An 81,046-nucleotide genomic window follows, 5' to 3' on the forward strand; every position below is an offset into this window, starting at 1 on the left:
AGCGGTGGCGGGACGGAGGTGGCTCATCAGACGGCGGCGGACAGCGCCCGGGAGGTGGCCATCGCCGAGGCGAAGGCGGCGACCAGGGTGGGGTGGTGGACGAGGTCGAAGATCTCCGCCGGGTCGCCGTCCGGCATGCCGCGCTGGATGGGCATCGCGCCCGACGCGGACTGGGCGGCGGCGTAGCGCTCCCACAGCTCCGCGTCGAGGGTGGGGCGCGGCAGGCAGGCGTCGACGACGAGGAGTTCGCCCAGCAGGTCCCAGTGTTCGAGGTCGGCCCAGTCCTCCAGCCACGCGGGCAGGTACAGCGCCAGGTAGTCGGCGATCTCCGGCGGGATACGGTCGGGCGCCGCGCCCCAGTTGGTCAGGTGGAAGACGGTGTGCGTGATGTCGTAGGCGATGTGCAACTGCACCGTCCACGGTTCCGGCAGCCGGCCCAGCCAGGTCCGGTCCAGGGCCTGCCCGAAGTCGGCGCTGGGCGTCCAGCCCAGTTTCCGTTCGGCGTTGAGGACGCCGAGCCGCCGGTTGGGCACCATCTCCAGCGCCGTCCAGGTGGTGGTGCGGCGGCAGACCTCCAGGGCCGCTTCCAGACCGGGGTGGCGGTGGCCCACTTCGTGGAACGTCGCGTAGATCTCCAGGGGCACCGGCGACAGCGGTTCGTCGTGCTGGAGCCCGGCCAGCACGTTGCCGCCGTCGAGCAGCTCCCGCCACGCGAAGTCCAGCAGCGCCGTGGCGCGCGAATGCTGCCGGGAGCCCGCCACGCCCTCCCGGAAGAGCACCCGCATGTTCAGGGCCAACTCCCCGACGGGCTTGAGCCGTTCGATGACACCGGCGCCGGTCGCGCGGTCCTCAGGAGTCAGCCGGAAATGCTCGCGTTGGTCGTTGAGCCAGGTCAGGGCACGGTCTCCGACGCCGTGCAGCAGCGCGGGGGGTGCGGCGGTCACGGTCACGGGCTCGTCTCGCTTTCGCAGGGGGCCGGCCCCACCGCCGCACCGGCGGCCTCGTCCGAGGCGATCCGGGCGAGGGTACCGGCGAAGGCGGTCACTAAAGTGGAGTGGTAGCAGGCCAGGAAGACCTCACCACGGTCGTCCGTACGGGGCGCGGCGCCCTGCTCGGGCACCGAGCCGTCGGCGGCCTGTGCGCCGGCCAGCCGCTGCCAGGCCACCGGGTCGTAGGGAGCCGCGGGCAGAGCGGCGGTCACGGCCAGCAACTCGCCCGCCAGATCCCACAGTTCCTCGTCCAGCCAGTTCTCCAGCCAGGCGGGCAGCCAGAGCCGCAGGTAGTCGGCGAGTGCGCCGGGAAGCCGGTCGCGATCCCGGCCCCAGTCGGTGAGGTGGAAGACGTCATGGGTCAGGCCGTACGCCGCCTTGCGGTCCAGCGCCCACGGCTCCGGCAGGAGCCCCAGACCGGTCCTCGCAAGGACGGCGTCGAAGTCGGCGTGCGGCGGCAGCCCGATCCGCCGCTCGGCGTTGAGGACACCGAGCGTACGGGTGTGGTCCTCGCGCGCCACCCGCCAGCCGCGCAGCCCCGTCGTCGCGGGCAGCAGCGCCTCCGTGGCGGCGTTGCGCAGACCGGCCCGCGCGAAAATGCCGTAGAGCTCGACGGGGTAGGTGGCGTGCGGCTCGCCGCGGATCAGCTCTGCGAACACCTCACCGTCACGGGTCTCGTTCCAGGCGAACGCGAAGAGGCCGGCGGCGCGTGCGCGGAGGTCCTCGCGCGGGTGCGTGCCGGCGATCAGGTGGGCCAGTTCGGCGAGTTCGCCGAGCGGCTTGAGGGTGAGGTTGGGGTCGGCGTCCGTCGTCACGTTCGCGGGCAGCCGGAAGTGCGGGCGCGCGGCGTCCAGCCACCCGAGGCTGCCGGCGACCATCCGGTCCAAGAGTTCCGGGTCGCCCCGGCCGCCGGTCACCGACCCCGTCCGTAAAACCGCTGCGCGGCCGTCACATGCAGGGTCACGCGGGGGTCGCCGCCGCTCATCTGCCGTACGAACGCGAGCCCGTTGTCGAGCCCGAGCGTGGGCGGCGCCTGCGGCAGCCGGGCCAGCCAGCGGCCCAGGCCCGCCGCCTGCAGCCAGTCCCGGCGGCGGACCGCCCGGACGAAACCGCGGGCCAGGTCATCGGTGCGCGGTGCCAGCCGGTCGGCGAGCCCGGGCGCGAGTCCGGGCAGGGCCAGCGCCGCCAGTTGCGAAGCCCGGTGGGAGAGTCTGGGCCATGGATCGGTGGCGACCCAGCCCTCGCCCGCCTGGGGTGCCGGCGGCCAGTGGTGGGCGTCACCGGGGAGGAAGGCGTGCGATGCCTCGATCAGGCCCCGGTAACTCCACACCGACACGTCCGAGGCGTCCGCTCCCGGTGGATAGGCCGCGAGTGCCTCGCGGATGACCGTCTTGTCGTCCTCACCGCCGGGCACCGCCCGGGGATTCAGCGCGTACGGTGCGAGCGCGTCGGCGCCCAGCACCCGGATCGCGGCCAACGCCAGCGCGTCGCCCTGCCGCAGCACGCGCGACAGGGCATAAGGGTCGCCCTCCCCCCGGAGGGCGAGGGCGACCCCAGACGCGGCATCGGCGATCACAGCGCTCAGCGGGACTGCTCCCTGCGCCTGTTCAGCCAACGCACTGCCCCTTAGCGGTCCGTCTTCGGCCGGGGAGTGGGGGGCGAGATCAGGAGCAGGCCGAGGAGCACCAGGCCGCCTCCGCACTCGCGGGTGTCGCGGAAGACACCGTCGGGCTCGGCGGGCTCCAGCAGTCCTTCGACCTGGGCGGCCAGGCCGGCCGTTTCGACGGTTGCTGCGCGATCGGTAACCATGAGAAACCTCCTTCTGTGGCGGACGAGTCCAGCGTTACATCGACCACATTTCGCCGCAAACGGGAAAACCTGGACTATCGGTCGTACGGGTGGGCCTGTTGTGTGTGAAGGGTTGCCGGAGCCCTCAACGACCCGTAAGAACCGGCCAGTTGTGGTGATCGGGTGAGGGCGGACCGTCCGTCAGGCCGCCGGGCGCACGGACGCGGGCCGCTCAACAGGGTGAAACCGGGGTGTCGTTCCCCGGACTCAGGCGGTGGCCAGCGCGATCTCGGTCGACTTCACCAGCGCGGTGACCGGGGAGCCGGTGGCCAGGCCCAGGTCCTGGACCGCGTCCTTGGTGACCGCGGCGGTCAGCTCGCCGCCGTGGACGGTGACCTTGACCCCGGCCATTACGCCGCCCGTGGCGATGCCGCTGACCGTGCCGGAGATCCGGTTGCGGATGCTCAGGCCGTCCACCGTGCCGGTGGCGAGGGAGACCTCGGTGGACTTGATGAGGACGCGCACCGCGGACCCGGCGGCCAGCCCCAGCTCGTTCACCGCCTCCCGGGTGATGACGGACGTGAGCTCCTGGCCGCCGTCCAGGCGGACGCGTACGGCCGCCATGACCTCGCCGTGCGATACCGCGGTCACCGTGCCGGGGAGCTGATTGCGCGTGCTCAGGCTCATGGGGGCCTCACCTGCGGGGAGTGGGGGAGCGGAGGCTGCATCGGAGACAGGGTGGATTGTTCCGTTATGTCCCGTGTTTCCGCACTCTAGCCACGCGGGCCGGTTCGGTGCTTCCTCCGGCCAGGGTGGTGTCTGCTAGGCATAAGCGACCAATAGGTTGTAGATGCGAGCCGCCCGCGCCTATCGTGGCGCATATGCAGTCCTACACGATTGGCCAGGCGGCGCGTCTGCTGGGCGTCAGCCCCGACACGGCGCGCCGCTGGGCGGACGCCGGAAGGGTCGCGACCCACCGCGACGACAGCGGCCGCCGCCTGATCGACGGCCGCGACCTGGCGGCCTTCTCCGTCGAGGTCGCGGCGGGCGGCGGCGGTGAGGAAGACGCCTCCTACACCTCCGCGCGCAACGCCTTCCCCGGCATCGTCACCGGCGTGAAGCTCGGCGACGTGGCGGCGCAGGTCGAGATCCAGGCCGGGCCGCACCGCCTGGTCTCCCTGCTCACCCGGGAAGCGGTCGAGGAACTGGGCCTGGAAGTCGGCATGCGGGCCACGGCACGGGTGAAATCCACCAGCGTGCACATCGACCGCGGCTGACGGCCACCGCGCCACGGCCACGGCCCAGGCAGCACCCCACCGCACCCCCGTCCCCACCCAGCGGCGTCGCCGTCCCCGGCGCGGCTTTCCCTTCCGCACGGCGGCACCCGCCGCCCCGCGCACCAAGGAGTCCGCTCCCATGCCCCCTGCCCTCACCCGCCGCCGCGCCGCCGCCGCGCTCGTGACCGCCGCCCTCCTCCTGCCGCTCGCCGCCTGCGGCGACGACGGGGAAGCCGACGGCCGGAAGGACGGCGCCGCCGACAAGTCCGGCGGCGCGACCCGGACGCGGATCACCGTGCTGGCCGCCATGTCCCTGACGGACGTGTTCAAGACCGCCGGCGCCGCCTACGAGAAGGAGCACCCGGGCACCGAGCTGCGGTTCTCCTTCGCCGGCTCCCAGGAACTCGCCGCCCAGGTCGAGCAGGGCGCCCCCGCCGACGCCCTGGTCACCGCCGACACCAAGACGATGGACGGACTCCGTGCCGACACCGGCACGCCGACCGTCATCGCCAAGAACCGGCTGGTCATCGCCACCGGCGAGGGCAACCCGAAGAAGATCCGCAGCCTTACGGACCTCGCCCGCGGCGACGTGAAGGTCGTTCTCGCCGCCCCCGAGGTGCCGGTCGGCCGCTACGGCAAGAAGATCCTGGACGCCCGGGACCTCCACGTGAAGCCCGTCTCGCAGGAGCCGAACGTCCGCGCCGTGCTCAGCAAGGTGGCCCTCGGCGAGGCCGACGCGGGACTCGTCTACAAGACGGACGCGGAAACCGCGCCCGGCAAGGTCGACGCCGTCGCCATCCCCGACAAGCAGAACGCCGTCGCGTCCTACCCGGCCGCGACGCTGAAGACGTCGGAGCACCCGGATGCCGCGGCCGCGTTCGTGAAGTGGCTGAGCACGCCCAAGGCACAGAAGATCCTGCGCGAGGCCGGCTTCCAGCAGCCGTAGGCGCCGCGTGGACGCCCGGGACTGTCCGGCTCGGGGGAGCGGACAGCCCCGGGCGGCCCCTTCGCGCCGCCCGGCGGCCCGCAACCGCACTGCCGACCCGCTCCGATCCCGGGAAACCCGATGAGACGCCCCCTTGCACTCCGCCGGCCCTCGGCGGCCCGGCGCCCGGTGCCCGGCCCCCGCACCCCGGTGGCCCTGGCCGTGCCCGCGCTGCTCGCGGTCGCGTTCTTGCTGATGCCGCTGATCGGCATCCTCGCCCGCACCACCTGGAGCGATCTGGGCACCCACCTGACCAGCCCGGGCGTCACCGAGGCGCTTCGCCTCTCGCTGGTCGTCTCCTGCTGGGCGCTGGGGCTTTCCCTCCTGCTCGGGGTGCCGCTCGCCTGGCTGCTGGCCCGGGTCTCCTTCCCCGGAAAGGCCCTGGTCCGCTCGCTGGTGCTGCTGCCGATGGTGCTGCCGCCGACCGTCGGCGGCGTGGCGCTGCTCCTCGGCTTCGGCCGGCGCGGACTGCTCGGCCCCTGGCTGGAGGACACCTTCGGCCTCACCCTGCCCTTCCACACCTCCGGCGCCGTCGTGGCGGCCACCTTCGTGGCGATGCCGTTCCTCGTCATCAGCCTGGAAGGCGCCCTGGCCGGACTGCGGCCGAGCTACGAGGAGACCGCCGCCTCCCTCGGCGCGTCACCCGTCCGGGTCTTTCGGACCGTCACCCTCCCCATGGTCGCGCCCGGCCTGGCCGCCGGCGCCGCGCTCACCTGGGCCCGGGCGCTCGGCGAGTTCGGCGCCACCATCACCTTCGCCGGCAACCTGCCCGGCACCACCCAGACCCTGCCGCTCCAGGTCTACCTGCTGCTCCAGGGCTCCCCGGAAGCCGCCACCTCCGTCTCCCTGCTGCTGCTCGCCATCGCCATGGCCGTCCTGGTGGCGCTGCGCGGCCGCTGGACCGGCGCCGGCGCCGGCCGCCCGGGCCGCCCGGCCGCCACGCCAGCCCCCGACGACGCGCCTCCGCCGTCGGCCGTGGACGCCGGGCCGGCCGATGCCACACGGCGCGCCCCCCAGGAGCGCTGGCGGCTGCACGCCGACGTCACCGGCTTCACCCAGCTCACTCTGGACGCCGAGCCCGGCACCACCCTCGCCGTCGTCGGCCCCAACGGCGCCGGCAAGACCACGCTGCTGCGCGCCCTCCTCGGTCTGACCCCGCGCGCCCGCGCCACGCTCCGGCTCGGCGAACACGATGTCTCCGCTCTGCCCCCGCACCGCCGCGGCGTCGCCTGGGTCCCCCAGGACGGCGCGCTCTTCCCGCATCTGGCCGCCCTGGCCAACACCGCCTACGGGCTGCGTGCCCACGGCGTGCCGCGCGGCGAGGCCCGGGCACGGGCGCAGCGGTGGCTCGACCGGCTGGGCGTCGGGCACCTCGCGCACCGCAAACCCGCCCAGCTCTCCGGCGGGCAGGCCCAACGCGTCGCGCTGGCACGGGCGTTGGCGGCCAGCCCGCGGCTGCTGCTGCTCGACGAGCCGCTCGCCGCCCTCGACCAGACGACGCGCGCGCACGTCCGCCACACCCTGCGCGGCCACCTCGCGGGCTTCGGCGGGGTCTGCCTGATCGTCACCCACGATCCGGTCGAAGCGGTCTCGCTCGCCGACCGGGTCCTCGTCCTCGATGACGGCCGTACGCTCCAGGACGCGCCGCCCGCGGAGGTCACCCGCCACCCGCGCTCGCCCTGGGTGGCCCGGATGCTGGGCCGCAACGCCTGGCCGGGCACCGCCACCGACGACGGCCTCACCCTCGCCGGCGGCGGCCGTCTCGTCGTCGCCGACCGCCTGCCCGACGGCACGCAGGCGCTGGCGATCATCGCGCCGGAGGCGGTGTCCGTCCACGTCGGCAAGCCCGGCGGCAGTCCCCGCAACGTCTGGCCCGGTACCGTCCGCGAACTGACCTCGGCCGGCAGCAGGCTCCGCGTCCTGATCACCTCTGAGGAGGCCCCCGACCTGGTCGCCGAGATCACTCCGCAGGCCGCCGCCGAACTCGGCCTGGCCGACGGCGTTCCCGTCTGGACCAGCGTCAAGGCCACCGAGGTCTCTTTGGTGCCGCTCTGAGGCAGCGGTGGCCCCCGGCCGGTCAGTGCGGGGTGGCCGCCGGCTCCAGGACGAAGACGGGGATCTCCCGGTCGGTCTTCTTCTGGTAGTCGTCGTAGTCGGGATACGCCTCGACCGCCCGGCCCCACCACAGGGCCTTCTCCTCGCCCGTCACCTCACGGGCCGTCATATCCCTGAGCACCGGGCCGTCCTGAAGCTCGACCCGCGGATCCGCCACCACGTTGTGGTACCAGACCGGGTGTTTGGGCGCCCCGCCCAAGGACGCCACGGCGGCGTAGTCGCCCTCGTGCTCCACCCGCATCAGCGGGGTCTTGCGCAGTTGGCCGCTCTTGGCGCCCCGGGTCGTGAGGATGACCACGGGCAGACCGCGCATCGTCGTGCCCTCGGTGCCCCCGGAACTCTCGTACAACGCGACCTGATCGCGCACCCACTGTTCCGGGCTGGGCTCGTACTCGCCGTGAAGAGGCATAACCGTCCGTCCTCGTCGTCGAAATCCCATGTCATGTCGGCCACGGCCGGGCGGGGACGGCGTACCGCCCCCGCCGGCCGTGATCTTCATGGAACAACCGGAGGACGCACAATCATTCCGATACCCGGTCCCGAGTCCTCGATGCCGGTCCCGGTCCTTCAGGAGACGAGTTCCGCCGACTTCCGGTCGCGCCGGTGCTGCTCCTCCCAGTTCGTCAGGGCGGCCGCGCAGGCGTGGTCGAGATGCCGCAGGCCGCTGAGGACGAGGACGACGTCCCGGTCGGCGGGCAGCGCCGCCAACTGGTCCAGGAGCTTGGGCAGCCGCAGGAAGGTGGCGTTGCCCAGGGCCCGCACCCGGACCGGCTCCGCCTCGTCCTCCGGAATATCGACCTCCAGATGGACGTGCGAGGTCTCCCACGCCGTTTTGACGATGGCCATCACGAGCCCGATGAGGACGCCCTCGAACATGTTGACCGTGACGATGGCGAGTGCGGTGACGAACAGCACGACCGCCTCGCCCCGGTGGTCGCGCCACAACGGCCGCAGGTCCCGCAGCGGGATGAGCTTGAAGCCCGCGTGCACCAGTACGCCGGCCAGCGCGGCGACGGGCACCACGCCCAGCGCCGCCGGGAACGCCGCCGCGAACACCAGCAGCCACACGCCGTGCAGCACCCGGGACGCCTTCGTCCTGGCACCCGCCTGGACGTTGGCGGCGCTGCGGACGATGACGGCGGTCATCGGCAGCGCGCCGAGGAGGCCGCAGACGGCGTTGCCGGCGCCCTGCGCCATCAGCTCCTTGTCGTAGTCGGTGCGCGGCCCGTCGTGCAGCCGGTCGACCGCCGCCGCGCTGAAGAGCGATTCGGCGGACGCGATCAGCGTGAAGGCCAGGACGGTGCCCAGCACGCCTATCTCGGTGAGCCGGCCGATGTCGGCCAGACCCGGCGGCTGGATCGCGTCGAGCAGACCGCTCACCCGGACGCGGGCGACCGGCAGATCCCACGCCCATACGGCAACGGTGACGAGGGCGACGGCGGCCAGCGGAGCGGGCAGTACCCGCGCCGCACGCCGCCAGCGGGGCCACAGCACCAGGACGGCGATGGTGGTGACACCGATGGCCGGCGCGGCCAGCGCGCCGCCGGACCGGGCCGTGGTGGCGACCAGGTCCGGCAGGCCCCCGAGGTTGGCGAGCCCGCCGCCCGGCGCCTTGGCGTCCGCGAGGGCGTAGAGCTGCCCGGCGATCAGCACCAGGCCGATACCCGCCAGCATGCCCTGGACGACGGCCACCGAAATGGCCCGGAACCAGCGCCCCAGCTTGAGGGCGCCCATGGCCAGTTGCAAGGCGCCGGCGGCGAGCACCAGCGCGCCGAGCGCGCCGAGGCCGTACTCTCTGACCGCTTCGAAGACGAGCACGGTCAGGCCGGCGGCCGGGCCGCTGACCTGGAGGCTGCTGCCCGGCAGCAACCCGGTGAGCAGGCCGCCGACGATGCCGGTGACGAGCCCGAGTTCGGCCGGGACGCCGGAGGCCACGGCCACGCCGACGCACAGCGGGACGGCGACGAGGAAGACCACGAGGGAGGCGGTGAAATCCGCCCGGAACGGGGCGAGTCGCTTCATGACGCGCATGCCGGCCCTCACAGCGGGAGGAAGGTGTCGGTGCCCGGCCGAAGCGCGGACACGGTGCCGGTGTGCACCTCGTAGAACCAGCCGTGCAAGGTCACTTCACCGGCGGCCAGCCGCTCACGCACGCAAGGGTGGCCGCGCAGCCGGTCCAACTGCTCGCACACATGCTGCTGGACGGCCGCCCGGACCGTCGGCTCCGCGTCGCGCGGCAGCTCGTCGGACAGTTGCTGGGCGAGCCAGTCCCGTACGGCGGGCACGCCGGCCAGGTCCTCGTCGCGGATCTTCGCGCCGACCGCGCCGCAGTGCGAGTGACCGCAGACCACGATGTCGGCGACGCCCAGCACGCGCATCGCGTACTCGATGGTGGCGGCTTCCGCGCTCGCCGTGCCTTCCTGGTAGGCGGGCACGGCGTTGCCGGCCGTGCGCAGTTCGAACAGTTCGCCGGGCTCCGCGCCGGTGATCAGCGACGGAACGACCCGGGAGTCGGAGCAGGTGATGAACAGGGCGAGAGGGGACTGGCCGTCGGCCAGGCGGCCGTAGCGTTCGCGTTCCTCGCGCCGGTCGGCGATACGGGCCGTGAGGCCCCGGGCATGCTGAACGAAGGTCTCCATCTGGAGGTCTCCTGCTGATGAGTGAGCCACGCGGGGTGGCGGAAAACATGCGACATACCGGATGCGTGGTGGATGGCGGTGCCACCACGGTCGCGCTCAGCAGCGGAAGACGCAGTGCAGGACGGGGAGGGACAGCGGTCTCGACGCGGCGGTGGCGAAGCCGGCCGCCGCGGGAGGGGCGGCCCCGGCGACGGCGCCGCCCACCGCATCGCTGCGGCACGGCGGCATCAACCGGCCGGTGTGCTGCGGAATTCCGACGCGGGCCCGCGCGACCCGGCGCGGTTGTCCGCGTTCGGCGTCGTCCTCGGCGCTGTCCGCGTCGGTGTCGTGGGCGGCGTCGACGGCCGGCGGGACGCCCGCGGGTTTGAGGGCGGCGGTGGCCGGGAGCGCGGGCGTCGCCGTGCCGGGCGTCATCGTCGCATTGCCCAGCAGGAACGTCAGGATCAGCGCGAGTGCGGTCAGCGGCAGGTGGCACAGACGGCTGAGCGGAATGCCGGGCGTGCCCTGGGCCCTCCGCATCATCGCCCTCCGCATCGGCCTGCTGACGGGGCGTCCGGCTGCCTCGGCGTCCTGCCCGGCCGGCCCGTCATGGTGGATGGTCCACACGGTTAAAGCTGCTCCAACATTGCAACATCGGTGTTTCCCACGGGATAACGAGAAATGACGCCAACTTTTCGTGGTTTTCGCCGCCGGTGGCGGGGGAGTGTCCGGTGGCCGTGCGGCCGGCTGCCCGGTGTCCGGTAGCTGTTACGTCAACCCGCGTCACCCGCGCCTGCCGGACCGGGCCGCCCACGCGACCACGGGCACGCTCGCCAGCGCCAGAGCCCCGCCGGCGAGCGCCAGCGTCGGGAAGCCGCCGCCGGCCACGACCAGACCCGAGGACAGGCCGCCGGCCGCGCCGGCGAGCGCGATGCCCACGTCCACCAGTCCCTGCGTCGCGGCCCGCCGATCGGGCGGCAGCGCGTCGGTGACCAGCGCGGTGCCGCTGACCAGACCGAAGTTCCAGCCGAGGCCGAGCAGGACCAGGGCGGCGGCCAGGGCGGGCACGGACTGGGGCGGGGCCAGGGCGGCGAGGACGCCGGCGGCGAGCAGCGTCAGGCCGGACGCCGCGGCCATCCTGTGCCGCCCGACCCGGTCGACGAGCAGGCCGCTGAGCGGGGAGGGCAGGAACATCGCGCCCACATGGAGGGCGATGACCAGCCCGGCCGCCTGTGTGCCGTGTCCGTGCGCGCGCATGTGCACGGGCGTCATCGTCATGACCGCGATCATCGTGAGCTGGCTGAGCACCATGACCGTGGTGCCGGTGACCAGGCCGGAGCGCGGTGGGTGTGCGGGGGAGCCGGCGGGCGCGGCGGCCGGGCCGGGCGGCGGGGCGGTGGCGGTCTCGGTGCGGGCGGGGGCGTCGGACGCGGCGGTGTCCCCGGCCGGCTCGCGGGCCGGCCGCAGCGGGTCGGGGCGCAGCAGGGCGGCCAGGACGACGGCGGCCGCCGCGAACGCGACGGTGGCCAGCAGGAAGGGGCCGGCGAGCCGGGGAATGCCCCATGTATGTGCCACGTCGCCCGTGACGGTCACCAGGTTCGGACCGGCGACCGCGCCGAGCGTGGTGGCCACGAGCACCGTGCTCACGGCGCGGCCCCGGCGCTCGGGCGCGGCCCGGTCAGCCCCGGCGTACCGGGCCATCAGGTTGGTGGCGGTACCGGCGCCGTAGACGAGCAGCGATACGAACAGGGCCGCGACGCTGTTCAGGGCGGCGGCGGCCACCACCCCGGCGCTGCCGAGCGCGCCGGCGGCGTAGCCGAGCGCGAGGCCGGGGCGCCGGCCCCAGCGCCGCGACACCTGGCCGATGCCGGCGGCACCGAGCGCCGCCCCGGCGGTGAACAGGGCGCTGGGCACGCCCGCGAGGCCGGTCGAGCCCAGCATCTCCTCGGCGAGCAGCGCGCCGACGGTGATCCCGGCTGCCAGGCCCGCGCCGCTCAGGAGCTGCGAGACGACCAGGACCGCCAGAATCCTCCGCTGCTCCGGCGCGTCGCGCGTCGGGGCCGGTGTGCCCGGCGTGGGTGTTTCGGCGGCTCCGGCCGCGTCGGTGACGGTCACGTCTCTACGCCGCCGCCGGTTCGAGCGCGGCGATCTCCCGCAGCGACATTCCCATGCGCTGGTGCAGGAAGCGGACGATCGTCCAGTGCGGCAGCGCGTCCTCGTCGAACGCGCCGAACTCCCGGCAGTACAGCGGAATCCAGCGCAGCGCCTCTTCGAGGGCCCGCTCGCGGCCCGGCTCGCTCTGGTAGGTCTCGTAGGCGATGCTGCGGTGCTCGATGAAGAAGCGGCCCGGCAGACGTTCCTCGCACAGCGCGCGGTACTCGCGGGTCTGGAGAATGAGGTAGTGCCAGATCTCGTCGATGTCCTGCTCGACCGGCAGGAAAAGACCGCTGAGCCGGTCCCGGTGGCGGGACACCAGGTAGAGATACCGCAGGCATTCGGTGACCTGGCGCTCCACGAACTCCCGCGGCGCCTCGCTCTTCTCGGCGAAGTGCGTCACCACCTCGGTGTGCAGTGCGTCGCCGAGCAGGGCTTTGAGGTCGTCGGCGGATATCTGCGGCTGACTGGTCATGGATCTCCTACTCCGGTGTCGGTCGGTTCACACGCTGGGGGCGTCGTGGGCGAGCCAGGCGTACTTTCCCGACGGGCCGATGGGCAGATGCGCCCGGTGCTCGGCCCGGCAGCGGCGGCCGGTCAGTTCGCCGACGCCGCTCTCCAGCGCCTCGGCCTCGGCCGCCTCGACCGGGGCGCCGTGGAAGGTCGTGTACGCCAGCACGACCTCGTCGTCCCCGGTCACCCGCAACTGGTGGAGGAAGACGTGCGGGGAGACGTCTCCGACGCACAGGTCGAGGTCGCCCTGCGCGACGGGCCCCCGCGGCGTGTCGAGCAATTCCTTTTCCCGGCCGCAGAACTGGGAGATCTTGGCGGGGTCGGGCGTCCCGTCCGTGGTGCGCACGCAGTCGCCGGAGCGGTACCTGACCAGCGGCATGTAGGGGTTGCGCACACTGGTGACGATGAGTTGGTGAATCGTGCTGTCCGGGGCGACCGGGAGGAGTTCGACGCTCATCTTGTCCAGATGCGGCCGGTAGCGGCCCCGGCGGTCGCTGAAGAAGAGATAGCCCAGTTCCGTGCTGCCGAACAGATCGATGATCGGGCAGGCGAAATGCTGTCGCAGATACCGCCGGACGTTGACCGGCGTGTATTCGTACGCGTGGATGATGCTGGCCGGCGGCGGAAAGTCGTCCCACAGCCCCCATTCACTCACCTTCCGCACCAGATGCGCCAGATGGGAGCCGGAGCAGTCGAGGTGATACCAGCCGCGGGGGTGCTCGCGCACCGCCGTCCGGATCTCCGCGAGCATCCGCTCGACGTCGGCGCGCTCCCACAGTGCGGGGTCGAGTCGCAGATTGAGGTAGCAGGTTCGCGCGTCGAGCCACCGGTCCGCCGGAGAGGGGACCGGCTCCGGCTCCTGGCCGCGCTTCTTGGCGTTCACGCGGGCGACGTGTTCCGTGGCCAGCACCGTGGTGAGGGAGAGCCGGCGGCAGTCCGCCTCCCAGGTCCCGGCGATGTCCGGGTGCTCGCTCCACAGTTGGTAGTAGGACCGCAGCAGGAAATACGGGGGCCGGATGAGCTGCATACGGGCATGGTTGGTGCCCGTGGAGAGCACGAACTCCGCCTCGCCGGTCTCCAGCGCGGCCGCCAGCCGGGGCGTCATCCAGTTGTCGGGGAACCCCCGCGCGATCTCCGGCTTGTCGAGTACGGGGAAGTGGCCCTGTGCCAGTGACCGGCGGTAGATCGGGATGTCGCGTATCTGCTCGATGACCTCGGCAGTCGGCTGACCGTCCATGGAATTCCTCATCTGCGCTCGAAAACGGCCCTGCTGGCGGGTGTGGGGGCGCCGCACCAGGGAGCGGCCCGACGGCGGGGGAAATCGCCGTCGGACCGCTCCCGGCCGGTCAGCGGACGGTCAGGAGATGCAGCCGGTCTTGGCGACGCTGATGCAGCCGGACTTGGGGGCGGCGCTGATGCAGCCGTCCTTGGCCGACTGCGCCGAGTTGGCGGCGAGCCAGCTCCGCCAGACGTCGTCCTGGGCCATCTTCTTGATGAGCTGCTCCATGGGAACCTCCGGAAAGAGTGGGGATATGCGGCGTTGACCTGCATAGATGCCGCACCCCCCGAAGGTAAAGGGAATGCCAAGTCAATGTCAACGCAGGGCAATGCCGTCGGGCCCGCGATCGCACTCGGCGCGCCAACTTTGGCCAGATCCCAGCAAGATGATCTCGTCGGGGAACTACTTGACGAGCCGTCAGCTCGGCTGCCTGTCGACTCGCTGCCCGCCTCCGCCGCCGCTCACGCCACCAGGGCTTCGCCCCGCCCCAGCAACAGCGCGACATCCACCGCCGCCACCACGATCGCCCCGGCGAACGGCGCCTTCGGCCGGGTACGGCCCAGCAGCGCCCCGCCGGCCGCCACCGCCACGGACACCGCGACCGCAAGGAGCCCGGCGGTGCCGACCGGCCCGGGCCGGCCCCAGACCAGCACCGCCGTGGCCGCGACGAGCGGCACGGGCAGCAGCACCGCCGACAGCCGCGGCCCCAGCCGCTGCGGCCAGCCCCGCACACCCGTGGCCAGATCGCCGGCGATGTCCGGCAGGACGTTCCCCAGGTGCGCGCCGATCCCCAGAAGCGCGGCGGCGGTGACGACCCACCAGGCGGGCCACGGCCGGCCGGGCAGGCCCAGGGTGACGAAGGCCGGCAGCGACGCGAACCCCACGGCGTACGGCACCCACGACAGCGCGGTCGCCTTCAGCCCCAGGTTGTACGCCCAGCCCGCGGCGACCCCCAGGAGATGGACCGCCCCCGCGAGCGGTCCATAGAGGAAGGACAGCGGCAGACAGAGCGCCAGGGCGGCCGACGCGGCGGCGCCCACGGAACCGGCGGGCACGGCGCCGGCCACCACCGCCTTCGTACGCCGGCCGGTGGCGGCGTCGCGCGCGGCGTCGAGGGCGTCGTTGCTCCAGCCGACCGACAACTGGCCCGCCAGAACGGCCGTGGCCGCCAGCAGCGCGCCGGCCGCGCTCTGCCCGGCGGCCACCGCCAGGGCGCCCACCAGCAGCGTCACCACGGCGGTCGGCCCCGGATGACAGGCCCTCAGCAACCCGCCGACCGCCCGCCACGGCCGCGCCCCGGAGCCCGCGGCCTCGTTCCGGTCCATGACGTCCACGCGCGCATGCTGGCACGCGTCCCGCCGCCCCCGGGCGCGCCATGCCGCCCGACCGCCCGCCCTCGACCGGGCCGGGCGCCGTCTGCCGCCGGACGGGCGACTTCTGCCGCGCCCCGGTGTCACGCCGTACCGGCCGGGGGCATCCCTTGGAGGGTCACGCGTCACCGTCTCCCCCCTCGGACCGCAGATGACCCGCATCGCAGCCGTCCATGGAGTGCTCGCTCCGCACCGGCATCCGCAACGAGAGATCACCGACATGGTGGCCCGCACCTGCCTGCCCGGTGGGAGCGACCGGCGGGTCCTGGACCGGCTGCACCACAGCGCGCGGGTGGACACCCGCCACACGGCGCTGCCCCTGGACCGCTACCCGGCCTTCCGTGACTTCGGCGAGGTCAACGACGCGTTCATCGCCGGCGCGGTGAGCCTGGGAGAGCGGTCCGTCGGCGCCGCGCTGGAGGCCGCCGGACTCTCGCCGCGCGATGTCGACCTGCTGATGTTCACCTCCGTGACCGGCATCGCGACCCCGTCCGTCGACGCGCGCCTGGCCACCCGGCTGGGGATGCGCCCGGACGTCAAACGGCTGCCTGTCTTCGGACTGGGCTGCGTGGCGGGCGCCGCCGGGATCGCCCGGCTGCACGACTACCTGCTGGGCCGGCCCGACGACGTGGCCGTCCTGCTGGCCGTCGAACTGTGCACCCTCACCTTCCAGCGGGACGACGCCTCGACGGCCAACCTCATCGCCACCGCCCTGTTCGGCGACGGGGCCGCCGCCCTGGTCGCCTGCGGTGCGCGCCGGACGGCCGAGGGCGGTCCGAAGGCGGCCGGCCCCACGGTGGTCGCGACCCGCAGTCACCTCTATCCGGACACCGAGCGGGTGATGGGCTGGGACGTCACCGCCGCCGGCTTCCGGGTGGTGCTCGACGCCGCGGTGCCCGACGTCGTCCGCAAGAACCTCGCCGGCGACGTCGACGGTTTCCTCGCCGACCACGGCCTGCGCCGCGAGGACATCACCGCCTGGGTGTCCCACCCGGGCGGCCCCAAGGTGCTCGAAGCGGTGGCGGAGGCCCTCGACCTGCCCGACGGCGCGCTGGACGTCACCTGGCGCTCGCTGGCGGCGGTGGGCAACCTCTCCTCGGCCTCCGTGCTGCACGTCCTGCGCGACACCCTGGCCGAACGACGGCCGCCCGCGGGCACTCCGGGACTGCTGCTCGCCATGGGCCCCGGATTCTGCTCCGAACTGGTCCTGCTGCGCTGGTAAGGGGGATATCGATGTTCTGGTACGCGGTGCTGGTGCTGGCCGTCGGTGTGGAGCGCCTCGCCGAACTCCGCGTCGCGCGCCGCAACGCACGCTGGAGCGCGGCCCGCGGCGCCGTCGAAGCGGGACGCCGGCACTATCCGGCCATGGTCGCGCTCCATTCCGGACTGCTGGCCGGGTGCCTGGCCGAAGCCTGGGCCGCCGGACGGCCGTTCGACCCCGTCCTGGGGTGGACGATGACCGCCGTCGTCGGAGCCGCGCAGGCCCTGCGCTGGTGGTGCGTGCGCACCCTGGGCCCCCGCTGGAACACCCGCGTCCTCGTCATCCCCGGCCTCCCCCTGGTCCGCGAGGGCCCCTACCGCCGGCTGAGCCATCCCAACTACGTCGCCGTGGTGGCGGAAGGGCTCGCCCTGCCCCTCGTCCGCGGCGCCTGGCTGACCGCGGTCGTCTTCGGCGTGCTCAACGCCGCGCTGCTCACCGTGCGGATCCGCTGCGAGAACCGGGCACTGGCCGGCCGGGACGCCCCGGACCGCCCCACCGGCTCCCTCACCGGCACCACGGGCGCCGCGCGGTGATCGACCTGCTCGTGGCGGGCGGCGGACCCGCCGGACTGGCCACCGCCATCCACGCGGCACTCGCCGGCCTGGAGGCGGTGGTCGTCGAACCGCGCACCACACCCGTGGACAAGGCGTGCGGCGAGGGCGTCATGCCCGGTGGCGTCCGCGCCCTGCGCGCGCTCGGCGTCGACCTCACCGAGGGCCGGGCGCTGCGCGGTATCCGCTACACCGACGGGCGCCACCGCGCCGAGGCGCCCTTCCGGGGCGGCCGGGGCCTGGGCGTGCGGCGCACCGTGCTGCACGGCGCGCTGGCCTGGCGGGCCGCCGAACTCGGCGTCAAGACCGTGACGGCCAGGGTCGGTGAGGTCCGCCAGAGCGACGACGGGGTGTCCGCGGCGGGGTTGCGGGCCCGCTGGCTGGTCGCCGCGGACGGTCTGCACTCGCCCCTGCGCCGCGCACTCGGCCTGGAGCTGCCCGTCCGCCGCCCCCGGCGCTACGGTCTGCGCCGTCACTACCGGGTGCCGCCGTGGACGGATTTCGTCGAGGTGCACTGGCCGGTTCGGCCCGGGGAGGGGGAGGCGTATGTGACGCCGGTCGGCGAGGAGTTGGTGGGCGTGGCGGTGCTCAGCGCCGTACGGCGTGATTTCGACGCGCATCTGGCCGAATTTCCCCACCTGGCCCCACTGTTGGCCGGGCCCGTGGCCGGCGTTGTACGGGGTGCCGGTCCGCTCCGGCAGCGAGCCCGCCGCCGGAGCGCGGGCCGGGTGCTGCTCGTCGGGGACGCGGCCGGCTATGTCGACGCGCTCACCGGTGAGGGCATCGCGCTGGCGCTGGCCTCGGCGGAAGCGGCGGTCCGCTGTCTGCGGGCCGGGCGGCCGCAGGCGTACGAGGGGGAGTGGCGGCGGCTGTCGCGGCGGCACCGCCTGCTGACGGAGGGTCTGGTGCGGCTCAGTGGCCGCCCGGCCGCCGCCCGCCTGATCGTGCCGGCGGCGGCCAGGATGCCGTCCGTGTTCCGTGCCGGGGTCCACGCCCTGCGATGACGCCCGTGACCCGCCCGTCGGCGGTCGGCGTGCCGTGGGAGGGGGAGCGGCGCAGCAGTGAGGGATACCCGGCGTCGAGCGCGGACGGGTCTCACGGGGGCCGGTGGAGCGCGGCCCGCGGAGGCTTACGGCGTGGGCAGGTACTTGTAGCCGATACCGAAGACGGTCCTGATGGACTCCCGACGGCCCGGCCCCAGACGGCGGCGCAGCCGGGCGATGTGGACGTCGACGGTGCGTGCGCTGGACTCACAGGAGGGCCACACGGCGGCCATGAGCTGCTCGCGGGTGAAGGCGCGCTGGGGGTGCAGCACGAGGTGGGCGAGCAGGTCGAACTCCAGGCGCGGAAGGTTGACTTGGCGCCCGTCGATGGCCACGGTCCTGGCCTCGGTGTCGATCTGCACCGGGTCGCGGCGCGGCGGAGCGGTGGCGGAGGCCGCGGGGTGGGCGGGCTCGTCACGGGGTGGCGCGAGGATGATGTGGACCTCGTCGGAGGGCAGGCGGTGGACCGAGACGGGTTCGAGGTCGTGCAAGGTGAGCTGCCACTTCCCGTCAGGGAGCCGGTCGACCGCCACAGGTGGCCCTTCGCCGGACCCGGCGTCTGCCGGCCGGAAGTCGGCCTCCGGTCGCGAGGCGAGGGTCGTCGAGGATTTCAAGAACATGATCTGGGCCCATTCCTCTTGCAAAGCAGGCGTGTACGGACAGACATGGCGGTGCTCGACGTTCGGTGTACGGATGTCTTACGGGACGAGCGCAACGCGTCCGGTGGTGAGGCGGTCGGCGAACCGGCACGCGGGCTGCGGGTGGGCCCGGCGGGGCCGGTCGCTCCGTTTGTGCCGGAAGAACGCTCGCGTCCACGCCCGTACGTCAGCCATGACGTAGTGCGAAGTCACGGCTCCGGTCCCGACGAACGCTACATGTGATCACGCGCTTCCGGAAAGTAGCTACCGCTAATTACGCGTCCTCTTGAGCCGCTCCACAGCGCGGCCGACGCCCCGATCCCCGCCTGGGCGCAACGAAATCCGCACCGGCCGCCAGGCCGTACGGACCACCCCGCCCGGCTGCCGCCGCCCGCACCGGGTCCCCCGTCCGGCATGGCGGGAAAGCGTCGCCGAACTGGCCGATACCCGTGATTGGTTGCCTTCGGACACCGGTCTCGGGGACTCTCGGGCGTGCACATCTGTGGAGGCGGGGTGAAGAGGGGCATATGTCAAATGAATGTCTGACGGAGCGGAAAAAGGCGTGGTCCACCGCGCCCGGAGGGGCGGTAGAGGGGTGTCCGGGGGCATCTGACTCCGTCTCAAATCCGTCCGCGATGAAATCGTGCGGAACCAGATATTCCCGGCGACTGTTTTCGTCTTGTGATGATGATGAGTAGGGTGTGGCCCGCTGCCGCTCGGATCTGGGGAGGGATCCGGCTGAATTCGGCGTGACGGAATGTGAACGTGGGGATGATGGCGCCTTCAGGACCGGGAGGGGATCATGGCGGCTGGCTCATTCGAGGGGCAGTACGTGTGGAGTCCGGCAGCCAATGACCGGCAGTTGGCGCGCGCGTGTATGGACGTGCGGGCCGGCCGGTACTTCAGCGCCCACGAGGTACTCAAGGAGACCCGCGGGGATTTCGAGGTACGCGCCCACCGGTCGCTCGTGCTGGCCTCCGAGGCGGCCGACTCCGATCTGGCGGAGCGCTGGATTGCCGAAGAGCCCGGCCCCGAGGCGGCATTGCTGTGGGCGCGGGTCGCGATGCTCCGCGCCCTGCGCATGGCGGACGCCGGCGACCGCCGCCAGGGCGCCCTGGTGCGGATAGCGCGGGCGGCCTGCGAGCGCGCCGCGCGGCTCCTGCCCGACGACCCCACACCGTGGGCGGCGCAGTTGGCCCTGGCGCGGCTGGAGCGGCCCCAGGACCCCGCCCCCCAGGGCCTGTTGACCGCGCCCACCGGCCCCTGGTACCTCTTCGCCCACATCCTCCGCCTCGACCCCTGGCACCGCGAGGCCCACCACCGCTTCCTGTCCTTCTTCTTCACCCGCTACGGCGGGTCCTCCAGCGCGAGCTGGGACGTCGCCGCGTTCCTGAGCCAGCGCGCACCGGCCACCTCCCCGCTCCGGCTGCTGCCGCTGGTGGCCCTCGTCGAGGACTACAACCCCTCCGCGCTCCTGGCGGACCACACCTGGGAGCAGCCGCAGTGGGTCACCGCCGCCACCAGCATTCACCGCAACTGGTTTCCCCTGGTGGCCGATTACCGTTTCACGCCGGTCCTGGACCTGGCGTATCTGGCCCACGCGCTGTTCATGGCGAAACGTGAATTCGAGGCACGCGAAGTCTTCACCGCCATGGGGCCCTATGCCTCACGCATGCCCTGGAGTGCGTTCGGGGACCCGGAGGAGCAATTGACCAAAGCCAGACGCTCCTGCGGACTTCCCGTCCCGCACGCCGCCTGACCCGCGGCGTGCGAACTCCCGTCCCGTACCCCGTAACGCTCTTGCAGAAAGGTTTCGGTTGTGTCCGAGCGCACGGCTGTCCCACGCTCGAAAACCCCCCACGACGCAGACCCCGTCACCCTTGACGACGACGCGACCCTGCATGCGATGGGCTATCCGCGGAAACTCACCCGGCGATTCCGCGCATTCGACAATTTCGCCATCTCCTTCACCATCATCAACATCATTTCCGGGATCTTCTCCTCCTTCGGCTTCGGCATGAACGCCGGCGGCCCGCGCGTCCTCGTCTTCGGCTGGATCGGCGTCTCGGTCATGGTGCTGTTCGTCGGCGCCGCGATGGGCGAGATCGCCTCCGCCTACCCGACCAGCGGCGCGCTCTACTTCTCCGCGGGCAAGCTCGCCAAGCGGCACCGCGGCGCCTGGTCCTGGTACACAGGCTGGCTGAACTTCGTCGGCCAGGTCGGCGGCACGGCCGCCACCAACTTCGCCGCCGCCACCTTCATCCAGGCGTTCATCGCCATGCAGTGGCCCTCCTACGAGGCGACGGCGCAGCAGACCGTCGGCATCACCGCCGTCATCCTCCTCCTCCAGGCGCTCGCCAACACCTACACGGTGCGACTGGTGGCCGTGGTGAACCGGATATCCGTGTGGTGGCTGCTGATCGGCATGGTGGTGATCGTCGTGGCACTCACCGTGATACCGACGAGCCATCAGTCGCCTTCGTTCCTCACCCACTTCGCCAACAACACCGGCTTCACCAATGGCATTTACGGCGGAATGCTGGGACTGCTCGTCACGAGTTGGACGTTCACCGGCTTCGACGGCAGTTTCCACATGTCCGAAGAGACGGTGAAGGCCACCGTCAACGCGCCCAAGGGCATCATGCGGGCGATCGCCTACTCCGCGATCACCGGACTGCTCCTCATGCTCGCGCTGATCTACGCGATCCGCGACTACGGCCACGCCGCGAGCGCCTCGGCGCCGCCGGTGCAGATTCTCATCGACGCGCTCGGCGTAAGCACCGCCAAGCTGCTCCTGTTGATCGTTATCGGCGCCATGCTCTTCTGCGGTCTCGCCAACATGACCAGCAATACGCGCCAGATCTTCGCCTTCTCCCGCGACGGCGCGATGCCGGGCTCGCGGTGGTGGCATTCGGTGTCCGCCCGCACCCGCACCCCCGTCAAGGCGGTATGGCTCGCCGCGGCCTGCCCGCTGGTGCTGGTCCTGCCGGGCTGGTGGTCCCACACCGCCTTCACCGCCGTCGTCAGCGTCAATGTCGTCGGACTGTTCCTCGCCTACGGCGTGCCGATCTTCCTCCGGCTGCGGCTGGACGACTTCCAGGTCGGACCGTGGAACCTGGGCCGCTACGGAAAGCCCGTCGCGGCGGTCGCCGTGACCTGGATCCTCGTCAGCAACGTCCTCTTCATGCTGCCGCAGGCGTCCCCGATCACCCCCACGACGTTCAACTACGCGCCCATCGCCCTCGCGGTGGTGCTGATCATCGCCACGGTCTGGTGGTTCGCCACCGCCCGCCACCGCTTCCAGGGACCGGTCAGCTACGGCCGCCCGGACGAGGTGGCGGCCATGGACCTGATCTGACCGCGGACCGGCCACCGGCGGCGGCCCCGGCGCAGGACCCGCCGCCGGGGCCGCCGCTCCCGCCGTAGCGCGCCGCCCGCCGACCCACCGGCGCACTCACCCTCACCCCGGCCCCGGCGATGGGCTTGGATGGCAGGTGGAAAGCCCGAGGTGACAGGGCAGCCGCGAACGCAGGGAGACGCCCGATGGCCGACACCGACACCCCCCGTGCGGCGTCCGCACGGGTGGGACCGCCGCCGCCGTTCGACCCCGAACTGGCGGCGGCCCTGGAGGAGTTCGGTGAACTGCCGCCGCCCCCGCTGCTGCCCGGGATGATCTCCGGGATGCGCGAGGCCGCGGCGCTCCACCGGCCCGGCGACGACGCGCTGCGCCGCGGCGGCGCCTTCGACGTCGAGGACCGTACCGTCCCCGGGCCGCCCGGCGCGCCGGACCTCTCGCTGCTCGTCTGCCGGCCGACCGGAACCCACCCGCCGCTGCCCGTCCTCTACGTCCTCCACGGCGGCGGCATGGTCCTGGGCGACAACCGCTCCGGCATCGAGGACTTCCTCGACCTGGCGCGGGACCTGCCGGCCGTCGTGGTGTCCGCCGACTACCGCCTCGCCCCCGAACATCCGCACCCCGCGCCCGTGGAGGACTGCTACGCCGGGCTGGTCTGGACTGCTGCCCACGCCGCCGGACTCGGTGCCGACCCCGCCCGGATCGTGGCCGCCGGGATCAGCGCCGGAGGCGGCCTGGCCGCCGCCGTCGCGCTGCTGGCCCGCGACCGCGGCGGCCCGGCCCTGGCCGGCCAACTCCTGCTGTGCCCCATGCTCGACGACCGCAACGACACCCCCTCCAGCCACCAGATGGCCGGCCGGGCCCCCTGGGACCGCACGGCCAACCACACGGGCTGGACCGCCCTGCTGGGCGAGCGGCGCGGCGGCCCGGACGTGTCGCCGTACGCCGCCCCGGCCCGCGCCCGGGACCTGTCCGGACTGCCACCCGCGTATGTCTCCGTCGGCTCCGTCGAGACCTTCCGCGACGAGGACGTCGACTACGCCACCCGCCTGTGGCAGGCCGGCGGCCGGGCGGAACTGCACGTCTGGCCGGGCGGCTTCCACGGCTTCGAATCCCTGGCCCCGCACGCCGCCCTCTCCCGCGACGCCCGCGCCGCCCCGCTGCGCTGGCTGCGCCGCCTGCTGCGCGACTGACCCGCTCCCCGGGCCGTCCGGCTCCCGGCGCCGTCCCGCTCAGGCGCCGACGGTGCCGTCGATGCCCTCGCGCAGGAAGTCGGCGTGGCCGTTGTGACGGGCGTACTCGTGGATGAGGTGCAGCATCACCAGGCGGAGCGAGACGTCCTCGCCCCACCTGGGCTGGTAGGCGGTCACGTCGAGCGATTCGGCCGCCCGCTCGATCCGGCGGGAGTGCTCGACCTCGGCCTGCCAGGCGGCGAACGCCTCCGCCCCGGTGGCGCCCGTCGGGTCGTACGCCGCCTGGAAGTCGCCCTTGTCCGACCACACCAGCGGCAGGTCCTCGCCGTTGATGACGCGGCGGAACCAGGTGCGTTCCACCTCCGCCATGTGCCGCACCAGTCCCAGCAGGGAGAGCGTGGACGGCGGCATGGACCGGCGCCGCAGGTCCTCGTCGTCCAGGCCCTCGGTCTTCATCGCGAGCGTGGCGCGGTGGAAGTCGAGATAGGCGCGCAGCGTCTCCCGTTCTCCGGCGGCCGAGGGCGGGGCGATGCGTTCGGTGGTCACTGCGGGGTCCCTTTCCCGGGCGGCCCCTCGGACCCGCGCAGGGGTAACCGCTGCGGCGGACGGGGCCGGTGGGAGGCCAGGGTACGCAGGGCTGCTCCGCCGTGTGGGTGAATTCGCGTGCGGGCGCGGGCAGACGTGCGGGCGCCCGGCCGGCTCACGGCCGTGGCAGCGGCATGGCAGTGGCGCCGGTCCCGGGGACGTCCCGTGGTGCGGACGTCCCGGGGCCGGCGCCCCTGGGGGACGTCAGGGCAGATACCGCTCGATGGCGGCGGGCCCCTCCTCATCGATCAGACGCTTGGCCCAGGCGAGGGTCGCGGGGGTGGGCTCGCGCCCGGATGCCCTCACCAGGTCCTCCGGGTCGAAGGGACGCTCGCTACCGGTGTAAAGCTGCGTCGGCCGTCGTTCGGCCGAACTCTCCCTGCCGTTGGTCGTCACAGGTCCTCCTCTGTCCGGGCGCCCCCGAGCCGCAGCGACGGGAGCTTGGTTCCATCATGAGGCTGCCTCCGAACACCCGCACGGCATGCGCCGCGGCGGCCGGGCCGCGCGGGCGGGACGCCGGTCAGCCGACCGGCCGCGGCGCCCCCGGATAATCCGGCGGAAACGCCTGCTCCGTCCAGATCGTCTTGCCGCGCGGCGTGTAGCGCGTGCCCCAGCGCTGGACGAGCTGGGCGACGATGAACAGCCCGCGCCCGCCCTCGTCGTCGCTCGCGCTGTGCCGCAGGTGGGGCGAGGTGTGGCCGGTGTCCGACACCTCCGTGAGCAGCGTCCGGTCGCGCAGCAGACGCAGGTGCAGCGGCCCCGACGCGTGCCGCACCGCGTTCGTGACCAGCTCGCTGACCAGGAGCTCGGTCGCGTACGACAGCTCTTCCAGGCCCCACGCCGACAACTGCCCGATGGCCAGCTCCCGGGCCCTGGCCGCCGTCGCCGGCTCGGCGGGCAGCTCCCAGCCCGCGACCTGTCCGCTCTCCAGCTCCCGGGTACGCACCAGCAGCAGCGCCGTGTCATCGGTGGCCGTCCCGCCGGGCAGCAGCTCGCCCAGGACGCGGTCGCACAGCTCCTCCAGCGGCTTGCGGTGGTCGGTGAGTACCCGGGCCAGGGTCGCCAGCCCCACGTCGATGTCCTGCTCCCGCTTCTCGACGAGCCCGTCGGTGAACAGGGCCAGCAGGCTGCCCGTCGGCAGTTCGATCTCCATCGACTCGAACGGCAGGCCGCCCAGCCCCAGCGGCGGCCCCGCCGGCAGGTCGGGGAAGTGCACCTCGCCGTCCGGAAGGACGATCGCCGGTGGCAGATGCCCGGCCCGGGCCATGGTGCACAGCCGCGAGACGGGGTCGTACACGGCGTACAGACAGGTCACGCCGGTGGCCACGTCCTCGGCGGAGCCCTCGTCCGGGGCCGGGCCCGCCGAGCGGTCCTCGGGCCGCTCCACCAGGTCGTCCAGCCGGCTCAGCAGCTCGTCGGGGGCCAGGTCCAACCTGGCCAGGGCCCGCACGGTCGTCCGCAGCCGCCCCATCGTCGCCGCGGCCTGGAGGCCGTGGCCCACCACGTCCCCGACGACCAGCCCGACCCGGGTGCCGGACAGCGCGATGACGTCGTACCAGTCACCGCCGACCCCGGCCCGGTCGTCGGAGGGCAGATAGCGGTAGGCCAGCTCGACCGCCGACTGGCCGGGGACCTGCTGCGGCAGCAGATTGCGCTGGAGGGTGAGGGCGGCGGTCCGCTCCCGCGTGAAGCGGCGGGCGTTGTCGAGGGACACCGCCGTACGGGTGACCAGCTCGTCGGCGAGGACGACCTCACCGCTGTCGAAGACGGACGGATGCGCGCCCCGGGTGAAGGTGACCAGCCCCAGCGGGTTGCCGCCCACCCGCAACGGCACGACCATGCTGCGGTCCTGGCGCACCATGCCGCCCGAGGACAGGCTGCGGTACTGCGGCGAGCCCGGCGGATACGCCACGCGGTAGGCGGCGTGCGGGGTCTCCCGCGCGGCCTCGCCGTCCGGGCCGGCGGAGCGGGAGGCGACCCGCATCAAAGGGGGCACCGACCCGTCGCCCGGGGCGGGCTCCGCGCCCTCCAGTACCTCCGCCGCCAGATCGACGGTGACCGTGGCGGCGAACTCCGGGACGGCCACCGCGGTGATCTCCCGGGCCGTGACGGTCATGTCCAGCGTGGTGCCGATCCGGCGCCCGGCCTCCACCAGGAGGTTGAGCCGGCGCTGCGCCTGGTAGCGGTCCGTGATGTCGAACGAGTCCTCACACACCCCCAGCACCCGGCCGAGCGGGTCCTCCAGCCGGTAATAGGCGCACGACCAGACGTGCTCGGTCCCCGGATCGGCGGGCGGCTCGCCGACGAAGTGGAGATCGAGGATCGACTCACCCGTGCTCAGCACATACCGCATCACCGCGTCGAGATCGCGGGGATAGCCCTCGGTGACGAACTCGCCGTTGGGGTACACCTCGTCGGCGTGCCGGCCCAGGAATTCCTGGAGCGGCAGCCCCACCTCCCGGCCGTACGCGGCGTTGAACCAGGTCAGGCGCAGATCCGCGTCGTAGGTGGCCAGACCGACGGGGGAGCGGGTGGCCAGCCCGTGCAGCATGGCCTGCTGGGACTCCCACACCCGCATGCCGTCCAGTTCGGTCACCACCAGGATCCGCGCGGGCGCCGCCGTGGCGTCCGCGCCGGTCATCGGGCACGTCGTGGTCGCCACGCGCAGCAGGCGGCCGTCCCGGTGCCGCGCCGTACGGCCCTCGCTGCCGTTCAGCAGGGCGGTGGGCGGCCGCTCGGCGGCGAGCGGGGCGGGGTCCGCGTCGTCGGGCAGGACCGTCTCCACGGGCCGTCCGATGATCTCGCGCGGCGCGTACCCGAGGAGCCGCTCGGCCGCCGCGCTCCACCCGATCACCAGGCCGCGGGCATCGACCACCGCGGTGGCCGCCCTGGCGACGTCGAGGGGACCACGGAAGTCGGCGTTCTGCGCCGCGTTCCACGCTTTCATGGCATCAACCCAGCCCGGTTCGGTATCTCCAGCATCGAGTGTGCCCAGGACCGGCACAACCCGCGCCGGCCGGAACCGCCGGCCGCCACGGGCCGGCGCGGCGCCCAACTCCCGTGGTGGCGGCCGCGCGCCCGCCGGCCGCCTTACGGGGGCGCGTCGCTCCCCCGGGCGGGTCACGGGTCCGCCACCCGCCCCGGCGTCGCTCTCCGTCACCGGGCGCCCGTGCCGTGCCGCGGTCCGTCCGCCGTCCGTCCGCCCTCCTCCCGCCGTCCGCCCTCCGTGCGGCTTCCACGCGGCGCTGGCACAGTGGGAAGGAGCGCCGAGCACAGGAGGCAGATGTCGATGTCGGCCGAACGCCCCACCGTTCCCTCCCGCGGCGCTCCGTGCTGGGTCAGCCTGATGGCCCGGGATCTGAAGGCCGCGCAGGGGTTCTACGGAGCGGTGCTCGGCTGGACCTTCCGGCCCGCGAGTCTGGGGGCCGAATTCTGTGTGGCGCTGGCCGACGACCAGCCGGTCGCCGGTATCGGCGCGCTCGCGCCCAGCTTCCAGGTACCGGTGGCCTGGACCTCGTACTTCGCCGTCGAGGACGCCGACGCCACGGCGGCCCGCATCCGCGAACGCGGCGCGACGGTCGCCGTCGGCCCCCTCAAGGTCGGCCCCGGCCGCGCCGCGCTCGCCGCCGACCGCGACGGTGCGACGTTCGGCATCTGGGAGGGCCGCACCCGCGCCTGGTCGGTCGGACACGGCCGCGCGCCGGTCTATCTGGAACTGCGCACCCGCGACGCCTTCGCCGCCGCCATCTTCTACGCCGAGGTCTTCGGCTGGGCCTCCGGCGAGCCGGGCGGCTGCGACGTGACCTACGAACACGACCAGGTCATCGTCCGGGACGGCGGCCACATGGTGGCCGCGCTGCGCGGCGGCGGCGTCGAGGCCGACCCCGATCCGCGCGTCCGCCCACGCTGGCACGTCCACTTCCCCGTGAGCGACGTCCAAGCGGTGATGGCGGCCGCCGAGGCCGCCGGCGGCACCGCCACCTCCGTCACCGCCTCCTGGGGCGGGACGGGACGCCAGGCCGTCATCCGCGACCCCGACGGCGGCCTCTTCACCGTCTCCGGCCCCTGACGGCCGGAGAGCCCGAACAGCCGCCGACGCCGGAACTCCCGCTCCCGCAGCCCGCGCAGCAGTATGTGGTCCCTCCAGGCGGCCTCCGGTGCCGGGGCCGCCGCCGGCGAGTGGTGAGTCGTAGCAGATGATCAGGGCGGGTGTCAGGCCCTCGCCGCGGCGAGTCCGGGAAGCCTTTCGCGCCACCGGCCGCGGGGGTCGGTCCGGTGGCGCGAAAGGCTGGAACGGGGGGTGGTTCCCGGTCAGTTCATCGCGTCCGGAGCGCCGTCGCCGTCGCCGACGGCGCCCGGGTCTTCGGCACCGGCGCCGGGGTCTTCGGTGCCCGTGCCCGGGTCCTCCGTGCCCGGTTCCTGGGTGCCCACGCCCGCGTCCGCACCGCCCGCGTCCGCACCGCCCGCGTCCGCACCGCCCGCGTCCGCGCCGCCCGCGTCCGCACCGCCGTCGCCGCCGCCCGCGCCGATCTGCGCGCCCGTGGCCTCCAGGGCGTCGGTGACCGGCTGGAAGAAGGTCTCGCCGCCCTGGGTGCAGTCGCCGCTGCCGCCCGACGTCAGCCCGACGGCCGCGTCCCCGGCGAACATCGCGCCGCCGCTGTCGCCGGGCTCCGCGCAGACGTCGGTCTGTATCAGCCCGTTGACGATGTCGCCGTTGCCGTAGTTGACGGTGGCGTCGAGGCCCGTGACGGTGCCGTCGGTGACGCCCGTGGTGCTGCCCGAGCGCTGGACCTTCATGCCCACCGCGGCCTCCGCCGCCTTGGTGATGTCCTGGGTGGAGCCGTCCTGGAGCAGGACCGCGCTCTGCGGTTGCGCGCCCGGGTCGTCGTAGGTGACCAGCGCGAAGTCGGTCTTGGGGAACTGCGAGTCGGTGACCGTGCCCAGCGGCTGGGTGCCCGCCTGGTCGGCCGACCAGCTCTTGGCCTCATTGCCGCAGTGACCGGCGGTCAGGAACGCGGGCGCGCCCTGCACCGTGACGTTGAAGCCCAGCGAACACCGGGCGCTGCCGCCGAAGATGGCGCTGCCGCCCACCGGCGCCGCGGCCGCACCACCACCGGCGTCACCGCCGCCCTGTCCGCCGTCCCCCGCGGACCCGCCGACCTGTCCGGCACCGCCGGCCCCACCGGCGTTGCCCGCACCGCCCGCACCGCCTGCCCCGTTGGCCCCTCCGGCCCCCTCTCCGCCGTCGTACCGCTTGAACTCCCCGCGGGACCGCTTGACGGTCACCAGATCGCCCATCCCGGCGGTCGCCTTCGAGAGCGTGGCCATCTTCTGCCCGGTCACCGTCCGGTCGGCGAGGACGACGACCTTGTTCGTGCGCGGGTCGATCGACCACGCGGTGCCGGGCACCGAGGCCGTGTCGCTCAGCGTCCGGGTGCCGGCCTTGAGGGCGGCCAAGCTGTGGCGTACGACCCTGGCGACCGCGCCCTTGGCCGTGACGCTTCCGGCGTCCTCCTCCGCCAGCACGTTCATCACCAAGTGGCCCGTCTTGCCATCCAGATACCAGCCGGCCGCCTGGTCCCCGAGGTCGGCCTTCAAGGACTCCGCGAGCTGCGCGGCCGATCCGGCGGTCCGGGCGGTGAAGGTCTGCGGAGCCCGCTGGTCCGTACTGGCGTTGGCGTCGGGAAGCAGGATCGCCGCTGCCGCGATGGCGGCCGCGGCCGCGCCTGCGATGGCGCCGGTCCGCTTGTTGACATGTCGGTGGCTCACTTCACTGACCTCCAGCTTTGACACACGAGAAGCGCACGGTTCCGCGAGGGGCGTTGGCCTCAAGGACCCGTGCACGCTTGCCACCCAGTCCTACGGAGGCGGACCCACCCCGGTCTCACGCCCACTCAAGGTGTGATGAATTCCGGCGGGCGCCGCCGCGGTCCCTTACACTCCCGGCGCGCCCGGCCCCGGTGGGGCGTAAAGGGGAGCTGTGACCGCGCTTAAGAAAACCTCGATGGACCCCGAGGCCGCGGTAGGGAAGATTTCCTGGCTGGGGCCGGGCGGCCGCATACGCGGCCCCGGGCAGGTCACAGCACTCTTTACGTACGGGAGCCGTTGCGTTGAAGGCACTGGTCAAGCAGAAGGCGGAGCCGGGACTGTGGCTCACGGACGTCCCGGAGCCGGAGACCGGCCACGGCGATGTGCTCATCAAGGTGCTCCGCACCGGTATCTGCGGCACCGATCTGCACATCCGGGCCTGGGACGGCTGGGCGCGGCAGACGATCCGTACGCCGCTGACCCTCGGGCACGAGTTCGTCGGAGAGGTCGTCGCGACCGGCCGCGAGGTCACCGACATCAAGATCGGTGACCGGGTGAGCGGCGAGGGCCACCTGGTCTGCGGCACCTGCCGCAACTGCCGGGCCGGGCGCCGCCATCTGTGCCGGGCCACCGTCGGACTGGGCGTCGGCCGGGCCGGGGCGTTCGCGGAGTACGTCGCGCTGCCCGCCGCCAACGTGTGGGTGCACCGGGTGCCCGTCGACCTCGACGTCGCGGCGATCTTCGACCCGTTCGGCAACGCCGTGCACACCGCCCTGTCCTTCCCGCTCGTCGGCGAGGACGTGCTGATCACCGGCGCCGGGCCGATCGGACTGATGGCCGCGGCCGTCGCCCGGCACGCCGGCGCCCGCAACGTCGTCATCACCGACGTCAGCGAGGAGCGCCTGGAACTGGCCCGCAAGATCGGCGTCAGCCTCGCCCTCGACGTCGGCGAGCGGTCCATCGCCGACGGCCAGCGGGAGCTGGGCCTGCGCGAGGGCTTCGACATCGGCCTGGAGATGTCCGGACGGCCCGAGGCGGTGCGCGACATGCTCGCCAACATGACCCACGGCGGCAAGATCGCCATGCTCGGCCTGCCGTCCGAGGAGTTCGCCGTCGACTGGGCGCGGATCGTCACCTCCATGATCACGATCAAGGGCATCTACGGCCGCGAGATGTTCGAGACCTGGTACGCGATGTCCGTCCTCCTCGAAGGCGGCCTCGACCTCGCCCCCGTGATCACCGGCCGCTACAGCCACCGCGACTTCGAAGCCGCCTTCGACGACGCCGCCGGCGGCCGCGGCGGCAAGGTCATCCTCGACTGGACCACCTGACCGGCCCCGGGCCCTCGACCGGCTCCGCCCCGCCCGACCAGCCCTTTCCCTGGAGAATCCTGATGTTCGACTCCGTACGCGACGATCTGCGCGGCACCCTCGACGAGATCCGCGCCGCCGGCCTGCACAAGCCCGAGCGCGTCATCGGCACCCCCCAGTCCGCCACGGTCGCCGTCACCGCCGGCGGCCGCCCCGGCGAGGTCCTCAACTTCTGCGCCAACAACTACCTCGGCCTCGCCGACCACCCCGAGGTCGTCTCGGCCGCCCACGAGGCGCTCGACCGCTGGGGCTACGGCCTGGCCTCGGTCCGCTTCATCTGCGGCACCCAGGAGGTCCACAAGGAACTGGAGCGGCGGATCTCCGGCTTCCTCGGCCAGGAGGACACGATCTTGTACTCCTCCTGCTTCGACGCCAACGGCGGCGTCTTCGAGACGCTGCTCGGCCCGGACGACGCGGTCATCTCCGACGCCCTCAACCACGCCTCCATCATCGACGGCATCCGCCTGTCCAAGGCCCGCCGCCTGCGGTACGCCAACCGCGACATGGCGGACCTGGAACGGCTGTTGAAGGAGGCGTCGGGCGCGGGCCGCAAGCTGATCGTCACCGACGGCGTGTTCTCCATGGACGGCTATGTGGCGCCGCTGCGCGAGATCTGCGACCTCGCCGACCGCCACGGCGCGATGGTGATGGTCGACGACTCGCACGCGGTCGGCTTCGTCGGCCCCGGCGGCCGCGGCACGCCCGAACTGCACGGCGTGATGGACCGCGTCGACATCATCACCGGCACCCTCGGCAAGGCACTGGGCGGCGCCTCCGGCGGCTACGTCGCGGCCCGCGCCGAGATCGTCGCGCTGCTGCGCCAGCGCTCGCGCCCGTACCTGTTCTCCAACTCCCTCGCCCCGGTGATCGCGGCCGCCTCCCTGAAGGTGCTCGACCTGCTGGAGACCGCCACCGACCTGCGGACGCGGCTGCACGCCAACACCGCGCTGTTCCGCTCCCGGATGACCGAAGCGGGCTTCGACGTCCTGCCCGGCGACCACGCCATCGCCCCGGTGATGATCGGCGACGCCGCGCGTGCGGCCCGGATGGCCGAGCTGCTGCTGGAGCGCGGCGTGTACGTCATCGGCTTCTCCTACCCGGTCGTCCCGCAGGGCCAGGCCCGCATCCGCGTCCAGCTCTCGGCCGCGCACTCCACCGACGACGTCAACCGCGCGGTGGACGCCTTCGTCGCCGCCCGGTCCGCCCTGGAGGCCGAGGAGTCCGCCCTGGAAAGCTGAGGCGCGCCGGCGCCTGGGAGACTGGAGGCATGATCGAAGCACGGCGGCTGCACATCCTCCGCGCGGTGGCCGACCACCGCACGGTCACCGCCGCGGCCGCCGCGCTCTACCTCACGCCCTCCGCGGTCTCCCAGCAGCTCGCCGCCCTGGAGCAGGAGACCGGCCACCGCCTGGTGGAGCGCAGCGCCCGCGGCGTCCGTCTGACGACCGCGGGCGAGATCCTGCTCACCCACGCCAACGCCGTACTGGCCCAGCTCGAACGCGCCGAGTCGGAGCTGGCCGCGTACGGCTCGGGCGAGGCGGGCACGGTGACCGTCGCGGCCTTCGCCACCGGCATCGGACTGGTCGTCGCGCCCGCGATCACCGAACTCGCCGCCCGCGCGCCCGGCATCCGGGTGCGGGTCCAGGACGCCGAGGGCGACGCCAGCCTGGGCATGGTCCTGGACCGGCGGGTCGATGTGGCGGTGGCCGTCGAGTACCGGGGCGCGCCCCGCGAGGACGACCCGCGGCTGACCCGGGTGCCGCTGTACGCCGAACCGTTCGACGCGGTGCTGCCGGTCGGCCACCGCCTGGCGGAGTCACCGCGGGTGGCGGTCGCCGACCTCGCCCAGGACCCGTGGATCGGCCCCTACACCGGCAATCCCTGCCATGACGTGGTCGTGCTGGCCTGCGAATACGCCGGATTCCAGCCCCGCCTGGAGCATTCCTCGGACGACTTCCGCGCGGTGGTCTCCCTCGCCTCGGCCGCGGCGGGGGTCGCCCTCGTCCCGCGTTCGGCACTGCGCGGCATGGACCTCGCCGGGGTGGTGGTCCGCCCGGTCGACGGTGTGGCGCCCACCCGCCGCGTCTTCGCGGCGGTCCGCCGCGGCGCCGAGGACCATCCGCTGCTCCGGCCGGTGCTGGCGGCCCTGGAGGCGGCGGCCGTTCCCCAAGGCTGAGCCGGCGCACGCGGGGGCCGTCGGCCGCGCAGTGGAGGGACGGGCGGGCAGGCCCGTGCGCGGGGGCGTCAGGCGGGTGAGGGACCGAAGTCGGGTGCCCGGCGGCGGGCGAGGCCGGTGAAGGCGCGGGCCGCGGCACTCTCGTACGCGGCCTCCCTGCGCAGCAGCGTCACGGTGCGCGCCGGGAACGCGGGGTCCACAGGGACCGGGTGCAGGCGGTCGTGGCCGCGGGTGACGGCGTCGGGCAGCACCGTGGCGAGCGTGCCGCGCCGCACCAGTTCGGTGAGCGTGGTGAGGGAGTTGGCCTCGACCGCGATCTCCGGCTGGAGGTGGCAGGCGGCGAAGTGCGCGTCGATGTGGCCGCGGGTGGCGAAGTCCGCGCTCAGCAGGGCCAGGCGCAGGTCGCCGAGGGCGTCGACCGGGAGTGGCCCGGTGCGGCCCGCGCAGGGATGGCCGGTGCCGACGACGAGCCCGAGGGTCTCGGTGAACAGCTCCGTATGGCTGATCGCCGGGAGCCGGGCCGGGCCGAACGCGATGCCGAGGTCCAACTCGTCGGCCAGCAGCGCCGCTTCGATACGCGCCTGCGTCATCTCCCTGAGGTCCAGGGCGATCCCGGGGTGGCGGCCGTGGAACTCGGCGGCGAGCGGGCCGGTGAGATAGGCGGTGAACGTCGGGGTCGTGGCCAGGCGCAGGGTGCCGCGCGAGAGGTCCCGCACGTCGTGCACCGCGCGCTCCGCCGCCGCCAGATCCTGGAGGGCCCGGCGGGCGTACCGCGCGTAGCTCTCGCCGGCGTCGGTCAGCCGGATGGAGCGGCCGGAGCGGTCCAGCAGCGGCGCCCGCACGGACCGCTCAAGCTGCTTGATCTGCTGGGAGAGGGTGGGCTGCGAGACGTGCAGGGCCTCGGCGGCCCGGGTGAAGCTCGCGTGCTCGGCCACGGCGAGCAGGTAGCGGAGGTGACGCAGTTCCACGGACATGAATCAACTATAGATGTGACCAATAGCAGTCATGGGTTTTGCGACTTGGACGCTATAGGTGCAGGTCGCGCACAGTTGAGGACGTCGGCGCACACCGGCATCCACGAAGGCCACGAAAAGGAGTGACCATGCGCGATCTCGCCGAGGGAGTCCGCCGCTTCCAGCGGGAGGTGTTCCCCGGCCAGGCGGAGCTCTTCGCCCGGCTCGCCACGGACCACCGGCCGAGCGCCCTGTTCATCGGCTGCTCGGACGCCCGGGTCGTACCGGAACTGCTCACCCAGCGCGCGCCCGGCGAGCTGTTCGTCATCCGCACCGCCGGCAACCTCGTCCCCGCCCACGCGCCCGGCGCCGACGGCGTGGCGGCGAGCATCGAATACGCCGTCGGTGTCCTCGGCGTCACCGACGTGATCGTCTGCGGGCACTCCGGGTGCGGCGCGATGACCGCGCTGGCCCACCGCCAGGACCTGTCCGGGCTGCCCGCCGTAGCCGACTGGCTGCGGCACGCCGGACCCGCCGGGCCCCGCGCCGCCGACGGCCGCCCGACGGAGGGCGACGAGGTCGCGGCCCTGGTGCGCGCCAACGTCACGCGCCAGCTCGCGCACCTCGCGACCCATCCCGCCGTCGCCCGCGCCGTCGCCCGGCACGCGCTCACGCTGCACGGCTGGGTCTACGACATCGCCACCGGCCTGGTCGAAGAACTCGACGCGGCGAGCGGCCACTTCACCGCACTCGCCGCCTGACGCCCCCATCTCCCCGTTCCCCGGAAGGAATCCCATGCTCCACGCACAGACCGACCCCCAGGCCCGCCGGCAGCTCGCCCGCGACATCGTCGAGGCCAAGACCCGCGCGGACCTCAGTTGGCAGGAACTCGCCGACACCACCGGCCTGTCGGTGGCGTTCGTGACGGCCGCCCTGCTCGGCCAGCACGCCCTGCCCGCCGACGCCGCCCGCGCCGTCAGCGAGCGCCTCGGCCTCGGTCCGGACGCCGCCTCGCTCCTTCAGACCATCCCGCTGCGCGGCACCGCTCCCGGTGCCGTGCCCACCGACCCGACGATCTACCGCTTCCACGAGATGCTCCAGGTCTACGGCACGACCCTCAAGGCCCTGGTGCATGAGCAGTTCGGCGACGGCATCATCAGCGCCATCAACTTCCGGCTCGACGTACGGAAGGTCGAGGACCCCGACGGCGGCAGCCGCGCGGTGATCACCCTGGACGGGAAGTACCTGCCCACCAAGCCCTTCTGATCCCTCGGCCCGGCGGCGTCACCGGCCCCGGCCCCGGCCTCGCGCCAGGGGCCGGGGCCGGTGACGTTGCCGGGCGGGGCACCCTCCTCACAGCTCGGTGTTCGATGCGCAGGATCGTCATCGCCCTTCCCCTCTCCTCTTTCCTCACCGTCGCGGTGTTCTGCCCGTTCCCGTCCAGGTCGTCAGCCCGCGGGCGGTCCAGGTGTTGACGACCCGCTCGGCGGGCACCCCGCATTCCTCGGCGCGGGCGCAGCCGAAGATCTGCCAGTCCAGTTGGCCCGGGGCGTGGGCGTCGCTGTCGATGGCGAACAGGGTGCCCGTCTCCAGGGCCTGGCGGAGCAGCCGGCGCGGCGGGTCCAGCCGGTCGGGGCGGCAGTTGATCTCCACCGCGGTGTGGTGCTCCGCGCAGGCCGCGAACACCTCCTCGGCGTCGAACCGCGACTCCGGCCGCGACCGGCCGGTGATCTGCCGGCCGGTGCAGTGGCCCAGGACGTCCGTGAGCGGGTTGCGGACCGCCGCCAGCAGCCGCTTCGTCATCGGCCCCGCCTCCATCCGCAGTTTGGAGTGCACCGAGGCGACCACCAGATCGAGCCGCGCCAGCAACTCCGGTTCCTGGTCGAGCTCGCCGTCGTCGAGGATGTCGCATTCGATGCCGGTCAGCAGGCGGAACGGTGCGAGCCGTTCGTTCACCGCCGCCACCAGCGCCAGTTGCGCGCGCAGCCGCTCGGGACTGAGGCCGCGGGCGATGGTGAGCCGGGGGGAGTGGTCGGTCAGCACACACCACTCGTGGCCGAGGTCGCGGGCGGCGCGGGCCATCGCCTCGACCGGGCTGCCCCCGTCCGACCAGTCCGAATGCAGATGGCAGTCGCCGCGCAGGGCCCGGCGCAGGCGCAGCCCCCGGTCTCCGTCGACCAGCGGCGCGGCCGCCTCTTCCGTCAGCCGTTCCAGATAGGCCGGTACCCGCCCCGCGAGCGCCTCTTCGATGACCCGGCCGGTTTTGGGCCCCACCCCTTTGACGCGGGTGAGGGAGCCGTCCGCGGCCCGCTGCCGCAGTTCGCCGCCGGGAAGTTCCGCGATCACCGTCGCCGCCGTACGGAACGCCTGCACGCGGTAGGTGGCCGCGCCCTGCCTCTCCAGCAGGAACGCGATCCGCTCCAGCGCTTCGACCGGGTCCACGCGCCGCTCCTTCCCGGCGTGCCGGGCAGCCCTCCTCCCACCGTGCCCCACTCCCGCACCCGCTGCCACCGGCGGCCGCGGGGCCGGCGCCGGGGGACATCCGTCCCGGTAGCGGACGCGAGCGGGCATCACGGCCGCTACCGGACCCAGCGGGGAAAGCACCCATTCCCGCCGCGTCCGGCGTCGCGCTGTTATGCGGTTATGTCCGTTCTCCGCAGGGCCAATCCCTTTCCGTCTGAATAGCGCTTACCGGTTGCCGTTCATTTCCGACATTACCGCCAGTAATCGTGTACGCGAGGTGTCCCTGCAATGTGTGCGCAATGCGCGGGTCGGTCTGCTGGAAACACGCACCGCACTTCGCCGGGCGCGCAGCGCGGATCTGCCGGAAATGTTGGCGGGCGGTTGGCGTTCTTCAGTGAATCTCCACATCGAATACGCAGACGGCCCACCGTTCCGGTCTCCCCATCGAGGCTCTGACCTGGGCATCAGCGAATTGGTGCGGGAATGTCCAGTTCACCGCCGAGAGCTGATGGATCTTCGCCTCTTCAAACCGGAGATCGTGTGAAGAAGCTGCCACCAAGCCATGGACGCGCGTCCACTTCAGGTAATTCGAGGGAGCTTTGGCATCCGGATCGGTAGCTGTCCGATTAGCGGCCAAACCCGCCAGCGTGCTTTGATCCATCCCACTGCGGGAGTCACCCCCCGGGTTCCCGGTTCGGGTGCCCGACGACCGCTGCCTGCGGCTCGGCCGCCCTGCCGGACGGCTCGGTCGCAGCTATTTCGAGATATTCATCCGAAGGGAATCACCATGAACTCCACCCCCCAGGTCCAGACCCAGGAAATCGCCGACAGCGAGCTGGACAACGTGGCCGGTGGCCTCGTCGGCGCCGTGCTCGGCACCGCCACCTCCACCGTTGACTCCATCGCCCCGGTCTCCGGCGCGCTGGGCACCGCCACCGGCCTGGTGGAGTCCACCACCGGCGTCAACACCGGTGCCGTGACGGGCCTGGTCTCCGGTCTCTGAGACCGCCGTGTGCCGCCCCGCGGCACAGCTTTGAGCGGTACTGACGGTTCGCCGGCGCGTTACCCGGCCGGCGAACCGTGCCGTGTGCCCCGGACCCGCCCGGCTCGCCGCCGGTCCTCCGGGGCACGCGTCCGCCGTGTCCCGGCCCCGCCACGCCAGACAGATCGCAGTTGAGGGAAGAGTGTCGTGCAGTTCCGTCAACAGGCGCTTTCCAAGCTGCAGTCGGCCGAAGAGATCGACCTGCCGGTGCGTTTCGCCCGGCCCCAGGGCCTGCTCGTCCTGATCGTCACCGTCGCGGTGATGATCGGCGCGTCCGTCTGGGCGGTGACGGGCACCGTCTCCTCCACGCTCAACGCGCCCGGCATCCTCACGCACGGCCAGGGCAGTTACGTCCTCCAGAGCCCCGTCGCCGGCCAGGTGACCGCCGTACTCGCCAAGGAGGGCACCAGGGTGCCCGCCAACACGCCCGTCCTGAAGGTCCGTACCGCCCGGGGCACCACCGTCGTCCGTACGCTCGCCGCGGGCCGGCTGACCACCATGGTCGCCACCATCGGCTCGGTCGTCACCACCGGCGCGGACGTGGCCGCCGTGGAGCGCGTCGCGGGCGCCCGCGATCCCCTGCTGGCGACGCTGTACGTCCCGGCTGACAGCGGCGCGACGGTGCCCGTCGGCGCGACGGTGGATCTCACCGTCCAGTCCGTGCCGACCCAGCGCTACGGCGTCCTGCGCGGCCGCGTCGAGGCCGTCGGCCGGACCGCGCAGACCCGCCAGCGCATCACCGGCTTCCTCGGCAACGCCCAGCTCGGCGAAGAGTTCTCCCGAAAGGGCCAGCCCGTCGCCGTCCTCGTGCGGCTCGACCGGTCGCCGGACACCCGCTCCGGCTACGCCTGGTCGACCCCCGACGGCCCGCCCTACGCCGTCGACTCCATGACCCTGGCCACCGGCGCCATCCACCTGGCCGCGCAGCATCCCGTCGATTGGCTGCTCCCGTGACCGCACCGCACCCCTCCGCGACCCCACCGCAGCAGCACCTGCCGCCCGCCCGGGGACGGCACCGCCCCGAGTCGGCACCCGGCCGCCGCCGCGCCCGCCGCGACACGCCCGCGCCAAAGCCGAAGAAGCGCAAGGCCGTCCGCACCCCCACCATCCTCCAGATGGAGGCACTGGAGTGCGGCGCCGCCTCCCTGGCCATGGTCCTCGCGCACTACGGACGCCATGTGCCGCTGGAGGAACTGCGGATCGCCTGCGGCGTCTCCCGCGACGGCTCACGCGCCAGCAACCTGCTCAAGGCCGCCCGCGGCTACGGCCTCCAGGCCAAGGGCATGCAGATGGAACCCGCCGCCCTCGCCGAGGTCCAGGCGCCGGCCATCCTCTTCTGGGAGTTCAACCACTACGTCGTCTACGACGGCATGGGACGCCGGCTCGGCCGCCGCGGAGTCCACATCAACGACCCCGACAAGGGCCGCCGTTTCGTGGCGATGGAGGACTTCGACACCAGCTTCACCGGTGTCGCCCTGGTCCTCGAACCCTCCGACTCCTTCCGCCGCGGCGGCCGCAGACCGGGCGTCCTGGGCGCGGTCCCGGCCCGGCTGAAGGGCACCACCGGCACCCTGCTCGCCGCCCTGCTCGCCAGCCTCCTGCTGGTCGCGGTCGGCGCGGCGGTGCCCGCGCTCAGCCGCACGTACATCGACATGTTCCTGATCGGCAACCAGACCTCGCTGCTGGGACCGCTCTTCGCGTCGATGGCCGCGATGGTGGCGCTCACCGCCGTACTGACCGGCCTGCAACAGGCCAACCTGCTGCGCGGCCGCATCATCTCCTCCACCCTCAGCAGCGCCCGGTTCCTGCGCCATCTGCTCAGACTGCCGGTCACCTTCTTCGCCCAGCGCAGTCCGGCCGACCTGGTCCAGCGCCTCCAGTCCAACGACGCGGTCGCCGAAACCCTCGCCCGGGACCTCGCCGCCGCGGGCGTCGACGGCGTCGTCGTGATCCTCTACGCCGTCCTGCTGTGGACCTACGACCCGCAACTGACCGTCATCGGCGTCCTGATCGCGCTGCTCAACGTCGTCGCCATGCGCATCGTCGTCCGGCTGCGGGCCACCCACACCCAGAAACTGCGCGCGGACAGCGCGCGGCTGACCAACACCTCCTACACCGGCCTCCAGCTCATCGAGACGATGAAGGCCACCGGCGGCGAGAGCGGATACTTCCGCCGCTGGGCCGGCCAGCACGCCACCACCCTGGAAGAACAGCAGCGACTGGGCGTGCCCAGCGCCGTGCTGGCCGTCGTCGCACCCACCCTCGCCACCCTCAACAGCGCCCTGATCCTGTGGATCGGCGGGCTGCGGGCCGTCGAAGGGCATATCTCCATCGGCCTGCTCGTCGCCTTCCAGGCCCTGGTGACACGCTTCACCGCGCCGATCACCCGCCTCAACGGCGTCGCCGGCCGCATCCAGGACTTCGCCGCCGACGTGGCCCGCCTCAAGGACGTCGAGAGCTTCCCCGTCGACACCCTTTACTCGCGCCGCGAACCGGACGCCAGCACCCGCCGGCTCAAGGGCCACGTGACGCTGGAGAACATCACCTTCGGCTACAGCCCGCTGGACAAGCCGCTCCTGGACGGCTTCTCGCTCGCGGTCGGCCCCGGCCGGCAGGTCGCGCTCGTCGGCGGATCGGGCAGCGGCAAGTCCACCGTCTCCCGGCTGATCTCCGGCCTCTACAGCCCGTGGGAGGGGACCATCCGCATCGACGGGCAGCGACTGGAGGACATCTCCCGCAGCGCGCTGGCCGCCTCGGTGTCCTTCGTCGACCAGGACATCTTCCTCTTCGAAGGCACCGTCCGCGACAACGTGGCCCTCTGGGACCCCTCCATACCGGACGACGCGGTGATCACCGCCCTGAAGGACGCCGCCCTCTACGACGACGTGATCGCCCGGCGCCCCGACGGCATCCACAGCCGCGTCGAACAGGACGGCCGCAACTTCTCCGGCGGGCAGCGGCAGCGGCTGGAGATCGCCCGCGCGCTCGTACGCCGGCCCAGCGTCCTGGTCCTGGACGAGGTCACCAGCGCCCTCGACGCCCGCACCGAACAGACCATCATCGACAACCTGCGCCGCCGCGGCTGCGCCTGCGTGGTGATCGCCCACCGCCTCAGCACCGTCCGCGACAGCGACGAGATCGTCGTCCTCGACCACGGCGTGGTCGTCGAACGCGGCCGCCACGAGGAACTCGTCGCCGCCCAGGGCCCCTACGCCGAGCTGGTCAAGGAGCACTGACGTGTCATCCGTACACCCCGCACCCGGCGCGGCCCCCGCACAACCCGTCCCGACCGACGCGGTCACCCACGCCCTGGGCGGCCTCGGCGCACCCGTCGACACCACCGGGCTGCGCAGCGTGCCGCTGGAGGGCCCGCACGTCCTGTGGCTCGTCACCGGCGGCGCCCTGGACCTCTTCGCCGTCGACACCGCCCAGCAAGGCCACTGGCACTTCCTCGGCCGCCTCGAAACGGGCACCCTGCTGCTCGGCCCCGTCGAGGGCCCGCAGCACACCCTGCTCGGCCGGCCCTCCCAGGACTGCCGGCTGCGCCGCATCCCGCTGCGGGAGCTGCTCCGCCCCGAATACGACGAGTACGGCGGCGCCTACGCCGCACCGGGAAGCGGCTACGGCACCGTCCACCAGGCCCAGGCCGAGCAGCCCACCGCGCTGGAACACGCCTTCGCGCTCGGCACCGCCCGCGGCCTGGGCGTCCTGTTCGAGGCCCCGCTGGACGGCCGTCCCCTCGACGAAGCCGTCGCCGACGACGACGTCCTGTGGATGCCGGTGCCCCCCGGCAGCGTCGGGTACGGCGCCTACTACAGCGCGGACGCCGCCGCCGACCTGCTGATCGACGGCGCGCTGTGGCAGCGGATGGTCAACCAGCAATACCGGCTGCTGTCCGCCGTCGACCGCTGGATCGAACAACTGGAGCGCGCCCACGAGGACCGGGCGGCGGCCGGCATCAAGGCGGGCGAAGCCGTCCGTGCCCGGGCCGACCAGGCCCTGCTGGCGTCCATCGGCGGAGCCGACCGCGACGGGCGGCTGGCCGGCGACGCCGACCCGGCCGCCGACGACACGACCTTCGCGGTGTGCCGCCACGTCGCCCGGGCCGCCGGCATCACGCTCACCGAACCCGCCAAGGGCGCCGCCGTCAACGACCGCCTCAGCCCCGTCGAGCGGATCGCGGTCAGCTCCCGGATCCGCACCCGCGCGGTCCGGCTGGAGGGACGCTGGTGGCGGACCGACACCGGCCCGCTGGTCGGCCACCGCGCCAAGTCCGGCGCGCCCGTCGCGCTGCTGTGGCGCCGGGGCCGCTACGAGGCCGTGAACCCGGCGTCCGGACTGCGGATGCGCATCGGCAAGGACAACGCCGACGCGTTCGAACCGCGCGCCGTGATGTTCTACCGCCCGCTGCCCGAACGCCCCATGACGATGTGGCGGCTGCTGCGCTTCAGCCTCCGCGACACCCGCATGGACCTGCGCAACCTGGCGCTCAGCGGCCTGGTGACGGTCGGGCTCGGCGCGCTGGTGCCGATCGCGACGGGCCAGGTGCTCGGCGTCTTCGTGCCGACCGCGCAGAAGAGCCTCATCGTGCAGGTCGCCCTCGCCATCATGATCACCAGTGTGGTGTCGGCCGCCTTCATGCTGCTCCAGAACCTCACCGTCCTGCGCATGGAAGGACGCATCGAGAGCGCGCTCCAGCCGGCCGTGTGGGACCGGCTGCTGCGCCTGCCGACGAAGTTCTTCACCGAACGCTCCACCGGCGAGCTGGCCAGCGCGGCGATGGGCATCAGCGCCATCCGGCGGGTGCTGTCCGGTATCGGCCCGGTGACCGTGCAGGCGACCACGGTCGGCGCGATGAACCTCGTCCTGCTGCTCTGCTACAGCGTGCCGCTGGCGCTCGCGGCGATCGGCATGCTCGTCGTCATCGGCGCCGTCTTCCTCGCCATGGGCCTGTGGCAACTGCGCTGGCAGCGCCGCCTGATCGAACTCGGCAACAAGCTCAACAACCAGGCCTTCCAGACCCTGCGGGGCCTGCCGAAGCTGCGGGTCGCGGCGGCGGAGAGCTTCGCGTACGCGGCGTGGGCCCGGGAGTTCGCCCGCTCCCGGGAGATGCAGCAGCGGGCCGGCCGGATCAAGAACCTCACCACCGTCCTGGACGCCGTCTACCTGCCGCTGTGTTCGCTCACCATGTTCATGCTGCTCGCCGGGCCGGCCCGCGGCAGCATGTCGGCCGGCGCGTTCCTGACCTTCAACACCTCCGTCACCATGCTGCTGACGTCCGTCACCCAGATCTCCGGGGCGCTCGTCTCGGCCGCCGCGGCGCTGCCCATGTTCGAGCAGGTCAAGCCCATCCTGGACGAGGTGCCCGAGGTGCGCGGCGGCAGCGCGCAGCCCGGTGTCCTGGCCGGCGGCATCGAGGCCCGCAAGCTCTCCTTCCGCTACTCCGACGACGGCCCGCTGGTCCTGGACGACGTCTCCTTCCAGATGCGGCCCGGCGAGTTCGTCGCGGTCGTCGGCCCCAGCGGCTGCGGCAAGTCGACCCTGCTGCGCCTGCTCATCGGATTCGACAAGCCGGTCTCGGGCAGCGTCCTCTACGACGGCCAGGACCTCGCCGCCCTCGACCAGGCGGCAGTCCGCCGCCAGTGCGGCGTCGTCCTGCAAAACGCCCAGCCGCTGACCGGATCGATCCTGGACTGCATCTGCGGCGCCGAGACCTTCACCCAGGAAGAGGCGTGGGCGGCCGCGGAGATGGCCGGTCTGGCCGAGGACATCAAGCGCATGCCGATGGGCCTGCACACCATGATCGCCGGGGGTGGCGCGATCTCCGGCGGCCAGCGCCAGCGCCTGATGATCGCCCAGGCCCTGGTCCGCCGCCCGCGCGTCCTCTTCTTCGACGAGGCCACCAGCGCCCTGGACAACGAGACCCAGCGCATCGTGATCGACAGCACCCGCCAACTGAACGCCAGCCGCCTGGTGATCGCCCACCGGCTGTCCACCGTCATGGACGCCGACCGGGTCCTGGTCATGGCGGACGGCCGGATCGTCGAACAGGGCCCGCCCGCCACCCTCCTCGCCGACCCCACCGGCCGGCTCCACGAACTCGTCCGCCGCCAGCTCACCTGAGCCGTGCCCCGGGCACCGGGCGTCCTGGAGGCGGCGCGGGGGCGCGGCGGTCCCGGCGGGCGGCGCGAGGCGCGCGGACCGGTGCCCGCCCGCGAGATGGGGCCGGACGGCCCTGTCCGCCACGGCCCAGGGAGACCAGGCTGGAGACAGGTAGGACGCGTACGCGCCGGCGGCGGATCGAGGAGGCGTCCCATGCGGCACGGCCCGCGCATCGTGAGCGACGTGATGACCCAGACCGTGGTGGCCGTCGGGCGGGAGGCACGGTTCAAGGAGATCGTCGAGACCATGGACCAGTGGCGGGTCAGCGCCCTGCCGGTGCTGGCCGGCGAGGGCCGGGTGATCGGCGTCGTCTCCGAGGCGGACCTGCTGCTCAAGGAGGAGTTCCGGGACGCCCGGCCGAGCCCTTCGGAGCAACTGCGCCGCGTCGACGACCTGCGCAAGGCCGGCGCGGTGACGGCCGCCGAACTCATGACCTCGCCCGCCCTCACCGTCCACGCCGACGCCACCCTGGCCCAGGCCGCCAGGACGATGGCGCACGCCGGCGTCAAACGGCTCCCGGTGGTCGACGACGCGGGCATGCTCCAGGGGATCGTCAGCCGCTCCGATCTGCTGAAGGTCTTCCTGCGCTCCGACGAAGAGCTCGCCGAGGAGATCCGCCGGGACATCGTCGGCCACCTCTTCGCCGTCTCCCGAGGCGACATCGACGTCAGCGTCACCGACGGGGTGGCCGCCATCAGGGGTCAGGTCCGCGACACCTCACTCATCCCGGTGGCCGCGCGGCTGGTACGCGCCGTCGAAGGAGTCGTGGACGTGACGTTCGACGTCACCGGCCCCTCGCCCGCCACCCGGATGGACCGCGACCTCCCCGTCCGGTAGCCCGTCCTGGGGCGCCCGCCTGCCCGGCACCGCGTCCAGCACCTCGAAACCGCCGTCCAGGCCCAGCGCGCGCAGCAGCCACCGCTGGAGCGGATCGGTGACGACCAGGGAGATCCGACCACCGCGTTCACGGACGCGCCGGCGCGCACGGCACAGGACGCCCACGCCGGCGCAGTCGAGGAACGTCAGCCGCGACAGGTCCACCACCAGCCGTGGGCGCCGTCCGGATGTCGCCGCGTCGAGGTAGGCGTGGGTGGCGGGCGCGCTCACGTAGTCGAGTTCGCCCTCCAGCCGTACGACGGTGGGCGCGGCCGGGAGCCGCCCCCGCGCGCTGTCCGTCGGCTCCCGCAGCATCGTCCTCACCGGCATCCTCCGTGTGCTCCTCCGGCCTCCGTCGGCCTGTCCCTATCGAAGGGGCGGGCAGCGGTCCTGGGGAGTGCCGGCAGGCCCCGGGGCCATGGGCCCTTCGGCCCTTTTTCCGGGTCGGGCCCGGGCCAACTCCCCTTCCACCGGGGCCGTTCGGTCCCCGCCCCGGTCCCGGACGGCCCTGTGAGCCGCCGCCGCGCCGTCCGATCGTTTAAGCACCCGGACCCGTGGGGCGCGGGCCGGCCCGCGGGACGTGCCGCGATCCGAGCGGACGCGTGAGAGGACGCGTGAGATGAAGCACCGCAAGGTCGGCAGCGTGATGACCGGCGATGTCCTCCCCGGCCGGAGCACCACGCCGCGCGACGACATCGAGCGATGGTTCGCCGAGTACGACATCGGCGGCCTGCCGGTGGTGGACGCCGACGACAAGGTCCTCGGGGTGGTCGCCGCCTCCGACCTGCGCCGCCCCGGGCGGCGGGCCGGCGCGGACGGACCGCCGACCGCGGCCGATCTGATGACCGCGCCGCCCGTGACGGTCCGCGCCGACGACTCCGTCGTCCGCGCCGCGCGCCTCATGGCCGACCACCGCGTGGGCCGGCTGCCCGTGGTGGACGAGGAGGCCCGGCTGATCGGCATCGTCACCCGGCGGGACCTGCTGCGGATCTTCCTGCGCCCCGACGCCGAGATCCGTGACGAGGTGATCGACGAGATCATGGTCCGCACCCTGTGGCTGAGCCCCCAGCAGGTCAGCGTCTCCGTGCGCGGGGGAGTGGTGACGCTCAGCGGCTGCCTGGAGGACGACCGGGAGGTGGCCGCCGCCCTACGGATGACGCGCCAGGTCGACGGCGTGACCGCGGTCGCCAGCCACCTCACCCACCGCGCCGGCGTGGCCCGCCACCGGCCGTCCGCGCCCGGCGCCCGCCCGGTCCCCGCGCACGGAACGCCGCTCGCCACACCCGACCGCGGCGGGTGGGGACGGTGAACACCGGGCGCCGGGTGCTGGTGGTCTACGCGAGCCGGAGCGGCTCCACCGCGGAGATCGGCGCCTGGATCGCCGAGGCGCTGCGCGAGCGGCGGACCGCCGCCGACGCGCTGCCCGCCGCCGAGGCGCCCGACGACCTCGGCGGGTACGACGCCGTGGTGCTGGGCGCCGGGCCCTACCTGGGCCGTTGGGACCGGGCCGCCCGGCGCTTCGCGCGGCGGCACCACCGCGCCCTGAGCCGGCTGACTGGAGCAGGAGCCGCCACGGCACTGACGGGGGCGACGCCCCGGCGCGGGGCCGCTGGGACCCCTATGGGTCACCGCGACCGGCGGGCACGCCGAGCGGCGCATATCGTGCACAGAAGGTGAGACGGCCCGTGCGGGGGACGCCCGGCGGTCCGCCACGGGCCGCCCGCGCGGCCCGGTCGACCGACGACGGAGGCGAGATGACCGTAGCGAGGAACCTGCTCGACGCACTCCCGCCGGAGGGGCGCGAGCGGCTGGTGGGAATCGCCCGGGACGTCTCCCTGGCCCAGGGCACGCGGCTCTTCGAGGAGGGGCGGCGCGCGGACCGCTTCTGGATCATCCGCAGCGGGCAGGTGGCGCTGGACCAGCACGTTCCCGGACGCCGGGCCGTGGTGGTCGACACGCTGGGCCACGACGACCTGGTGGGCTGGTCCTGGCTGTTCCCGCCCTACGTGTGGCATCTGGGCGGGGAGGCCGCCCACGCGGTGACGGCCGTCGAGTTCGACGCGGCGGCGGTCCGCGCGCTGTGCGAGGAGGACCCCGTGCTCGGCCGGGCCGTCTACGGCTATGTCGCGCGGACGGTGGCCGACCGCCTGCACCGCACCCGCACCCGCATGCTGGACCTCTACGGCCCCCAGGGCAGCGGCGTCGAGGAATGAGCCGCCGCGGGGCGCGTGTACGGCCCGCTCACGCCTTGCGCTGCCCCCACTGCGGACCGGCCCGCTCCCATTCGCGTTCCCACTGCGCGTAGCGCCGCCGGTCCAGCAGGGCGCTGCCGACCCGTTCGGCGCCCAGGAGCAGCAGCGCGGTGCCGCCGCCGGCGACCGTGCCCAGCACCACGCTCTCGACCTTCGCCTCGGTGGGCGTGAGCGGATCGCGTATCAGGGTGCCGTGCCGGTCGACCCAGGTGGTGGTGCGGTCGCCGGAGCTCAGGCCCGGCGCGACCGTGGTCTCACCGGTGCGGGGCGTGCCGTCGGGCGCCGTCCACCGCACCGTCGCGTGCACCCGCCCCCCGACGCCGCCCGCCGCGTCCACCCCGATGCGGGCCGGCGGGTCCTTCGTCAGCACCGCCGTGACGCTGTGCCGGCCGACGCTCTCCTGCCGGGTCGCGGTGTCCATGGCGTCCGCCGTCACGACGCCGGCGAGGGGGGCGGCGACGGCGATCAGCGCCCCGGTGGCCAGCACCAGCCAGGACTCCGCCACATCCGAGCCGCGCCGGAGCGGGTTGTGCCGCCGGCGCCAGAGGATCTCCTTGGTGAGCACGACGCACCCCCTTTCGCCTGTTCCCCGACGGTGCCACGCCGCCGGGCCCGGCAAGAGGGGCCGAACGGCCCTGCGTGCGGCCCGGTGGGCCGGTGCGGACCCGTTCGGCCCTGGCGGCCCTCCGGCGGCCGGGCCACGATGGCGGGACGAGCCGTAGACGACACGGAGGGCACGATGAGCGAAGCGGGCGGGTTCTCACCGCAGCGGCCGATCCGGGTGTTCCTGCTCGACGATCACGAAGTGGTCCGGCGCGGTGTGCAGGACCTGCTGGACGCGGAGCCGGACATCGAGGTCGTCGGGGACGCCGGCACCGCCGACCACGCGCTCGCCCGCGGACCGGCGCTGCGGCCCGATGTCGCCGTCCTCGACGTACGGCTGCCGGACGGTGACGGCATCAGCGTCTGCCGGGAACTGCGCTCCCGGATGCCGGAGCTGGCCTGCCTGATGCTCACCTCCTTCGACGACGACGACGCGCTGCTCGACGCGATCATGGCCGGCGCGGCGGGCTATGTGCTGAAGGAGATCAAGGGCGCCGACCTGGTCGCCGCGGTACGCACCATCGCCTCGGGACGTTCGATGCTGGACCCGGCGACCACGGCGCGGCTGATGAACAGCCTGCGGGGCGAGGAGAGCGAACTGGAGACCCGGGCGGACGCGCTGTCCGGTCTCTCGCCGCGGGAGCGGGAGATCCTCGGGCTGATCGGCGAAGGGCTGACGAACCGTCAGATCGGTAAGCGGCTCTACCTGTCCGAGAAGACCGTCAAGAACCACATCTCCCGCCTGCTGGCCAAGCTCGGCGTCGAACGCCGCATCCAGGCTGCGGTCCTGGCCACCCAGGCACCCCCACCGCCCGGGGCCGGCCCCGGCCACCGCCGCGGCTGACCCACCCGCCGGGGGACCGACGCCCGACGCGCCCGGCGGCCCGCCTCACGCCGAGGGCAGCGGTACCCGCCACACCACCCGCGTGCCGCCCTCGGCCGGCGCCTCGGTGCGCAGCTCCCCGCCCGCGCTCTCCGCCCGTCGGGCGAGATTGGCCAGCCCGCTGCGGCGGCCGCCGGGCGCGAGGCCCCGGCCGTTGTCGGTGACGGTCAGGGTCAGCGCGCCGCCGCGCACGGTCAGCGCCACATCGACCGCCGTCGCGTGCGCGTGGCGCGCGGCGTTGCTCAGCACCTCGCCGAGCACCGCGACGACGTGCTCGGCGATCTCGGCCGGCACGTCGGTGTCGATGAGCCCCGCCATGTGGAGCGAGGGCGTGAACCCCAGGGCCCGCGCGCCCTGCTCGACCGCGGTGACCACCCGGACCCGCAGCCCCTGACGCCCCGGGCCGCTCTCGCGGGCCCGCAGCCCGAAGATGGTCGACCGGATGATTTTGATCGTCGCGTCCAGATCGTCGACGGCGCGCAGCAGCCGCTCGCTGGCCTCCGGATGATCGACGAAGCGCACCGCGCTCTGCAGCGTCATCCCGGTCGCGAAGAGCCGTTGAATGGCCAGATCGTGCAGATCGCGGGCGATCCGGTCGCGGTCCCGCAGCAGCGCCAACTGGTCGGCGGCCTGCCGCTGTTCGGCCAGCTCCAGCGCCAGGCCCGCCTGACCGGCGAAGGTCAGCAGCGGCGTGGTCTCCGGTGCGGTGAACGGCGCGCGGCCCCGCAGCCGGGCCAGCAGCAGCACTCCCCGCACCCGCTCACCAGTGATCATCGGGACGGCGACGGCCGGCCCCAGCCCCCGCCAGCGCGGCGGACCCACCGTGATCCGCGGATCGTGCTCGACATCGACGCTGATGAGCGGCTTGGCCGCGGCGAGCGCCGCCCCGACGAAGGAGCCCTCGTCCGGCAGCACCAGCCCGCGGTGCTCCTCGGCGTCCACGCCGGACGCCAGCACCACCCGCAGACCGCCGGTCTCCAGGGGCAGCGCCAGCACCCCGAGGTCGGCGGCGAGAATACGCACCGCGTGGTCGACGATCATGCCCAGCACGTGCATCTCGTCCGCGCCGGGCAGGAGACTGGCGACGATCTCGCCGTTGGCCTCCAGCCACCGCTGGCGGTAGCGGGCCTCCTCGTACAGCCGGGCGTTCTCGATGGCCACACCCGCCGCGACCGCGAGCGTCGACAACACCGTCTCGTCCTCGTCGTCGAACTGGCCGCCGCCCCGCTTCTCGGTGAGGTACAGATTGCCGAACACCTCGTCCCGCACCCGGATGGGCACCCCGAGGAAGGAGTGCATCGGCGGATGGTGCGGCGGGAATCCGTAGGACGCCGGATGCTCGGACAGTTCCGCCAGCCGCAGCGGCTCGGGGCGGCGGATCAGCTCGCCGAGGATGCCGTGCCCGGCCGGGTGCGGGCCGATGGCGCGTTCCTGCTCCTCGCTGACGCCCACCGTCAGGAACTGCGCGAGCCCGCTGTCGCCGCCCACCACGCCCAGCGCGCCGTACTCGGCGTCGACCAGCACCACCGCCGCCTCCACGATCCGGCGCAGCATCTGCGGCAGCTCCAGCCCCTTGCCCACCGACAGCACCGCTTCGAGCAGCAGGTGCGCGGCCGGGCCGGAGTGCCGCTGCACGGCCTCCAGGCGCTCGTGCAGATCCTCCGGCAGCGCGTCCAGGTGCCGCCGCGCGCCGTCGTGGTGACCGCTCCGGTCGTCGTCGCGCAACCCATGCCTCCGTCGCGCCCCGCGCCCGGGCGGGGCCGCGTTTCCACCGTAGCCGCCGGGGCCGACGAGCACGTCCCGCGGACCCCGGCCGGCGCAACCCATGGGTCTTTCGGGCCACGGGTCGCGCCGAACAGCCCCTGCCCGGCCGGGCCGCGGCCGCGCACGCTGGAGGGACCGGTGGCGGCCGGCCGCCCGTGCCGTCGCCGGCGGACACCTGGAGGACTGCCATGACCACCGCACTGCTCAGCGTCCTGCCCCCCGAAGGGCGCGACCGTCTGCTGCGCTTCGCTCACGACGTCTCCTTCGACGCCGGAACCCGGATCTTCGAGGAGGGCGGTCTCGCCGACCGGTTCTGGATCATCCGCACCGGCTCGGTCACCCTCGACCTCCAGGTACGCGGCCGGCGCCCGGCGACCGTCGAGACGCTCGGCCACGGGGACCTGCTGGGCTGGTCCTGGTTCGTCCCGCCGTTCACCTGGCGCCTGGGCGCGGAGTCGCTCAGCCCCGTACGCGCCCACGAGTTCGACGCGACGGCGGTCCGCGCGCTGTGCGAGGCGGACCCCGTCCTCGGCCTCGCGCTGACCCACCGGGTGCTCGACGTGGTCGCCCACCGCCTCCAGTCGACCCGGCGGCATCTGCTCGACCTGTACGGCCCGCCCGGCGCCCACGACGGGTCCGGACCGGTCTGACCGGCACCGCCGGGAAACCCGGCCGGAACGCACCGGGCCCGGCCGGAACGCCGAAGAGGAAGGCGGTGGGGACGGTGCAACTGCCCCTGGTCGCAGGCGTCGACGGATCGGAGCCCGCGCTGCGGGCACTGGACTGGGCGGTGGACGAGGCGGCGCTGCACGGCCTGCCGCTGCGGATCGTCCACGCGTCGCGATGGGAGCGCTACGAGGGCGCGGCGCTCGCCCCCGTCCTCGGCCGCCCCGACCACGAGGAGGTCGCCGACACCGTCATCCACACCGCCGTCGAGCGCGCCCACCAGCGCGACCCGCACCTGCGGATCTCGGCGCAGATCCTCGCCGAGGACCCGCGGACCGCGCTGCTGCGCGAGGGGCGTTACGCGTCGTCGGTGATCCTGGGCTGCCGGGGCCGCGGCGCGTTCGCCGGGCTCCTGCTGGGGTCGGTCAGCCTGTCCGTGGCGGCGAGGGCCGGCTGCCCGGTGATCGTGGTGCGCGGTGACCGGGCCGCTGTGGAGCGGAAGCACGAGCGGGTCCTGCTCGGGGTCGGCGAGGCGGCCAAAGGGACGGAGCCGGTCCGCTTCGCGCTGCGCGAGGCCGAGGCCCGCGGTTGCGCCCTGGACGCCGTCCGCGCCTGGCGCAGCCCCGCGCACCAGCCCCCTGACCATCCGCTGCTCGCCGGAGAGCCGGCCCGCTACCACGAGGAGCGCGCCGCGGTCCTGCTCGACCAGGCGCTCGGCGACGCCGCCGACGACCACCCGACGGTGCGGCTGCGTCGGGTCACCCTCGAAGGCCCCGCCCCCAAGGTGCTCACCCAGCGCTCGGCCGCCGCCGATCTGCTCGTCGTCGGTGCCCGGCGCCGCGAGGGCCATCTCGGCCTCCAGCTCGGCGCCACCGTGCACGGCGTCCTGCACCACGCCGACTGCCCCGTCGCGGTCGTACCGCAGACCAGGTGAGCGACGACCCCCCGCAGACCGGATGAACGACGGGCGCCGGCACCCGCGAGCGGCGGACGCCCGCCGTCGTACCGCGCTCTCGTACCGCGCTCTCGTACCGCGCTCACCGCCCGGCAGCGGGGCCGAACGTCAGCGCCGCCCGCTCGACCCGCCGGTGGACCCTTTCCGTCAGCCCGGTCAGCGCCGCCGAGACCCGCGTCTCGATGGGCGTCGGCGACCGGATGAGCCGGGCGCTCTCGGGCAGCCACGCCAGATCCGCCTCCAGCCGCCGCCGCGCGTCCGCGAGCCCGTCGCGGGGACCGCACGGCGTCCCGTCCCGCATCATCGTGACCAGCAGCGGCTCACCGTCCGCGGGCGGCTCCTCGTCGGCCAGAGCGATCAGATCGGCCTGGCCGGGCCGCCGGAAGACCTGCTTGCGGCCCGGGGAGCTGACCTTCGCCGACGACAGCTTCATCACCGGCCGGCCGTCGTACTCGACCAGCTTGTAGGCCGAGTCCAGATACGGGGCGTCGGCGCTGACGCCGACGTGGGTGCCCACCGCGAAGACGTCGATCGGGGCGCCCGCGCGCACCAGGTCCGCCACGCCGAACTCGTCCAGCCCGCCGCTCGCGATGATCCGCACGCCGGGCAGGTCCGCGTTGTCCAGGATCGCGCGCGCCCGGAACGCGAGCGCCGCCAGGTCCCCGCTGTCCAGACGGATCGCCGCACCCTCCGCGCGGTCCAGCGCGTGCAGGACGCGCGCCGCCGCCGCGACGCCCGACTCGGTGTCGTAGGTGTCCACCAGGAACGTCAGCGGGCCGGGGTGGGAGCGCGCGAAGGCGGTGAACGCCGCCTCCTCGTCCTCGAACGCCTCGATGTAGGAGTGCGCCATCGTGCCGACGGCCGTCAGCCCCTCGGCGTGGGCCGCCGCGACATTGCTGGTGCCCGCGAAACCGGTCAGTGCGCTCAGACGGGCCGCCTGGAAGCCGGCGGCCGTCCCCTGGGTGCGGCGCAGCGAGAAGTCCACCACCGGACGGCCCCGCGCGGCCAGGACGCACCGCGCGCACTTCGACGCCACGGCGGTCTGGTGGTTGAGCTGGTTGAGCACGAACGTCTCGACGAGCTGGGCCTGCGGGAGCGGCGCGGTGATCTCCAGCAGCGGAACCCCGGCCGGCACGACCCGGCCCTCGGGGACGGCCCGCACCTCGCCGGTGAAGCGCAGGTTGCGCAGCGGCGCCAGGTCGCGCGCGGGCCGCCGCAGCACTTCGGCGAAGACCTCCACGTCGTCGGGGCGTACCCGGAAGGCGGACAGGTAGTCGAGTGCGGACCGCACCCCGGCGGCGACGAGGAAACCCCGGTCCGCGGGCAGGTCCCGCACGAAGCAGTCGAAAGTGGCGGGCTTCGTCATGCCTTCCCGCAGGTAGGACAGCGCCATCGTCACTTCGTACAGGTCGGTGGTGGTGGCGTCCGACATGGCGGCTCCTTCCGCGCGCCCGCTGAGACCGTCCGCCGGAGACCGCCCGCCCGCGTGCCCGTCTCCGCCCGCCGGGTCCGCTCAGGACATCGCGTCCGTCCAGCCGTAGGCGGTCGTCGTCGGGCCGCCGCCGGGCGGCGCGGCGCCGACGCCCTCCAGATCGCGGTCGGCCACCCGCATCAGCTTCCCGGCGAGGTTGTGCATCGCCCGCCCGGCCGCCAGCTCGTCCCCGATCTGGGGGATGTCGACGTCCTCGGGATTGCATCGGGCGGTGCCCTGCCCGGTCAGCGTCGTGGTGCCGGTGTTCAGCACCACCCGGGCCCGGGTCCTGCCGTCCTCCTCGGAGAGGTACAGACGGACGTCCCACTCCACGTTCCTGGCCATGCTCTGCCTCCGTTCCTCACGCGGCCGCGCCCGGTCGCGCGGCCGGTGTCGGCCCTGCCACCGTCAGCCCCGCACCGGTACCTCCTCACCGCGCCGAGACGTGATGCCCCATCGCGGAGGGGCCACCCGAGGGGGTGCGCAGACCCTGGACCCGGATCCGGCGCCCGGTGATCCGGCTCGGGCGGATGGCGATCCACCGCTGGCGCCCGCCGCCCGCCCAGGGGGCCGTGAAGGCGTTTTCCTCCAGCGCGAGCGCTTCGTCCAGGTCGGTCACCGCATGGGCCGGGCCCACGACCAGGACGCTCCAGCCCTGGCTGAAGGCATCGTCGATGTGGTCGACCTCCAGTGCCACTTCCTGCCCGGCGGCCTCGGCGGGGCCGCTGCCCGGCGCGGTGCGGTAGCCGATCAGCTCACCCGCGACCGTGTAGTTGACGGGAAAGACGGCGGGGGAGCCGTCCACGGTCAGGGCGACGCGGCCCACCCCGTGCCCGGAGAGCCGCTCCCGGCATTCCGCGGCGCTCAGCTCCAGCACCTCGGGGTGGCTGCCGGCCCGCCCGAAGCCCGCCGGGAGTTCCGCCGTACCGCCGGTCAGCTCGGCGACGGTGGTGTCCAGGGCGGCGGCCAGGCGCAGCAGGAAGCCGATGCCGGGCGTGGCCGCGTGCTCCTCGACGTACTCCAGGTAGCCGGGGGCGGCGGCCGCCCGCGCCGCCACCTCCTCGCGGGTCAACCCCAGTTGTTCACGGCGCATCACCGCCCGGCGGCCCAGGTCGCCGGGGGCCGGGCCCGGCCCTCTCGCGTCGTTGGTCATCGCGGATCTTCTCCCTTCCTCGATCGGCGCCGGCGGGTCACTCGTGCGGGACCACCGCGACCGGGCAGGGGGCGTGGTGCACCGCGGCCTGCACCATGTGCCCGATCCGGGGTGCCAGCAGGTGACGCTTGTGGCGGCGGCCGACGACGAGCAGCCCGGCGCCCGCCGCGTCGCGCAGCAGCGCGTCGGCCGGGCTGACCATGTCCATGCGCTCCTCCACCCGCACGTCGGGGAACTTCTCCCGCCACGGCAGCAGCGCCTCGGCCAGCTCGCTCCGGGCGATCCGCGCGGCCTCCTCCGCGGCGTACGGCTCCACGCCACCGCCCCGGTTGTACGCGTGCGCCGGAAGGTGCCGGCCGTGCACGGCGCGCAGTGTGGCGCCGCGCCGCGCGGCGCTTTCGAAGGCGAACGTCAGCATCGAGTCGCACGGCTCGTGCAGGCTCACCCCGACCGCCACATCGCCCTCCCCGCCGGTCGGCTCGACCTCCTGCCGGGAGCGCACCAGCACCGCGGGCACGGGGGCGTGCGCGACCACTTGCAGTCCCAGCTCACCGAGGGTGTAGCGGGCGACGGGGCCCAGGTCGCGGGAGCCCAGGACCAGCAGGTCGGACTGCTCGGCGGCGTCCAGCAGGGCCTTGAGCGGCTCCTCCGCGACGAGTTCCTGGTCCACGGGCACGTCGGGGCAGCGCTCGCGTACCGCCGCCTCGGCCTCGTCCACGATCCGGTGCGGCCAGTAGTTCTGTTGCGGGGGCGGCTCGTCGGGGATGTGCGGCTCGGGCTCCGGTACGAGCAGCACCCACGCGTGCAGCAGCCGCAGCCGCGCGTGCCGCAGCCGCGCCTCATGGGCGGCCCACAGGGCGGCGGACACCGACTCCGGTTTGCCGTCCAGGCCGACGGTGATGATGTCCTTCATGGCCTCGCTCCGTTTCCGACGGGGGTCGTTGCGGGGGTGGCGCCGGCCGCCCACCACTGCGGCGGGGCGCCTGGCCTGACGACGGTGCCCGGCGAACCCGGCCCCACCTCAAGGGTGGGCGGCGTCCACGGGGTCGCGGCATGAGCCACTCGGCCCCATCGGGCGGCCGGCGGTCCCCGGCGGGCCGGGCGTCTCACCCCGTCCGCCCGGCACGGTCGGGGATCCGCGGCAGCTCCGGTGTGGCGGTGTCCAGCGGCACCGACCAGGAACGCACCAGGCCGAGCTGTACGCCCTGACGGGGCAGCGCGGCGTCCAGGAGCCAGTCGGCGGCCACCCGGACACGGTTGCCGGGCATCGCCATCAGGTGGTAGCCGCGGGTGACGGCGCTCGCGAGCGGGCCGGACAGCGGCACGTGCAGCGGGTTCGCGGCGGCCTGGACCCCGCCGAGGTCGACCATGAACCCCAGGTCGTGGTGTTCGTACCGGCGCGGCTCGCCCTGACCGCAGGACGCCGCCACGTTGTGCGCCGCGACCTTGCCCTGGCGGTGGGCGTGCTGGGCGGTCATCGGCGTGACCTCGCCGGGACGGGTCAGATCCGGTACGGCCGCGGCGTCACCGCAGGCGAAGACCTCCGGCCTGCCGGGCACCCGGAGGTAGGCGTCGACGCACAGCCGGCCCTTGTCGGTGGGCAGGCCCATCGACGCGACGAGCGGGTCCGGGCGCACGCCCACGCACCAGATCAGCGACCGGCTGGGGACGAAGTCGCCGTCGTCCAGCAGCACCCCGTCCGGGGTGGCCTCCTTGACCGACGTCTTGGTCCGGACCTCCACGCCGCGGCCGCGCAGGACCCGGTCGGCGGTCCGCGACAGGCGCTCGTCGAGTTCGGGCAGGATCCGGTCGGCGAGGTCCAGCAACAGCCAGCGGGGCCGCAGACCGTCTCCCAGACCGGCGTTCTGGCGGGCCAGGGCATCGGTGAACAGCGTGCCGTGGGCGGCGACTTCGGTACCGGTGTAGCCGGCCCCCACGACCACGAACGTGGTCCGGGCGGCCCGCTCCGCCGCGTCCTCGGTCGCGCCCGCCAGCTCGATCTGGCGGGTGAGGTGGTCGCGCAGATACAGCGCCTCGGGCATACCGCGGAAACCGTGGGCGTGCTCGGCGACGCCCGGAACGGGCAGCAGCTTGTTGACGCTGCCGACGGTCAGCACCAGGCGGTCGTAGGCCAGGGAGCTCTCCCGGCCCTCGGGATCGGTGAAGTGCACCCGCCGGCCGTCCAGATCGACCTCGTCGGCGTGCCCGAGCACGAGCCGGACGCCCGGCAGCGTTCCGGTGAGCGAGACCGAGATCCGGCGGGGTTCGAGGATTCCGGCGGCCACTTCCGGCAGCAGCGGCACGTACAGAAAGTAGTCGTTCGGATTGATCAGTACGATTTCGGCGGCGCCCTTGGCCCGCTTGGCGAGCGAACGGGCACATTGATAGCCGGCGAAGCCGGCGCCGACGATCACGATCCGGGGACGACGTCGATTCACGGAATACTCCTGCGGTCGATGCGGTCGATGCGGTGGGGTGCTGAGTGCGGGCGACGGACCGGCGCACGGCGCGCGCCGCCGCGGTCTGCCTCCGCGGCGGCGCGGCAGGTCGGCGCGTACGGGCCCGGTCAGGAACTGTCGGCGAGTTCGGTGACACCGCGCATCCGGGCGCAGTGCGCGCAGCAGAAGAACTGGCCGTCGGACTGAAGGCCGTGGCCGAGAATGCGGCACTTGCAGTTGTCGCAGACCGGCGCGAGCATATGCGCGGCACATTCGAAGCTGTCGAACGTGTGAATCACTCCGGCCGTCTTCACTTCGAAGGCCATCGGATAGTCGTTTCCACAGACTTCGCACATCGCCATCGTGATCACTCCTGCCCACGAGTGCCGGGTGGAAGACGGGTTACCGGTGCGGCCGCCCCTACACATGAATTCCGTGCTTTTCGCCGCCGCCCGCCCACCGGCGGCGCGGCGCGGCGAAAGGCGGCACAGTGAAAGAGGCGGCCACCGCCACGAAGGGAGGGCACGTGAGCGGCAGCGATCCCCTGGAGACCTACCGCGGCAAACGGCATTTCGACCGGACGCGGGAACCGGCGGGCGGACCCGCGCCCGCCGCCGGCAGCCCCTGCTTCGTCGTACAGATCCACGACGCGCGAAGAATGCACTTCGACTTCCGCCTGGAGGTCGACGGCGTACTGAAGTCGTGGTCGGTCCCCAAGGGCCCCTCCGGCGACCCGCACGACAAACGGCTCGCCGTGCCCACCGAGGACCACCCGATGGAATACCGGCACTTCGAGGGCGTCATCCCGGCGGGGGAGTACGGCGGGGGCACCGTCATCGTCTGGGACGAGGGCGTCTACCACCCCCTGCCGCGGACCAGGAAGGGCCGCACCCTCACCTTCGGCCAGTCACTGGAACAGGGCCACGCCTCCTTCCGGCTCGACGGCAGGAAACTCCACGGCGCCTACGCCCTCACCCGCTTCCGCACCGCCCAGGGGCCCGAGGGCCGCGAGTCCTGGCTGCTGGTGAAGGAAAAGGACGACCAGGCGGGCCGCTACCACACCCCCGACCCCTGGCGCGCCCGCTCCGTCCGCACCGGCCGCACCCTCGGGCAGGTGGCCGCCGAGGAGGCGTGACGCGCGCGCGGCCGCCCGCCGCTCAGCCGCCCAGCGGACTGCCGTCCAACTCCGCCAGCAGCGCCGACACGTTCTCGTACACCGCGACGGCGCCCGCCTCGGTGAGCTCACCACGGCTGATCCCGCCGGACAGCACGGCGACGCAGCGGACACCGACCCGGGACGCCGCCTCGACGTCCCAGACCGAGTCGCCGACGAACACCGCCCGCTCGGCCGGCACCCCGGCGTGCTCCAGCGCGGCCCGCACCAGGTCGGGCGCGGGCTTGCCGCTCTCCACGTCATCGGCGCCGGTGACCGCGACGATCGCGTCGTCGGCGTCCAACGCCCGCCGCAGCGCGGCGAGTTCGGACTCCTTCGCGGACGTGGCGAGGACGACGCGCCAGCCGCGGCCGGCGAGCGTACGCAGCAGTTCGGCCGCGCCGTCCAGCGCGGGCAGGCGGTCGCGCCAGGTGGCGTAGAGCGTCGTGTGCGCGTCGGAGATCGCCTTGTCCTGGTCGGTGCGGCGGTCGCGGCCCAGGAGCCGCTCCAGCAGGTGCGGCGCGTCCATCCCGATGCAATGGTGGATCTCCCGCATCGGCACCCGGTGACCGGCCTGGTGCAGGGCCTCCCACCAGGCCACCGTGTGCAGGTAGTTGGTGTCGGTGAGGGTGCCGTCGATGTCGAAGACCGCCGCCCGGGCCGACCGCGTCCGCGGCGACGGCCCGGAACCGGGCGCGGGGTGGCCGTTCACCTGATCACCGCCTCACGGAATCAACAGTGTCTTGATCATGCCGTCCTGCTTGGCCTGGAACGCCTTGTACGCCTGCGGCCCCTCCTCCAGCGGCAGTTGGTGCGTGGCGAAACCCTCCACGCCGAGCGGATCCTCGTCGGTCAGCAGCGGCAGGATGGCGTCGACCCACCGCCGGACGTTGGCCTGGCCCATCCGCAACTGGATCTGCTTGTCGAACATCGTCAGCAGCGGCAGCGGATCCATCGCCCCGCCGTAGACGCCGACGACGGAGATCGTGCCGCCCCGCCGCACGGCGTCGACGGCGGTGTGGAACGCCGCCATGCGGTCCACGCCGGCCCGCCCCATGAGCTTCTCGGCGAGCGCGTCCGGCAGCAGCCCCACGAGCTGCTGGGCGGCCTTCACCCCGGGCGCGCCGTGCGCCTCCATGCCGACGGCCTCGATCACGGCGTCGGTACCCCGGCCCCGCGTCAGCCGCCGGACCTCGTCCCCGACCCGCGTGCCGAGTTCGTTCACGTCCAGGGTGTGCACACCCCGCGCGCGGGCCCTGGCCAGCCGCTCGGGCACCAGGTCCACGCCGATGACCTGGCCGGCGCCCCGGTGCAGCGCGATCCGCGCCGCCATGTCACCGATCGGGCCCAGCCCGAGAACGGTGACGCTCCCGCCCTGGGGGATGCCGGCGTAGGCGACCGCCTGCCAGGCGGTGGGCAGCACGTCGGAGAGGTAGACATACCGTTCGTCCGGCGCGGCGTGCGCGACCTTCACCGGCAGCGTGTTGCCGAACGGCACCCGCAGGTGTTCGGCCTGCCCGCCCGGCACCTGGCCGTAGAGCTTGGTGTAGCCGAAGAGGGCCGCGCCCATACCGCGCTCGCGCACCTGGGTCGTCTCGCACTGGGAGTGCAGGCCCTGCCCGCACATCCAGCACTCCCCGCACGAGACGTTGAACGGCACCACCACCCGGTCGCCGGGGGACAGCGCCGTGACCTCCGGGCCGACCTCCTCGACGATCCCCATGGCCTCGTGGCCGAGGATGTCGCCGACGTCGAGAAACGGCCCCATGACCTCGTAGAGGTGGAGATCCGACCCGCAGATCCCGGTGGAGGTGACCCTGACCAGGATGTCGGTGGGCTCTTCGAGCCGCGGATCGGGCACGGTGTCCACGCGGACGTCCCGCTTCCCGTGCCAGGTCAGTGCGCGCATCACGCTCTCCTTCGCGGCGGTCGGCAGCCGGGTGCCGCGCAGCCCCGGGTTCCCGTGGCCGAGGGCGGCAAACGCCCGGGGCGGGGAGTCAGCGGGCGGCGGGCGGGGGCGGCTCCGGCAGGTCGCAGACGGCGATGCCGCGCTCCAGCACGCTGCCCAGGAACAGCCGCCGGCCGCGCCGGCAGACGCTCGTGACCATGCGGTACGAGGACCTGCGCCGCCGCAGGTCGCAGACCGCCTCGCCGTCCGGGCCGAGCGCCACGATCCGCGCGGTACGGCGCGGCCGCGGGCCGAACGGGCGCACCGCCGCCCACGTGGCCCGCCGCACCGCCGGGGGCGTCCGGTGCAGCGCGTCCACCACCGGCTCACGGGGCCCGGCCAGCGCGACCCAGAGCAGCCCGCCCGGATCGCGCGAGAGGTTGTCGGGGAAGCCCGGCAGGTCCCGCACCAGGACGTCGTAGCGGCCGGCGCGCGGACCGGTCAGCCAGAAGCGGCCGACCCGGTAGGCGCCGCTCTCGGCCACCGCGACGAAGGACTCGTCCGCCGCCAGGGCGACGCCGTTGGCGAACCGCAGACCGTCCACCAGCACCTCCGGCACGCCGCCCGGCCGCAGCCGCAGCAACTGCCCGGTCCCGGTGCCTTCCAGGATGTCGCCCAGCCATTCCTGAAGGCCGTAGCGGCGGCTGGAGACCGTGACGTACACCGTGCCGTCCGACGCCGCGGCGGCGTTGCTGCAGAACCGCAGCGGCGCGCCCGCCACCTCGTCGGCCAGCACCCGTACCGCCCCGTCGCGCGGATCGACGCGCAGCAGACCGCGCCGCGCGTCACACACCAGCAGCCCGCCGTCGGGGGCGCACTCCAGGCCGAGCGGCCGGCCGCCGGTGCGCGCCACCACCTCCGCCCGGTCGGTACGGGCCACCGGGCCACCGGGCGCCAGGGTCAGCCGCCAGATCGCACCGTCCGCGGCGCCCGCCAGCAGCCGGCCCTCCGCGTCGGCCACCACGTCCTCGGGCCCCTGGATCTCCGGCGCGAGAATCCGCGGGACGGCCAGCGCGGCGGGCGCCCCACCGGGGAAGCCCCGGCGGGCGGCGCCCCTCGGCCTCTGCCGTGTCATCCGGCGTCGGCCCGGGCCGCCTTGACGCAGCGCGTCAGCTCCTCGCCGTACGGCAGTGCGACGAACGCGCCGATGGCCAGCGACAGACCGGCCAGATAGGACAACGACAGGGGATTGTCCTTCGGCAGCAGTTGCCAGTCGTCGGCGCCCCGGCCGCCGCGCAGCGCCGCGCGGACCTGGTCGGGATGCAGACAGCAGGTGAACGCCAGCGCGGCGAGCGGCAGGACTTCGAGGAAGCTGTGCACGTGCTGCTCCGCCGGGCGCACCTCCCGGTCCTCGGTCGCCATCGTCACATCCCACACCGCCGTCGCGCCGTGCACGAGCGCGGCGCCGCCCATCACCGACAGCACCAGCGGATTGACCTTCGCCAGCAGGCCCATCAGCACGGGCACGCCGGCCTCCGTCATCATCAGCGCGTGCAACACCGACTCCCGCGTCCCGGTGGTGTCCTCGATGCGGGTCCGCCGGTGCATGAACCAGTCGGCCACCGACGGCACGAACCACAGCGGCAGCACGCCGTACAGGAGGAACCGGCGGTTGGCGTCCTCCACACCGACCGAACGCCGGGGGACGGGCAGATCCCTCGGTCGCCGCCAATGCCGCCAGGCACGGGCCACCGGGCCACCGAACGCCATGTCTCGCCTCCGCTCGCGTATCTCGCCACACCCTGCCGACGGTGGCACGAGCGCCACCGGGGCGCGCCATCGAACGCGCCGCACCAGGGCCGGGTGGCCTCTCGCCGGCCACCCTGACGGCGGGTACCCGACGGCGAACCGGGCACACCGGGCTGTTCCGGCCGGGTGGACCGGGCCGCCGGTCGGCCGCCGAGGGACCTCCCACCCACCGGTCGCCGCCGCACGGTGATTGACCCGGTCCCGCCCGGGCACGCGTCCTCCCATGGCCGTCGATCACACTCAGGCGCCGGTGCTCGAAGCGCTGGCCCAGTACCGGAAAGCAGGCCGGCTCGCTTTCACGCCGCCCGGCCACAAACACGCACGCGGCGCCGACCCCCGGGTCCGCGACGTGCTCGGCGACGCCGTCTTCCACGGCGACCTCCTCGCCTCCGGCGGCCTCGACGACCGGCGGACCACCGGCCGCGTGCTGGAGCGCGCCGAGGCCCTGATGGCGGACGCCGTCCACGCCGAGCACACCTTCTTCTCCACCTGCGGCAGCTCGCTGTCGGTCAAGGCCGCGATGCTGGCGGTGGCCGGCCCGCACCAGAAGCTGCTGGTGGGCCGGGACGCCCACAAATCCGTCGTCTCGGGACTGATCCTCTCCGGCGTGCGGCCCGTCTGGGTCGACCCGCTGTGGGACGCGGAGCGGCGGCTGGCCCACCCCCCGCCCCCCGAGCGGTACGAGGAGGCGTTCGCCGAGCACCCCGACGCCCAAGGCGCCCTGGTCACCAGCCCGACACCGTACGGCAGTTGCGCCGATCTGAGCGCGCTCGCCGAGGTGTGCCACCGGCGTTCGCGCCCGCTCATCGTCGACGAGGCGTGGGGCGCCCATCTGCCCTTCCACCCGGAGCTGCCGGCCTGGGCGATGGACGCGGGCGCCGACGTCTGCGTCACCAGCATCCACAAAATGGGCAGCGGACTCGAACAGGGCTCCGTCTTCCACCTCCAGGGCGGCCTCATCGACCCGGCCGTCCTGAAATCACGCGCCGACCTGCTGGGCACCACCAGCCCCTCGGTGCTCCTCTACGCCGGAATGGACGGCTGGCGGCGCCAGATGGTCCAGCACGGCCACCACCTGATGGGACACGCCCTGGACCTGGCCGCGCGCACCCGCGCCCGGATCGAGAAGCTCGACGGGCTGCACGTCAACGACCGGGCCGACTTCCGCGGCCCCGGGCGGGCGGCCGCCCTCGATCCGCTCCCGGTGGTGATCGATGTCAGCGCCCTGGACACCAGCGGCTACCGCGCGGCGGACTGGCTGCGCGCACACCATGGCATCGACACCCACCTGGCCGACCACCGCAGGATCAGCACCCAACTGACCCACGCCGACGATGACGACACCGTCCGCCCGCTGCTCGACGCCCTGCGCGACCTCGTCCGCCACGCCGACGCCCTGCGCCCGGCCCGGCACATCGCCGTGCCGACGCCCGGCGGGATGCGGTTGGACCAGAGCTGCCTGCCGCGGGACGCCTACTTCGGCCCGGTCGAGGACGTACCCGTCGAGGAGGCCGGCGGACTGGTGGCCGCGGAGATGCTGACGCCCTATCCGCCGGGAATTCCCGCCGCGCTGCCCGGCGAGCGCCTCACGGACACCGTCCTGCGCTATCTGACGAGCGGCATCGAGGGCGGGATGAACCTTCCCGACGCCGCGGACCCGGCGCTGAGAACGGTGCGCGTGGTGGCCGGGGAGTGACGGGCGCTCGGCCCGGTCCGGCTACCGGCGGTACCACCGTCCCCGCCCGCCGCCCGGACGTACCTCAGCCGAGGGTCTTGCGGGCACACGCCGAAACCACCGCCGCCAGCGAACCGGTCGCGCGCAGCAGCCCCCGCTGGATTCGCGCACCGTTGCCCGCCGCCAGCAGCCGGGCCAGCTCCTCCTGGACCAGTTCCAGGTCGCCGACGTCCTCCAACGCCTCCCGCACATGGGAGAACAAGGCCGCGACGACGGTCTCCGCGGGCTCGGGCAGCGAGGTGACGGGATGCACCAGCCCCTCGTCCAGCCCCGACCGGGCCGCCCGCCACGCCGCCAGCCGCAGCAGCCCCACCCCGTGGCCGGCCGGACCGCCGCCCGCGCGCCATTCGCGCGCCGCGGTCTCCACCAGCCCGCGCGCCAGGGCGGCCACCAGGACCGTGGTGGCCGCCTCCAGGCACACATCCGCCACCCGGATCTCGACCGTCGGGAAATTCCGCGAGAGCCGGGCGTCGAAATAGATCATCCCCTCGTCCCGCAGGACGCCGGTGTCGATCATCGACCGGACTTCCTCGTGATAGCGCTCGGGGGACCCGAACACCTCCACCGGCCCCGCCGACGGCCAGCGCGACCACACCCGGCTGCGGTAGCTGCTGTACTGGCTGTCCCGGCCCTGCCAGAACGGCGAATTGGCGCTGAGCGCCAGAAGGACCGACGTCCAGGGCCGGATACGGTCCAGGACCGCGGTGCCCTCCTCGTCGGACTCCACCGACACATGGACGTGGCAGCCGCAGGTGAGCTGCTCCTGCGCGGTCAGCCCGTACTGCTCCCGCATCCACCGGTACCGCTCGCCGGGAGTCAGGGTGGGCCGTACCGGCAGGGGCGAGGTGGCCAGCGCCACCACGGCGCCTCCGAGCTGTCCCGCGTGGGCGGCCGCCTCCTTGCGCCAGCCCGCGATCTCCGCCGCCAGCTCCGCCATGCCGGTCTGCGGATGGGTGGCGAATTCCAGTTGCTCGGACTGGAGTTCCTTCACGAACGGCTGGGCCGGCCGGCCGCACCGGGCGACGACCGCCAGCACGGCGGCGCTCAGCGAGCGCGGCTCACCGGTCTCCGCGTCCACCAGGAGGAGTTCCTCCTCCACACCGACGCTGCGCACAAGAACAGCCTCTCCCGTGCCTCAGGTCCCGGCACCCCCGCTGCCGAACGAACCTCCCGAATCGTCATTCCACTTCCGGCGCTCCCGCGACGCGCTCGCCCGCGAGCCGACCGTGCCGTGCCCCTTCAGCTCGTGCGGAGTGAGCCGGTTCTCGTGTTCGGGAACGGGATCGGGTTCACGCGCTTCGATGACGTCCCCGACGGGCCCGCCCTCCGGCAGCGTCGGCTGCTCGTGCGGCAGGGGCGGAAGCGGCGCGCGTGCCCGGCGCCGACGGCCCCAGACGAAGGCGGCGAGGAGCACGGCAACGATGACCAGCCCCACGACGAGGAAACTCATGACGCTCATGTTCTGGCCGGCGGCCAGTTCCCATTTCGACGTCTCCATGCGGCCCGGGTACCCCTCCCCGAAGGTGCCAATCCTGGCGTGATCACCAGGGAAGCAGGGCGAAGGAGGAGGTGTCCGGCCGACGGGGGAGGGTACCCGCCCTTGCACACGAGCGCCGTGTCCGTCCGCCGGACGGGTGCGGCATCACCGGCGCGACCGGGGAGGGGAACCGGCACCGCACCGGAGGCAGGCCGGGGGCTCGGACGCACCGGTGACGTACCGCTCGCCGAGTTCACCCCATGGGCGGGGCGATACCAAGCTTCGGGCCCGGGTCGGCGTGGCGCGGAGCGACCGGGCACCGGGCCGCGACGGCCCGCCGCCGCGCGTCCGGCCCATGCGCGCGCGTGCCATGGCTGGCACAGTGAAGAGGGGTGCCCAAACCAGGAGGCGGATTCTCATGTCGGCCACGGTCCCCGCCACAGGCTCCGTCGCCGCGGTACGCGGCGCGCCGTGCTGGGTGAGTTTGATGACGCACGATCTGAGACGCGCGCAGGACTTCTACGCGGAGGTGCTGGGCTGGACCTACCGGCCCGACGATCTGGGCGAGGAGCATTCCGTCGCCTTCGCCGACGGTCAACCGGTCGCCGGCATCGGGGCCGTCGCTCCCCGCTGGCGGGTGGCGGTGGCCTGGATGCCGTACTTCGCCGTCGAGAGCGCCGATGAGATCGCGGCCCGGATCCGCGAGCGCGGTGCCACCGTCGCCGTCGGCCCCCTGGAACTGGGCGACGGGCGCGCCGCGCTCGCCGCCGACCGCGACGGCGCGGTCTTCGGCGTCTGGGAGGGCCAGACCCTGTCCTGGAGCATCGGGCAGGGCTCCGCGCCCGCCTGCCTGGAGCTGCGCACCCGCGACGCGTTCGACGCGGCCATCTTCTACGCCGAGGTCCTGGGGTGGGCCTCCGATGAGCCGGGCACCTGCGAGGTCACCTATGAATACGACGAGGTGATCGTGCGGGACGGCGTGCAGACCGTGGCCGCGTTGCGCGGCGGCGGCGTCGAAGCGGCTCCCGACCCGCACATCCGCCCCCGCTGGCACGTCCACTTCCCCGTCGAGGACATCGAGAAGGTCACCGCGTCCGCCGTGGCCGCCGGCGGCATCGTCCAGCCCGTGACGCCCACCGCCGACCGGCAGGGCTGCCAGGCGATCATCCGCGACCCCGACGGCGGCCTGTTCACCGTCTCCACCCCGCAGATCTTCCAGGGATGCCCGTGACCGTGCGGCGTCCCCCGTACCCGTCCGCACCTACCGCTCGCAAGGAGTGATGGCCCGTGGCCTCGCACACCCCCGCCCGCGGCACCCACCGACGGAACGTCCCGGACACCACCGCCTCGTTCGCCGAACTGGCCGCCCTTCCCGAGGGGCCGCGCCGCCGCGAACTGCGGGAGGACATCGTGTGCGCCTGGCTCCCCCTCGCCCACCGGCTGGCCCACCGCTATCACGGGCGGGGAGAGAACGACGAAGACCTGCGCCAGATCGCCGTCGTCGGCCTGCTGAAGGCCGTCGACCGCTACGACCCCGAGAACGGCACGCCGTTCGCCGGCTACGCGGTCCCCACCATCCTGGGCGAACTGCGGCGCCACTTCCGCGACGACCTGTGGGCGGTCCACGTCCCCCGGCGCACCCAGGAGCTGCGGACGGAGGTCTACCGCGCCCACAAGGACCTGGAACTGCGGCCCGGCGCGACCACGCCGAGCACCCGCGACCTGGTCGCGCACACCGGCCTCAGCGAGGAGGAGGTGCTGCTCGGGATGGAGGCGCAGGAAACGTTCACCGCGCTGTCGCTGGAGCGGCCGCTGGGCACCGACACCGGCCGCCCGCGCACCCTCGCCGACACGCTCGGCGCCGACGACCCCGCGCTCGGACTCGTCGAGCAGCGGATCGCGGCCACCCCGGCCCTGCACCGCCTGCCGCGGCGCGAGCGGACCATCCTCTACCTGCGGTACTTCCGCGACATGACGCAGCGGGAGATAGCCGCCGAGATGGGCGTGTCCCAGATGCACGTCTCCCGGCTGCTGCGGCGTTCCTTCGACCGGGTGCGCGCCGGCGTCCTCGCGGAAGCCTAGGGGCCTGGGGTCCGCGGGGTCCGCCGGTCACTCGTCGTCGCCCGCCGGCTCGCTCTCGCCGTTGTACGGAGTCAGATGCACCGCGGCCTCCTCCGCCGACGCGGCCCCGCCGTCGATCCCCACGTCCCGGCCGAGGACGTCGTCGGTCTGCCGGGGCGGCACGCCGTCGTCCAGGGCGACCAGCCGCCCGGCGCGCTGCACGCCGGCCATCTCTTCGATCGGTTCGCCGTCGCCGCCGGGCTGGTCGCCGATCCCGTCACCGTCGGGCGCCGCGATGTCCGGGACCTCCTCGGACAGCCGCTGGTCGAGGCTCTCCCGCTGCTGCTGTTCGCGTGCCGTGGTGCCGACGCCGTTCACCGCGAGCGGCCGTTCGGGCGGTGAATAGCCCTGGTCCAGAATTTCGTCCAGCCCCGGCTCGTCGAGAGCGTCTTCCATGTCGAGATCGTCGGGGTTGTCCTGCGGGTCGGATACGGACGGCTGATACACCTCGTCGCCCATCGCGTCGTCGGACATGGCTGCCCTCCTTCTCCGGATGCGATCACAAGGATCAGACCGCGCTGCCCAGCCCGTGCAGAATGCTGAGGACTTCGCTGTCCTTCACCTGGTCGAAATTCTCGTACCACTCGCCCACGCCGCGGAAATCCGGTGGCTGGTACGCGCAGAGCAGGTCGTCGGCCTCACCACGTGTCGCGGCGGCGGCAGCGGCATCGCATACGGGGACGGCCAGGACCAGCCGGGCCGGGTGCCGGCGCCGCAGATGGCGCAGCGCCGCGCGGGCCGTCGCCCCGGTGGCCAGCCCGTCGTCGACGAGGAGGGTGGTCTTCCCCCGTACTTCCAGCGGGGGCAGGCCACGCCGGTAGAGGGCCTCCCTGCGGTGCAACTCGGTCCGCTCATGGGCGACGACGGCCCCGAGGCGGTCCTCGGACAGGCCGAGCATCTCCAGCGCCTGCCGGTCGAACACCGGCGGGTCCTCGCCGACGATCGCGCCGACGCCGATCTCGGGGGCGCCCGGCATGCCGATCTTGCGGGCGACGAGTACGTCGAGGGGCGCGCCCACGGCGCGCGCCACCTCGGCCGCCACCGGTACCCCGCCCCGTGGCAGGGCCACCACCAGCAGCGGGGCGGCGAACGGGTCGAACGCGTCGCCGGTGTCACCCGCCCGCTGCCAGGCACGTACCCGGTCCGCCAGTACTTGGCCGGCCTCGCGCCGGTCGGCGAATCTCATCGCTCCGCTCCGCTCGCTCGATGTCCTTCAGACGCGGCGGTCCTCGGTGCCCAGTCCCAGGGACTCCGCGATGCCCTGCACGTTGGTGAACCGCTCCTTCTCCGGCAGCCGCTCGGCCAGCGCGACCAGGCGGTCCGGCGCGTGGTTGCGCCGCAGAGTGTTCAGGATCGCGGTCTTGTCGGCCGGGTAGACGCTCCGGCCCAGATGTTGCGCGAGTTCGGACCGGGTGCCGACGTCCTCGGCGGTCATACCGGGCGGTGTGCCGCCGATGTGCGCGGCGTCGAGCGACCGTGTGACCTGGGGCTGGTCCTCGCCGGCCGGTTGGAGTTCTTGTTCTTCCTCCGTGTGCAGCGCGCGATCCGCCGTCAGCTCTCCGCGCATCTGCTTCTTCATCATCTCGTCCCGGGCCGGTCCGATCTTGTCCCTGCCGTGTTCCATGGCCGTTCCGCCCTCCAGGATTTCGCTCTGACAACACCTGGCACGCCTCTCTCCGTGCAGGCTGGCTGAGTGCCTACCGAGTGCCCTCTATCCCCTCGCCGTAACAACCGCGCGAAGGGAAGATTCACCCCTTCCACACCAGTGTCCGTCAGGGGCATACGGCATGCGATAACGGGCACCCGGGACGCTGTCCCGATGGAATCCCGGCAGTATCCGAGGAGGCAGCGCCATGCGACTCTCGCTCCTTCAACCGGTCATCGAGCGGCCCGGCCCCTGGGCGTCGGTCTACGCCGACCTTTCGCACGGCACGGAGGACGCGGCCAAGCAGCAGGAGCTGACGGCGACCGCGATCGCCGACCGGCTGTTCGAACTCGGCGCGGACGAGGCCACCTGCGGCGCCGTGCACGAAACGCTGGCCGCCCTGCGCACCGGTGAGCCAGGGGCGCACACCGGACGGGCGCTGTTCGCCACCCATGGCGAGGTCGTTCTCGACACCCCGCTGCCCGGGCCGCCCGCCGCGCCGTTCGCCACCTGGGCGCCGCTGCCCCGGATCACCCCCCTCATCGAGGCGTTCGGCGACGATCCCGTATGTCTGGTGGCCTACGTCAGCCGCTCCGGCGCGGACTTCGAGGTACGCAGCGACACGGGCCGGGCCGACGCCGGCCACGTCACCGGCGCCGAGCGGCCGTTGCACCGCACGGCGAGCGCCGACTGGTCCGAGCGCCGCTTCCAGGCGAGCGTCGAGAACACCTGGGAGCACAACGCCGCCGAGATCGCCCGCGCGGCGCGGGAGGCGTTCGAGAACTGCGGTGCCGAGGTCATCCTGCTGGTCGGCGATCCCCGCGAGCGCCGGTCCGTCCACGAGAAGCTGCCCGAGCGGCTGCGCGCCGTCACCTTCGAAACCGAGCACGGGGGGCGCGCGGCCGGTGCGGCGAGCGAGAAGCTGGAGCGGGACATCGCCCAGGTCCGCGCGATGTACGAGCGGGAACACCTCGCGGAGGTGGCGGGCCGCTACCGGGCGGGCGCCGAGCCCGGCGCGGAGCACTCCCGGCAGGCCGCCGCCGGCGTCCCCGCGCTCATCGCGGCGGCCCGCGAACACCGGATCGACACCTTGCTGGTCAGCCCGGACAGCCGCGACGCGAGCCGCGAGGTCTGGGTGGGACCGGACCCCGACCAGATCGCCGTGCGCGGCTCCGAACTGCAATACCTGGGCGAGGTCCATCCGGCCGCGGCACGCGCCGACGACGCCCTGGTGCGTTCGGCCGTCGCGAACGGCGCCGAAGCGGTGGTGGTACGCGACCCCGCCGAGGCACCGGCCGGCGGACTCGGCGCGATCCTGCGCTGGCGGGAACCGGTCCGCGGCTGACCGCCGCCCCGCGGGAGCGCCGACCGTACGCGTCCCGCGGAATCGCGCGACGGGAGGTTATCCGCGGCGCGCACCGGGCACCCCGGGCACGTGGGCGTCCGGCCCGCACCCGCCCGAACGAGCACAGTCCGAGGGGAGGCACCTCATGACCGTGCCGCAGCCTCCGGAGCCACCCGGCCCCCTCCAGCCCGACCCGGTACCCGGGCCGGTTCCTCCGCCGGAACCGGGCCCCGTACCGCCGCCGACGCCGCAACCACCCCACGAGCCCGACCCCGTGCCGCCTCCGCCGCCCCCGCCGGACCCGATGCCGGGACCGGGGCCGGTGCCGGGCCCCACCCCCGATCCGCAACCTCCGCGCACGCGCCGGGCCGCACCGCCCGGGCCCCGGGGCACGCCCCGCTCCGCCTGAGCGCGCCCGGACAGGAAGGGACCGCCATGCGCACGTTTCCCGCCGCCCCCTCCCTCCAGGGGCTCACCGCCGTGGTCGCGGGCGGCTCCCGCGGGCTGGGGATGCTCCTGGGCCGCCAGCTCGCCCGGCGCGGCTGCGAGGTCGTGCTGCTCGCCCGCGACGAGGCCGAACTCGACCGGGCCGTCGAGCGGTTGGACGAGACCGCCGGCGGGTCCGTACGCGGCGCCGTCTGCGATGTCCGCGACCGCGCGGCGGTGCGCGACCAGTTGGAGAAGACGGCCCGGCGCGACGGCGGCATCGACATCGTCATCGCCAACGCCGGGATCATCCAGGTCGGGCCCGCCGACGCGCTCGGCCACGACGGCTTCCAGGACGCGATGGACTCCATCTTCCACGGGGCCCTCAACACCGCTCTGGAATCCCTGCCCTACCTGCGGCGCAGCGACGCGGGCGGCCGGCTGGCCCTGATCGGCTCGATCGGCGGCCTGCTCGCGGTGCCGCACCTGCTGCCGTACTCCTGCGCCAAGGCGGCGGTCGCCGCGCTCGCCGAGGGCCTGCACGCGGAGGAGTCGCCGCACGGCGTCACCGTCACCGGGGTCCACCCGGGGCTGATGCGTACGGGCTCCCACCTGCACGCCTATTTCGGCGGCGACAAACGCCGCGAGTACGCCTGGTTCTCGGCGCTGGCCGGCGCTCCGCTGGTGACCATGGACGCCGAGCGCGCGGCGGAACGCATCGTCTCCGGCATCCAGCGGCGGCGCACCCGGATCGTGCTGACGCCGGCCGCGCGGCTGGCCGCCACGGTGCACGCCGTGGCGCCGGTGACCACCACGCGGTTGATGTCGGTGATGGTCCGGGCGCTGCCCAAGGGCGACGGCGCGGGAGTGGCCGAGGGCGCCACCGTCGAAGCCTGGGACCAGCCGCCCGCCCCGCGTCTGCGGAAGGCGGTGAGCGCCCTCAACGAACGGGCCGCGGACCGGTTCAACCAGCGGGGCGCGGCCTGAGGGATTCCGCGTGGGGATTCCCCGCGAGGACCTGCCCGGCCCTCGACCGGACCAGTTTGTTGAGTCGAGGCTTGTCAACTTACGTGCCGCGAGCTATAGAAGAGGTGTCGCTTGTGCATCCCTTTCCGGGAAAGGAGTGAGCCATGATGCTCATGCGAACCGACCCCTTCCGTGAACTCGACCGGCTGGCCCAGCAGGTGTGGGGCGCACCCGCCCGCCCGGCGGCTCTGCCGATGGACGCCTACCGGGACGGCGAGACCTTCGTCGTCGAACTGGACCTGCCCGGTGTGGACCCCGAGTCGATCGACCTCGACGTCGAGCGGAACGTGCTGACGGTCAGGGCGGAACGCCGGCCCGCGGCGGGCGAGGGGGCGGAGGTGCTGATCGCCGAACGGCCGACCGGCTCGTTCAGCAGGCAGCTCTTCCTCGGCGAGAACCTCGACACCGAGCGTATCGACGCCTCTTACGAGGCCGGTGTCCTGCGGCTGAGCATTCCGGTCGCCGAGCAGGCCAAGTCCCGCAAGATCGCGATCTCCGGCGGTTCGCAGAAGGAGATCGGCGGCTGAGCGAGGCGCCCGGGGGCGCGGCCGTCAGGGTTTTGCCGCCCCCCGGGCCAGGGCCGGGATGACGCCGCCGGCCAGGACCGCCGCGCGGCGGCCGGGGGAGAGGCGGTGGTGGACGCCGTACTCCTCGTCCCGTGTGGCGTTGCGGACGCGCGGCGTGGGTGCGTCCCCGCCGTCGGCGGCGAGCGCGGCGTGCAGCCCGGACAGCCGCAGCCGGTCGCCCACGCGGATGCGGTCGTAGTCGGCCGGATCGTCGAAGACGAGCGGCAGGACCCCGAAGTTGGCGAGGTTCTGCCAGTGGATGCGCGCATAGGACTTGGCGAGGACGGCCCGCAGTCCGAGGTAGCGCGGGGTGATGGCGGCGTGCTCGCGGGAGGAGCCCTGCCCGTAGTTCTCACCGGCCACCAGGAAGTGCCCGCCGGCGTCGCGGGTGGCCGCGGCCCGGCGGGGATAGTCGGCGTCGAGCCGGGTGAGGGTGAACTCGGCGAGCTTGGGGATGTTCGACCGGTAGGGCAGGGCGCGCGCCCCGGCCGGGGAGATCTCGTCGGTGGAGACGTTGTCGCCGGCCTTCAGCAGGACCGGGCCGTCCAGGGTGTCCGGCAGCGGATCGAGGTCGGGCAGGGCGGAGATGTTCGGCCCGCGCTCCAGGGAGACCTGAGCCGCCTCCCGTGGCGGCAGCGGGGCTTCCCACATGGCGCGGTTGACGGAGACCGGCCGTGTGGCGGGCGGCGCGGGACGGTCCATCCCGTGGCGGTCGGCCCACTCGCGCGGATCGGTGATGACGCCGGTCAGCGCCGAAGCCGTGGCCGTCTCCGGCGAGCACAGCCACACCGCGTCGTCCTCCGTGCCGGAGCGGCCGGGGAAGTTGCGCGGGAAGGTCCGCAGCGAATTGCGTCCGGGGGCCGGGGCCTGACCCATACCGATGCAGCCCAGGCAGCCGGACTGGTGAATCCTGGCGCCGGCCGCGATCAGGTCGAACGTCCCGCCCGCCCGGGTCAGGTCCTGGAGGATCTCCCGTGAGGTGGGGTTGACGTCGAAACTCACCCCCGGCGCGGACTGACGGCCCTTCACCATCGCAGCGCAGACGGCGAAATCCCGCAGACCGGGGTTGGCGGAGGAGCCGATGACGACCTGGCCGACCGGCTCACCGGCGACCTCCCGGACCGGCACGACGTTTCCCGGCGAGGTGGGCCGGGCGATGAGCGGCTCCAGCGAAGAGAGGTCGATCTCCTCCGCCAGGTCGTAGCGCGCGTCCTCCTCCGGGAGCAGTTCGGTGAAATCCTCCTCGCGTCCCACCTCCCGCAGGAAGGCACGGACCGCGTCATCGGCGGGGAACACCGTGGTGGTGGCGCCCAGTTCGGCGCCCATGTTGGCGATGACGTGCCGGTCCATGGCGGTGAGCGAGGCGAGGCCCGGGCCGTGGTACTCCACCACGCGGTGGACGCCGCCCCGCACGCCGTGGCGGCGCAGCATTTCCAGGATCACGTCCTTGGCACTGACCCACGGCGGCAGTTCGCCGGTCAGCCGGACACCCCAGATCTCCGGCATGGTGAGGTGAAGGGGCCGGCCGGCCATGGCGAGGGCGACTTCCAGGCCCCCGGTGCCGATCGCCAGCATGCCCAGTGAACCGGCCGCGCAGGTATGGGAGTCGGAGCCGGCCAACGTCTTTCCCGGCACCCCGAAATGCCGCATGTGGGTCGGATGCGAGACGCCGTTGCCGGGCTTGGAGTACCACAGGCCGAACCGGCGGGCGGCGGACCGCAGGAAGAGATGATCCTCGGCGTTGCGCTCGTCGGCCTGGAGAATGTTGTGGTCGACGTACTGGGCGCTGACCTCCGTACGGACCCGGTCCAGCCCCAGCGCCTCCAGTTCCTGCATCACCAGCGTGCCGGTGGCGTCCTGGGTGAGTGTCTGGTCGACGCGCAGCGCGATGTCCGCTCCGGGTTCCATGGCGCCGGACAGCAGGTGATCGGCGATCAGGCGATGGGTGACGGTGCCTCGCGCGGGGGCGCCCGTCGGTCTTTCCCCGCTGCCGCGCGGGCGGGTGTCCACGTCGCCGGGCCCGGGCCGGTTCAGGGCTCTTTGCGGGCTTGTTCGGCCGCCGCCCGGGCGGCCGCGGCCTCGCCGGTGGCCTGCGCGGTGCTCAGTTCCCCGCCGGCGCTTTCGAGGTGGGCGCGGACGAACCACTGGAACAGCTCCAGCGCCCGGAGGTGCTCGATGAGCAGGTCCTGCGTGACGGGATCGGTCTCATCGGTGGCCGCCACGGCCGCCCGGTGGTCGGTGATGATCCCGGTGTAGACCAGATCCAGCGCGCCGAGGTGCTCGATGGCCTGCGCGCGGCCGATGGAGTAGTCGTCCCAGGTGCGTTCGGCGACCAGTGCGCCCGGTGTGCCGGGCGGGGAGCCGCCGAGGGTGGAAATGCGCTCCGCGGTGTCGTCGATCATTTCGCGTACGGCCTCGACCTGCGGGTCGAGCATTTCGTGGACGGCGATGAAATGCGGCCCGACCACGTTCCAGTGGATGTGCTTGAGGGTGAGCGCCAGATCGTTGAGCGCGTGCAGGCGCAACCGCAGCAACTCGATGACCTGGCCGCCTTCCGACGCGGTCATCCCGGGAACGGTGTACTCGGGGGTCTTGCTCGCGGCCATCGCGCGCACTCCTCATTCCGCCGGCGACAGGAAAGGCGGGCACGCCCGTCGATGGCCCGCCCCCACCAGGTGAGCACCGGCTCGAAGGGCGCGCCAGCCCGGATAGGCCGACTGCCGGGCGCCGCCGTCCGCGCCTTGTTCAGCGGGCCGTCGCGTCCGCCGCCTCGGCGGGCAGGTCGCGCAGGCCCAGCCGCAGGTGCTCGACGTGGAAGAGTGCCTGGTCGAGGAGTTCGGCGACGTGGTTGTCGTAGAGGGCGTAGATGATCGAGCGGCCGCGACGCTCGCCGGTGACCAGCCCGAGGTTGCGCAGCAGACGGAGCTGATGGGAGCACGCGGACTGCTCCATCCCCACCGCTTCGGCCAGATCGCCGGCCGCGCACGGGCCTTCCTGGAGGCGGGCGAGGATCCGCAACCGGGAGGGCGTGGCCAGAGCTTGGAGGGTGGCGGCGACGTCCTCCGTCCCCACGGCGTCCAGGCGCTCGCGCGAGGTGGCGGCGCTGCTCTTGTCGTCGACTCCGTGGCCCATGCGCGCCATCGTACAAGCCTTACTTGAATAGCTGTTCATCTATTCCTGTACGGTGGATCCGACCGCCCGCGGGCTGCCCCGCGCCGCCCCCTCGCTCCATGCCGTCCATGCCGTCCGTTTCCGTCCGCGAGAAGGAATCGCCTCGCCATGTCCTCCACCGTCACCCGGCGCCCCGCCCCGCCGGCCGGCGCCCGCGCGGCCGGCGCTCCCCGGCGCCGAACCCGTGTCCTCGCCCTGCCCGAAGCGCGCTGGGCCGCCGCCTCGCTGGCCCTGTTCCTGCTCGCCCTGCCGCTCCAACTGGCCGGCGCCCCCATCGCGTTCACCGGACCGCTGTACGCCGCCGCCTACCTCGCCGGCGGCTGGCGCTCCGCCCGGGACGGGCTGCGGGCCCTGCGCGCCAGGACGCTCGACGTCGACCTGCTGATGATCATCGCGGCCCTCGGCGCGGCCGCGATCGGGCAGGTCATGGACGGCGCGCTGCTCATCGTCATCTTCGCCACCTCCGGAGCTCTGGAGGCGCTCGCCACCGCGCGGACCGCCGACTCCGTGCGCGGCCTGCTCGACCTCGCCCCCGCCACGGCCACCCGCCTCCTGCCGGACGGTGGCGAGGAGACCGTGCCCACCGGCTCCCTCACGGTCGGGGACCTCCTCCTCGTCCGGCCGGGCGAGCGGATCGGTGCCGACGGCCGGGTGGTGGCCGGCGCGGGGGAGGTCGACCAGGCCACCATCACCGGCGAACCCCTGCCGGTCGCCAAGGGAGCCGGTGACGAGGTGTTCGCGGGCACCCTCAACGGCACGGGAGCCCTGCGCGTCAGGGTCGGGCGCGACGCCGCCGACTCCGTGATCGCCCGGATCGTGGCCATGGTCGAGGAAGCCTCCGAGACCAAGGCCCCGACCCAGTTGTTCATCGAGAAGGTCGAACGGCGTTACTCCGCCGGCCTCGTGCCGGCCACCCTCGCCGTCTTCTTGGTCCCCGCGGCCCTGGGCGCCGACCTGTCGCAGAGCCTGCTGCGGGCGATGACCTTCATGATCGTCGCCTCGCCGTGCGCGGTGGTGCTGGCCACCATGCCGCCGCTGCTGTCCGCCCTCGCCAACGCCGGGCGCCACGGCGTGCTCGTCAAGTCCGCCGTCGTCATGGAACGCCTCGGCCGGATCGACGCCGTCGCACTCGACAAGACCGGCACCCTCACCGAGGGGACGCCCCGGGTCACCGCCGTCAGGCCGCTGCCCGGGAGCGGCCTGACCGAGGACGCGCTGCTGACGCTGGCGGCCGCCGCCGAGCACCCCAGCGAACATCCCCTGGCCCGCGCCGTCGTCCGGGCCGCCCGCGAACGCGGCCTGCGCCCGCCCGCCGCGCGCGACTTCCACGCCACGCCCGGCACCGGAGTGACCGCCACGGTCCAGGGGCACGTCGTCACCGTCGGCGCCCCGGCCCAACTGCCGCGCGACGCCGACGACACCGCGGCCGCCCGCGCCGCCGCGCTCACCGAGCGGTGGGAGGACGGCGGCCGCACCGTCGTCCTCGTCCGGCGGGACGGCACCACCGTCGGCGTGCTGGTGCTCGGTGACCGGCCGCGCCCGGACGCCGCGCCCACCGTCGCCGCCCTGCGCATGCTGACCGGCCGCACTCCCGTCCTCCTGACCGGCGACAATCCGCGCGCCGCGGCGCGCCTGGCCGCCGAGGTCGGCATCACCGAGGTGCGGGCCGGGCTGCTGCCCCAGGACAAGGTGAGCGCCGTACGGGAGAGCGAGCGGTCGGGCCGCAACGTTCTGGTCGTGGGCGACGGCGTCAACGACGCGCCCGCCCTGGCCGCCGCGCACACCGGCGTCGCCATGGGCCGGGCGGGCTCCGACCTGGCACGGGAGACCGCCGACGCGGTCATCGTCCGCGACGAACTGGCCACCGTCCCGGCGGTGGTGGCCCTCTCCCGCGCGGCCCGCCGCCTGGTCGTGCAGAACCTCGTCATCGCCGGGGCGTTCCTCTCCGGGCTGGCCCTGTGGGACCTGGCCGGACACCTCCCGCTGCCGCTCGGCGTCCTCGGCCACGAGGGCTCCACCGTCCTCGTCGGCCTCAACGGCCTGCGCCTGCTGCGCGAGGCCGCCTGGCGCCGGGCGGCCGCACCGGCACAGCCCCCGGCCGCCCGGGACCCGGCCGCGCGGTGAGCGCCGCGCCCGGCGTACGACCGGATGTACGGGCGGACGTACGGCCGGACTTCCGCGGCCCGGCCGGCCCCTACGGCCGTGGCCCGATCTCCTCCTCCCCGTCATGGACGGTGAGCGCCATGGCCGGGCACACGTCGGCGGCGTCCAGGGCGCGTTCGTCCTCGGGGATGTCCTCGCTCAGCGGGCGGGCGTGCCCGCCGCCCAGGGTGAACAGATCCGGTGCGATGCCCGCGCAGGAACCGGAGGCCATGCACTGACGGGCGTCGATCCGCACTTTCCAGGTCATGCGGTCACCACCCCACCGGCATGACACGCGGGCCGCGCACCAGCATCTGGCTCTTCCACACCACGTCCCCGGCCAGGTGGAGGCGCGGAAAGCGGGTGACGAGCGCGCCGAGCGCTTCCTGGAGTTCCAGGCGGGCCAGCGGCGCGCCCAGGCAGTGGTGCACACCGTGGCCGAAGCCGAGGTGCTGGTTGCCGGTCCGCGTCAGGTCCAGCGTCCCCGGCGAGGAGAAGCGCAGCGCGTCCCGGTTGGCCGCGCCCACCGCGACCAGCACCGGCGTCCCGGCGCGCACCAGCGTGCCGCCGACCTCGACGTCCTCCGTCGCGTAGCGGGCCTGGCCCGCGCCGCTGCCGAGCGGGACGAACCGCAGTAACTCCTCCACCGCGCCGCCGATCAGCTCCGGCCGCTCCCGTAGCCGGGCCAGCTCACCCGGGTGGTCCAGCAGCGCCAGCACGAAGTTGGGGATCTGCGTGGCGGTGGTCTCATGGCCGGCGATCAGGATGCCGACACACAGGTCGATCAGCTCCAACTCCGACAGCCGGTCCCCGATATCGCGCGCGTCGATGAGCGCGGTCATCAGATCGTCCCTCGGCGCCCGCCGGTGCTCCTCGACCAACTCGGCCATGTAGGCGCGCAGTTCTTCGAGGTTGGCGTCGAACTCCGCGGCGGTCAGGGAGCTGGTCGACAGCGCGGCATCGCTCCACACCCGGAACCGCGGCCGGTCCTCGGCCGGCACGCCCAGCAGGCGGCAGATCACCGCGACGGGGATGGGCAGGGCGTAACGGTCGACCAGATCGGCCGGCGGCCCGGCCGCCGCCAACTCGTCCAGCAGCCCGTGCGTCAGCTCCCTGACCCGCGGCCTGAGCTTTTCGACCTGGCGGACGGTGAACGCCTTGGCGACCAGCGAGCGCAGGCGGGTGTGGTCGGGCGGGTCCATGCCCAGGATGCCGCTGTCGACGCGCCCCTCGGACTGGCGCGGCTCGTCGTGCAGCGCGCCCGCGGCCCGGCTGAACCGCTGGTCGCCGAGCACGAACCGCGCCTCGTCGTAGCGGGTGACGAGCCAGGCGGGCTCGCCGTAGGCCATGCGTACGCTCAGCAGGCCGGGACGGTGCCGGGCCCGCTCGTACTCGTCGGCGAGCTCAAGGCTCTCGGGGACGTTGAAGGGGTAGGACAGGGGTGCTGTGCCAGCTGTGGTCATGATGACCTCCCTTGTGTAAGCACCTGCTTACTTAAGGTAGGACGCTCCCTCGGAGCGGTCAACGACGCCTGCTGGCAAGGGATCTGACGGTCCGACGGAGAGGAGCTCGGCATGGGGGAGTCCCCGCACCGCGGCACGGCGGGCGGACACCGCCGGGACGCGGAAGCCACCCGGCTGCTGCTGCTCGACGCCGCGTCCGGCCTGTTCGCCGAGCGCGGCTACGAGCGCGCCACGGTGCGCGACATCGCCGCCCGGGCCGGAGTCAACCAGGCCCTGCTGTTCCGCTACTTCGGCACGAAGAAAGCCCTGTTCGGCGAGGTGATGGCACGCGGCGGACAGGAACAGCTCCGGACCACCCCGCCCGACCGGCTGTTCGACGTCGCACTGCGCGGCATGCTCACCGGAAACGGCGACGCGGACGGCGCCCGCGCCGACCGCTCGCTGGAGGTGTGCCTGCGCTCGATCGGCGGCAGCGACGAGATCGCGGAAGCGCTGCGCGGGCTGGGGGAGGAGTACGCCGGGGTCCTGGCGACCCTCTCCGAGGCCGACCACGGAGCCCTGCGCGCCGACCTGGCCCTGTCCTGGCTGCTGGGCATCGGGCTGATGCGCGTGGTGGTGGCCAAGGAACCGCTCGCGAGCGCCGATCCGGACACGGTCAGCGCGCTGGTCGCGGACGCGCTGGGCCACCTGCTGGAGGGAGCCCGGCCACGCGAGGCGGAGCGCGGCGGGCGGGCACGCCGGCCGGGGACCGCGGAGCCGGCGGGGTAATCTGGGCCCGGCGGTGGCCTGATGACACCGCGCGGCGGTGGGACCGCCGTTCCCCAGCGCGGCACGACTGGTAAGGCCCGGCGACACGTGTTCATCGACCCGACCCGCCCGGACACCGGCCCGCGCGCGCCCGCCCGGCCCCGGCGGCCGGAGCCGCTCCGCGGGCAGTGGCCGATCCTGGGTGTCGTGGCCCTCGGCGGGGCGGCCGGCGCGTCCGCCCGCTACGGCGCGTCGCTGCTGTGGCCCACGGCCGACGGGGCGTTCCCCTGGACCATCCTCGCCGTCAACGCCGTCGGATGCGCCGTCATCGGTGTCTTCATGGTGCTGATCAGCGACGTGTGGTCCGCGCACCGCCTCGTCCGCCCGTTCTTCGGCACCGGAGTCCTCGGTGGCTTCACCACCTTCTCCACCTACGCGGCGGACGTCGAACACCTCATCGCGCGGGGCCGGACGCCCACCGCGCTGGCCTATCTGGCGCTGACCCTGGGCGCGGCACTGGCGTCCGTATGGCTCGCGGCGGCGCTCACCCGCCGCGTCGTGGAGCGGAGGCAGCAGTGAAGACCACCGGACCGGCCCTGCGGGCGACGATCTTCGTCGGCGAGCACGACACCTGGCACCACAAGCCCCTCTTCACCGAGATCGTGCACCGGGCGCACGCCGCCGGCCTGGCCGGCGCCTCGGTCTTCCGCGGCATCGAGGGATTCGGCGCCGGGTCCCTCATCCACACCACCCGCCTGCTCTCCCTCAGCGAGGGCCTGCCGGTCGCCGTCGTCCTCGTCGACAGCGAGGACCGTGTCCGCGGCTTCCTGCCCCGGCTCGACGACCTGCTGGACGACGGCCTGGTCGTCCTCGACGCCTGCGAGACGATCCGCTACGGACGCGGCGAGGCGCGCGGGTGAGCTGGCTGCTGGTCATCGCCGGCGCGGCGGTCGGCGCCCCGCTGCGCTACCTCACCGACCGCTTCGTCCAGGCCCGGCACGACACGGTGTTCCCCTGGGGCACGTTCGCCGTCAACGTCCTGGGGTGCTTCGTCCTGGGCCTGATAACCGGCGCGGCCGCCTCCTCACCGGTCCGGCTGCTGCTGGGCACCGGCCTGTGCGGAGCCCTGACGACGTATTCGACGTTCTCCTACGAGACGCTGCGGCTGGCCGAGGACGGCGCCCGCTTCTTCGCCGTCGCGAACATCGTGGGCAGCCTGGCCGCCGGACTCGGCGCGCTCTACGCGGGGGTGGCGCTCGGCGAGGTGATCGGCGGCGGCTGAGCGGCCCCAGCTCGGGCCCGAGTCCGAGCCTGGGCCCCGGCCCGGGCCGTCCCCTCCCTCTGCCCCGCTCTCCGCCCCTGGCAGGACCCCGCTTCCGCCGCGCGGCGGAGCGGCACCGCCCCGGAGGGTGACGCGCCGGCCCCGCCACGGACGGCACCGTGGTGACCGGCCGGGACACCCCGGCGCAAGGTCCCGCTCGTGCCTCTGCCACAGGAGTCTCAATGACGAAGTCAAGCCGCTTGCGTGACCGGCGGGGCGGAGGTGAAGACTCGCGCGTCACGCAGCAGGCCCCACAACACAC

The 81,046-nt window shown here is 73.6% G+C and carries 84 protein-coding genes (1 of these 84 only partly in view); 39 read left to right on the plus strand and 45 right to left on the minus strand.

From position 1 onward, the window contains the following. From ACZ45Z_RS27430 to ACZ45Z_RS27455, 6 genes are all read right to left on the minus strand, one after another. On the minus strand, positions 1–27 hold the start of the coding sequence (locus ACZ45Z_RS27430; RefSeq protein WP_468367687.1) for a serine hydrolase domain-containing protein. 1,014 nt of this gene lie to the left of the window's left edge; 27 of the gene's 1,041 nt are visible here — the first part of the coding sequence; it begins with the start codon at positions 25–27; the stop codon falls past the left edge of the window. After that, positions 27–950 (minus strand): DUF6895 family protein, encoded by a 924-nt coding sequence (locus tag ACZ45Z_RS27435; protein ID WP_468367690.1) that lies wholly within the window; start codon positions 948–950, stop codon positions 27–29. Before ACZ45Z_RS27435 ends, ACZ45Z_RS27430 begins: the two co-directional genes overlap by 1 nt. Beyond that, positions 947–1,906 (minus strand): DUF6895 family protein, encoded by a 960-nt coding sequence (locus ACZ45Z_RS27440; protein WP_468367692.1) that lies wholly within the window; start codon positions 1,904–1,906, stop codon positions 947–949. Before ACZ45Z_RS27440 ends, ACZ45Z_RS27435 begins: the two co-directional genes overlap by 4 nt. Next, positions 1,903–2,604 (minus strand): hypothetical protein, encoded by a 702-nt coding sequence (locus ACZ45Z_RS27445; protein WP_468367695.1) that lies wholly within the window; start codon positions 2,602–2,604, stop codon positions 1,903–1,905. The genes ACZ45Z_RS27440 and ACZ45Z_RS27445 overlap by 4 nt, the downstream gene beginning before the upstream one ends. An 11-nt stretch (positions 2,605–2,615) precedes the next feature. Further along, positions 2,616–2,798 carry a hypothetical protein gene (locus ACZ45Z_RS27450; protein ID WP_468367697.1) on the minus strand — a complete coding sequence of 61 codons (183 nt, stop codon included), beginning with the start codon at positions 2,796–2,798 and terminating at the stop codon, positions 2,616–2,618. A 246-nt stretch (positions 2,799–3,044) separates the two neighbouring features. Beyond that, positions 3,045–3,464, minus strand: coding sequence for a TOBE domain-containing protein (locus tag ACZ45Z_RS27455; protein WP_468367700.1), 420 nt, complete (start codon positions 3,462–3,464; stop codon positions 3,045–3,047). 194 nt (positions 3,465–3,658) lie between these two features. Between ACZ45Z_RS27455 and ACZ45Z_RS27460 the strand changes: the two genes are divergently transcribed. From ACZ45Z_RS27460 to ACZ45Z_RS27470, 3 genes are all read left to right on the plus strand, one after another. Continuing rightward, positions 3,659–4,054, plus strand: coding sequence for a TOBE domain-containing protein (locus tag ACZ45Z_RS27460; RefSeq protein WP_468367702.1), 396 nt, complete (start codon positions 3,659–3,661; stop codon positions 4,052–4,054). Between the two features lie 139 nt (positions 4,055–4,193). After that, positions 4,194–5,000: a molybdate ABC transporter substrate-binding protein gene (gene modA, locus ACZ45Z_RS27465; RefSeq protein WP_468367705.1), complete on the plus strand. Its 807-nt coding sequence runs from the start codon at positions 4,194–4,196 to the stop codon at positions 4,998–5,000. Between the two features lie 120 nt (positions 5,001–5,120). After that, a complete protein-coding gene (locus ACZ45Z_RS27470) occupies positions 5,121–7,094 on the plus strand; it encodes an ABC transporter permease (protein ID WP_468367707.1) in 1,974 nt (657 codons plus the stop codon). 22 nt (positions 7,095–7,116) lie between these two features. Here ACZ45Z_RS27470 and ACZ45Z_RS27475 read toward each other — a convergent pair whose 3' ends face one another. From ACZ45Z_RS27475 to ACZ45Z_RS27515, 9 genes are all read right to left on the minus strand, one after another. Then, on the minus strand, positions 7,117–7,563 hold the full coding sequence (locus ACZ45Z_RS27475) for a nitroreductase family deazaflavin-dependent oxidoreductase (RefSeq protein WP_468367709.1): 447 nt from the start codon (positions 7,561–7,563) through the stop codon (positions 7,117–7,119). 158 nt (positions 7,564–7,721) lie between these two features. Continuing rightward, a complete protein-coding gene (locus ACZ45Z_RS27480; RefSeq protein ID WP_468367712.1) occupies positions 7,722–9,176 on the minus strand; it encodes a SulP family inorganic anion transporter in 1,455 nt (484 codons plus the stop codon). Positions 9,177–9,193: 17 nt separating this feature from the next. After that, a complete protein-coding gene (locus ACZ45Z_RS27485) occupies positions 9,194–9,793 on the minus strand; it encodes a carbonic anhydrase (protein WP_468367714.1) in 600 nt (199 codons plus the stop codon). Positions 9,794–9,889: 96 nt separating this feature from the next. Then, positions 9,890–10,399 (minus strand): hypothetical protein, encoded by a 510-nt coding sequence (locus ACZ45Z_RS27490; RefSeq protein WP_468367717.1) that lies wholly within the window; start codon positions 10,397–10,399, stop codon positions 9,890–9,892. A 156-nt stretch (positions 10,400–10,555) separates the two neighbouring features. Beyond that, entirely contained in the window at positions 10,556–11,800 is a 1,245-nt protein-coding gene (locus ACZ45Z_RS27495; protein ID WP_468367914.1) for an MFS transporter, read from the minus strand. 91 nt (positions 11,801–11,891) lie between these two features. Next, entirely contained in the window at positions 11,892–12,401 is a 510-nt protein-coding gene (locus tag ACZ45Z_RS27500) for a glycine-rich domain-containing protein (RefSeq protein WP_468367719.1), read from the minus strand. Between the two features lie 27 nt (positions 12,402–12,428). Next, positions 12,429–13,676, minus strand: coding sequence for a hypothetical protein (locus ACZ45Z_RS27505; RefSeq protein ID WP_468367721.1), 1,248 nt, complete (start codon positions 13,674–13,676; stop codon positions 12,429–12,431). A gap of 120 nt (positions 13,677–13,796) precedes the next feature. Continuing rightward, positions 13,797–13,946, minus strand: a complete 150-nt coding sequence (locus ACZ45Z_RS27510; RefSeq protein ID WP_468367723.1) for a hypothetical protein — start codon at positions 13,944–13,946, stop codon at positions 13,797–13,799. Positions 13,947–14,179: 233 nt separating this feature from the next. After that, positions 14,180–15,043, minus strand: coding sequence for a UbiA family prenyltransferase (locus ACZ45Z_RS27515; RefSeq protein WP_468367917.1), 864 nt, complete (start codon positions 15,041–15,043; stop codon positions 14,180–14,182). A 196-nt stretch (positions 15,044–15,239) separates the two neighbouring features. On the opposite strand from ACZ45Z_RS27515, the gene ACZ45Z_RS27520 reads away from it, so the two are divergent. The 3 genes from ACZ45Z_RS27520 to ACZ45Z_RS27530 are packed head-to-tail and all read left to right on the plus strand — an operon-like array spanning position 15,240 to position 17,904. Further along, entirely contained in the window at positions 15,240–16,310 is a 1,071-nt protein-coding gene (locus ACZ45Z_RS27520; RefSeq protein ID WP_468367725.1) for a type III polyketide synthase, read from the plus strand. 11 nt (positions 16,311–16,321) lie between these two features. Continuing rightward, positions 16,322–16,882, plus strand: coding sequence for an isoprenylcysteine carboxyl methyltransferase family protein (locus ACZ45Z_RS27525; RefSeq protein WP_468367727.1), 561 nt, complete (start codon positions 16,322–16,324; stop codon positions 16,880–16,882). Continuing rightward, entirely contained in the window at positions 16,879–17,904 is a 1,026-nt protein-coding gene (locus tag ACZ45Z_RS27530; RefSeq protein WP_468367730.1) for an NAD(P)/FAD-dependent oxidoreductase, read from the plus strand. The genes ACZ45Z_RS27525 and ACZ45Z_RS27530 overlap by 4 nt, the downstream gene beginning before the upstream one ends. 125 nt (positions 17,905–18,029) lie before the next feature. Here ACZ45Z_RS27530 and ACZ45Z_RS27535 read toward each other — a convergent pair whose 3' ends face one another. Further along, positions 18,030–18,563, minus strand: coding sequence for a winged helix-turn-helix domain-containing protein (locus ACZ45Z_RS27535; RefSeq protein WP_468367733.1), 534 nt, complete (start codon positions 18,561–18,563; stop codon positions 18,030–18,032). An 820-nt stretch (positions 18,564–19,383) separates the two neighbouring features. On the opposite strand from ACZ45Z_RS27535, the gene ACZ45Z_RS27540 reads away from it, so the two are divergent. The 3 genes from ACZ45Z_RS27540 (at position 19,384) to ACZ45Z_RS27550 (ending at position 23,129) form a co-directional block, all read left to right on the plus strand. After that, the gene (locus ACZ45Z_RS27540; protein WP_468367736.1) at positions 19,384–20,340 is read left to right on the plus strand and encodes a hypothetical protein; all 957 of its coding nucleotides are present in this window, start codon (positions 19,384–19,386) and stop codon (positions 20,338–20,340) included. Positions 20,341–20,487: 147 nt separating this feature from the next. Beyond that, entirely contained in the window at positions 20,488–21,939 is a 1,452-nt protein-coding gene (locus ACZ45Z_RS27545) for an amino acid permease (RefSeq protein WP_468367919.1), read from the plus strand. A gap of 185 nt (positions 21,940–22,124) precedes the next feature. Continuing rightward, positions 22,125–23,129 carry an alpha/beta hydrolase gene (locus tag ACZ45Z_RS27550; protein WP_468367739.1) on the plus strand — a complete coding sequence of 335 codons (1,005 nt, stop codon included), beginning with the start codon at positions 22,125–22,127 and terminating at the stop codon, positions 23,127–23,129. A 39-nt stretch (positions 23,130–23,168) separates the two neighbouring features. Here ACZ45Z_RS27550 and ACZ45Z_RS27555 read toward each other — a convergent pair whose 3' ends face one another. From ACZ45Z_RS27555 to ACZ45Z_RS27565, 3 genes are all read right to left on the minus strand, one after another. Continuing rightward, complete coding sequence (locus ACZ45Z_RS27555; protein ID WP_468367742.1) at positions 23,169–23,675, minus strand: DinB family protein; 507 nt, start codon at positions 23,673–23,675, stop codon at positions 23,169–23,171. Positions 23,676–23,918: 243 nt separating this feature from the next. Then, complete coding sequence (locus ACZ45Z_RS27560; RefSeq protein ID WP_468367745.1) at positions 23,919–24,110, minus strand: hypothetical protein; 192 nt, start codon at positions 24,108–24,110, stop codon at positions 23,919–23,921. Between the two features lie 124 nt (positions 24,111–24,234). Next, positions 24,235–26,661 (minus strand): SpoIIE family protein phosphatase, encoded by a 2,427-nt coding sequence (locus ACZ45Z_RS27565; protein ID WP_468367748.1) that lies wholly within the window; start codon positions 26,659–26,661, stop codon positions 24,235–24,237. Between the two features lie 342 nt (positions 26,662–27,003). Here ACZ45Z_RS27565 and ACZ45Z_RS27570 point away from each other — a divergent pair, with 342 nt between their 5' ends. After that, entirely contained in the window at positions 27,004–27,783 is a 780-nt protein-coding gene (locus tag ACZ45Z_RS27570; protein WP_468367751.1) for a VOC family protein, read from the plus strand. A gap of 242 nt (positions 27,784–28,025) precedes the next feature. On the opposite strand, the gene ACZ45Z_RS27575 is transcribed toward ACZ45Z_RS27570, so the two are convergent. Next, entirely contained in the window at positions 28,026–29,483 is a 1,458-nt protein-coding gene (locus tag ACZ45Z_RS27575) for a S1 family peptidase (RefSeq protein WP_468367754.1), read from the minus strand. Between the two features lie 341 nt (positions 29,484–29,824). Between ACZ45Z_RS27575 and tdh the strand changes: the two genes are divergently transcribed. From tdh to ACZ45Z_RS27590, 3 genes are all read left to right on the plus strand, one after another. Next, a complete protein-coding gene (gene tdh / locus ACZ45Z_RS27580) occupies positions 29,825–30,853 on the plus strand; it encodes an L-threonine 3-dehydrogenase (RefSeq protein ID WP_468367757.1) in 1,029 nt (342 codons plus the stop codon). A 62-nt stretch (positions 30,854–30,915) separates the two neighbouring features. Then, on the plus strand, positions 30,916–32,130 hold the full coding sequence (locus ACZ45Z_RS27585) for a glycine C-acetyltransferase (protein ID WP_468367760.1): 1,215 nt from the start codon (positions 30,916–30,918) through the stop codon (positions 32,128–32,130). A gap of 29 nt (positions 32,131–32,159) precedes the next feature. Further along, positions 32,160–33,068 carry a LysR family transcriptional regulator gene (locus ACZ45Z_RS27590; RefSeq protein ID WP_468367762.1) on the plus strand — a complete coding sequence of 303 codons (909 nt, stop codon included), beginning with the start codon at positions 32,160–32,162 and terminating at the stop codon, positions 33,066–33,068. Between the two features lie 68 nt (positions 33,069–33,136). On the opposite strand, the gene cynR is transcribed toward ACZ45Z_RS27590, so the two are convergent. Next, the gene (gene cynR, locus ACZ45Z_RS27595; protein WP_468367765.1) at positions 33,137–34,042 is read right to left on the minus strand and encodes a transcriptional regulator CynR; all 906 of its coding nucleotides are present in this window, start codon (positions 34,040–34,042) and stop codon (positions 33,137–33,139) included. A 128-nt stretch (positions 34,043–34,170) separates the two neighbouring features. Here cynR and ACZ45Z_RS27600 point away from each other — a divergent pair, with 128 nt between their 5' ends. Next, positions 34,171–34,782 carry a carbonic anhydrase gene (locus ACZ45Z_RS27600; RefSeq protein WP_468367769.1) on the plus strand — a complete coding sequence of 204 codons (612 nt, stop codon included), beginning with the start codon at positions 34,171–34,173 and terminating at the stop codon, positions 34,780–34,782. Between the two features lie 34 nt (positions 34,783–34,816). Further along, entirely contained in the window at positions 34,817–35,287 is a 471-nt protein-coding gene (gene cynS / locus ACZ45Z_RS27605; RefSeq protein WP_468367772.1) for a cyanase, read from the plus strand. Positions 35,288–35,431: 144 nt separating this feature from the next. Here the strand turns inward: cynS and ACZ45Z_RS27610 are convergent, their stop codons facing one another. Then, positions 35,432–36,463: a PHP domain-containing protein gene (locus tag ACZ45Z_RS27610; protein WP_468367775.1), complete on the minus strand. Its 1,032-nt coding sequence runs from the start codon at positions 36,461–36,463 to the stop codon at positions 35,432–35,434. 253 nt (positions 36,464–36,716) lie between these two features. Between ACZ45Z_RS27610 and ACZ45Z_RS27615 the strand changes: the two genes are divergently transcribed. The 6 genes from ACZ45Z_RS27615 (at position 36,717) to ACZ45Z_RS27640 (ending at position 44,525) form a co-directional block, all read left to right on the plus strand. Further along, on the plus strand, positions 36,717–37,028 hold the full coding sequence (locus ACZ45Z_RS27615; protein ID WP_468367778.1) for a hypothetical protein: 312 nt from the start codon (positions 36,717–36,719) through the stop codon (positions 37,026–37,028). A gap of 243 nt (positions 37,029–37,271) precedes the next feature. Next, on the plus strand, positions 37,272–37,487 hold the full coding sequence (locus ACZ45Z_RS27620; RefSeq protein WP_468367781.1) for a type A2 lantipeptide: 216 nt from the start codon (positions 37,272–37,274) through the stop codon (positions 37,485–37,487). A 186-nt stretch (positions 37,488–37,673) separates the two neighbouring features. Further along, positions 37,674–38,480, plus strand: coding sequence for a hypothetical protein (locus tag ACZ45Z_RS27625; protein ID WP_468367783.1), 807 nt, complete (start codon positions 37,674–37,676; stop codon positions 38,478–38,480). Next, positions 38,477–40,762 (plus strand): NHLP family bacteriocin export ABC transporter peptidase/permease/ATPase subunit, encoded by a 2,286-nt coding sequence (locus tag ACZ45Z_RS27630; protein ID WP_468367786.1) that lies wholly within the window; start codon positions 38,477–38,479, stop codon positions 40,760–40,762. Before ACZ45Z_RS27625 ends, ACZ45Z_RS27630 begins: the two co-directional genes overlap by 4 nt. Before the next feature lies 1 nt (position 40,763). Further along, complete coding sequence (locus ACZ45Z_RS27635; protein ID WP_468367789.1) at positions 40,764–43,649, plus strand: NHLP bacteriocin export ABC transporter permease/ATPase subunit; 2,886 nt, start codon at positions 40,764–40,766, stop codon at positions 43,647–43,649. 192 nt (positions 43,650–43,841) lie between these two features. Next, positions 43,842–44,525, plus strand: a complete 684-nt coding sequence (locus ACZ45Z_RS27640) for a CBS domain-containing protein (RefSeq protein ID WP_468367792.1) — start codon at positions 43,842–43,844, stop codon at positions 44,523–44,525. Here the strand turns inward: ACZ45Z_RS27640 and ACZ45Z_RS27645 are convergent. Next, positions 44,406–44,894, minus strand: coding sequence for an STAS domain-containing protein (locus ACZ45Z_RS27645; RefSeq protein ID WP_468367794.1), 489 nt, complete (start codon positions 44,892–44,894; stop codon positions 44,406–44,408). The two genes, ACZ45Z_RS27640 and ACZ45Z_RS27645, sit on opposite strands and share 120 nt — an antisense overlap. Positions 44,895–45,183: 289 nt before the next feature. Here ACZ45Z_RS27645 and ACZ45Z_RS27650 point away from each other — a divergent pair, with 289 nt between their 5' ends. From ACZ45Z_RS27650 to ACZ45Z_RS27660, 3 genes are all read left to right on the plus strand, one after another. Next, positions 45,184–45,873 carry a CBS domain-containing protein gene (locus ACZ45Z_RS27650; protein WP_468367797.1) on the plus strand — a complete coding sequence of 230 codons (690 nt, stop codon included), beginning with the start codon at positions 45,184–45,186 and terminating at the stop codon, positions 45,871–45,873. Then, a complete protein-coding gene (locus ACZ45Z_RS27655; protein WP_468367800.1) occupies positions 45,870–46,241 on the plus strand; it encodes a flavodoxin domain-containing protein in 372 nt (123 codons plus the stop codon). The genes ACZ45Z_RS27650 and ACZ45Z_RS27655 overlap by 4 nt, the downstream gene beginning before the upstream one ends. A gap of 77 nt (positions 46,242–46,318) precedes the next feature. Continuing rightward, a complete protein-coding gene (locus ACZ45Z_RS27660; protein ID WP_468367803.1) occupies positions 46,319–46,777 on the plus strand; it encodes a cyclic nucleotide-binding domain-containing protein in 459 nt (152 codons plus the stop codon). A gap of 28 nt (positions 46,778–46,805) precedes the next feature. Here ACZ45Z_RS27660 and ACZ45Z_RS27665 read toward each other — a convergent pair whose 3' ends face one another. Further along, entirely contained in the window at positions 46,806–47,381 is a 576-nt protein-coding gene (locus tag ACZ45Z_RS27665; RefSeq protein WP_468367806.1) for an Rv1733c family protein, read from the minus strand. Positions 47,382–47,555: 174 nt separating this feature from the next. On the opposite strand from ACZ45Z_RS27665, the gene ACZ45Z_RS27670 reads away from it, so the two are divergent. Continuing rightward, on the plus strand, positions 47,556–48,263 hold the full coding sequence (locus ACZ45Z_RS27670; RefSeq protein WP_468367809.1) for a response regulator: 708 nt from the start codon (positions 47,556–47,558) through the stop codon (positions 48,261–48,263). A 45-nt stretch (positions 48,264–48,308) separates the two neighbouring features. On the opposite strand, the gene ACZ45Z_RS27675 is transcribed toward ACZ45Z_RS27670, so the two are convergent. Beyond that, a complete protein-coding gene (locus ACZ45Z_RS27675) occupies positions 48,309–50,129 on the minus strand; it encodes a sensor histidine kinase (RefSeq protein WP_468367812.1) in 1,821 nt (606 codons plus the stop codon). 125 nt (positions 50,130–50,254) lie between these two features. Here ACZ45Z_RS27675 and ACZ45Z_RS27680 point away from each other — a divergent pair, with 125 nt between their 5' ends. Both ACZ45Z_RS27680 and ACZ45Z_RS27685 read left to right on the plus strand, forming a co-directional pair. Continuing rightward, positions 50,255–50,716, plus strand: a complete 462-nt coding sequence (locus tag ACZ45Z_RS27680; protein WP_468367815.1) for a Crp/Fnr family transcriptional regulator — start codon at positions 50,255–50,257, stop codon at positions 50,714–50,716. 65 nt (positions 50,717–50,781) lie between these two features. After that, on the plus strand, positions 50,782–51,666 hold the full coding sequence (locus ACZ45Z_RS27685; protein WP_468367817.1) for a universal stress protein: 885 nt from the start codon (positions 50,782–50,784) through the stop codon (positions 51,664–51,666). 103 nt (positions 51,667–51,769) lie between these two features. On the opposite strand, the gene ACZ45Z_RS27690 is transcribed toward ACZ45Z_RS27685, so the two are convergent. From ACZ45Z_RS27690 to ACZ45Z_RS27715, 6 genes are all read right to left on the minus strand, one after another. Then, complete coding sequence (locus tag ACZ45Z_RS27690; protein ID WP_468367820.1) at positions 51,770–53,119, minus strand: nicotinate phosphoribosyltransferase; 1,350 nt, start codon at positions 53,117–53,119, stop codon at positions 51,770–51,772. An 81-nt stretch (positions 53,120–53,200) separates the two neighbouring features. Then, a complete protein-coding gene (locus tag ACZ45Z_RS27695; protein ID WP_468367822.1) occupies positions 53,201–53,503 on the minus strand; it encodes a dsRBD fold-containing protein in 303 nt (100 codons plus the stop codon). Between the two features lie 85 nt (positions 53,504–53,588). After that, on the minus strand, positions 53,589–54,311 hold the full coding sequence (locus ACZ45Z_RS27700; protein ID WP_468367824.1) for a helix-turn-helix domain-containing protein: 723 nt from the start codon (positions 54,309–54,311) through the stop codon (positions 53,589–53,591). A gap of 37 nt (positions 54,312–54,348) precedes the next feature. Continuing rightward, positions 54,349–55,224, minus strand: coding sequence for a universal stress protein (locus tag ACZ45Z_RS27705; RefSeq protein WP_468367827.1), 876 nt, complete (start codon positions 55,222–55,224; stop codon positions 54,349–54,351). Positions 55,225–55,417: 193 nt separating this feature from the next. After that, positions 55,418–56,725: an NAD(P)/FAD-dependent oxidoreductase gene (locus ACZ45Z_RS27710; RefSeq protein ID WP_468367922.1), complete on the minus strand. Its 1,308-nt coding sequence runs from the start codon at positions 56,723–56,725 to the stop codon at positions 55,418–55,420. Positions 56,726–56,877: 152 nt separating this feature from the next. Beyond that, a complete protein-coding gene (locus ACZ45Z_RS27715; RefSeq protein WP_468367830.1) occupies positions 56,878–57,111 on the minus strand; it encodes a hypothetical protein in 234 nt (77 codons plus the stop codon). Positions 57,112–57,275: 164 nt separating this feature from the next. Between ACZ45Z_RS27715 and ACZ45Z_RS27720 the strand changes: the two genes are divergently transcribed. After that, on the plus strand, positions 57,276–57,884 hold the full coding sequence (locus ACZ45Z_RS27720; protein ID WP_468367833.1) for a DNA polymerase ligase N-terminal domain-containing protein: 609 nt from the start codon (positions 57,276–57,278) through the stop codon (positions 57,882–57,884). A gap of 22 nt (positions 57,885–57,906) precedes the next feature. Here ACZ45Z_RS27720 and ACZ45Z_RS27725 read toward each other — a convergent pair whose 3' ends face one another. From ACZ45Z_RS27725 to ACZ45Z_RS27740, 4 genes are all read right to left on the minus strand, one after another. After that, a complete protein-coding gene (locus ACZ45Z_RS27725; RefSeq protein WP_468367836.1) occupies positions 57,907–58,614 on the minus strand; it encodes an HAD family hydrolase in 708 nt (235 codons plus the stop codon). Between the two features lie 12 nt (positions 58,615–58,626). Continuing rightward, a complete protein-coding gene (locus tag ACZ45Z_RS27730; RefSeq protein WP_468367838.1) occupies positions 58,627–59,811 on the minus strand; it encodes an alcohol dehydrogenase catalytic domain-containing protein in 1,185 nt (394 codons plus the stop codon). 88 nt (positions 59,812–59,899) lie between these two features. Then, positions 59,900–60,925, minus strand: a complete 1,026-nt coding sequence (locus ACZ45Z_RS27735) for an SMP-30/gluconolactonase/LRE family protein (protein WP_468367841.1) — start codon at positions 60,923–60,925, stop codon at positions 59,900–59,902. Next, positions 60,922–61,560 carry a diguanylate cyclase gene (locus tag ACZ45Z_RS27740; protein WP_468367844.1) on the minus strand — a complete coding sequence of 213 codons (639 nt, stop codon included), beginning with the start codon at positions 61,558–61,560 and terminating at the stop codon, positions 60,922–60,924. Before ACZ45Z_RS27740 ends, ACZ45Z_RS27735 begins: the two co-directional genes overlap by 4 nt. A 262-nt stretch (positions 61,561–61,822) precedes the next feature. On the opposite strand from ACZ45Z_RS27740, the gene ACZ45Z_RS27745 reads away from it, so the two are divergent. Continuing rightward, the gene (locus ACZ45Z_RS27745; protein ID WP_468367847.1) at positions 61,823–63,295 is read left to right on the plus strand and encodes an aminotransferase class I/II-fold pyridoxal phosphate-dependent enzyme; all 1,473 of its coding nucleotides are present in this window, start codon (positions 61,823–61,825) and stop codon (positions 63,293–63,295) included. A gap of 64 nt (positions 63,296–63,359) precedes the next feature. Here the strand turns inward: ACZ45Z_RS27745 and ACZ45Z_RS27750 are convergent, their stop codons facing one another. Then, positions 63,360–64,448, minus strand: coding sequence for a glutamate--cysteine ligase 2 (locus tag ACZ45Z_RS27750; protein ID WP_468367850.1), 1,089 nt, complete (start codon positions 64,446–64,448; stop codon positions 63,360–63,362). A 21-nt stretch (positions 64,449–64,469) separates the two neighbouring features. Beyond that, a complete protein-coding gene (locus ACZ45Z_RS27755) occupies positions 64,470–64,832 on the minus strand; it encodes a DUF6479 family protein (RefSeq protein WP_468367852.1) in 363 nt (120 codons plus the stop codon). 397 nt (positions 64,833–65,229) lie between these two features. Between ACZ45Z_RS27755 and ACZ45Z_RS27760 the strand changes: the two genes are divergently transcribed. Then, positions 65,230–66,042: a VOC family protein gene (locus tag ACZ45Z_RS27760; protein ID WP_468367855.1), complete on the plus strand. Its 813-nt coding sequence runs from the start codon at positions 65,230–65,232 to the stop codon at positions 66,040–66,042. A 56-nt stretch (positions 66,043–66,098) separates the two neighbouring features. After that, positions 66,099–66,893 (plus strand): SigB/SigF/SigG family RNA polymerase sigma factor, encoded by a 795-nt coding sequence (locus ACZ45Z_RS27765; RefSeq protein ID WP_468367859.1) that lies wholly within the window; start codon positions 66,099–66,101, stop codon positions 66,891–66,893. Positions 66,894–66,920: 27 nt separating this feature from the next. Here the strand turns inward: ACZ45Z_RS27765 and ACZ45Z_RS27770 are convergent, their stop codons facing one another. Genes ACZ45Z_RS27770 through ACZ45Z_RS27780 form a run of 3 tightly spaced genes read right to left on the minus strand, consistent with a single transcriptional unit; the run spans position 66,921 to position 68,556 of the window. Further along, a complete protein-coding gene (locus ACZ45Z_RS27770) occupies positions 66,921–67,406 on the minus strand; it encodes a DUF5709 domain-containing protein (protein WP_468367862.1) in 486 nt (161 codons plus the stop codon). Positions 67,407–67,440: 34 nt separating this feature from the next. After that, on the minus strand, positions 67,441–68,118 hold the full coding sequence (locus tag ACZ45Z_RS27775; RefSeq protein WP_468367865.1) for a phosphoribosyltransferase: 678 nt from the start codon (positions 68,116–68,118) through the stop codon (positions 67,441–67,443). 27 nt (positions 68,119–68,145) lie between these two features. Continuing rightward, entirely contained in the window at positions 68,146–68,556 is a 411-nt protein-coding gene (locus ACZ45Z_RS27780) for a DUF2795 domain-containing protein (protein ID WP_468367868.1), read from the minus strand. Between the two features lie 229 nt (positions 68,557–68,785). On the opposite strand from ACZ45Z_RS27780, the gene ACZ45Z_RS27785 reads away from it, so the two are divergent. The 3 genes from ACZ45Z_RS27785 to ACZ45Z_RS27795 all read left to right on the plus strand — a co-directional run bounded on the left by ACZ45Z_RS27785 (position 68,786) and on the right by ACZ45Z_RS27795 (position 71,901). After that, positions 68,786–69,922 (plus strand): baeRF2 domain-containing protein, encoded by a 1,137-nt coding sequence (locus ACZ45Z_RS27785; protein WP_468367870.1) that lies wholly within the window; start codon positions 68,786–68,788, stop codon positions 69,920–69,922. A 435-nt stretch (positions 69,923–70,357) separates the two neighbouring features. After that, positions 70,358–71,335, plus strand: coding sequence for an SDR family NAD(P)-dependent oxidoreductase (locus ACZ45Z_RS27790; RefSeq protein ID WP_468367873.1), 978 nt, complete (start codon positions 70,358–70,360; stop codon positions 71,333–71,335). Between the two features lie 143 nt (positions 71,336–71,478). Then, entirely contained in the window at positions 71,479–71,901 is a 423-nt protein-coding gene (locus tag ACZ45Z_RS27795) for an Hsp20/alpha crystallin family protein (protein ID WP_468367876.1), read from the plus strand. 24 nt (positions 71,902–71,925) lie between these two features. Here ACZ45Z_RS27795 and ACZ45Z_RS27800 read toward each other — a convergent pair whose 3' ends face one another. The 3 genes from ACZ45Z_RS27800 to ACZ45Z_RS27810 form a co-directional block, all read right to left on the minus strand. Beyond that, positions 71,926–73,950, minus strand: coding sequence for an aconitate hydratase (locus ACZ45Z_RS27800; RefSeq protein WP_468367879.1), 2,025 nt, complete (start codon positions 73,948–73,950; stop codon positions 71,926–71,928). A 20-nt stretch (positions 73,951–73,970) separates the two neighbouring features. Further along, positions 73,971–74,546: a Dps family protein gene (locus tag ACZ45Z_RS27805; protein ID WP_468367882.1), complete on the minus strand. Its 576-nt coding sequence runs from the start codon at positions 74,544–74,546 to the stop codon at positions 73,971–73,973. 139 nt (positions 74,547–74,685) lie between these two features. Then, complete coding sequence (locus ACZ45Z_RS27810; protein ID WP_468367884.1) at positions 74,686–75,072, minus strand: ArsR/SmtB family transcription factor; 387 nt, start codon at positions 75,070–75,072, stop codon at positions 74,686–74,688. Positions 75,073–75,219: 147 nt separating this feature from the next. On the opposite strand from ACZ45Z_RS27810, the gene ACZ45Z_RS27815 reads away from it, so the two are divergent. Then, complete coding sequence (locus ACZ45Z_RS27815; RefSeq protein WP_468367887.1) at positions 75,220–77,235, plus strand: heavy metal translocating P-type ATPase; 2,016 nt, start codon at positions 75,220–75,222, stop codon at positions 77,233–77,235. A 70-nt stretch (positions 77,236–77,305) separates the two neighbouring features. On the opposite strand, the gene ACZ45Z_RS27820 is transcribed toward ACZ45Z_RS27815, so the two are convergent. Next, positions 77,306–77,521, minus strand: coding sequence for a ferredoxin (locus ACZ45Z_RS27820; protein ID WP_468367890.1), 216 nt, complete (start codon positions 77,519–77,521; stop codon positions 77,306–77,308). Positions 77,522–77,525: 4 nt separating this feature from the next. Beyond that, positions 77,526–78,716: a cytochrome P450 gene (locus ACZ45Z_RS27825; protein WP_468367892.1), complete on the minus strand. Its 1,191-nt coding sequence runs from the start codon at positions 78,714–78,716 to the stop codon at positions 77,526–77,528. 111 nt (positions 78,717–78,827) lie between these two features. Between ACZ45Z_RS27825 and ACZ45Z_RS27830 the strand changes: the two genes are divergently transcribed. The 4 genes from ACZ45Z_RS27830 (at position 78,828) to crcB (ACZ45Z_RS27845) (ending at position 80,745) form a co-directional block, all read left to right on the plus strand. After that, positions 78,828–79,484, plus strand: a complete 657-nt coding sequence (locus ACZ45Z_RS27830) for a TetR/AcrR family transcriptional regulator (RefSeq protein WP_468367894.1) — start codon at positions 78,828–78,830, stop codon at positions 79,482–79,484. Positions 79,485–79,571: 87 nt separating this feature from the next. Next, positions 79,572–80,042: a fluoride efflux transporter CrcB gene (crcB, locus tag ACZ45Z_RS27835; RefSeq protein WP_468367897.1), complete on the plus strand. Its 471-nt coding sequence runs from the start codon at positions 79,572–79,574 to the stop codon at positions 80,040–80,042. Next, a complete protein-coding gene (locus ACZ45Z_RS27840) occupies positions 79,991–80,383 on the plus strand; it encodes a DUF190 domain-containing protein (RefSeq protein WP_468367899.1) in 393 nt (130 codons plus the stop codon). Before crcB (ACZ45Z_RS27835) ends, ACZ45Z_RS27840 begins: the two co-directional genes overlap by 52 nt. Beyond that, positions 80,380–80,745, plus strand: a complete 366-nt coding sequence (gene crcB, locus ACZ45Z_RS27845) for a fluoride efflux transporter CrcB (RefSeq protein ID WP_468367902.1) — start codon at positions 80,380–80,382, stop codon at positions 80,743–80,745. The genes ACZ45Z_RS27840 and crcB (ACZ45Z_RS27845) overlap by 4 nt, the downstream gene beginning before the upstream one ends. Positions 80,746–81,046 lie beyond the last annotated feature (301 nt).

Source organism: Streptomyces sp. NPDC031210 (assembly GCF_055570395.1).

Bases quoted from the DNA above. Each gene is read 5' to 3' on its own strand.
- ACZ45Z_RS27755 (WP_468367852.1), bottom strand. From the start codon at position 64,832: ATGGAGACGTCGAAATGGGAACTGGCCGCCGGCCAGAACATGAGCGTC.
- ACZ45Z_RS27475 (WP_468367709.1), bottom strand. From the start codon at position 7,563: ATGCCTCTTCACGGCGAGTACGAGCCCAGCCCGGAACAGTGGGTGCGC.
- ACZ45Z_RS27790 (WP_468367873.1), top strand. From the start codon at position 70,358: ATGCGCACGTTTCCCGCCGCCCCCTCCCTCCAGGGGCTCACCGCCGTG.
- ACZ45Z_RS27500 (WP_468367719.1), bottom strand. From the start codon at position 12,401: ATGACCAGTCAGCCGCAGATATCCGCCGACGACCTCAAAGCCCTGCTC.
- ACZ45Z_RS27780 (WP_468367868.1), bottom strand. From the start codon at position 68,556: ATGGAACACGGCAGGGACAAGATCGGACCGGCCCGGGACGAGATGATG.
- ACZ45Z_RS27705 (WP_468367827.1), bottom strand. From the start codon at position 55,224: ATGAAGGACATCATCACCGTCGGCCTGGACGGCAAACCGGAGTCGGTG.
- ACZ45Z_RS27520 (WP_468367725.1), top strand. From the start codon at position 15,240: ATGACCCGCATCGCAGCCGTCCATGGAGTGCTCGCTCCGCACCGGCAT.
- ACZ45Z_RS27640 (WP_468367792.1), top strand. From the start codon at position 43,842: ATGCGGCACGGCCCGCGCATCGTGAGCGACGTGATGACCCAGACCGTG.
- ACZ45Z_RS27470 (WP_468367707.1), top strand. From the start codon at position 5,121: ATGAGACGCCCCCTTGCACTCCGCCGGCCCTCGGCGGCCCGGCGCCCG.
- ACZ45Z_RS27620 (WP_468367781.1), top strand. From the start codon at position 37,272: ATGAACTCCACCCCCCAGGTCCAGACCCAGGAAATCGCCGACAGCGAG.
- ACZ45Z_RS27585 (WP_468367760.1), top strand. From the start codon at position 30,916: ATGTTCGACTCCGTACGCGACGATCTGCGCGGCACCCTCGACGAGATC.
- ACZ45Z_RS27660 (WP_468367803.1), top strand. From the start codon at position 46,319: ATGACCGTAGCGAGGAACCTGCTCGACGCACTCCCGCCGGAGGGGCGC.
- ACZ45Z_RS27745 (WP_468367847.1), top strand. From the start codon at position 61,823: ATGGCCGTCGATCACACTCAGGCGCCGGTGCTCGAAGCGCTGGCCCAG.
- ACZ45Z_RS27805 (WP_468367882.1), bottom strand. From the start codon at position 74,546: ATGGCCGCGAGCAAGACCCCCGAGTACACCGTTCCCGGGATGACCGCG.
- ACZ45Z_RS27775 (WP_468367865.1), bottom strand. From the start codon at position 68,118: ATGAGATTCGCCGACCGGCGCGAGGCCGGCCAAGTACTGGCGGACCGG.
- ACZ45Z_RS27730 (WP_468367838.1), bottom strand. From the start codon at position 59,811: ATGCGCGCACTGACCTGGCACGGGAAGCGGGACGTCCGCGTGGACACC.
- ACZ45Z_RS27510 (WP_468367723.1), bottom strand. From the start codon at position 13,946: ATGGAGCAGCTCATCAAGAAGATGGCCCAGGACGACGTCTGGCGGAGC.
- ACZ45Z_RS27815 (WP_468367887.1), top strand. From the start codon at position 75,220: ATGTCCTCCACCGTCACCCGGCGCCCCGCCCCGCCGGCCGGCGCCCGC.
- ACZ45Z_RS27455 (WP_468367700.1), bottom strand. From the start codon at position 3,464: ATGAGCCTGAGCACGCGCAATCAGCTCCCCGGCACGGTGACCGCGGTA.
- ACZ45Z_RS27690 (WP_468367820.1), bottom strand. From the start codon at position 53,119: ATGTCGGACGCCACCACCACCGACCTGTACGAAGTGACGATGGCGCTG.
- ACZ45Z_RS27570 (WP_468367751.1), top strand. From the start codon at position 27,004: ATGTCGGCCGAACGCCCCACCGTTCCCTCCCGCGGCGCTCCGTGCTGG.
- ACZ45Z_RS27735 (WP_468367841.1), bottom strand. From the start codon at position 60,925: ATGACACGGCAGAGGCCGAGGGGCGCCGCCCGCCGGGGCTTCCCCGGT.
- ACZ45Z_RS27505 (WP_468367721.1), bottom strand. From the start codon at position 13,676: ATGGACGGTCAGCCGACTGCCGAGGTCATCGAGCAGATACGCGACATC.
- ACZ45Z_RS27700 (WP_468367824.1), bottom strand. From the start codon at position 54,311: ATGACCAACGACGCGAGAGGGCCGGGCCCGGCCCCCGGCGACCTGGGC.
- ACZ45Z_RS27715 (WP_468367830.1), bottom strand. From the start codon at position 57,111: ATGGCGATGTGCGAAGTCTGTGGAAACGACTATCCGATGGCCTTCGAA.
- ACZ45Z_RS27785 (WP_468367870.1), top strand. From the start codon at position 68,786: ATGCGACTCTCGCTCCTTCAACCGGTCATCGAGCGGCCCGGCCCCTGG.
- cynS (WP_468367772.1), top strand. From the start codon at position 34,817: ATGCTCCACGCACAGACCGACCCCCAGGCCCGCCGGCAGCTCGCCCGC.
- ACZ45Z_RS27525 (WP_468367727.1), top strand. From the start codon at position 16,322: ATGTTCTGGTACGCGGTGCTGGTGCTGGCCGTCGGTGTGGAGCGCCTC.
- ACZ45Z_RS27650 (WP_468367797.1), top strand. From the start codon at position 45,184: ATGAAGCACCGCAAGGTCGGCAGCGTGATGACCGGCGATGTCCTCCCC.
- ACZ45Z_RS27550 (WP_468367739.1), top strand. From the start codon at position 22,125: ATGGCCGACACCGACACCCCCCGTGCGGCGTCCGCACGGGTGGGACCG.
- ACZ45Z_RS27825 (WP_468367892.1), bottom strand. From the start codon at position 78,716: ATGACCACAGCTGGCACAGCACCCCTGTCCTACCCCTTCAACGTCCCC.
- modA (WP_468367705.1), top strand. From the start codon at position 4,194: ATGCCCCCTGCCCTCACCCGCCGCCGCGCCGCCGCCGCGCTCGTGACC.
- ACZ45Z_RS27590 (WP_468367762.1), top strand. From the start codon at position 32,160: ATGATCGAAGCACGGCGGCTGCACATCCTCCGCGCGGTGGCCGACCAC.
- ACZ45Z_RS27760 (WP_468367855.1), top strand. From the start codon at position 65,230: ATGTCGGCCACGGTCCCCGCCACAGGCTCCGTCGCCGCGGTACGCGGC.
- ACZ45Z_RS27535 (WP_468367733.1), bottom strand. From the start codon at position 18,563: ATGTTCTTGAAATCCTCGACGACCCTCGCCTCGCGACCGGAGGCCGAC.
- ACZ45Z_RS27840 (WP_468367899.1), top strand. From the start codon at position 79,991: ATGGCTCGCGGCGGCGCTCACCCGCCGCGTCGTGGAGCGGAGGCAGCA.
- ACZ45Z_RS27830 (WP_468367894.1), top strand. From the start codon at position 78,828: ATGGGGGAGTCCCCGCACCGCGGCACGGCGGGCGGACACCGCCGGGAC.
- cynR (WP_468367765.1), bottom strand. From the start codon at position 34,042: ATGTCCGTGGAACTGCGTCACCTCCGCTACCTGCTCGCCGTGGCCGAG.
- ACZ45Z_RS27545 (WP_468367919.1), top strand. From the start codon at position 20,488: ATGGGCTATCCGCGGAAACTCACCCGGCGATTCCGCGCATTCGACAAT.
- ACZ45Z_RS27565 (WP_468367748.1), bottom strand. From the start codon at position 26,661: ATGAAAGCGTGGAACGCGGCGCAGAACGCCGACTTCCGTGGTCCCCTC.
- ACZ45Z_RS27680 (WP_468367815.1), top strand. From the start codon at position 50,255: ATGACCACCGCACTGCTCAGCGTCCTGCCCCCCGAAGGGCGCGACCGT.
- ACZ45Z_RS27480 (WP_468367712.1), bottom strand. From the start codon at position 9,176: ATGAAGCGACTCGCCCCGTTCCGGGCGGATTTCACCGCCTCCCTCGTG.
- ACZ45Z_RS27810 (WP_468367884.1), bottom strand. From the start codon at position 75,072: ATGGGCCACGGAGTCGACGACAAGAGCAGCGCCGCCACCTCGCGCGAG.
- ACZ45Z_RS27675 (WP_468367812.1), bottom strand. From the start codon at position 50,129: ATGGGTTGCGCCGGCCGGGGTCCGCGGGACGTGCTCGTCGGCCCCGGC.
- ACZ45Z_RS27770 (WP_468367862.1), bottom strand. From the start codon at position 67,406: ATGTCCGACGACGCGATGGGCGACGAGGTGTATCAGCCGTCCGTATCC.
- ACZ45Z_RS27485 (WP_468367714.1), bottom strand. From the start codon at position 9,793: ATGGAGACCTTCGTTCAGCATGCCCGGGGCCTCACGGCCCGTATCGCC.
- ACZ45Z_RS27820 (WP_468367890.1), bottom strand. From the start codon at position 77,521: ATGACCTGGAAAGTGCGGATCGACGCCCGTCAGTGCATGGCCTCCGGT.
- ACZ45Z_RS27600 (WP_468367769.1), top strand. From the start codon at position 34,171: ATGCGCGATCTCGCCGAGGGAGTCCGCCGCTTCCAGCGGGAGGTGTTC.
- ACZ45Z_RS27460 (WP_468367702.1), top strand. From the start codon at position 3,659: ATGCAGTCCTACACGATTGGCCAGGCGGCGCGTCTGCTGGGCGTCAGC.
- ACZ45Z_RS27645 (WP_468367794.1), bottom strand. From the start codon at position 44,894: ATGCCGGTGAGGACGATGCTGCGGGAGCCGACGGACAGCGCGCGGGGG.
- ACZ45Z_RS27795 (WP_468367876.1), top strand. From the start codon at position 71,479: ATGATGCTCATGCGAACCGACCCCTTCCGTGAACTCGACCGGCTGGCC.
- ACZ45Z_RS27670 (WP_468367809.1), top strand. From the start codon at position 47,556: ATGAGCGAAGCGGGCGGGTTCTCACCGCAGCGGCCGATCCGGGTGTTC.
- ACZ45Z_RS27695 (WP_468367822.1), bottom strand. From the start codon at position 53,503: ATGGCCAGGAACGTGGAGTGGGACGTCCGTCTGTACCTCTCCGAGGAG.
- ACZ45Z_RS27515 (WP_468367917.1), bottom strand. From the start codon at position 15,043: ATGGACCGGAACGAGGCCGCGGGCTCCGGGGCGCGGCCGTGGCGGGCG.
- ACZ45Z_RS27450 (WP_468367697.1), bottom strand. From the start codon at position 2,798: ATGGTTACCGATCGCGCAGCAACCGTCGAAACGGCCGGCCTGGCCGCC.
- ACZ45Z_RS27740 (WP_468367844.1), bottom strand. From the start codon at position 61,560: ATGGCGTTCGGTGGCCCGGTGGCCCGTGCCTGGCGGCATTGGCGGCGA.
- ACZ45Z_RS27540 (WP_468367736.1), top strand. From the start codon at position 19,384: ATGGCGGCTGGCTCATTCGAGGGGCAGTACGTGTGGAGTCCGGCAGCC.